The organism is Psychroflexus torquis ATCC 700755, from assembly GCF_000153485.2.
Classification (GTDB): Bacteria; Bacteroidota; Bacteroidia; order Flavobacteriales; family Flavobacteriaceae; genus Psychroflexus; species Psychroflexus torquis.
Map to the genome: position 1 here is coordinate 865074 of NC_018721.1, position 115343 is coordinate 980416.

80 protein-coding genes, 1 tRNA gene and 7 pseudogenes (1 of these 88 only partly in view) are annotated in these 115343 nt (G+C 35.0%); 59 read left to right on the forward strand and 29 right to left on the reverse strand.

What is annotated here, in order from left to right:
* Positions 1–456: 456 nt before the first annotated feature.
* Positions 457–1350 (reverse strand): GTPase Era, encoded by an 894-nt coding sequence (gene era, locus P700755_RS03815; protein WP_041758132.1) that lies wholly within the window; start codon positions 1348–1350, stop codon positions 457–459.
* Positions 1351–1660: 310 nt separating this feature from the next.
* On the opposite strand from era, the gene P700755_RS03820 reads away from it, so the two are divergent.
* From P700755_RS03820 to P700755_RS21185, 3 genes are all read left to right on the forward strand, one after another.
* Complete coding sequence (locus P700755_RS03820) at positions 1661–2188, forward strand: DUF3575 domain-containing protein (RefSeq protein WP_015023432.1); 528 nt, start codon at positions 1661–1663, stop codon at positions 2186–2188.
* Between the two features lie 209 nt (positions 2189–2397).
* Positions 2398–3858: an AsmA family protein gene (locus P700755_RS03825; protein ID WP_015023433.1), complete on the forward strand. Its 1461-nt coding sequence runs from the start codon at positions 2398–2400 to the stop codon at positions 3856–3858.
* A gap of 113 nt (positions 3859–3971) precedes the next feature.
* Positions 3972–4184 carry a tyrosine-type recombinase/integrase gene (locus tag P700755_RS21185; RefSeq protein ID WP_425357618.1) on the forward strand — a complete coding sequence of 71 codons (213 nt, stop codon included), beginning with the start codon at positions 3972–3974 and terminating at the stop codon, positions 4182–4184.
* 361 nt (positions 4185–4545) lie between these two features.
* Here the strand turns inward: P700755_RS21185 and P700755_RS20545 are convergent.
* Positions 4546–5112 (reverse strand): annotated as a pseudogene (locus P700755_RS20545) (tyrosine-type recombinase/integrase).
* 871 nt (positions 5113–5983) lie between these two features.
* On the opposite strand from P700755_RS20545, the gene P700755_RS03830 reads away from it, so the two are divergent.
* The 9 genes from P700755_RS03830 (at position 5984) to infB (ending at position 19874) form a co-directional block, all read left to right on the forward strand.
* Positions 5984–7501 (forward strand): T9SS type A sorting domain-containing protein, encoded by a 1518-nt coding sequence (locus tag P700755_RS03830; protein ID WP_015023434.1) that lies wholly within the window; start codon positions 5984–5986, stop codon positions 7499–7501.
* A 211-nt stretch (positions 7502–7712) separates the two neighbouring features.
* On the forward strand, positions 7713–8582 hold the full coding sequence (locus P700755_RS03835; RefSeq protein ID WP_015023435.1) for a hypothetical protein: 870 nt from the start codon (positions 7713–7715) through the stop codon (positions 8580–8582).
* A 6-nt stretch (positions 8583–8588) separates the two neighbouring features.
* Positions 8589–9455, forward strand: coding sequence for a hypothetical protein (locus P700755_RS03840; RefSeq protein WP_015023436.1), 867 nt, complete (start codon positions 8589–8591; stop codon positions 9453–9455).
* A gap of 6 nt (positions 9456–9461) precedes the next feature.
* Positions 9462–10079: a hypothetical protein gene (locus P700755_RS03845; protein WP_015023437.1), complete on the forward strand. Its 618-nt coding sequence runs from the start codon at positions 9462–9464 to the stop codon at positions 10077–10079.
* A gap of 520 nt (positions 10080–10599) precedes the next feature.
* The gene (locus P700755_RS03850; RefSeq protein ID WP_015023438.1) at positions 10600–12126 is read left to right on the forward strand and encodes a T9SS type A sorting domain-containing protein; all 1527 of its coding nucleotides are present in this window, start codon (positions 10600–10602) and stop codon (positions 12124–12126) included.
* 527 nt (positions 12127–12653) lie between these two features.
* The gene (locus P700755_RS03855) at positions 12654–14177 is read left to right on the forward strand and encodes a T9SS type A sorting domain-containing protein (protein WP_015023439.1); all 1524 of its coding nucleotides are present in this window, start codon (positions 12654–12656) and stop codon (positions 14175–14177) included.
* Positions 14178–15291: 1114 nt separating this feature from the next.
* A complete protein-coding gene (gene rimP, locus P700755_RS03860; protein ID WP_015023440.1) occupies positions 15292–15765 on the forward strand; it encodes a ribosome assembly cofactor RimP in 474 nt (157 codons plus the stop codon).
* A gap of 7 nt (positions 15766–15772) precedes the next feature.
* The gene (gene nusA, locus P700755_RS03865; RefSeq protein ID WP_015023441.1) at positions 15773–17008 is read left to right on the forward strand and encodes a transcription termination factor NusA; all 1236 of its coding nucleotides are present in this window, start codon (positions 15773–15775) and stop codon (positions 17006–17008) included.
* A 55-nt stretch (positions 17009–17063) separates the two neighbouring features.
* Complete coding sequence (gene infB, locus P700755_RS03870; RefSeq protein WP_015023442.1) at positions 17064–19874, forward strand: translation initiation factor IF-2; 2811 nt, start codon at positions 17064–17066, stop codon at positions 19872–19874.
* A gap of 425 nt (positions 19875–20299) precedes the next feature.
* Here infB and P700755_RS03875 read toward each other — a convergent pair whose 3' ends face one another.
* Entirely contained in the window at positions 20300–22588 is a 2289-nt protein-coding gene (locus P700755_RS03875; RefSeq protein WP_015023443.1) for a hypothetical protein, read from the reverse strand.
* Positions 22589–22898: 310 nt separating this feature from the next.
* A tRNA-Gln gene (locus P700755_RS03880) sits at positions 22899–22971 on the reverse strand.
* Positions 22972–23152: 181 nt separating this feature from the next.
* On the opposite strand from P700755_RS03880, the gene P700755_RS03885 reads away from it, so the two are divergent.
* The 4 genes from P700755_RS03885 to P700755_RS03900 all read left to right on the forward strand — a co-directional run bounded on the left by P700755_RS03885 (position 23153) and on the right by P700755_RS03900 (position 27845).
* Positions 23153–26476, forward strand: a complete 3324-nt coding sequence (locus tag P700755_RS03885) for a glycosyltransferase family 117 protein (RefSeq protein ID WP_015023444.1) — start codon at positions 23153–23155, stop codon at positions 26474–26476.
* Between the two features lie 47 nt (positions 26477–26523).
* Complete coding sequence (locus P700755_RS03890) at positions 26524–27099, forward strand: polysaccharide deacetylase family protein (RefSeq protein ID WP_281015246.1); 576 nt, start codon at positions 26524–26526, stop codon at positions 27097–27099.
* Between the two features lie 164 nt (positions 27100–27263).
* Complete coding sequence (locus P700755_RS03895) at positions 27264–27500, forward strand: hypothetical protein (RefSeq protein ID WP_015023446.1); 237 nt, start codon at positions 27264–27266, stop codon at positions 27498–27500.
* Between the two features lie 3 nt (positions 27501–27503).
* Positions 27504–27845, forward strand: a complete 342-nt coding sequence (locus tag P700755_RS03900; protein ID WP_015023447.1) for a type II toxin-antitoxin system RelE/ParE family toxin — start codon at positions 27504–27506, stop codon at positions 27843–27845.
* Positions 27846–28050: 205 nt separating this feature from the next.
* Here P700755_RS03900 and lysS read toward each other — a convergent pair whose 3' ends face one another.
* A complete protein-coding gene (lysS, locus tag P700755_RS03905) occupies positions 28051–29742 on the reverse strand; it encodes a lysine--tRNA ligase (RefSeq protein WP_015023448.1) in 1692 nt (563 codons plus the stop codon).
* Between the two features lie 512 nt (positions 29743–30254).
* Between lysS and P700755_RS19040 the strand changes: the two are divergent.
* From P700755_RS19040 to P700755_RS03945, 10 genes and pseudogenes are all read left to right on the forward strand, one after another.
* Positions 30255–31503, forward strand: a pseudogene (locus tag P700755_RS19040) (IS4 family transposase).
* A 148-nt stretch (positions 31504–31651) separates the two neighbouring features.
* Complete coding sequence (locus P700755_RS18595) at positions 31652–32032, forward strand: BspA family leucine-rich repeat surface protein (RefSeq protein WP_051007925.1); 381 nt, start codon at positions 31652–31654, stop codon at positions 32030–32032.
* Between the two features lie 10 nt (positions 32033–32042).
* Positions 32043–32180, forward strand: a pseudogene (locus tag P700755_RS20550) (BspA family leucine-rich repeat surface protein); the annotation flags it as partial.
* Positions 32157–32744, forward strand: coding sequence for a BspA family leucine-rich repeat surface protein (locus P700755_RS18600; RefSeq protein WP_281015248.1), 588 nt, complete (start codon positions 32157–32159; stop codon positions 32742–32744). The pseudogene P700755_RS20550 and the gene P700755_RS18600, both read left to right, overlap by 24 nt.
* A 119-nt stretch (positions 32745–32863) precedes the next feature.
* Positions 32864–33979, forward strand: a complete 1116-nt coding sequence (locus P700755_RS03925; protein WP_083858537.1) for an ISAs1-like element ISPto5 family transposase — start codon at positions 32864–32866, stop codon at positions 33977–33979.
* A gap of 76 nt (positions 33980–34055) precedes the next feature.
* A complete protein-coding gene (locus tag P700755_RS03930; protein WP_051007927.1) occupies positions 34056–35744 on the forward strand; it encodes a BspA family leucine-rich repeat surface protein in 1689 nt (562 codons plus the stop codon).
* Positions 35745–35765: 21 nt separating this feature from the next.
* Positions 35766–35918 carry a T9SS type A sorting domain-containing protein gene (locus tag P700755_RS19045; protein WP_169314460.1) on the forward strand — a complete coding sequence of 51 codons (153 nt, stop codon included), beginning with the start codon at positions 35766–35768 and terminating at the stop codon, positions 35916–35918.
* 231 nt (positions 35919–36149) lie between these two features.
* Complete coding sequence (locus P700755_RS03935; protein WP_041758135.1) at positions 36150–36467, forward strand: hypothetical protein; 318 nt, start codon at positions 36150–36152, stop codon at positions 36465–36467.
* A gap of 80 nt (positions 36468–36547) precedes the next feature.
* A complete protein-coding gene (locus tag P700755_RS03940; RefSeq protein ID WP_015022725.1) occupies positions 36548–37981 on the forward strand; it encodes an IS4-like element ISPto3 family transposase in 1434 nt (477 codons plus the stop codon).
* A gap of 41 nt (positions 37982–38022) precedes the next feature.
* Positions 38023–39327: pseudogene (locus tag P700755_RS03945) on the forward strand (BspA family leucine-rich repeat surface protein); the annotation flags it as partial.
* Between the two features lie 21 nt (positions 39328–39348).
* Here the strand turns inward: P700755_RS03945 and P700755_RS19050 are convergent.
* A pseudogene (locus tag P700755_RS19050) lies at positions 39349–40942 on the reverse strand (IS5 family transposase).
* 101 nt (positions 40943–41043) lie between these two features.
* On the opposite strand from P700755_RS19050, the gene P700755_RS18605 reads away from it, so the two are divergent.
* Positions 41044–44079: a BspA family leucine-rich repeat surface protein gene (locus P700755_RS18605; protein ID WP_015023449.1), complete on the forward strand. Its 3036-nt coding sequence runs from the start codon at positions 41044–41046 to the stop codon at positions 44077–44079.
* A 188-nt stretch (positions 44080–44267) separates the two neighbouring features.
* On the forward strand, positions 44268–44972 hold the full coding sequence (gene lipB, locus P700755_RS03970) for a lipoyl(octanoyl) transferase LipB (protein ID WP_015023450.1): 705 nt from the start codon (positions 44268–44270) through the stop codon (positions 44970–44972).
* Here lipB and P700755_RS03975 read toward each other — a convergent pair.
* Together P700755_RS03975 and P700755_RS03980 are read right to left on the reverse strand one after the other, a co-directional pair.
* Positions 44969–47422: a hypothetical protein gene (locus P700755_RS03975; protein ID WP_245536001.1), complete on the reverse strand. Its 2454-nt coding sequence runs from the start codon at positions 47420–47422 to the stop codon at positions 44969–44971. The two genes, lipB and P700755_RS03975, sit on opposite strands and share 4 nt — an antisense overlap.
* A gap of 76 nt (positions 47423–47498) precedes the next feature.
* Positions 47499–48092, reverse strand: a complete 594-nt coding sequence (locus P700755_RS03980) for a ribonuclease HII (protein ID WP_015023452.1) — start codon at positions 48090–48092, stop codon at positions 47499–47501.
* 101 nt (positions 48093–48193) lie between these two features.
* On the opposite strand from P700755_RS03980, the gene P700755_RS03985 reads away from it, so the two are divergent.
* The gene (locus tag P700755_RS03985) at positions 48194–50161 is read left to right on the forward strand and encodes a putative porin (RefSeq protein ID WP_015023453.1); all 1968 of its coding nucleotides are present in this window, start codon (positions 48194–48196) and stop codon (positions 50159–50161) included.
* Here the strand turns inward: P700755_RS03985 and P700755_RS03990 are convergent.
* Entirely contained in the window at positions 50156–50404 is a 249-nt protein-coding gene (locus tag P700755_RS03990; RefSeq protein ID WP_015023454.1) for a hypothetical protein, read from the reverse strand. The two genes, P700755_RS03985 and P700755_RS03990, sit on opposite strands and share 6 nt — an antisense overlap.
* A gap of 2 nt (positions 50405–50406) precedes the next feature.
* Complete coding sequence (locus P700755_RS03995; RefSeq protein WP_015023455.1) at positions 50407–50958, reverse strand: sigma-70 family RNA polymerase sigma factor; 552 nt, start codon at positions 50956–50958, stop codon at positions 50407–50409.
* A gap of 289 nt (positions 50959–51247) precedes the next feature.
* Between P700755_RS03995 and P700755_RS04000 the strand changes: the two genes are divergently transcribed.
* From P700755_RS04000 to ruvC, 3 genes are all read left to right on the forward strand, one after another.
* A complete protein-coding gene (locus P700755_RS04000; protein WP_015023456.1) occupies positions 51248–52504 on the forward strand; it encodes a glycosyltransferase in 1257 nt (418 codons plus the stop codon).
* Positions 52505–52517: 13 nt separating this feature from the next.
* Positions 52518–52988: a hypothetical protein gene (locus tag P700755_RS04005; RefSeq protein ID WP_015023457.1), complete on the forward strand. Its 471-nt coding sequence runs from the start codon at positions 52518–52520 to the stop codon at positions 52986–52988.
* A 359-nt stretch (positions 52989–53347) separates the two neighbouring features.
* On the forward strand, positions 53348–53902 hold the full coding sequence (gene ruvC / locus P700755_RS04010) for a crossover junction endodeoxyribonuclease RuvC (RefSeq protein WP_015023458.1): 555 nt from the start codon (positions 53348–53350) through the stop codon (positions 53900–53902).
* Positions 53903–53910: 8 nt separating this feature from the next.
* Here the strand turns inward: ruvC and P700755_RS04015 are convergent, their stop codons facing one another.
* From P700755_RS04015 to hemW, 3 genes and pseudogenes are all read right to left on the reverse strand, one after another.
* Positions 53911–55683: a MutS-related protein gene (locus tag P700755_RS04015; protein WP_015023459.1), complete on the reverse strand. Its 1773-nt coding sequence runs from the start codon at positions 55681–55683 to the stop codon at positions 53911–53913.
* Positions 55684–55762: 79 nt separating this feature from the next.
* Positions 55763–56128, reverse strand: a pseudogene (locus P700755_RS04020) (MmcQ/YjbR family DNA-binding protein).
* A gap of 35 nt (positions 56129–56163) precedes the next feature.
* Positions 56164–57294 carry a radical SAM family heme chaperone HemW gene (hemW, locus tag P700755_RS04025; RefSeq protein ID WP_015023460.1) on the reverse strand — a complete coding sequence of 377 codons (1131 nt, stop codon included), beginning with the start codon at positions 57292–57294 and terminating at the stop codon, positions 56164–56166.
* 77 nt (positions 57295–57371) lie between these two features.
* Between hemW and P700755_RS04030 the strand changes: the two genes are divergently transcribed.
* The 4 genes from P700755_RS04030 to P700755_RS04045 all read left to right on the forward strand — a co-directional run bounded on the left by P700755_RS04030 (position 57372) and on the right by P700755_RS04045 (position 60766).
* Complete coding sequence (locus P700755_RS04030; RefSeq protein ID WP_015023461.1) at positions 57372–57872, forward strand: DUF456 domain-containing protein; 501 nt, start codon at positions 57372–57374, stop codon at positions 57870–57872.
* A 42-nt stretch (positions 57873–57914) separates the two neighbouring features.
* Positions 57915–58616, forward strand: coding sequence for a TIGR04283 family arsenosugar biosynthesis glycosyltransferase (locus tag P700755_RS04035; protein WP_015023462.1), 702 nt, complete (start codon positions 57915–57917; stop codon positions 58614–58616).
* Between the two features lie 159 nt (positions 58617–58775).
* A complete protein-coding gene (locus tag P700755_RS04040; RefSeq protein WP_015023463.1) occupies positions 58776–59609 on the forward strand; it encodes an OmpA/MotB family protein in 834 nt (277 codons plus the stop codon).
* 635 nt (positions 59610–60244) lie between these two features.
* Positions 60245–60766, forward strand: coding sequence for a hypothetical protein (locus P700755_RS04045; protein WP_015023465.1), 522 nt, complete (start codon positions 60245–60247; stop codon positions 60764–60766).
* Positions 60767–61855: 1089 nt separating this feature from the next.
* On the opposite strand, the gene P700755_RS04050 is transcribed toward P700755_RS04045, so the two are convergent.
* The 7 genes from P700755_RS04050 to P700755_RS04085 all read right to left on the reverse strand — a co-directional run bounded on the left by P700755_RS04050 (position 61856) and on the right by P700755_RS04085 (position 69047).
* Positions 61856–62605 carry an adenylate/guanylate cyclase domain-containing protein gene (locus tag P700755_RS04050; protein WP_157609247.1) on the reverse strand — a complete coding sequence of 250 codons (750 nt, stop codon included), beginning with the start codon at positions 62603–62605 and terminating at the stop codon, positions 61856–61858.
* 1042 nt (positions 62606–63647) lie between these two features.
* Positions 63648–64595, reverse strand: a complete 948-nt coding sequence (locus P700755_RS04055; RefSeq protein ID WP_015023468.1) for a TolB-like translocation protein — start codon at positions 64593–64595, stop codon at positions 63648–63650.
* A 224-nt stretch (positions 64596–64819) separates the two neighbouring features.
* Positions 64820–65425 (reverse strand): hypothetical protein, encoded by a 606-nt coding sequence (locus P700755_RS04060; protein ID WP_015023469.1) that lies wholly within the window; start codon positions 65423–65425, stop codon positions 64820–64822.
* A gap of 260 nt (positions 65426–65685) precedes the next feature.
* Complete coding sequence (locus tag P700755_RS04070; protein ID WP_015023471.1) at positions 65686–66525, reverse strand: hypothetical protein; 840 nt, start codon at positions 66523–66525, stop codon at positions 65686–65688.
* A 2-nt stretch (positions 66526–66527) separates the two neighbouring features.
* A complete protein-coding gene (locus P700755_RS04075; RefSeq protein WP_015023472.1) occupies positions 66528–67658 on the reverse strand; it encodes a DUF3696 domain-containing protein in 1131 nt (376 codons plus the stop codon).
* Entirely contained in the window at positions 67655–68839 is a 1185-nt protein-coding gene (locus P700755_RS04080; RefSeq protein ID WP_015023473.1) for a DUF262 domain-containing protein, read from the reverse strand. The genes P700755_RS04075 and P700755_RS04080 overlap by 4 nt, the downstream gene beginning before the upstream one ends.
* Before the next feature lie 10 nt (positions 68840–68849).
* Complete coding sequence (locus tag P700755_RS04085) at positions 68850–69047, reverse strand: helix-turn-helix domain-containing protein (protein ID WP_015023474.1); 198 nt, start codon at positions 69045–69047, stop codon at positions 68850–68852.
* A 727-nt stretch (positions 69048–69774) separates the two neighbouring features.
* Here P700755_RS04085 and P700755_RS04090 point away from each other — a divergent pair.
* The 5 genes from P700755_RS04090 to P700755_RS04110 all read left to right on the forward strand — a co-directional run bounded on the left by P700755_RS04090 (position 69775) and on the right by P700755_RS04110 (position 75936).
* A complete protein-coding gene (locus P700755_RS04090; RefSeq protein ID WP_015023475.1) occupies positions 69775–71061 on the forward strand; it encodes a hypothetical protein in 1287 nt (428 codons plus the stop codon).
* A gap of 727 nt (positions 71062–71788) precedes the next feature.
* On the forward strand, positions 71789–72097 hold the full coding sequence (locus P700755_RS04095) for a helix-turn-helix domain-containing protein (protein ID WP_015023476.1): 309 nt from the start codon (positions 71789–71791) through the stop codon (positions 72095–72097).
* A gap of 373 nt (positions 72098–72470) precedes the next feature.
* On the forward strand, positions 72471–73115 hold the full coding sequence (locus tag P700755_RS04100) for a class I SAM-dependent methyltransferase (protein ID WP_015023477.1): 645 nt from the start codon (positions 72471–72473) through the stop codon (positions 73113–73115).
* Between the two features lie 277 nt (positions 73116–73392).
* Positions 73393–74073 (forward strand): hypothetical protein, encoded by a 681-nt coding sequence (locus P700755_RS04105; protein WP_015023478.1) that lies wholly within the window; start codon positions 73393–73395, stop codon positions 74071–74073.
* Between the two features lie 405 nt (positions 74074–74478).
* Positions 74479–75936: an alpha/beta hydrolase gene (locus P700755_RS04110; RefSeq protein ID WP_245536002.1), complete on the forward strand. Its 1458-nt coding sequence runs from the start codon at positions 74479–74481 to the stop codon at positions 75934–75936.
* 499 nt (positions 75937–76435) lie between these two features.
* Here the strand turns inward: P700755_RS04110 and P700755_RS04115 are convergent, their stop codons facing one another.
* The 3 genes from P700755_RS04115 to P700755_RS04130 form a co-directional block, all read right to left on the reverse strand.
* Complete coding sequence (locus tag P700755_RS04115; RefSeq protein ID WP_015023480.1) at positions 76436–77167, reverse strand: SOS response-associated peptidase; 732 nt, start codon at positions 77165–77167, stop codon at positions 76436–76438.
* A 305-nt stretch (positions 77168–77472) separates the two neighbouring features.
* On the reverse strand, positions 77473–78744 hold the full coding sequence (locus P700755_RS04125; protein WP_041758136.1) for a type II toxin-antitoxin system HipA family toxin: 1272 nt from the start codon (positions 78742–78744) through the stop codon (positions 77473–77475).
* Positions 78728–79048, reverse strand: coding sequence for a helix-turn-helix transcriptional regulator (locus P700755_RS04130; RefSeq protein ID WP_041758137.1), 321 nt, complete (start codon positions 79046–79048; stop codon positions 78728–78730). Before P700755_RS04130 ends, P700755_RS04125 begins: the two co-directional genes overlap by 17 nt.
* A 472-nt stretch (positions 79049–79520) precedes the next feature.
* Here P700755_RS04130 and P700755_RS04135 point away from each other — a divergent pair, with 472 nt between their 5' ends.
* From P700755_RS04135 to P700755_RS04175, 8 genes are all read left to right on the forward strand, one after another.
* Positions 79521–81161 carry a type I restriction-modification system subunit M gene (locus tag P700755_RS04135; RefSeq protein WP_015023484.1) on the forward strand — a complete coding sequence of 547 codons (1641 nt, stop codon included), beginning with the start codon at positions 79521–79523 and terminating at the stop codon, positions 81159–81161.
* Positions 81162–81247: 86 nt separating this feature from the next.
* Positions 81248–82303 (forward strand): helix-turn-helix domain-containing protein, encoded by a 1056-nt coding sequence (locus P700755_RS04140; RefSeq protein ID WP_015023485.1) that lies wholly within the window; start codon positions 81248–81250, stop codon positions 82301–82303.
* Positions 82300–82812 carry a PIN domain-containing protein gene (locus P700755_RS18610; protein WP_015023486.1) on the forward strand — a complete coding sequence of 171 codons (513 nt, stop codon included), beginning with the start codon at positions 82300–82302 and terminating at the stop codon, positions 82810–82812. Before P700755_RS04140 ends, P700755_RS18610 begins: the two co-directional genes overlap by 4 nt.
* A gap of 494 nt (positions 82813–83306) precedes the next feature.
* Complete coding sequence (locus tag P700755_RS04155; RefSeq protein ID WP_015023488.1) at positions 83307–85064, forward strand: cell division protein ZapA; 1758 nt, start codon at positions 83307–83309, stop codon at positions 85062–85064.
* 3 nt (positions 85065–85067) lie between these two features.
* Positions 85068–86336 (forward strand): restriction endonuclease subunit S, encoded by a 1269-nt coding sequence (locus tag P700755_RS04160; RefSeq protein ID WP_015023489.1) that lies wholly within the window; start codon positions 85068–85070, stop codon positions 86334–86336.
* A 126-nt stretch (positions 86337–86462) separates the two neighbouring features.
* Positions 86463–89465 carry a type I restriction endonuclease subunit R gene (locus P700755_RS04165; protein WP_015023490.1) on the forward strand — a complete coding sequence of 1001 codons (3003 nt, stop codon included), beginning with the start codon at positions 86463–86465 and terminating at the stop codon, positions 89463–89465.
* Between the two features lie 153 nt (positions 89466–89618).
* A complete protein-coding gene (locus tag P700755_RS18615) occupies positions 89619–91544 on the forward strand; it encodes an McrB family protein (RefSeq protein WP_015023491.1) in 1926 nt (641 codons plus the stop codon).
* Positions 91545–92786: an McrC family protein gene (locus P700755_RS04175; protein ID WP_015023492.1), complete on the forward strand. Its 1242-nt coding sequence runs from the start codon at positions 91545–91547 to the stop codon at positions 92784–92786.
* A gap of 471 nt (positions 92787–93257) precedes the next feature.
* Here P700755_RS04175 and P700755_RS21075 read toward each other — a convergent pair whose 3' ends face one another.
* The 6 genes from P700755_RS21075 to P700755_RS04205 form a co-directional block, all read right to left on the reverse strand.
* Positions 93258–93596 (reverse strand): HTH domain-containing protein, encoded by a 339-nt coding sequence (locus P700755_RS21075; protein WP_083858471.1) that lies wholly within the window; start codon positions 93594–93596, stop codon positions 93258–93260.
* Positions 93597–93856: 260 nt separating this feature from the next.
* Positions 93857–95500 (reverse strand): ATP-binding protein, encoded by a 1644-nt coding sequence (locus P700755_RS04185; protein WP_015023493.1) that lies wholly within the window; start codon positions 95498–95500, stop codon positions 93857–93859.
* Positions 95501–95514: 14 nt separating this feature from the next.
* Positions 95515–96117: a GIY-YIG nuclease family protein gene (locus P700755_RS04190; RefSeq protein WP_015023494.1), complete on the reverse strand. Its 603-nt coding sequence runs from the start codon at positions 96115–96117 to the stop codon at positions 95515–95517.
* 20 nt (positions 96118–96137) lie between these two features.
* A complete protein-coding gene (locus P700755_RS04195; RefSeq protein ID WP_041758138.1) occupies positions 96138–97670 on the reverse strand; it encodes a reverse transcriptase domain-containing protein in 1533 nt (510 codons plus the stop codon).
* Between the two features lie 1885 nt (positions 97671–99555).
* Entirely contained in the window at positions 99556–100254 is a 699-nt protein-coding gene (locus tag P700755_RS04200; RefSeq protein ID WP_015023497.1) for a Crp/Fnr family transcriptional regulator, read from the reverse strand.
* A 45-nt stretch (positions 100255–100299) separates the two neighbouring features.
* The gene (locus P700755_RS04205; protein ID WP_015022725.1) at positions 100300–101733 is read right to left on the reverse strand and encodes an IS4-like element ISPto3 family transposase; all 1434 of its coding nucleotides are present in this window, start codon (positions 101731–101733) and stop codon (positions 100300–100302) included.
* A 249-nt stretch (positions 101734–101982) separates the two neighbouring features.
* Here P700755_RS04205 and P700755_RS20245 point away from each other — a divergent pair, with 249 nt between their 5' ends.
* The 10 genes and pseudogenes from P700755_RS20245 to P700755_RS04255 form a co-directional block, all read left to right on the forward strand.
* Positions 101983–102255 (forward strand): hypothetical protein, encoded by a 273-nt coding sequence (locus P700755_RS20245; RefSeq protein ID WP_169314461.1) that lies wholly within the window; start codon positions 101983–101985, stop codon positions 102253–102255.
* Positions 102256–102396: 141 nt separating this feature from the next.
* A complete protein-coding gene (locus P700755_RS04215) occupies positions 102397–104895 on the forward strand; it encodes a YbcC family protein (RefSeq protein WP_015023499.1) in 2499 nt (832 codons plus the stop codon).
* A gap of 2 nt (positions 104896–104897) precedes the next feature.
* Entirely contained in the window at positions 104898–106763 is a 1866-nt protein-coding gene (locus tag P700755_RS04220; protein ID WP_015023500.1) for a proton-conducting transporter transmembrane domain-containing protein, read from the forward strand.
* A gap of 41 nt (positions 106764–106804) precedes the next feature.
* Positions 106805–108409 (forward strand): SulP family inorganic anion transporter, encoded by a 1605-nt coding sequence (locus P700755_RS04225; protein ID WP_015023501.1) that lies wholly within the window; start codon positions 106805–106807, stop codon positions 108407–108409.
* Positions 108410–108529: 120 nt separating this feature from the next.
* Positions 108530–109261, forward strand: coding sequence for a DUF2490 domain-containing protein (locus tag P700755_RS04230; protein WP_015023502.1), 732 nt, complete (start codon positions 108530–108532; stop codon positions 109259–109261).
* 353 nt (positions 109262–109614) lie between these two features.
* Positions 109615–109996: pseudogene (locus P700755_RS19065) on the forward strand (hypothetical protein); the annotation flags it as partial.
* A 185-nt stretch (positions 109997–110181) separates the two neighbouring features.
* Entirely contained in the window at positions 110182–110652 is a 471-nt protein-coding gene (locus tag P700755_RS04240; RefSeq protein WP_015023503.1) for an ankyrin repeat domain-containing protein, read from the forward strand.
* A 1609-nt stretch (positions 110653–112261) separates the two neighbouring features.
* Positions 112262–113752 carry a hypothetical protein gene (locus tag P700755_RS04245; protein WP_157609248.1) on the forward strand — a complete coding sequence of 497 codons (1491 nt, stop codon included), beginning with the start codon at positions 112262–112264 and terminating at the stop codon, positions 113750–113752.
* A gap of 383 nt (positions 113753–114135) precedes the next feature.
* Positions 114136–114456, forward strand: coding sequence for a hypothetical protein (locus P700755_RS04250; protein ID WP_015023505.1), 321 nt, complete (start codon positions 114136–114138; stop codon positions 114454–114456).
* Positions 114457–114893: 437 nt separating this feature from the next.
* Positions 114894–115343, forward strand: partial view of an ISAs1-like element ISPto5 family transposase gene (locus tag P700755_RS04255; RefSeq protein ID WP_083858537.1) — the 5' portion only. Its footprint extends 666 nt past the window's final position; 450 of the gene's 1116 nt are visible here — the first part of the coding sequence; it begins with the start codon at positions 114894–114896; its stop codon lies off the right edge, out of view.

A 115343-nucleotide genomic window follows, 5' to 3' on the forward strand; every position in this document is an offset into this window, starting at 1 on the left:
AGCTATTTCATTTAAGAATTAAAATGGTTTATGGATTATAATTTCTCATAAAAAACAGTTTAAAAGGTAAAGTAAAAAAGCCTTCATCTTTATATTCAGAATGAAGATCCATTTCAGATATAAAAAAGTTACAATTATAATCCTTGATTTTGAAATTGTAATTTTATCGTCTTTTAAAACAATTTTATAAGCTGAAAACACTTCAGAATATGGTATATCAGTCACAGATCTTAACACTAAGATTCTAATTAAAATCTTAGTGTTCGAGAAAGATTTTGCCAAAGTCAACTCTTGGACTTAAAGATACCTATAAGGGTTTTAAGTCGGTTGTGACTTTGAATTTGAGATGTCTAATAGAAGAAAAATCACTAAAGATAAACTCGTTTTAGAGCTGCCAATACCCAAAAAATACCAAGCCAAAATAAACTTGGAATGGAAAGTATTTAGGTAAAGTAGCTAGTCTTGGTTATATCCGAAGCGCCTAAGTTGCTTACCATCGTTTCTCCAATTCTTATTTACTTTTACATAAGTTTCCAGATGAATTTTTTTATCAAAAAACTTCTCTAAATCTTTTCTAGATTCGGTTCCAACACGCTTTATAGCAGAGCCTTTGTGACCTAGAATAATAGCCTTCTGAGATTCGCGCTCTACCATAATAACGCTACGGATGTGGATAATAGAGTCGCTTTCTTCAAAACTTTCTGTTTCCACCTCTACGCTATAGGGAATTTCTTTTTTATAATGAATCAGGATTTTTTCTCGAATTTTCTCATTGACAAAAAATCGTTCTGGTTTATCTGTTAATTGATCTTTGGGATAAAAAGCAGGGGACTCTGGTAACAGTTCTAAAATACGATTAAAAACTTCGGTGACTCCAAAGTTTTCCAGGGCCGATATAGCAAAGATCTCAGCATTTGGCAATTGCTCTTGCCAATGCTTTTGTTGAGATAACAATAGCTCCTCATTTCCTTTATCTATTTTATTAAGAAGTAACAAAACTGGCATTTCAGCATGCTGAAGTTTTGTAAAAAATGACTCGTCCTTAAGTGCTTTTTCACCGATTTCGACCAAATATAAAAGCACATCTGCATCTTGAAAGGCCGATTTTACAAAATCCATCATAGAATTTTGTAAACCATAAGCAGGCTTTATAATTCCAGGAGTATCACTTAATACCATTTGAAAATCTTCCCCATTAACAATTCCAAGAATTCTATGACGAGTGGTTTGGGCTTTGCTCGTAATAATAGAAAGCTTCTCCCCTACAAAGGCATTCATCAAGGTGGATTTCCCTACGTTTGGATTTCCAATGATATTTACAAATCCGGCTTTATGTGTTTTTGCTTCGATGATAATTAAATTTATTTTCTACAAAAATAGACAATTAGTAACAACTCATAGCTAATACCAATTTAAACCTATAATGTCGCAATAAATCGTTTTACCGATATGAATTCGGCACAGGCTTTTTTCGCCTGCTTTTTATCAAAAATAATTACCGTAACTAAGCTATGCTAGTCATTTTTAACTACAATAAATCAAAAAACCTGTGCTGGGCTACGTCGTAGTCTAACTCAATTTATTTATACAACATTATAAATTTAATTTGGTATGACAAACTAAGGTCGATATCTTATATTTACTTTAAAATAACCTCTCAATGAAAAAAATACTTCCTGCAATCGTCATTTTCTTTTCTGTAAGTGCTTCTGCGCAATCTGAATATACATTATCTTACGCTGAATCTCACGAACCGAAAATCAATATTGGCTATTTAATTCTAGGCAACTTTGATGTCACTTATGAATATCTTATTAATGAAGAGTCTGGTGTAGGGGTAAACCTTATGGTTCCAATCGATGACTACATCGATTGGAATATAAATTATAATCTTACAGGATACTACAGGTTTTATTTTGGGGAAAATTATGCAGAGGGATTTTTTGGTGAAATTTTCACAAATTTAAATAGTGTCGAAGATAGGATTGAAGTTGAAGGAGAAAGACAGAATAAAGACATCACCGATTTGGCTCTTGGATTTAGCGGGGGCTATAAACTTGTCTCTAGCAGAGGTATGATCTTAGAAGCTTTTCTTGGTGGAGGTCGTAACTTGTTTAGCGAATATAATTCTCAACGTAATTTTGACTTTGTTTTAAGAGCTGGACTTAACGTGGGCTATAGATTCTGATTTTTCTAAAATTGGATACATTCATAAATAGCTTACTCATAAAAACTACTTCTATCTTAACTTTAGATGATAAACTTCACTCATTACTTGACTTTAAGTAATGGGTGAAGTTTTATGATTAATTTTCAATTTACTTCTATAAAGATTGATGCCTAAAGTGAGGCTGAACCCTATTTTTGAGTAATTTCAAAAGCCCAATTAAATTTAAAATGAAAAAAACTCTATCCTATATTGTCATTCTATCTTCACTATTTGTCATTGGCTTTATTATTGCCGATTTCATTATCTCCAATAAAGTAAAAAAAAGACTTAGCAAAGAGCCCTCAATATCCTACACTAGCTTTAACGTGAATGTACTTACGGGAAGTCTAGAACTAGAAGGATTTAAATTCTATGATTCTATCAAAGATATTCAGGCAGACTATATTTATTTGAATGTGGATGTGTTGCACTATACTCTGGAAAAGGACATCAAAATTGAAAACCTTGAAGTAAAAGGTCTTAATCTGAAATACAATACTGCTTTAGCTAAAGTAGAAAATAATAAAAACACTCTAGACGCAGCTTCTTCAGTAGAAATTAAAGCTATAAAAATCAGCCAATCTTCTGTTGAATACACGACGGCAAAAGGCAAAAGACTTCGTATCAACGAGATAGATTTAGCAGCCAAAAATGCCCGATGGCCTTTGGACATGAACTTCGACTGGCTTATGGACGACTCTTTTACTATAAAAGCAAAAGACTTACATTATGATCTAGACGACCTACACGATCTAACTATTGACGATTTCAGCTTTAAAAATAGAAAAGTAGACTTTAAAAATTTCAAAATAAAACCAAAGTACACACAGCAATCCTACATCAAACATATCAAGGTAGAAAAGGATTTAATGGATCTGGATGCCAAATTGATAAGCCTTGAGGGAGTAGAACTAGGTCAAAACGAAGACAAACTTCAGCTCTCCTTAGATAAAATTCTTATAGATTCCACCAATTTCAATATCTACAGAGATAAGACCATAGCAGATGACACTTCCTATAAGCCTCTATATAGCGAATCACTAAGGGACTTAGAATTTGATCTCTTAGTAGATTCCATACTGGTTTCTAAGTTAGATATCAACTATCAGGAATTATTCCATACAGACCGGCCTCCAGGGGACATAAATTTTGAAACTATAGATGTTCAAATCACCAACTTACATAGCGGCATCAACAAAGAAAACTCTGAGATAGCGGTGATCGCTTCAGGGAAATTATCTAAACAGTCTCAGATTTTATTCACTATGAGTTTGAATCCAAATCAAGAAAGATTTAAGGTTTCAACACTCATAAAGGATGTGGAGGATAGCTCTTTGAATACATTTTTCGCTCCTGCCATGCGAATGAAATTAGAGGGGAAGATCAATAGAATTGAAACAGCGTTTACGGGAACAAATTCTGAAGCAAAAGGAGAATTCAGAATTGCCTATAAAAATCTTAAATTAAAGATTCTTAATAAAAGAGGAGGCGAAAATCATTTTGCGAGTTTACTGAGCAATGTATTTGTGAACAATAAGGATGTCGATGAAACTATTAAAATAGATAAGGTGAAAAGAGATACAACCAAGTCGTTTTGGAATTATCTCTGGAAAATTCACCTAAAGGGCCTAAAACAATCGCTTTTATAAAATTCTATTGAAAAATAGAACTTTTTAAACAGTTTTCCTATAAAGAAAGTCATCAAAATACCAGTAAAACCGACCCTTTAGATGATTCCTAGAAGATTTTCAGGGGAAGGCTAATTATTATTCAAGGGAAAGGAGGTAAAGATAGAATGATACCAATTCATCCAGATTTAGAGTTATATCTTAAGAACTATATCGCAATAAAAAAGAAGCCTACAGAGTATTTATTTTCCAGTATTCATTCGAATAAACCATTAACAAATAAGAATTTTCACACGATTTTCAGAAAGACAAGACGCATGTCTCAAATTAGTTTTAAGCCCCACTAGTTAATACCAAATTAGACCTATAATGACGCAATAAATCGTTTTACCGATATGAATTCGGTACAGGCTTTTTTCGCCTGCTTTTCATCAAAAATAATTACCGTAGGTAAGGCTATGCTAATTATTTTTGATTTCAATGAATCAAAAAACCTGTGCTGAGCTAAGTCGTAGTATAATTCAATTTATTCATACGGCATTATAAATATAATTTGGTATAAGTCATACATTTGGTAAATTTTAAATTGAAGCTGACCTCAACCCCTTTAATCTTGAGCGCTTGATGGGTCATTCAAGTATTGAAAAGACACAAATTTATGTATATGTAGGGGATAAAAACCTTAAAAAGAGTTTTCAAAAAACGAAACTAATATAGTGGGTGTTTACTTATTTGCTCTTGCAAATGAGTAACAGTAGCGGATAGATAAATAGTAGTTGTTTTTATATCACTATGACCGAGTAGGCGAGACACACTAAACAAATTACAACCTGCTTCAAGCATTAAAATAGCAAACGTATAACGAAGTAAGTGAGCGTGAATATCTACGCCAGACTTCTCTTTAATTTTTTAAAAAGCCGTTTAATAACCCTTTCCTCGTTTTTCCTTTGCTAATAGGTGAGACGAAAAAATGAACGCTTCTAGCATTAATTTTTGAAGGAATTAAAGCGTATTGTTCTAAATATTTTTAAGTTGGCTGTTAATAGGAATCATACGGTCTTTTCTTCCTTTCCCTGCTTCAATAAAAATTACATTTTCTTTAATATTTACATCATTAATTTTTAAGTTAAGTAACTCTTGGTGTCGAATGCCAGTAAATAAGAAAACTGCAAGAATTGCAAAGGCTCTTGGCTTTTCGTACGTATGATAATATAGATAACATTTTGCACAATCAAGAACAAGCGTAGATTGTTCTCTAGTTAAATGTTTTGGGATTTTTGTTTTTAATTTGGTACAAGAATATCAAGAGCAGGATTCTCTTTTATATGCCCTCGTTTTACACACCATTTTAAAAATAATCTCAAATTTCCTAATCGAGTTCGCATAGTTTTGGCAGACCAATTCTTTTCATATTTACCCTTAATAAGCGAGTCTTCTATGAGACTTTGTATTATTTCTTATATGTGATGTATTCCTGTTTGTTTCAGAAAATAATTAATCACTTCTTTAAACCATTTTATGGTTCGAGGTGTATTATTTTTAAAAACAGTCTGGCATTGGCAGAACTCTTAATGAAGCTGTAAAATAGATTTCATAGGACTATCGGGTAAAACCTGATGGTCACCATTTATATAAATTTTTTATTCAAATGCCACTTTAACGCCGTATTAATCGAATTGTGGTTGCGGAGTTAGGATTCGAACCTACGACCTTCTGGTTATGAGCCAGTCTCCGTCTTGAGAAAAGCTGCAAAGCACGATTTTAGTTTGATTAATGGCTTTTTCGTTATATAAAACTTTATTTTAATAAAGACCATCGGGCTAATTGTAAGCAGATGAGCTTAGTATGTCTATTTTTTAGTTTTATATGCTCATTAAATTTGACTTTTTACTATATTTATACTTTAAAAAACTTTTGTTACGGGAAAATTAAGCTGAGGTGCCGGAGTATTAGGTATTAATTCTATGGGAAGCGTCGATGCTGAAAGTGCTGAAAAACAAAATAAGGTAACCGCAAAAACTGAATCAAATCTCGCGAAATAATAACCAACGCACGCTCTCCACAAAATAAAAACAAAAATAAACTTGACAAAAATAAACTTTACTCGTAATAATTATATAGTAACATAACATAAAAACAATTACTCATGACAACAATCAACGAACAGTTCGGCAACTTAGGCGAAACTATTAAAGATGTTTCAGGAGAATTTTTGGACAAGTTAATTGCCGTCTCGGGACTCAGCAAGACCCAAGTCATGATGATTGTTTTTGGGGCGAGTAGTTTGGGCGTGATAGCCCAAACAAATCCAGCCTTTGGTTCTGGATATAATCTAGTACAATGTGATATAGATAATGCCTCTGGCTCAAACCAAGACGCAGGATTAATATCAAACCTTGTCGCGGCTAATGATATCATGAATCAGGATCAGAGAACTGATGAATTAACAGTAGTAGGGAGAATTGTAGATGATAATTTTGATGCTAATCAACCGATTGATGATACAAATAATACCCCAATTCTCAAATCAACATCAACCTCAACTGCTACAGCTTACCGAAACTATATTATTGCCCAAGGGCGATCTAATGCTAATGTTCACTGGTTACAGACTAATACTTTCTTCCCTGATGCCGGAGCTGCCTCAGCAGGAAGATTTCAAGGATTTAACGCAGCAGCCGGAGGTGCCGTTGCTTTGTCTAACTACATAAACGTTTCACATGAGCTAACGAGCGGTCATGGAGCACTCGCTGGACATAACCAAGGGGGATCATTTCCTGCCGAGCAAAGCATTGACGATAATGGTACACCCAATGACCCAACTGATGATCTATATATAGCTGCTGGCACAAAAAAAAGCCAATTAAAAGTTACTGGTGAAGGGACTCAATCGAGTGTTGCAACTGGTCCCGTGGCCACAAGCAATGCTATTGATGGTTATGTGTACTACAAATCTAGAAGTGGGGCTCAAGAACGTGTTCTTGCCACAGATGTATCTAGCGGGACTACGGACAATACCTTTGATCTCATTTATGATGATTATACCGCTACACAGCCAAACAGAGTCCATAATCAAGGAAATCCTGAAGACGTAGCTGAATCAACTGTAACGGTAGACACCGTAAATGGAACCTTTAGCCTCGATGATATTTCTGAGTACAATGAGAGTTATCCTTTACTCAAAGCAGAGGATGGAACAGTATTAGCAACCATCGATGACGTGTATCGTCTCTATATTTATGATGATACTGATACCAGTGATGGAGCCCATCTAAATCCAGTAGGAATTGATTTTAAAAGTAGACCAAACATTGAGTATACCGCCTATAGTAGTGACCCCAGTACGCTAAGCTATAGAGTTATGAATGTTTCTCAAAACGTTCTCAATAACACAATGGTAACCCTCGGCACCAAAAATAACCAAGAAATCCCAGAATTTAAGATGTACCCAAATCCAGCAACTGAGAGTATAAATATAGAAGCAAATACACCATTAGATGACATCGAAGTCTACGACATGACAGGAAAACGTGTCATAGAAGTAAATCCACAAGGAGCAACTGAGATAACTGTACCTCTAGATCGTCTCCAATCTGGAATGTATATCATGCATGTCTATGACAAAAATGGTGGTAAAAAAGCCACAAAGTTGATAAAAGAATAGTTAACGAACGTATAAAAGAATAAAATCTCGCGAGATTCTTGCGAGATTTTTTATGGATTTAAATAAAACCTTTAGGTTTTTATATTTTAAAATAATAATAAAAAATCGCGGAATTCTCTCCTGCGTCATGACAAAAACTTGCCGAACAAGTTTATTAATGCTATACTAGATTTGACTTTTAGTATATTTATACTTTTTAAAACAAGTAATTATGGGAAAATTAAGCCAGGCTGCCGGAGTATTAGGTGTTACATTAGCAACGATGAGCGTAAATGCTGACACCCTTGATAAATATACTAATAAAAATGAAGCAGATGTGAAAAAAAATCTCACCGAATTATTCGCGGATATTACAACTGATACAAAAAATGATACCTCTGACGCAACTGCAGAGGTTTTCAAACGCATTAAACCAGAATTCACTCCCAAGGAACGTGCGATGATCACCAATGTGTCAACAAAGCTCGCTACACTCCGTGACGCTGTCCTCACTGCCACAAGTGATGATGAACGTACTGTAGCCCAAACCAGTCTGGACACCTTTCGAGCAACTGACCCAGAATTTGCAAAACTTGTAACCAAAAGAGCCGAATTACTCGCAAAAGCTGTCGAAGAAAAAAGGCTAGCTCGATATATTTTGACGGTTCCTGACCAAATATCTGACAGTCCCAGCCAAGAAACGCGTAATCAACATCGCAAATTCGCTAGCGACCACATTGACAATGAAACTGATTATAGAATCCTATACCGAAAACTTTCGTTTTTGGAGGCAAAAGACGGTATATCTACTATCGAAAATAAATCACCAGTTGTTGTTGCCTGGGAAAAAGAACACCACATGGAGATTGTAAGTCAAAGCGGAAAAATACGCGTATTTCATAATCGACAAAAAGTCAGTACGTTACTCTATCCCAAAGACTACACATCTCATTCAATAAATGTATCGGGAGAAACACTTGTATTTACCTACAGTGATGCAATAAAAGAAAACAATGTAATTTTGTATTACCTAGAAAATAATAACTTAATGGAAAAAACTGAAAACTCTGGCACAAGTGCTTTATTTGAAGTTTCAAATTAATTAATTATGAAAGGATTATTCAAGACAAGCATAGCGATAGCTACACTAGCCACATTAGCTGTAAACGCTGAAAGTGTTGAGGAACACAATGCGATGAAGGCAGAAATACACAATAATTTAAGCGCTAAAGCAAACATCATTAAGAATGATGTTTTAACTGTTACCAAAGAAAATTTAAAACGCATTAAACCAGAATTCACTCCCAAGGAACGTGCGATGATCAAAAATGTATCGACAAAGCTCGCTACACTTCGTGACGCTGTCCTCACAGCCACAAGTGATGATGAACGGACTACCGCCCAAACCAGTCTGGATAACTTTCGAGCAACTGACCCAGAACTTGCAAAACTTGTCATCAAAAGAGCTGAATTACTCGCAAAAGCTGACGAGGAAAAAAGGCTAGCTCGATATATTCTAACGGTTCCTGACCAATTATCTGACAGCCCCAGCCAAGAAACGCTTGCAGACCATGATAAATTCTCTGACGACCATTCTGACAAGGCCATTGCTTACAATAATATGGCGAGAAAACTTTCGTTTTTGGAGGCAAAAAACGGTATATCTACTATCGAAAATAAATCAGCAGAGGTTGTCGCTTGGGAAAAAGAACACCACATGGAGATCACAGAAAACAAAGAATGGCGGTCTATAGTTGTGGTACATAATGGAAACACTAAACCTGTTAGTAATATTGTATCTATAAGCAGGATAAAAGGAACTCCATCAATAAATGTATCGGGAGAAACTCTTGTATTTACCTACAGTGATGCAATAAAAGAAAACAATGTAATTTTGTATTACCTAGAAAATAATAACTTAATGCAAAAAACTGAAAACTCTGGCACGCGACCATTATTTGAAGTTTCAAATTAATTAATTATGAAAGGATTATTCAAGACAAGCATAGCGATAGCTACACTAGCCACATTAGCTGTAAACGCTGAAAGTTTTGAGGAACACAATGCGATGAAGGCAGAAATACACAATAATTTAAGCGCTAAAGCAAACATCATTAAGAATGATGTTTTTACTGTTACCAAAGAAAATTTAAAACGCATTAAACCAGAATTCACTCCCAAGGAACGTGCGATGATCAAAAATGTATCAACCACACTGTCGACACTTCGTGACGCTGTACTCAAGGCCACAAGTGATGATGAACGGACTACCGCCCAAACCAGTCTGGACACCTTTCGAGCAACTGACCCAGAACTTGCAAAACTTGTCATCAAAAGAGCTGAATTACTAGCAGAAGCTGACGAGGAAAAAAGGCTAGCTCGATATATTCTAACGGTTCCTGACCAATTATCTGACAGCCCCAGCCAAGAAACGCTTAATCAATATCACAAATTCTCTAGCGACCACATTGACAATGAAACTGATTATAGAATCCTATACCGAAAACTTTCGTTTTTGGAGGCAAAAGACGGTATATCTACTATCGAAAATAAATCAGCAGCGGTTGTCGCTAGATTTGAGTTTCAACGAGTAGACTGATTAGTTACAATTTTTTATTCAAATGCCACTTTAACGCCGTATTAATCGAATTGTGGTTGCGGAGTTAGGATTCGAACCTACGACCTTCTGGTTATGAGCCAGTCTCCGTCTTGAGAAAAGCTGCAAAGCACGATTTTAGTTTGATTAATAACTTTTTCGTTATATAAAACTTTATTTTAATAAAGACCATCGGGCTAATTGTAAGCAGATGAGTTTAGTATGTCTATTTTTTAGTTTTATATGCTCATTAAATTTGACTTTTTACTATATTTATACTTTAAAAAACTTTTGTTACGGGAAAATTAAGCTGAGGTGCCGGAGTATTAGGTATTATTTCTATGGGAAGCGTCGATGCTGAAAGTGCTGAAAAACAAAATAAGGTAACCGCAAAAACTGAATTAAATCTCGCGAAATAATAACCAACTCACGCTCTCCACAAAATAAAGACAAAAATAAACTTGACAAAAATAAACTTTACTCGTAATAATTATATAGTAACATAACATAAAAACAATTACTCATGACAACAATCAACGAACAGTTCGGCAACTTAGGCGAAACTATTAAAGATGTTTCAGGAGAATTTTTGGACAAGTTAATTGCCGTCTCGGGACTCAGCAAGACCCAAGTCATGATGATTGTTTTTGGGGCGAGTAGTTTGGGCGTGATAGCCCAAACAAATCCAGCCTTTGGTTCTGGATATAATCTAGTACAATGTGATATAGATAATGCCTCTGGCTCAAACCAAGACGCAGGATTAATATCAAACCTTGTCGCGGCTAATGATATCATGAATCAGGATCAGAGAACTGATGAATTAACAGTAGTAGGGAGAATTGTAGATGATAATTTTGATGCTAATCAACCGATTGATGATACAAATAATACCCCAATTCTCAAATCAACAGCAACCTCAACTGCTACAGCTTACCGAAACTATATTATTGCCCAAGGGCGATCTAATGCTAATCTTCACTGGTTACAGACTAATACTTTCTTCCCTGATGCCGGAGCTGCCTCAGCAGGAAGATTTCAAGGATTTAACGCAGCAGTCGGAGGTGCCGTTGCTTTGTCTAACTACATAAAAGTTCCACATGAGCTAACGAGCGGTCATGCAGCACTCGCTGGACATAACCAAGGGGCATTATTTCCTGCCGAGCAAAGCATTGACGATAATGGTACACCCAATGACCCAACTGATGATCTGTATATAGCTGCTGGCACAAAAAGAACCCAATTAAAATTTACTGGTGGAGGGGCTCAATCGAGTGTTGCAACTGGTCCCGTGGCCACAAGCAATGCTATTGATGGTTATGTGTACTACAAATCTAGAACTGGGGCTCAAGAACGTGTTCTTGCCACAGATGTATCTAGCGGGACTACGGACAATACCTTTGATCTCATTTATGATGATTATACCGCTACACAGCCAAACAGAGTCCATAATCAAGGAAATCCTGAAGACGTAGCTGAATCAACTGTAACGGTAGACACCGTAAATGGAACCTTTAGCCTCGATGATATTTCTGAGTACAATGAGAGTTATCCTTTACTCAAAGCAGAGGATGGAACAGTATTAGCAACCATCGATGATGTGTATCGTCTCTATATTTATGATGATACTGATACCAGTGATGGAGCCCATCTAAATCCAGTAGGAATTGATTTTAAAAGTAGACCAAACATTGATTATACCGCTTATAGTAGTGACCCCAGTACGCTAAGCTATAGAGTTATGAATGTTTCTCAAAACGTTCTCAATAACCCAATAGCAACCCTCAGCACCGAAAATAACCAAGAAATCGAGGGATTTAAAATGTATCCAAACCCAGCAACAACAGAAGTAACCCTAAGTATAACAAAAGGGCAAACTATTAAAACTATCGAAATATTTAGCAGCAATGGACGACTTATAAGCCAAGTGTCTCCCCTGAGTCTCAATGAAAAAGAAACCATTGATATAAGCAATCTGGCTTCTGGAATGTATATCGTCATAGCTACTAACCAAGACGGACGCACATCAAGAGAGAAACTCCTCAAAAAATAAGAAGAAGCAACATATCAATCAAGAACCAAAGAGTTCAAATGTAGAGACCACACTAAGAGACCACGTTCGAACTCAAGCATAAAATCCCGCGAATTTCCCCGGGATTTGTTCTTTCGTCATGACAAAAACTTGCCGAACAAGTTTATTAATGCTATACTAAATTTGACTTTTTACTATATTTATAGTTAAAAACTTTTGTTATGGGAAAATTAAGCCAGGCTGCCGGAGTATTAATTATCATTTCTATGGGAAGTTTCGATGCCAAAGGTGCTGAAAACATAATAAGGTAACCGCAAAAACTGAATCAAAGCTCACTCAACCCTTTATTGCTTCACTCGTTCCTCGTTCGCAATGATGTTTGTGAGTTGTTCCACACCCGCAACGATCTTTGACGGGCATTTCGCTAGAAGAATAAGTCTAAAAAAAAAGTTGAAAATATTTTCTATATTTATCCATAAAAAAAAGTTGACAAAAACAAATTTTACTTGTACAAATTAAGTTGCAAAATAATATAAACATCTTCACCCATGAAAAACAATCCATCATTTACGCCGGAGCACACAGACCCAAGCAGCGAAAAATCTGGCGGACATTCCTTGGGAGAACGCACCGGAAAAACCCTGCGGAAATATGGACTCAATATCATGCTAATAATCGGTGGAACCGCGGCTATGAAAGCCCAAACTGATCCCACTCGTGCCCAAAACGAACTCCAAGTAACAGAAATAAATGCTATCGGTGGTGCAAATTTTGATGCCCAGGGAGAAAGTGTCATAGAGCCATTACTCTACCGCCACGCTCGAGAAATGCAAAACGCATACGGTGTCCATATTGACCTGGTCAACATCATCGTCCGGGTTCGCTATATCTCATCAAATCTCATCAGTACTGGTAGTAGCTTAGGTGATCTAGCACAACTCAGAGGTTGGCGACAAAACTCGACCAACCAAGCCACTCACCCGGAGATCACTGACCCGCGAGATTTGACGTCGTCTTTTTATACCGGAAATGCCTATACTGGAGCCGCTCAATCCGGACCAGGCGACGATGGATTTCGATACCAAACAATTGCCGCTCCAACTCTGACCTGGCTTTTAGCACATGAAGCAGCTCATGGGCTTGACGGACTAAATGGTAGTCATACCGAAGCAAAAACTAATATAACCTTTACTGCAACTAATATCGCCACCAACGCGCAATCTAATTTAGATAGTGGTTATACCGTTGGTAACGTAGCCTCAACCCCTGGCATACTGCTACAATACTACACGGTCAGTAATGCCAACAACACCGGAAATCCTATCCATGGTGGTGATGGGAATACCCGACACGTCGGAGAATATTTTGGTGAAGACCATGAAATCTCAACCCCTTATACTGAGCTCGATAATGGCAATAGTGATAATGTCGCCGATGGGATTGCTGCGTATTATAATGGGACTGGTCCGGGACAGTCGGTGGAGACCGAACCCGTAATCTATGATACCGCCCCTACGGCAAATGTCGCGGGAAATAGTATTGATATTACCAATGAAGACCAGCTCGAAACAGGATACGCTAACACCACAAATGCGAGTTTTGGAGACCAATTATCCACCCCAGGAGTTACTATGCAGTATCTCTATCTCGCAACCGATGCAACCGACGGTTCACCGATTGCGGGTCCCACTGGACTTGATGAAACGTTTGATAATCTTGCTCCAGGCGATTACAAAATCGCTTCATATGACGCAACATCAAACAGTCTGAGTCCTTTTAGTGATACTTTTACTATTACAACCCTCAGCATCGACAATAACCAAGAAATCGAGGGATTCAAAATGTATCCAAACCCAGCAACAACAGAAGTAACCCTAAGTATAACAAAAGGGCAAACTATTAAAACTATCGAAATATTTAGCAGCAATGGACGACTTATAAGCCAAGTGTCTCCCCTGAGTCTCAATGAAAAAGAAACCATTGATATAAGCAATCTGGCTTCTGGAATGTATATCGTCATAGCTACTAACCAAGACGGACGCACATCAACAGAGAAACTCCTCAAAAAATAAGAAGAAGCAACATATCAATCAAGAACCAACGAGTTCGAACATAGAGACCACACAAAAAGACCACGTTCGAACTCAAGCAAAAAATACCGCGAATTTCCTCAGGATTTAATCATCTGTCATGACAAAAACTTGCCGAACAAATTTATTAATGCTACACTTAGTTTGACTTTTGTTGTATTTATACTTTAAAAACCTTTTGTTATGGGAAAATTAAGCCAGGCTGCCGGAGTATTAATTATCATTTCTATGGGAGTTGTCGATGCCAAAGGTGTTGAAAGTGCTGAAAACATAATAAGGTAACCGCAAAAACTGAATCAAAGCTCGCGAAATAATAACTGACACAAGAATATGAGAAGACCTAACCACGTTCTTTGTATTATACCAAATTAGACCTATAATGACGCAATAAATCGTTTTACCGATATGAATTCGGCACAGGCTTTTTTCGCCTGCTTTTCATCAAAAATAATTACCGTAGCTAAGGCTATGCTAGTTATTTTTGATTTCAATCAATCAAAAAACCTGTGCTGAGCTAAGTCGTAATATAATTCAATTTATTCATACGGCATTATAAATATAATTTGGTATTAGACCTTATAAAAACCTCGTGTAAACTTTATGAACCCTTAGATCCCATAACGATAAATTCGCAATCGTATTTTTTGTAAATTGCCATAATACCATCGAAAGTTTAGTAAAACTATACCGTCTTGTAAACCTCAATCCCTTATAAATGATCCTTCATCTTATGAAAGGTTTCTGTAAACCTCTTGTATGCTAACTTCATAAAAACAACTATTGTGGTAAATCACCCCCCTACTTCTTCATTTATAGGATCGATAAATCCTAAGAAAGAAATCCAGCAAATGGGATAAAAAAATCTAAATATCATATTTTTTTGCGAGTTATGCAGCGACTTTCAAGACATTTTCACCTTGAAGAGAAAAGTCTGTGGGGACTAGGATTCTTTTCTTAAGTTGAGAATTTATGCTTTTAATTATTTAGTTTAAATTATAAAAAAATCCTCTCTTTTATAACTGATAAATTATTATTACATTTGCAAAGTTTTGAATATGGAGGGGACAAATTAGTCCCCTCTTTTTATAAGTAAATAATGGCTTTAGATAAAGAGCAAATTTTAACCTTGGTTAAGCAAGGATTGGAGGAAGACGAGGCTCTATTTTTAATTGATTTACAAATTTCTGATAAGAATAATATTAACGTGATCATAGATGGTGATAGAGATTTATCTATAACAGATTGTGTCAATATGAGTAGGGCTATAGAACATAACCTCGATAGAGAGATAGAGGATTTCTCATTAGAAGTCGCCTCTTGTGGAGCGACTGAACCCCTTAAATTCCCAAGACAGTTCAAGAAAAATATCGGGAGAAAACTAGCAGTCGAAAGCCAAAATGAATCTATAGAAGCAACACTTACGGCAGCATCTGACGAAGATATTGAATTAAAATGGACTGCTAAAGAGCCAAAACCGATTGGAAAAGGCAAACACAAAGTAGAAAAAGAAGCAAAAATAGCTTACGAAGACATCGACAAAGCTCAAGTTATAATAAATTTTAACAAATAAAGATATTATGGAGAATATCGATTTGATCAACTCATTTTCTGAATTTAAAGACGACAAATTAATTGATCGAGTAACCTTGATGGCCATTCTTGAAGATGTATTTAGAAATGCATTGAAGAAAAAATTTGGACAAGATGATAATTTTGATATTATTATTAACCCAGACAAGGGGGATTTAGAAATTTGGAGAAATAGAAATGTAGTAAACGATGGAGAAGTAGAGGACGAAAACAAAGAAATTTCATTGAAGGATGCTAGAAAAATAGAACCTGATTTTGAAGTAGGTGAAGATGTTTCTGAAGAAGTAAAGTTGTATCAACTAGGTCGAAGAGCGATACTGGCCTTAAGACAAAACTTAATTTCTAAAATTCATGAGCATGATAGCACTAATACCTTTAAATATTTCCAAGATTTAATTGGAGAAATTTATACAGCAGAAGTTCATCATGTAAGACACAATGTTGTGATTTTACTGGATGATGATGGAAATGAGTTAATCATTCCAAAGGAACATCAAATCCCTTCTGATTTCTACAGAAAAGGAGATAGTATAAGAGGTGTTATCGAAAAGGTTGAACTTAAAGGAAACAAACCTATAATTATCCTATCTAGAACGACTCCAAAGTTTCTTGAAAAGTTATTTGAACAAGAAATTCCTGAAGTATTTGATGGGCTTATCACTGTTAAAAATGCAGTAAGAATTCCTGGAGAAAAAGCGAAAGTTGCAGTAGACACTTACGATGACAGGATAGACCCTGTAGGAGCATGTGTAGGTATGAAAGGCTCTCGTATACATGGTATAGTTCGAGAATTGGGAAATGAAAATATTGATGTAATTAATTACACCAACAATCCACAACTCTACATTCAAAGAGCCTTAAGCCCAGCGAAGATTGTGAATATCAAGCTGAATGAAGAAAAAAAATATGCAGAAGTTACTTTGAAACCTGAAGAGGTTTCAAAAGCAATTGGACGAGGTGGACATAATATAAGACTCGCTGGACTATTAACAGGATATAACATAGAAGTCTTCAGAGATGGTATCGAAGAAGAAGATGTGGAATTAACAGAGTTTACAGACGAAATAGAAGACTGGGTTATTAAAGAATTCGGTAGAATAGGTTTAGATACTGCAAAAAGTATCTTAGAATTAGACGTAAGTGATCTCGTAAGAAGAACGGATTTGGAAGAAGAAACCGTTTTGAACGTGGTCAAAATTTTAAAACAAGAGTTTGAAGAATAGATTATTTAAACTCATCTTTGCAACATTATAAAAGAGGTAATATTAGAGGCAATTTATGGCTGAATCAAAACAAACAAGATTAAACAAAGTACTAAGAGAGTTTAATATATCACTGGATAGAGCGGTGGAATATCTGGGCGATCAAGGTTATGAAATTGAGGCAAGACCTACAACCAAAATTTCTTCGGAAGTTTATGAAGTATTATCAGACAAATTCGAAACTGATAAAAGTAAAAAGGTAGCTTCAGAAGAAGTAAGCGAGGAGCGAAAAAAGGAGAAGGAAGAGTTGCGTCTCGCAAGAGAACACGAACTTGAGAAGAAGAAAGTAGACGAAGCTAGGAAAGAGCAACAAGCTACAGACAACAAGAAAAAAGCCGCTGCCGCTAAAGCTGAGGAGGAAACAAAGGCTAAAGCTGAAGAAGACTCCAAGAAAGCAGCAAAAGAGAAAGAAGAAACTATCAGGTCTAAGTCCAAAATTACAGGCTTAAAACAAGTCGGTAAAATTGAACTTACAGATACTAGAAAAGGGAAACCTAAAAGCAAAAAAGCGTCTGATAAGCCTGAAAAGTCTACTCCACATGCTAAACCAACTTCTACTAAGCCAACTTCTGCTAAACCAGCATCTGAAAAGCCAGCAAAGGAAGCCGAACAAAAACCTCTAGTTAAGAAAGAAGATGAAAAAGAAAAAGAAGTTGAGGACCCTCTACACAAGACTCAATACACAAAGCTTTCTGGACCTAACTTTACCGGTGAAAAAATTGATTTAAATCAATTTAAGAAAACTCCAACCAAGAAAGAAAAGGAAAAAGAGAAAGAAAAAGAAGCAGCTTCCAAAAGAAGAAAGCGTAAGCGTATATCAAAAACTAACACAGCAACCCCTGGAGCTAGTAAACCCAACTTCAAAAAAGGCGCAAAACCAGCTCCTAGGAGAAATGTAAAAGCAGCTCCAAAAGAAGATCCTACTCCAGAACAAGTCCAAAAGCAAGTTAGAGAAACCTTAGAAAAACTTCAAGGTAGATCTGCTGGCAAGAAAGGAGCAAAATATAGACGAGACAAAAGAGATCAACATAAACAACGTTCTCAAGAAGATCTCGATCAACAAGAAAAAGAAAGTAAAGTCCTTAAGGTAACTGAGTTCGTTAGTGTCAACGAGATAGCAACGATGATGGATGTGCCTGTGACCAAAATTATTTCTGCTTGCATGTCTTTAGGCATGATGGTGACTATGAACCAAAGACTTGATGCTGAAACCTTAAGTGTTGTCGCTGAAGAATTTGGTTATGATGTGGAATTTGTAAGTGCAGAAGTTGAAGACCACAAAGAAGTAGTTACCGAGAACCCTGAAGATTTAAAACCTAGAGCTCCGATCGTTACCGTTATGGGTCACGTAGATCACGGTAAAACTTCTTTACTGGATTATATTCGTAAAGAAAACGTAATTGCTGGTGAGTCGGGTGGAATTACTCAGCATATTGGCGCCTATAGTGTTAAGATAGAGACTGGAGAAACTATTTCTTTCTTAGATACTCCTGGTCACGAAGCCTTTACCGCTATGAGAGCTAGAGGTGCACAAGTCACAGATATCGCAATTATTGTAATTGCTGCAGATGACAATGTGATGCCTCAAACCAAAGAAGCTATATCTCATGCACAAGCTGCAGGAGTTCCGATTGTTTTTGCAATTAATAAAGTAGATTTACCTACAGCTAACGTAGAAAAGATAAAACAATCACTAGCTAGTATGAACTTGTTAGTAGAAGATTGGGGAGGTAAAGTTCAGTCCCAAGAAATTTCAGCTAAGGATGGTACAGGTATTCCTGAGTTACTTGAAAAAGTTCTTCTTGAAGCTGAATTACTTGACTTAAAAGCAAATCCAAATCGCCTTGCAAAAGGAAGCGTCGTGGAAGCTTTTCTGGATAAAGGTAGAGGTTACGTATCTACTATCTTGGTTCAGGCAGGTACTCTTAAAATTGGAGATTATGTCTTGGCCGGAACAACAAGTGGTAAAATAAAGGCCATGCAAGATGAGCGTGGTAATAAAGTAAAAGAAGTTGGCCCTTCTACTCCTATTTCTATTCTTGGGCTAGATGGGGCTCCACAAGCTGGTGATTCCTTCCAAGTCATGGAAGATGAAAGAGAAGCAAAAGAAATAGCCTCGAAAAGAAATCAACTTCAAAGAGAGCAAAGTGTTAGAACACAGAAACACATTACTTTAGATGAAATTGGAAGACGAATTGCTCTTGGAGACTTTAAAGAATTGAACATTATCCTGAAAGCGGATGTGGATGGTTCCGTAGAAGCCTTAACAGACAGTTTACAGAAACTCTCAACAGAGGAAATTCAAGTCAATATTATACATAGAGGAGTTGGAGCCATTACTGAAAGTGATGTCTTGCTAGCCTCAGCTTCTGAAGCTGTTATCATTGGATTTAATGTAAGGCCTGCTGGAAATGCTAGGACACTTGCTGATAATGAAGAAATCGATATCAGAATGTATTCTATCATCTACGATGCTATCAACGACATTAAAGATGCGATGGAAGGTATGCTTTCTCCAGAACTTAAAGAAGAAATTACAGGTACTTCAGAGATTAGAGAAACTTTCAAAATCTCTAAAATTGGAACTATTGCAGGATGTATGGTAATTTCTGGAAAAATTTATAGAAGCTCCGGTATTCGATTGATACGTGAAGGCATTGTAATCCACACAGGAACACTGACTTCTTTAAAACGATTTAAAGATGATGCTAAGGAAGTCTCTAAAGGCTATGATTGTGGTATGCAATTGAAAAACTACAATGACATCCAAGAGGGGGATATTCTAGAAGCTTACCGAGAAGTAGAAGTTAAGAAGAAATTGAAATAATTTCTGAATAAACTTTCAACTAAGAAAAGCTCCGTAATGTATTTTACGGAGCTTTTTTAGTTTGAAAAAAATACCTAATAGTAGGTATTGTCAACACTCTTATTTAAAACTAGTTTTACGCTATTGCATTAAAAGATATTATCTATTATGCACATCCTAAAGTTTAAGGAATTAAACATCCTATAAAAGCTAATCTAACCCATCAGCTTTTTTTATGTTCAAACTTTAGGGTCTTTCTCATATAACATAAATATTATCTACCAATTACAAAAAAAAATATTAAACTGTATTATCTAGGTTACTTTTCATCGACATGACAACCCCATAACCAATGACTTATGTGTCCGTTTTCAATGAATTTCAGTTTTAGATTACGATTACTTTTTATAAAAGTTCCAAATTCAGTTCAATAGATGTTGTGGTATCTATTGACTAATTTTAAAATCTTTTAAAATTAGAATCCCACTTCTACTGAAACCTTCAAATTGGAGATGGTAATATTTAAAAATTTCACTTTTTGGAATTTTAAAGTAAACCTCGCCAAAATCATTAGTTTTTAAAACTGGCTTCCAGTCAATTTCAACAGGAATTAGATCTTGTTCTAAATTTATTTGTTTTGGGGGTGAATATGGTTTTGGCTTTTGATAAGCCTCTTTGATAACCTGTTTTTGATACAGCCTTACCAAATTCCTTTTGTAATCCTCTGTAGTAAAAACTTGATAAACCCTACTACCTCCAAGAGGTTGAACCATAATACTCTCAACATCTCTCATATTTAAATTTACATGCAGTAGATCAAAATTTGCTTTTACTTCTCCGTCAATATATAATTCAGATTCTTTCCCCGCTCTTATTAAATAATATTCTCCGTTTTTGTTTCTTCTTAACTCCACATTTTCCTTAAAGGCTAAAAAAGATAAGACATCGTCTTTATAAAAAGGATAAAACTCAAGTAATTCTAACTCAAAATATTTTCCAATGTCCCAAACAATAGAACTATATTTTTTTAGAAGCATTTCTCTCCTTTCCTTACGTTCACTTTTTGCTTTACCTAAGAGTAAGACCTCATCAAGAACAGTGGTATTATTTTGAAACGCACTATAGTCTAGATCGCCAATCTTGTCTTGCTCCCGAGTAGTAGTAGTTTTTAAACTTTTAAGGACTGGAGGACTACTTTTTTCTTCCAAAACATCTATCACCAAATTATCAGGCCTCATTAAGCTAGCTCCAAGATCTAAAAAGGCAAGTTTTAAGGTATCTGAGTTATAGACCAAAAGGCTGTCAAACTGGAATTCCCTTTTGTGCTTAAGCACAATTTTATCTATTAGAAGATCATAATTTGTTAATAATGCTAAAGTGTGGGTCTTTAGTTCGCCTTCAATTCTACCTTTTAACTTTATGCCAACCTCCCACTCATAAGAAATTGTGTCCTTAAACTTTTTAAAATCTCCTATTGAGTCTATTGAAGTTCCTTGCATAAGTAATACTAAGTCTAAATAATATTTACAATTTGGACTCTCTATGTCTTCAACACAGTTTATCAATTCTACATTTTCTTTCAACAGAGGAGTAAATAAGAGAGCTCCAGAGATACTTTTATCCGCATAAGATAAAGAGTGATTGGAAGCTAAAACTGATAAACTAACATTTGCTTTTAAAGGTTGATTTTGATTTGTGAGTTTTACCCTAAAAGCAATTGAATCTTGATCGGCAGATGCCACTTTTTGTAGATCAATTTTGGGTATAGAATTACTTTTATGAACATAAATTTTTCTTTGGCTTACGGGCTGTCCATTTTTATACAAAACCAGTTTATTAATACCATGTTTAAACTGATGTGTATAGAGTTCAGCTATAGCTTGGGTAGTATCCTGTAGTTTAAATTGGAGATGACCAATACCATTTCGCAGCTCATAATCATTGCCTTTTTTTTCCTTTAAAGTTGCAGAATTAGTCTTAAGATGCACCTTAATTAAACTGTCATTTGTATTTTCTACAATCATCAATAGCCCTGTTTTCTTAGCCTTAGGCAGTTCTATTTCTAGAATTGTCTCTTTTACTTTTACTACGGCTATATAAGTTTCATTCTGTTGATAGTAAAAGCTAGATTTTGCTAGGCCAGCATGAGAAGTATCAAAACTGGCTATTTCATCTTTTTTTGAATTTAAAATCTTAGCTTGATAGTTAATTCCTTTCCCATTGTCTTGAAGCTGAAGCGCCACTGTGGTTTGAGCATTTTCTAAGAAAAACCCTCCTTCAATTGCAATTTTAGTAAAATACCTGGAGCTAGAGGTTGATAGAATTTCTTGAGCATCTGCTACTATTTTTATTTTTTTCTCAAAAATATAGCCGTTGTCAAAGTTTCGCATAAAATTGGTATATCCTTGGATATAGTACTCGCCTGGGGGAAGAAGTTCAAATTCAATTTGACCATAACCTACTCCATTTTTTATGTGAATTCTTTGAGTTGCTATTAAGTCCTGCCTTTGGTTGAGAAGATTCACATAAAGCAAAGTAGTAGAGAAAGAGGGAGCATTATTTTGATTTGTAACATAAGCTTTAAACCAAAGGGTATCAGTAAGTGAGAACACTGGTTTGTTCAAATGTATAAACACTTTTTCTTCAATACCTTCAGACACCGGAATGCTATGATGATATTGACTAGAAGCAGTGACTGAATAAAGAAAGAAAAGTAAACCAATATACTTTATCAAATCAAAGTTTTTATTTAAATATAAATAAAAACTTTATGATAGACCGTTTAAAATAGACATCAAATACAATACAGCGACATGCATTAAAGCCTTTAACTATTTATTTTACTCTTTAGAAAACAAATTAATATTAAAGCTGATTTTACTTAAGAAAAAGGTGTCTATTGAGCTGGTTGCCTGCCTAGACCTAAAAATTCGTAATGGCAGGTAGGGCTTTCGTCTAGAACTACAGCATAAACACCTAGCATAGATACTTACTTCGCAAAAACAAAAAAACCGATTTCAATAAAGAAATCGGTTTAAAAACTTGTTGGCCTACTAGGTTTCGAACCTAGACTCTTCTGGACCAAAACCAGATGTGTTGCCAGTTACACTATAGGCCAATATTCTATTGGAGTGCAAATATAAAACTAACTTTTGTATGGGCAAAAGTATTTCAAAATTTATTCAAAAAAATATTTGCAGGTCATTTCATCAAGATGGTTGGTTTCTAAGTAATAATAATCAAATCATACGTTTATAAGATTTCATAATTGTTTATTTTCGCTCAAAATATTTATATCCATGACTAAATCTGCCTTTTCATTTTGGAATAAACTTTTAGGCTGGTTTGCCTTTCTTGTTGCTCTTGTGACTTATATCCTAACCGTAGAGCCAACAGCAAGCTTTTGGGATGCTGGTGAATATATAGCGACCTCTGCCAAGCTTCAAGTTGGTCACCCACCAGGAGCTCCATTTTATCAAATTTTTGGAGCCTTCTTTTCCATGTTTGCTTCAGATGAAAGTCAGATTGCCTACATGGTAAATCTCATGTCTGGGGTTGCGAGTGCTTTTGCCATTTTATTTATGTTTTGGTCAATCACTTTATTATTAAAAAAACTCACTAAAACGATAGACGCCAAAGGAACCTCTTCAGATCTTGCTATTTTGGCAAGTAGTCTGGTTGGAGCATTAACCTTTGCGTTTTCAGATAGTTTTTGGTTTAGCGCTGTTGAAGCAGAAGTCTACGCTATGGCAGCCTGTATTATGGCAGCTATGTTTTATACAGGCTTGTTATGGGAAAGAGATATGCATAAGCCTAGAGGAAATCGTTGGCTGATTTTAATCTGTCTCATAGTGGGACTTTCCTTTGGAGTTCATTTTATGGCCTTGTTAACCATTCCAGCAATAGGCTTTCTATACTATTTCAAAAATTTCAAAAAAATCACCATCAAGAACTTTGTAATTGCCAACTTCGTCGTCGTTGGGATCTTATTGTTTATTTTTAAACTCCTCCTGCCCTACTCCTTGACGTTTTTCGCAAAAATGGAAGTCTTTTTTGTAAACAGTATAGGCTTACCCTTCAATTCAGGAACTGTTATAGCTGGTTTACTCGTTATTGCTGCATTTTATTTCGGACTCAAATATACAAGGCTCAAAAATTATATTCACATCAATACGGTTTTACTCTGTATCCTATTTGTATTTATAGGCTTTTCAAGTTGGATTATGTTACCCATACGGGCTAACGCTGGAACTGTAATTAATGAAAATAACCCTAGTAGTGCTCAACAACTCCTCGCTTATTATAACAGAGATCAGTATGGTGAAACTCATCTGTTTTACGGCCCTCAGTTTACCGAATTATTTGCTGGTTTGGACCCTGATAACCCTTATGTAGATGATAATGCAATTTATGAGAAAGATGAAGAGAAGCAGGAGTATGTGATTGTCAATGATTATAAAAATGCTAGACAAAATTCTGATGCCTCACATAAAACCTTTCTCCCAAGGATGTGGAGTACACAACATGCAGCCAATTATATGATGTTTACTGGACCTCTAGAGTTTTCTATAAAACCAGAATACAGAGGAGAACAAGAATTAGGCTCAATTATTGAAACTTTTAGAGACGATTATAGAAAAGGAGAGGTCTCTTCTGATGGTTACATCAGCTTTTTAAAACGCTTTAACCAATACCTAGATATTGAAAAGCCTTCCACTGCCTCAAATCTCAGCTATTTGTTTGAGTTCCAGATGGGCTATATGTATTGGAGGTATTTTATGTGGAATTTTGCGGGTAGACAGAACGATGAACAAGGAAAATACACAAATTTTGATGGTAATTGGTTGAGCGGTATCGACTTTATTGACGAAAATCGACTGGGAAGTCAACAGAATTTACCTTCAGACCTTTCTGAGAATAAAGCAAGAAACACCTACTATTTCCTCCCTCTTATCTTGGGCTTAATCGGTTTATTTTTTCACGCGTCCAAAGATGTAAAGCGCTTTTGGGTGCTGACAGTCTTTTTCTTATTTACAGGAATCGCTTTAAAAATATACCTCAACGAGAGATCTTTTGAACCCAGAGAACGAGATTATGCTCTGGTAGGATCGTTTTATGTGTTTGCCATTTGGATTGGATTAGGCGTTTATGCTCTATTCCATTACTTAAAAGCTTATGTTACGCCCAAACTAGTGGCACCAGCTGTAGGCCTACTTTGCCTAATCTGTGTCCCCGCCCTTATGGCCTCAGAAAATTGGGACGACCACGATCGCTCTGGAAAATACACGACTCTCGCCATGGCCAAGAAATATCTAGAGGGCTTAGATCAAAATGCCATTTTATTCACCATAGGAGATAACGATACTTTCGCCTTGTGGTATGCCCAAGAAATCGAAGGCTACAGAACCGATGTGAGAACCATCAATACGAGCCTTTTTGCTACAGATTGGTACATAGACCAAATGAGAAGAAAAGCTTACGACAGTGAGCCTATTAAAACGACGTTAAAACACGAAGATTATAAGTATGGGACCAATGATGCCATTTGGTTTCAAAAAGATCCCAGATTAGGAGATTCCCTCAACATCAAGCAATTTATTCAGTATATAGAGAGCGATAACGAAACGACCAGAGCAGAACTCCAAAGTGGGCAAGTCATCAACACCTTTCCTACTAAAAACATAAGAGTCCCTGTGGATAAAGAAAAAGTCCTTAAAAATGGAATCGTAGAGCAAAAGAATGCTGACTTAATTGAACCTTATGTCGAAATTAATTTGGAAGATAACCTTATCTATAAACCAAATTTAATGATGCTTGACCTCCTAGCGAATAATGATTGGGATCGCCCTATCTATTTCACTGGAGGGAGTTTTAGAGACGAAGATTATTTATGGATGAAGGATTACCTTCAACTAGAAGGGGTTACCTATAAACTTGTCCCTATCAAAACTCCTGTGGATGAGAGAAATCCGTTTGATATGGGACGGATCGATGCCGATAAAATGTATGATATTGTTATGGATTGGGATTGGGGGAATAGTGGAAGTGATGATATCTACCACGACACAGAAACCAGAAAAAATGCCATAACCTATAGAAGTAATCTTGCTCGATTGGTTGAAAAATTGATTAAAGAAGATAAACTAGAAAAAGCAGAAAACGTTCTAGATTTAGGCATGGAAAACATTCCTGTAAAACATTTCCAATACTATCAACTTCTAGAACCCTTTATAAATGGGTATTATGAAGTAAATAAGCCTGAAAAAGCAAGGGAAGTCTGGGAAGCTGTCGCTAATAATTATAAGGAATGGCTGACTTACTATGCAGGTCTGGACTATGAAAACCAAATAGAGAATGCAGATAGGATCTTTGGTGAAATTGAAAAGTATAGAAGCCTTGTGGATATTTTAATAATTCAACAAGACGAAGAATTGGTTAAAGATAAAGCTGCAGAGTTCAATTCTTACCTAGAAAAGTTTAGTCATTTCTACGAAGATTCTCCTGAAGATAATGTGAACGAAAAACTGCTTCAAGAATTGGAAGAGGACGAGAGCAATCAGATTGAAAAGGATAGTGCTAGCGATGACTTAGTGTCTCCAGATCAATTACCCACTAATCCATAAAGGTATTGAGGTCTAGCACTTTTCTTCAGCGACTATTTCCTCACCGGGTGTGGAGCATTTCAACCGAAAAGAAAGAAATGTTCCTCACCTTTGATGATGGTCCCATTCCTGAAGTGACCCCATGGGTCTTGGATACCTTAAAAACCCATAAGGCTAAAGCTACTTTTTTTTGTATCGGAGATAATATAAAAAAACATCCAGAACTCTTTCAACAGATTATAGATGAAGGACATTCTGTTGGAAATCACACCTTCAATCATTTGAACGGCTGGCAAACCTCTTCAAAAAACTACTTAGAAAATGTTGAAGCCTGTAAGCAAGAAATAGAATTACACTCTGCCCCTACACACTTATTTAGGCCTCCTTACGGTAAGTGCACCTCCACACAAGCTAAAGCCTTAAAAAGAGATGCACAACAGATTATCATGTGGGATATCCTTAGTAAAGATTATAAGTCTAGCTTCAACAAAGAGGCTTGTTTTCATTGCGTTGAAAGATCAGCTAGTGCTGGCAGTATCATTGTTTTTCACGATAGCCTAAAAGCTGCAAAAAACATGAAATATGCCTTGGTCAGAACCTTAGAAACCTTTAAAGAATTTACGTTTAGCGCTTTAAAACAATAGATGTGGTCACTATACACATCTTAAACACAGGTAAATCAGAAATAAGAAAGCTCACTACCTCCCTTAGAGTCAATTAGAAGTATCTGTTCGCTAGAATTCTACAAAATAGTTTTAAACTTAACTTGAGTTATAATCTGTATATTTGATGTAAACATCTTTTCACTATGGATTTACAAACTCGAAAATTAAATTTAATAACCTATTTAGCTCAAGTTCAAGATGAAGTTTTATTGGAAAAGTTAGAAAGTTATATCTTAACAAATGAAAGAGAGTTCTATTCCGAATTGAAACCTTTTACGATTGAAGAATTAGTAAATAGAATTAAAAAATCTGAATTAGATTACAAAGAGGGAAAATTCAAAAGTCAAGAAGATTTGGAAAAAACATCTACAAATTGGTAAAAGATGATCATAATCTGGACTGATTTCGCAATTAAAAATCTTAAAGATATTTTTGACTATTACAGTACCGAAATAAATAAAAAAATAGCCCACAAGATTAGAAGAGAAATTCTTCAATCTACAAATCAACTCAAAAACAATTCCGAACTAGGCCAAATTGAATTCAACCTCGAAAAGCTTGAGCAAAATCATAGGTATCTCGTTTGTGGAAATTATAAAGTGATTTACAGAGTTTTTGAAAATCAAGTCATAATTAATGATGTTTTTGATACCAGGCAAGATCCAGAGAAAATGAATGATGAAAAACGTAAATTCCTTATAAGTCCCAGATTTATACCCATTTAGCATTAAAATGTCGTATAAAATCAGTTCTTTTTCACTTACTAATCGTCATAAAATAAAACCGTAACTATTGCTATGCTTCTGTTTTTGTCCTCAACTAAGTAAAAAACCTGTGCTGAACTACTTCGTAAAATAATTCAAATTTTTAATGCATCATTTAAAAACTAGATTGGTATTAGACTTATAAGAATGTATCACTCAAACCAATTTAAACCAAGTTTACAAATAAACCCTCATTCGTTTTGTCAACTGTAGCTTGGTCTTTCGATCTGAGTCCTTTAATGGCTTTGTCCCACTTTTTATTACTCAACTCCGATTTGGATTTTATCTCCTCCAAGGCTTGTGGAGAGGTTACTTTCAGTAAGTCTATAACTACTTTTTCTTCTTCAGTAAGCTCTACCTTTTTCTTTTCTGGCCTCATCTGAGGGAAAAACAAAACTTCTTGTATGGAGGGGTTGTTGGTCAAAAACATAATTAACCGGTCCATTCCAATTCCCAAGCCAGAGGTAGGTGGCATTCCGTATTCCAGTGCCCTTAAAAAATCATAATCGATAAATTCTGTCGCTTCGTCGTCTCCTTTTTGAGATAATTTCATCTGATCTTCAAACCGTTCTCTTTGCTCAATAGGATCGTTAAGTTCAGAATAGGCGTTGGCAATTTCTTTACCACAAACCATCAGTTCAAAACGTTCGGTAAGGTCTGGATTGTCTCTATGCTCTTTACATAGCGGACTCATTTCTTTAGGATAATCGATAATAAAAGTGGGCTCTATAAACTTACCTTCACATTTCTCACCAAAAATCTCATCGATCAACTTGCCTTTACCCATAGTCTCATTCACCTCCAAATTCATTTCCAGAGCAGCAGTTCTCAATTCCTCTTCAGACTTTCCTGTAATATCGAAACCTGTAAATTGGATAATGGCAGCGGTCATAGTCACCCGTTTGTAAGGTGCTTTAAAATCGACATGATGTTCTTTAAACATAGTTTTGGTCGTCCCGTTAACTTGCAAAGCACAATACTCCAGCAAGTTCTCTGTAAACTCCATCATCCAGTTGTAATCTTTATAAGACACATAAATTTCCATGGCGGTAAACTCAGGGTTGTGAGTTCTATCCATCCCTTCATTTCTAAAGTTTTTAGAAAACTCATACACCCCATCAAAGCCCCCTACGATTAAACGCTTTAGATAAAGCTCATTGGCAATTCTCAAGTATAAAGGAATATCTAAAGCATTGTGGTGAGTGATAAACGGGCGTGCTGCTGCACCACCTGGGATAGATTGGAGAATAGGCGTTTCTACCTCCATATAGCCTTTCTCATTAAAGAAATTTCGCATTGCTGTAAACAAAGCCGAGCGTTTTTTGAAAATATCTTTCACTCCGGGATTCACCACCAAATCGACATAACGCTGTCTGTAGCGCTGTTCTGCATCCTGAAACCCATCGTATTCATGGCCCTCTCTATCTTTTTTGGGAAGAGGAAGCGGTTTTAGAGATTTACTCAACAGTTTAAAGTCCAACACTTTTATGGTCTTCTCCCCTACCATAGTCGTAAACAACTCCCCTTCGATCCCTATAAAATCACCGATGTCTAGTAATTTTTTATAGACCTCATTATAGAGAGTCTTATCCTCTCCTGTACAAATCTCATCTCTATTAAAATAGACTTGGACACGGCCTTCCCCATCTTGCAACTCCGCAAAAGAAGCTTTTCCTTGAATCCTTCTAGACATCAAACGACCGGCGACTACAACTTTTTTCCCTTCCTCAAAGTTTTCCTTCACTTGGGTAGACGTGTGGGTATAATGAAACTGGTCTGCAGGATATGGATTGATGCCCATACCCTTTAAGGTGGTTAATTTATCTCGCCTTACGCGCTCTTGCTCTGATAATTGCATAATTAAGTCTATTTTCTAATGCCGCAAATATAAAGACAATCCGCCAATATCGTAAGCCATCCTCACAATTAAACCACAGCATCTTAAGAAATGCTATCTAGTTTTAAAGCCTTTTTATTTATTTTGATTTTGTGTGAATTTAATTTGATGCCTTTTAGACAGTGAGCTTTATGTTTTTTAGTTACTTTCAAGAGGCATCTGGGATGTAGAGATTTGGCTGAAGGTGAAAAGTTCATTTCAATTTTAAAAGCCTTCAATTTTCACCTTAAGTCATGGGTGAAAGGTAAATCCTACTTCTTCAAGCTCTTTAGACATAAGATAAAACAAACTAAAACCCCTTAAAACTAAATACCGAAAAACTGTTAAAAACATACTTATAATCGGGGATATAAACTCTTAATATGAATAAAAATATTAAATTTATTATGTTTTAACACTAGCATCCGAAAGTCGGGATTTTAAAAAGCCCTCAGAATCACGTATTTTTGAGTTCTACCAAAAACTTTTCAAATATGGGACTCTTCAGGCGAAACAAAAATAACAATAAACCAGTCATTCGACAAATTTTAGATTTAGTACCCCATTGGTTATTTAGAAGTTGCACCAATACCTACAAAACAGATAAAGGTGTTCATAAGTATAGAACTTACGACCAGTTTGTTGCTTTAACTTTCGGACAGCTTAATAAGTGCCAGAGCCTCAATGATATATCAGCAGGAATTGGAGTTAGCGAGATTTTTATAAGCGACTTAGGTTTAAGCCAAAGCCCTGCTCGTTCTACAATGAGCGATGGCAATAAAAAGCGTGACTGGCAGGTGTTTGAGAGCTTGTATTATCGTTTATTAAGTCACTATAAATCGGTGCTAAAACAGCATCATAACACTCATATTATAGAAGAGATTAAGGGCAAGGTAGTTAAACTAATAGATAGCTCAACGATTTCCTTGTGTCTGGCTATGTTTGATTGGGCAGTCCCGATCGCTATCGGGACGGACAGCTAAAGGAGGTATTAAATTACACACTAGCTGGGATTATAATTTAATGATACCTGATGTAGTAAATATAACAGAAGCAAAGGTTCATGACAGATATGGATTAAAGCAACTCATTTTCCCTAAAGACACTATTATAGTTGAAGACAGAGCTTATTTCGATTTTGAATTAATGCTCAATAGAATAAAAGCAGAAAATGTTTTTGTTACTAGAATTAAGTCCAACACTTTGTATGAAACGATAGAGGAGCTGGAGCTTGCTGATGATGTTGACCAACATATTCTTAAAGATGAAATAATACAACTTACATCAGGTAGGGCGATAGAAACGGGTATTTCAAAGCATAAACTAAGATTGGTACATGTTTATAAAGAAGATGAAAACAAAGTAATTGCCATTATTACCAACCAACTTGATTGGGAATACAATACCATTGCAGCATTATATAAGAAACGTTGGGATATTGAATTATTTTTTAAAGCTTTAAAGCAAAACCTACAAGTAAAAACCTTCTGGGGAACCAGTGAGAATGCAGTAAAATCACAAATATATGTAGCGCTGATAAACTATCTACTTTTAGAGCTTATAAAACGAACTATTTCCAAAAAAGCAGTTGCTTTTTCTAATTTGACAGAAAAAGTGAGATTTTGCTTGTATCACTATCTATCACTAGACTATGTGTGCAATGAAGTCAAAGAAGGTGTTCGTAAAGTGACAATTTCACCACAAAAAGTATTGGTATTAGAGAGGGACTTATTTTCTGGGTAAAGTGAGCTTTTTAATGTAAACATTGGGGTAGAGACATGTTTTTTACTTCTTTCTAAAAACTTTCGGATGCTAGTGATGTTTTAATTGTTATTTAACGCAAAAGTTTGATTTATGACTTGAATCCAGCTACCAATCAAAAGCCTTTATCATGAAAAAACTATTACTTATAACGTCATTTCTTTTTACACTTACATTTTACGCCCAAAACAACTCAGACTTTTATCTCGCCCCCAATGGAGTAACCTGCCTATGTCCAGAGGCTGATTTTGGAGACACAGGAACCTTAACCATTGACGGTGAAACCAAAATATTCACAAAACGGTCTCGTGACCAACTTTACGCATTGATTAATAATGATGTACAAGATCCACAAATTGCCCTCACCTGTACAAGTGGTATAACTAACATGAGTGATTTATTTAATGGGTTTAATGGAAATAGCTCATCTTTTAACCAAAATTTGGAGCATTGGGATGTAAGTAATGTTACTAATATGAGAAGTATGTTTTCTTTTTGCATCATCTTTTAATCAACCCCTTAATTCATGGGATGTCAGTAATGTCACAACTATGTTTTATACTTTCAGTCGAGCATCCAATTTTGACCAACCTCTGGATAATTGGGATGTAAGTAATGTGACGAATATGTATGCCATGTTTGGTTTCGCATCTACATTTAACCAACCCCTTAATAATTGGGATGTAAGTAATGTTACAGATATGGGAAGCATGTTTAATGGTTCAACTTCATTCAATCAACCCCTTAATAATTGGGATGTAAGTAATGTTACGGATATGGGAAGCATGTTTAATGGTTCAACTTCATTCAATCAACCCCTTAATAATTGGGATGTAAGTAATGTATTTAGTATGTATACTATGTTTGCTAATGCAACTTCTTTTGATAGAGATTTAAGTGACTGGAGTTTTTATCAAGAGGTTTATTTAGATCAGTTTTTGGATAATACTCATATGAGTAGTGATAACTACGATACTCTTTTACAAAGCTTCGATAATCAAAACCTAGTAGGCTTATTCCTAAGTGCAGAAAATGTGGCTTATTGTAATGAACAAACCCGTAATAATTTAATCAATAGCAAGAATTGGACTATTGTAGGTGATTTCCCTGGGCAGTGTGGAGCTACTCTAAATCCGTCTACAATTCCGTTTGTGACCACTTGGACTGTTCAGGACGATTTAAGCGCAGCTATTTATACCTCCAATGCAGGGCGAACGCATTAAAAAAAGTTTAAGTTAATTGGGTAAAAATGAGTGTTAATCACTTAAAATTCATCATATTATTTGTTGTTTTTTAGTTTAAAATATTGTATATTATATTGATAACCAATACTTTATACATTTTGAAAACTACCCAAAAGCTAAAGACCATATTTGGTCAAATACCCGACTTTAGACGTTCTCACAAGCAACTTTACGATTTAGAAAGCATCCTTCTCATCGGGATTATTTCAGTGATTTGTGGAGCAGATTCATGGAATGAAATGGAAAACTACGCCAACTCAAAAGAAGAATTTCTTCGTAGCTTCCTTGATTTGCCTAATGGTATCCCCTCGCACGACACATTTAATCGCGTTTTTTCTAATATTGACAGTAATCAATTTGAAAAATGCTTTATACAATGGGTTAGTGCTCTTGCACAACTACAGCCCAGAGAAATCATTGCTATAGATGGTAAAACAATTAGAGGTGCTAAAGCTGGCGGTAAAAAATCCCCAGTACACATGGTTAGTGCTTGGGCAAATGACAATAATTTGGTTTTAGGACAAGTGAAAGTTTCCCACAAGTCAAATGAGATCACTGCCATTCCAAAATTATTAAAAGTCTTATCCATAGAAAATACTATTGTAACTATTGATGCTATGGGATGTCAAACTAAAATAGCTAAGGCCATCGTTAAAAAAAATGCAGACTATATCTTGGCTGTAAAAGAGAATCAACCTCAGTTACTAGAGCATATTGAAGATGAATTTAGATTTGGAAAAACTATGGAATCAAACCTTAGCCAAGAATTAGACCATGGCAGAATAGAAACCAGGACGTGCAGTGTAATAAGCAACTTTAAGTTTATTTTAAAAAACAATAACTGGGAAAACCTAACAAGTGTTATAAAAATAGAAAGCAAACGTGAGTTTAAAAACTCACAAAAGCCTGCACAACACGCAATACGATATTATATTTCAAGTATAAAGGCTAGCTCCCAAGATTTTCAAAAAGCCATTCGTTCTCATTGGTCTATAGAAAATAAGTTACACTGGACTTTAGATGTTGCTTTTTCAGAAGATGCTTCTAGAAAAAGAACAGGTAACTCCACTCAAAATTTCTCCATACTCAATAAAATTGCACTAAATTTATTGAAAAATGAAAAATCATTAAAAACAGGGGTGAAGAGCAGAAGACTTCAAGCGGGATGGGACAATCACTATCTGATAAAAGTGCTGAATCTAATGAAAGTTTAATGCGTTTGCCCTGACCTCCAATGCCTTTGATTATGATTTTACAGTAGATTGGGGAGATGGGGAGATAGATCAAAACGTGACAGCAGATATAACTCATGATTATGCTACTCCAGGCACCTATACCGTAAATATTATCGGCGTGTTTCCTTATTTTAAATCCTGTGAAATTGCTACGGGTTTTTCAGACTGCGATAACGCACCAAAACTTAGTAGTATAGAGTCTTGGGGAGATCAAGAATGGCGTGCCATGATAGGAAGTTTCAGAAGTGCAAATAATATGATAATTAACACGCTTCAAGCGCCAAATTTAACTTTCACAACAAGTTTAAAAGAAACTTTTAGAGACGCATCAAGTTTTAACCAACCTCTTGATAATTGGGATGTAAGTAAGGTTACAGATATGGGAGGTATGTTTATTAGTGCAACTTCACTTAATCAGCCTCTAAATAATTGGGATGTAAGTGGGGTAACTACTATGTATGCTATGTTTAATCAAGCAACTTCATTTAACCAACCACTTGAGTCTTGGGATGTAAGTCAAGTTACAAACATGTTTACCATGTTTAATGGTGCAAGTTCATTTGACCAACCCATCAATGATTGGGATGTAAGTAATGTGAATAATATGGCATCTATGTTTAATGAAGCAACTTCATTTAACCAACCCCTAAATAGTTGGGATGTGAGTCAAGTGATTGATATGAATGCCATGTTTTATAGTGCAACATCTTTTGACCAACCCCTTGATTCTTGGGATGTAAGCCAAGTCACTGATATGGTATATATGTTTAGGGATGCTACTTCTTTTAACCAACCCTTGAATTCTTGGGATGTGAGTAATGTTACTAATATGGGAGGCATGTTTGAGGATGCCTCTTCATTCGACCAACCTCTGGATAATTGGAATGTAAGTAATGTATCTAATATGAGATTTATGTTTGAGAGTGCATCGTCATTTAACCAACCCCTTAATAATTGGGATGTAAGTAATGTAACTGATATGAACTTGATGTTTAATCGAGCAAGCACATTTGACCAACCTCTTGATAATTGGGATGTAAGTAAGGTTACAGATATGGGAGGTATGTTTATTAGTGCAACTTCACTTAATCAGCCTCTAAATAATTGGGATGTAAGTGGGGTAACTATTATGTATGCTATGTTTAATCAAGCAACTTCATTTAACCAACCCATCAATGATTGGGATGTAAGTAATGTGAATAATATGGCATCTATGTTTAATGAAGCAACTTCATTTAACCAACCCCTAAATAGTTGGGATGTGAGTCAAGTGATTGATATGAATGCCATGTTTTATAGTGCAACATCTTTTGACCAACCCCTTGATTCTTGGGATGTAAGTAATGTTTCTAATATGGAGTTTATGTTTTCTGAAGCTATTTCTTTTGATCAACCCCTCAATAATTGGGATGTAAGTAATGTTTCTGATATGAGAGGCATGTTTGAGAGTGCAGAGTCATTTAACCAACCCCTTGATAATTGGGATGTAAGCCGAGTTACTGATATGAGATTTATGTTTAATGACGCTTCATCTTTTAACCAGGATATTTCAATGTGGTGTATAGAGCAAATCCAAGTTGAACCTCAAGGATTTGCTGATAACTCTGCTTTGCAAAACGACTTTTTCCCAAATTGGGGGGCTGCATGTAACTTATCCACAACAAACCCAGACGCTATTGGATTTAATATTCTAATATATCCCAACCCCTCAAATTCGAAGGTGTTTATCGAAAATGATGGGTAAATCATACTTTCTAAAATTAAATTGATTGATATGCTGGGTCGAGACATTAAGACCTTCTCAGCTAGTCAAATAACTCATGGTCTTGATGTTTCAGGTGTGGATGTCGGTAATTATTTTGTTCAGTTTACAACAGTGGATGACCGACAATTTGTAAAGCGATTAATTGTGAAGTAATAATTTATTGTAAAATATTTTAATTAGTAAAGCCTCTACATAAATTGTAGAGGCTTTTTGTTGGGTAAAATAATCTCAAACCCCTTAAAACTGAATATTAAAAACTGTTAAGGGAATACTTATAATCGGGGCTATAAACTCTTAATAAGAATAAAAAAATTGAATACATAAGACTAAAAGTCACCTTATAATTATACTTTTAAATCATTATACCAATCAAAATCCTTTATTATGAAAAAACTATTACTTCTTACCTCATCTCTTTTTACACTTACATTTTACGCCCAAAACAACCCAGACTTTTATTTAGCCTCCAATGGAGTGACTTGCATGTGTCCAGGGGCCGATTTTGAAGACACAGGAACCTTAACCATTGACGGTGAAGACAAAATATTCACAAAACGGTCTCGTGACCAACTTGATATATTGATTGATAATGATGTACAAGATCCACAAATTGCCCTCACCTGTACAAGTGGGATAACTAACATGCTAAAGCTTTTTTTTATTAAAAACTCAAGTTTCGCACCCATTATTCACAGGGTTTAATTGGAAAAAAATAGCATGAAAACCAAGGGAAACCCCTGGTTTTACTGTATCTTTAAGTAACTAAACACAAAGTACAAAACATGCTACAACACGAATATATTGCAAAAGTTCAAGAAATAAAAGGGAAGTTTAATAAGGTTTGGTTTAATTCAGACTATTTACGGGCACATCTGAATATTTTAGGCTTCAATAGAATAAAAAAACAATTCAGTTGGTGCAAAAAGGCGGGTTTTTCATTTGAGGATTTGATCGCTACGCTCTTGATTTTGCCCCTTATTGGAATTAATTCTATTTATGGACTTACAACTGACAAAGATCCAGAACTTAATAAATGTGGAAAAGATTCATACTATCGAATCTTGGCAAATCAAAAAATTAATTGGAGAGCTTTTTTGGCCCAGTTTGTAAAGCAATATCTATTGAAAGATGAACTCTTCACCCCCTCAGCAGACCCTACAAGATGCTTGATCTTTGATGATACTGATCTTTCAAAAACAGGAAAGACTATTGAAGGAGTCTCAAAGATCTACAACCATGTGTCAAAGACCTACTATTTAGGTTTCAAGCTACTTGTGGCTGGGTATTGGAATGGAAGTGTTTTTATCCCCATTGATTTTAGTCTGCACCGTGAGAGCAAAACATCAAGATTAAAATATGGTCTAACCGCAAAGCAGCGTAAGGCCCAAAAGAAGACACCAAGATGTAGTAAAACAGTTGCGGCAAAGAGGTATAGGGAACTCAATAAAAAGAAAACAGACCTAGTAGTGCAAATGTTTTCCAGGGTTGTAAAGCGTAAAATTCCTGTAGACTATATTTTAATAGATACCTGGTTTACAAGTGTGGGATTACTTAAAAAGTTACGAAGTATTTGCAGTTCGACCCATATTATTGGAATGTATAAATACAATAGTAAAATTGAAGTCAGATCAAAGGTCAAAACTTTAGCACAACTTAAAAAACAGAAAGCAAAGCCCAAGCGCTGTCGTAAATTCAATTACTACTACCATCATTACATAGCTGAAATTGATGGGCTCAAGGTTGCTCTCTTTATCTCAAAACGTGGGAAGAACGGCAAATGGCACACCTTAATAACCACCGATACATCACTCAAATTTGTAAAAGCAATTGAAGTATATAGTATTCGATGGTCAATTGAAGTCTTTTTTAAAGAAGCCAAGCAGCTCTTTGGCCTTGGAAAGTGTCAGTCTACCAATTTTGATGTCCAGATTGCACAAATAACAATTGCAATGACCCAATATCTGCTTACAAGTATTAGGTACAGAATGGAGGCTTATGAAACCATAGGCGGATTATTTAAAGATTTAAAACAGGATTATATTGAAAATAAGCTGAATATCAGAATATTGGCAGTTGTCAACTTAATTTTAACCAATTTGGAAAAACTAGTAGAATCAATTGATATTGAACTTATTACATCCAAAATAATAGAGGATATTGAGAGTTATGGGTTTCTAACAAATACCCATAGCTTTAATCATCAAGGTGTTAAGTGAAATTGATTAGGTGCGAAACTTGAGTTAAAAATAATTTCAATCAAAATATATCATTTTGGGATGTCTCGAATGTAACTAATATGGAGAATATGTTTGCAGGGGTAACTTCATTTAACCAACCTTTAAATAGCTGGGATGTGAGTCAAGTTATAAATATGCTACAGATGTTTGCAGTAGCAATCAAATTTAACCAACCCCTAGATAATTGGGATGTAAGTAATGTGACAGATATGAGAAGGATGTTTCAGAATACGTCCTCTTTTAATCAATCTCTTGATAGTTGGGATGTAAGTCAAGTGACTGATATGGAAGCTATGTTTTATCAAGCAACTTCATTCAACAAACCGCTTGATAATTGGAATGTATCGAATGTTAATAATATGAGAAATATGTTTTATGAAACAACTTCTTTTAACCAACCCCTTGGGTCTTGGGATGTATCGAATGTTAATAGTATGGAAAATATGTTTCAAGGTGCAGAGTCATTTAACCAACCCCTCGATAATTGGGAAGTAAGCCAAGTAATTGTTATGAAAGGTATGTTTTTTAGCGCAACTTCATTTAACCAACCCCTTAATAATTGGGAGGTGAATGAAGTATTTAGAATGAATTTTATGTTTCATGGTGCAACATCTTTTAACCAACCACTCGATAATTGGGATGTAAGTAATGTTACAGATATGGGTTATATGTTTTATGAAACAACTTCTTTTAACCAACCCCTTGATAATTGGAATGTAAGTAATGTTACAACTATGAGAGCTATGTTTAATAGTGCATCTTCATTTAACCAACCCCTCAATTCTTGGGATGTAAGTAATGTTACGAATATGGGAAGCATGTTTAATGGTTCAACTTCATTCAATCAACCCCTTAATAATTGGAACGTAAGTAATGTTACGGATATGGGGAGAATTTTTAATGGATCAACTTCATTCAATCAATCCCTTAATAATTGGGAGGTAAGTAATGTGACTAATATGGGAAGCATGTTTAATGGTTCAATTTCTTTTGACAGGGATTTAAGTGACTGGAGTTTTAATCAAGCTGTTTCTTTAGGTAGGTTTTTAAGTGATTCAGGTATGAGTAGTGACAACTACGATACTCTTTTACAAAGCTTTGATAATCAAAACCTAGTAGGTTTATACCTAAGTGCAGTTAATATTGCTTATTGCGATGAACAAACACGTTCTAATTTAATCGATAATAAGGGATGGACCATAATTGGTGACATTCTTGGACAGTGTGGTGATGTGTTTAATCCGTCTACAACACCATTTGTAACGACTTGGACTGTTCAGGACGATTTAAGCGTAGCTATTTATACATTCAATGCCTTTAATTAGGGCTTGCTGATTTACTCAAGCTTATTTTAGTTCAAGAGGTATGTAATTTTGAATAAAAAAGGGTTTAGTGACATCAGTATTATAGAAACACCCTTTTATTTTGGGATTTAGCTTAGCGTATATCCAATTTTCAAATAAGGCACAAAAAATAGCATATTTATCTGCTATTTTTGATAAGTTTATTAAGTTCATTATGAAGAAAATGGCACTAATCCAGCTTTCTGATGTGTCTTTCCTTTTAGCTTTTATTTTGCTAAGTCCGTATGCGTTTTTTGCTTGTCCAAACTTTCCTTCTATTAGGTTTCTTTGGTTTCGCTCTTTTTTGAGTTTTCGCTTTTGATAGGCAGAAAGTTCTTGTTTTGGCGGTCTCCCTAATGGTTTTCCTACAATTCTAATCCCTTTTTCTTTGAGCCATTTTCTGTTCTCTCTGTTAAGGTATATTTGGTCTGCCAGTAGTAATTCTGGGTAGTGACCAAAGGTGATTCTGTAGGATTCTACTTGTAATACTAAATCTTTAGATTCATTAAATTGATCCCAACTTATATGTTCTACTCTACTCATTCCATCTATCTCACTAGCACTAATCTTTGCTCCAAATTCTGTCGATACTTTATCCTTTCCTCTTGGGATAGGGCGAACGTAAGGTTGATAAATATTGACTATTCTATTTTTTACACTATTAACTTTTTCGTGATACATATAGTTTTGTTGTTCATAGATGAGTTGAAGCACCCAGTAAATCTTTTGGTCCCGTTTTGGTAAAGGGAATTTACAGGGATAAGCAGTTCTAAGATCTGTAACATGCCAAGGCAAGTGTTCCTCCTTTTTTGATCTTCTATTTGGTCTAACAGTTTTTCATATAAGATAGGTTACGCCTGGTATATCCTAGTTGTTTTCGAATGAACTTGTTTATTTGTTTGGTTGTCTTTCTGCGTTTTTTAGAAAATACAAGATATTCTGTTCTTGCTACTCGACGGTAATCTCGAGGTTTATTAACTCCTTGGGTTTGCTCGTAAAGCAAATCTATAATTCGCTCACTTTCTTTGCGTGCTGTATTAAGCAGACCAGCATCGGTAGGGAACACTATTCTTTGATCAGCCACACTAGCATCAATCTTTAGTTTGCCTTTGTGTTTACTATCAGAGACACATTGATTAGGGGCCTCTTCCTCGGTGTTCTTTTGAATATTCCTTGCCCTTTTTGGCTTCAAGCTATCTGCTTTTTCAATGATTAGAGTATTCCAAGAGTCAAAATTTACTGCCCCCATTCGTTTACGAATAGCTACAAGTACAGTGGGGTGAAAAGGGGGTTTGGTTTGAAAACACTTTAATCCACAGAAATATTGCAAGTAGATGTTTTCGCTAATCATCGCAACGGTCTCTCTATCGTTTAGCCCTATCTTATGCTTTACAATAATTGCACCTATAACCACGCGGACATCAATACTCTCTCTACCATTACGTGCATTGAGTTTATTGGAATATACCTTTGCCAAAGCATCCCAAGGGATGAGTTGTGATAATTTTACCCAGCGATTATCAGATAACAATTCTTGTTCGAAGGGATGTGAAAAATCGGATAAACTTAACTGATTAGAAGGCGTATATTTTATCATAACTGCATAGGTTTATGAGTAAAAGATACGAAAAACCATGCAATTACGCAAGAAAAAAACGTGTATTTTTATGCGTAAAACACTGATGCTTAATTTAATAGATGATAATTATAAGAAAATCAGCAAGCCCTAATTATGATTTCGCGGTAGACTGGGGAGATGGGGAGATAGACCAAAACGTGACAGCAGATATAACGCATAATTATGCTAGTCCTGGCACCTATACCGTAAGTATTATTGGCGTGTTTCCTTATTTTAAAACCTGTGAAATTGCTACGAATTCATCAGTCTGTGATAACGCACCAAAACTTAGTAGTATAGAGTCTTGGGGTGATCAAGAATGGAGAATGATGAATGGAAGCTTTAGAAATGCTAATTTTAATATCAATACAGCACAAACTCCAGATCTATCCAATGTAACCAGCATGTATAGAACTTTTTATAGGGCCACTGATTTTAATCAAAACATAAATAATTGGGACGTCAGCCAGATAACCGATATGTCTGAGACGTTTCTTGACGCTTCCAATTTCAACCAACCGCTCAATTCTTGGGATGTAAGCCAAGTAATTAATATGAGACGAACTTTTTATAGGGCCACTGATTTTAATCAAAACATAAATAATTGGGACGTCAGCCAGATAACCGATATGTCTGGGACGTTTCTTGACGCTTCCAATTTCAACCAACCGCTTAATTCTTGGGATGTAAGTAAAGTGACGAATATGTATGCCATGTTTAGAGAGGCAACTTCATTTAACCAGCCTCTGGATAATTGGGACGTGAGTCAAGTCACTAATATGTATCGAATGTTTAATTATGCAACTTCATTTAACCAACCTCTTAATAATTGGGATGTAAGTAATGTTACATATATGGATTTCATGTTTTCTGTAACATTTTTATTTAACCAACCCCTAGATAATTGGGATGTAAGTAATGTGACGAATATGGGAAGTATGTTTAGAAGCTCAATTTCATTTAACCAACCCCTTAATAATTGGGATGTAAGCCAAGTCACTAATATAGGTTTTATGTTTGAGGGCGCATCTTCCTTCAATCAACCCTTGGATAATTGGAATGTAAGCCAGGTAACTAATATGTTGTCAACTTTTTCAAATGCACTAAATTTTAACCAATCTCTTAATTCTTGGGATGTGAGTCAGGTAACTGATATGGAATTTATGTTTAATCGCGCAACTTCATTTAACCAACCCCTTGGTAATTGGGATGTAGGTAATGTGACGGAAATGAGAAATATGTTTACTATTGCAACTTCATTTAACCAACCCCTTGATTCTTGGGATGTAAGTAATGTTACTAATATGGATTCTATGTTTAGAGACGCTCTGGTATTTAACCAAGATCTATCTGGATGGTGTGTAGAGCAAATCCCAATTGAACCATTTGAATTTGCTGTTAACTCTGCTTTGCAAAACGACTTTTTTCCAAATTGGGGTGCTGAGTGCGCAAACAATAACCCAGACTTTTATCTTGCCGACAATGAAGTCACCTGCCTATGTCCAGAGGCTGAATTTGGAGACACAGGAACCTTAACCATTAACGGTGTAACCAAAACTTTTACCAAGCGGACTCGGGAACAACTTGATGCATTGATTGATGATGATGATCAAGATTCTCAAATTACTCTCACCTGTACAAGTGGTATAACAAACATGCAAGCTACGTTCAGCAATGCATTTGATTTTAACCAACCCCTAAATAATTGGGATGTGAGCCAAGTCACTAATATGAGATGGATGTTTAATAGCGCAACATCTTTTGACCAACCTCTAGATAATTGGAATGTAAGTCAAGTTACAAACATGTTTAGGATGTTTTATGAAGCAACTTCATTTAACCAACCCCTTGATAATTGGGATGTAGGTAATGTAACTGATATGAAAAGTATGTTTAACGATGCATCATCTTTTAATCAACCCCTCAATTCTTGGGATGTAAGCCAAGTCACTGATATGAAAGTTATGTTTCTATTTGCAGGGTCATTTAACCAACCCCTTAATAATTGGGATGTAAGCAAAGTTACTGATATGAGATATATGTTTTATGAAGCAACTTCATTTAACCAACCTCTTGATAATTGGAATGTAAGCCAAGTAACTGATATGAAATTTATGTTTGCATATGCATCATCTTTTAATCAACCCCTCAATTCTTGGGATGTAAGCCAAGTCACGGATATGAAACTTATGTTTAATCGCGCATCATCATTTAACCAACCCCTTAATAATTGGGATGTAAGTAATGTAACTGATATGGGAAGTATGTTTTTTGATGTATTTTTATTTAACCAACCCCTCAATTCTTGGGATGTAAGCCAAGTCACTGATATGGATTCCATGTTTGAATTTGCAAGTTCATTTAATCAACCTCTTGATAATTGGGATGTAAGCCTAGTCACTGATATGGGTGAAATGTTTAGTCGCGCAACATCTTTTAACCAACCTCTGGATAATTGGGATGTAAGTAATGTAACTGATATGGGAAGTATGTTTAACGATGCATCATCTTTTAATCAACCCCTCAATTTTTGGGATGTAAGCCAAGTCACTGATATGAAATTTATGTTTTCTCAAGCAACAACTTTCAACCAACCCCTAAATAATTGGGATGTAAGCAAAGTTACTAATATGGAATATATGTTTTTTGATGCAGAGTCATTTAACCAACCTCTGAATAATTGGGATGTAGGCAAAGTAACTTATATGGAATTTATGTTTTATGATGCATCATCATTTAACCAAGATATATCTGGATGGTGTGTAAATCGAATACCAGATGAACCAATTGGATTTGCTCACCCTAATTTGCAAAACGACTTCTTCCCAAATTGGGGTGCTGAGTGTAACTTGTCCACAACAAACCCAGAAGCTATTGGATTTAATATTCTAATATATCCTAACCCCTCAAATTCTAAAGTGTTTATCGAAAATGATGGGCAAATCATACTTTCCAAAATTAAATTGATGGATATGCTGGGTCGAGACATTAAGACCTTCTCAGCAAGTCAAATAACAAATGGTCTTGATGTTTCAGGAGTCGATGCGGGTAATTATTTTGTTCAGTTTACAACAGTCGATGACCGACAATTTGTAAAGCGATTAATTGTGAAATAATAATTTATTGTAAAATATTTTAATTAGTAAAGCCTCTACATAAATTGTAGAGGCTTTTTTGTTGGGTAAAGGGATCTCAAACCCCTTAAAACTAAATGCCGAAAAACTGTTAAGGAAACAGAGGTAAAATCAAAATAAAGAAAACATTTTCTTTAGAAAGTCTACTTTTGTAATTCAATAATAAGACGATGAATAAAACGATAAAAGTTCTGGAATTAGGACGGAAAGATTATAAAGAAACTTGGGATTTACAAGAAGAATTGTTCCAAAAAGTCCTTGATACAAAAATAAAAAACAAGCGTGAAAAAAGCGAACTCCCAACAGATAACAGCTTTATTTTTGTAGAGCATCCGCATGTCTATACACTAGGGAAAAGCGGCGACTTGGCCAACTTACTTTTAGACGAAAAGCAGCTGGCAGAGAAAGGAGCGACCTTTTATAAAATAAACCGAGGTGGAGATATTACCTACCACGGTCCTGGACAAATTGTTGGCTATCCTATTTTGGACCTTGAAAATTTCTTTACCGATATCCACAAATATCTACGCCTCCTAGAGGAAATGGTTATTCTTACCCTGGCAGAATATGGCCTTAAGTCAGAACGAAGCAAAGGAGAAACCGGGGTTTGGCTAGATGTAGGAACACCCTTTGCTAGAAAAATATGTGCTTTGGGCGTTCGCGCTTCGCGTTGGGTGACCATGCACGGCTTTGCCTTCAATGTGAATGCAGACCTCGACTATTTTGACAATATTGTTCCTTGCGGAATTAAAGACAAAGCAGTGACTTCGTTAAACGTGGAAATCGGCCAAAAAGAGGTGCCTGTCGACGAGGTAAAAGCTAAACTCAAAAAACACTTTGCCGAGCTATTTGAAGCTGAATTCTTAGAAGTTTAGAAGTTTTTGGTGTACAGCAATAAAGCTTCATCATCTCCTTTTACCGTAAAATGAAGTTGGCTTGGCTTGGACATATCCAAATCGATTTGAGAACTTCCAAATACAGGAAAACCAGGTACAAGCTCCGCTTGTTCATCGAATAGGTAAACTTTTTTGGCCTGCTGATCTACGATACTAAAAAAGGTCCTAGTGGACTGCTCGTGAATTTGTGGGGGAAAATACAAACCGTAATCCAAAGTTTTATTTACTCCATTAATGTTGAGTTTATTCTCAGAAAAAGTGACTACATGCTTGGCATGTATTGCTGTAAAATGGTTTTTGGACAAACCGAGTTCTGTTTTCTGTACTATCCCGTTTTCGGCAATTTCGATAAGATCCCCATCTGTATTAGTTCCTGTAAAACTAGAGTTATACAATCCCCATGCATTTGGAGAAGAAGATAGCTTTTGATTTGGTTTTACGCGTTCTGAAGCAGTTCTACTTAAGATTTTAAGTCCTAAGTCGTTCTCTACCAAAATATAATCTTTCCTGCCAATGCGGATATGCTGCGGAGTTCGCTGTATTGGTCCTTGCGCTTTATAATCAAACCCTTTAATGAGCTTACCCTCTTTATTAAACATAAGGATATCCTCATCTTGAACCACTACAAATCTGTACTTACCGTTATTATCGTAATCGAAAATAGCAAGACCTTCGGTCACTAAATCTTTAAAGTCCAAAGGAAAGGGGTTGACATTGGTTCCGTTTTTATCTAAAACATAAAGTTTATTTTGGGTGGTAAAAGCCATTTGTAATCGTGTATTCCTAAAAATATCAAAGCTAAGAATTTCACCTACTACCCTACTGTCTAAAGAATTAGTCCATAGTGTTTTTCCATTTTTATCGATAAGATGAAGGGTATTCTCGCTATCCTGAATCGCAATATCCTTTTGGCGAGTTCTCCAATTGATAAAAAATTGTGGATCTGTAGCAATGTTATTGTCCAACTTGATACGTCTTGCCTGAATGGCTTCTGTAGAGGTTGTTTCGGCTTTGGCTTTAGCGATTATCCCATTTACAAATGCAAAACTATCCTCTTGCGTCGCCTGCATAATGACAGATTTATAAGCTTTGGTATCCAGATCTTTTAGATTGGGTAGAAAGTCTGTCGTTGCAGAGGTCTCCAATCTATCCATAATTTCATCAAGTTGACCAGCCCAGGTGATGTGTGCGGAAGAACTCATCACGCCAACGGCATTTTGAAAGGAAGACGATTCGCTGAGCACAGACCTGTTATCGATATTCACCAAGAGGTTTTCTAAGATCTCCCGATCCTTTGCAAACAGGAAGTGACTATCATACACTGTAAACGCCGCAAATTTATGATTGGACACCAAGGGGGAGAAATCTGCAAAGACATTTTCTGGTTCAAAACTATAAATAGTCTGATTCCTAAAACTGCTTTCTTCTTCGCTGATGACTTTAAGAGAATCCAGGGCTTGAGTGACATTATTACTAATCATATCGTACACCAAAGCTCCATTTTCCAGCTGAATAGCTCCTACTTCGTTTGTGTTCTCAAAAAGAGGCTTGAAGGTGGATGTAGCTGAATAATTCTGACTCGCTCTATTCTTCTGAAGGGTTTCAAAGCTAGAAAAACTGAGGCTCATAAATCCTATTGCATTGGTGGGCGTCACTTCGTGGAGTCTAAAGGAAGTGGGCGATGTCCCATTAAATAAATGTAATTTTTTGGAATTCTCTTCAGAGAGAATCACCCCAGACCATTTTAAATTCCCACTAGAAACATCCAGATCGACACTTAACCATTTCCCCAAACCCTGTAAAGACTTTGGTGAAAGTTCATCGAATTCATTTTGGTAAAGGTAATCGGCCTCCTCTAGATTTATAAACACCGATGAATTTCCTGTTGCTGCTTTATGGGCTTTATAGAAAATAGCATCGAATTTGAATTGATTATTATGAGCACGAATCACATTTTCGATAATCAGTTTTGACTCTGAAGCGATTCTTACACGGTTAAGAAGAGTTGAATAAAATGTAAACCCCTCTAGATTAAATTCTGAGATAGATTTTCCAGCATATTCGATTTTCTGTTCCTTGGACAACTGAAGCGAATCTAAGTTCAAATATTTATCCTTAATGATTAAAGACGTGGCAAGTTCTCTCTCTCCAATTGGGGTTACCGCCAAAAAGGCTTCTGCATCTTGTTCAAAATACTTAACAAACCTAAAGTTTTCTTGAAGTTCTTTAAATAAAGGCAAAGATTTATTATTCTCGAATAAGTCTGTCGATATAAAATCTTCCAAGGTTTCTGAAAGCGATTCGGACTCCAATACCAAAATGGATTTTGACGGGATAAAATCGATCAACTCACCCTGGGCCGATTCTGCATTAAAATCACAAGAGATTACACACAACGAAAGACAAAACATCAAAAGTGAGAAACGCATAGACATATAAAATTTAATAACGAAATTAAGCTGAAAATTATAATTTTAGTGACTTTCTATAGGTTGGTTTTAAAATTTAGATTCCTTCTGAGTCTGGCAGTAATTTAAAGCTCTGCCTGTGGTATTTGGTAATTCCATACTCTCGGATAGCCTTCCGATGGGCTTTTGTGGGATAGCCTTTGTTTTGAGCCCAACCATACATAGGAAATTCTTTATCGATAGTTTTCATATAGGCATCTCGAGCCGTTTTGGCAAAAATGGAAGCTGCCGCTATGCTCAGAAATTTAGAATCTCCTTTTATAATACATTGATGAGGAATATTTGGGTAGGTATGGAATCTATTTCCATCGACCAGAATCAACTCAGGATCTGGTGTAAGTTGTTGTATAGAGGCATGCATGGCTTTTATGGATGCATTTAAGATATTAATCTCATCTATCGTTTCCATCATAATGTGGGCTATTCCAAAACTTACACTACTCTCTTTCAAAATAACTTCTAAGAACTCACGTTTACTGGAGGACAACAGTTTAGAATCGGTTAGTAGTTCGTTTTTAAAATCCTTGGGGAGAATAACTGCTGCCGCGGTGACTGGACCTGCCAAACAACCTCGACCCGCTTCGTCGGTACCACATTCTAGTTTTTTGGATTGAAAATAAGGTTGGAGCATAATTACATTAAAAAGTCAAAATATGAAAATCCATATCGATTTCTAAAATACATCTAAAGTTAAGTAAAAATGATACTTTTGCTAACATTTTAAAATAGAACATGAAGTCGGTATACCTTTTAATTTTTATTCTATTCTGTTCTTCTTTTTCGTCGGCTCAAGAAAGAAAGCTCACAGGGTCCGAGGTACCGGATGATGAAGGTTTTGAAAGAGGTGACAAAACTACTTCCGTTAAAGACGATCGAGATAAACCAATAATCTCCAAATACAAAATCATCAGCATAAGTAACGACACTACTTATGTGGATACCACATTGAGTATTCGTAAGGATTATGCCTATAATTATTTGCGTAAAGACGATTTCGAATTATTGCCTTTTGCTAATGTTGGCCTCCCTTATAATGAGCTAGGGTATTCCTTCAATCATCTTAATGCCCTACCTAGGTTTGGAGCAAGAGCAAAACATTTCAATTATCTGGAAGTAGAGGATATTCCCTATTACGAGGTCCCCACCCCATTTACCGAATTATACTTTAGAACGGTCTACGAGCAAGGACAAAACATAGATGCGACATTTGCAACCAATCTAAAGCCAAACCTAAATGTTTCTATAGCCTATAAAGGTTTGCGATCTTTAGGAACCTACCAAAGATCTCTGGCTAGTACGGGAAACTTAAGATTAGGACTTAATTATAGAACTACCGATAACCGGTATTTTGTAAGATCGCATTTTGCAACTCAGGATATCTTGAATCAGCAAAGCGGCGGACTTACCGACAGAGCCAATCAACAATTTATCGATGAAATAGAAGAGGTTCAAAACAGAGCAACAGCAGAGGTTAGACTTACCAATGCAGAGACCAAGCTAGATGCTAAACGTTTTTATCTCAATCAATTTTACAATATACGACCAGGAAACGATTCCACCCAGAATGGACAAGTCCGCTTAAACCATATTTTAGATTTTACAGACAAAGAATATCAATTTACTCAAGGGACAGCCAATGCGATTTTTGGAGCAAGCTTTGAAAATTCGAACCTCAACGATGAAGTAGAGTATCAAAACGTTTCCAATACGATGATTTTATCGTACTACCAAAGGTATTTGGGCAGAATAGGCTTTATGGCAAGGCATCAAAATCTTAATTACGGGTATAGAACAATCCTAGTGAACGAAGACCAAACCATTCCTAACCGTTTGAAAACGGATATTGTAAGCCTGGGGGGAACCTACCTAAAAGAGTATAAAGCCTTCAAGCTAGAAGGCCAAGCCGCCTATAATATCACTGGTGATTATGATGGGTATGAAGTTCATGGGAAAGCGAGTATGACGCTCTCCGATTCTTTACAGTTTGCTGCAAAATTAGATATAAGCTCTTCTGCGCCTAACTTCAATTGGATTCTGAACCAAAGCGATTACAAAAATTACAATTGGTACAACCCCGATTTTGATAATGTCAATACGCAACGTTTAGAAGTGAAAGCTGAATCTAAAGTATATGGCCAAGTTAGTGCCTCACTTACTCAAATCGACAATCATGCTTACTTCGGATTTGAAAGAACTGCTGAAGGAGCTGTCACCGATAGTTTGGTAAGACCCTTACAAACTGACCAACAGATTCGCTATTTTAAGATAAAAGCTCAAAAGGATTTCAAATACGGCAATTTAAATCTAGCAAATACCATTATGTATCAAAATGTTTTGGATGGAGAGTCTGTATTTCCAGTCCCTGAAATAGTGACCAGAAACTCATTATTCTATGACAACTACCTCTTCGACAGAGCGCTTTACTTACAAACAGGTTTAACTTTCAATTACTTTTCTAGCTTTATGAGCAAGGCTTACGATCCTATACTTTCAGAATTTGCAATTCAAGATTTTCAAGAACTTGGAGGATTTTACACGGCAGACTTCTTTATAAATGCTAAAATAAGAGAGGCTAGGATTTACTTAAAATTAGAAAACTTTACGACCCTATTTCAAGGAAATAGCAATTTTTCTGCTCCTCGCTACCCTTATCGGGATTTTGCCATCAGGTTTGGACTGGTATGGAATTTCTTTTTATAAACTAAGCTTCGCCTTGATATCCTCTTTTTCTGATTTGGACAACAACTTAAATTCATGTTTCTCCATAAGTGCTGTTAACTGTTCATTTTTATCATGATAGGTATAACAGTGTTTACAATGTAAAATATGAATCCGTACTCTCAGTTTTTCCCAAAACGTAGCTTCAGTATATTGCTTTTTATCGCTAAATTCTGCAACTTTTAGACAAGAGGCAGGTATTTTTTGTTCTAACATATCTTTCATTATTATGTTTTAAACCAAGAGTTATCTAAACACGAAGCAAGCGCGGCTCTTGCTCTGTGAATAATCACCCATAAATTAGACGACGTAATCCCCATATCCTTACAGATGACATCATTATCATAATCCTGCATCGTTTTCATCTTAAAAATTTCAGCATGCTTGGGATTAATATGTTCTAGACAGCTTAAAATAGCTTCTCCTAATTCTTTATTTTCCATCTGGTTTTCTGCTGAATCTGAACTGGACACCTGCTCCTCAAGCCAAGACCCGTCTTGGTCCTGACTCGAGTAATCTATTTTGACTTCAGATTTGCCTTTATTGGAATTAATTTTACGATAATAATCCACGATTTTCCTGTTCAAAATAGAAGACAACCAAGTTTTTTCTGTAGATCTACCTTCAAAGTTAGCTTTGGATTTTAATCCTGCAAGGAAAGTTTCAGACACAATGTCTTTAGCGGTTTCCCTATCATTTACTTTAGACATCGTATAGTAGAAAAAGTAATCCCCATACTTTTCTACCCAAAGCTCGGGCTGTAAATCCAACTTGCTCATTTACTTTTTATTTAATTTCAAATGTATCGAAAAATAAGTCAGATATCTTTATCAAAATTTACCTTATGCCAAATTAAATTTATAATGTTGTATGAATAAATTGAATTTTTTTTTGATTCGTTGAAATTAAAAATAATTAGCATAGCCTTAGTTACGGTAATTGTTTTTGATAAAAAGCAAGCGAAAAAAGCCTGTGCCGAATTCGTATCGGTAAAACGATTTATTGCGGCATTATAGGTTTAAATTGGTATTGTTTTACGATTTTCGCAAAAAAACGATTTTAAAAACTATGAGTGGGTCTAAACTTTTAATTATTGGATTTGTATGGCCTGAGCCAAATTCTTCGGCCGCTGGAGGAAGAATGATGCAACTCATAGAATTGTTTTTGAAACGAAAGTTTGATATCGTTTACGCCTCTCCAGCTAATTTTTCAGAACATGCCGAAGATTTAGAAGCGCTGGGAATTCGGCAAGAAAAAATAGAGGTCAATACCTCGGTATTTGATGAGTTTCTCAATGAAGAGCAGCCTACCCATGTGCTTTTTGATCGGTTTATGATGGAAGAGCAATTTGGCTGGAGAGTGGCCGAACACTGCCCCGAAGCAGTTCGGATTTTAGACACCGAGGATCTTCATTTTTTAAGAAAAGGCAGACAACAAGCCTACAAAGAAAAGAAATCCTTCAAAAAAGAGTTTCTATATTCTGATATGGCTAAGCGAGAAATCGCTTCGATTTTAAGATCGGACATGAGTTTGATCATCTCAAAAGCAGAGATTGAGCTGTTGGTCGATCAGTTTAAGGTAAGTCGGCGTTTACTTCTTTATATGCCATTTTTACTCAAGCCTATCAAAGATGAGCACATCCGTGAGTTACCAAACTTTGAAGATCGCCAGAACTTTATCAGTATAGGTAATTTCTTACATGCCCCCAATTGGGACAAAACCCTCTTTTTAAAAGAAGAGATCTGGCCACTTATTAAAGCGGCTATCCCAGAAGCAGAGGTTCATGTGTATGGCGCCTACACGTCTCAAAAGGTGGAGCAACTTCATAACCCAAAACAAGGGTTTTTAATAAAAGGCAGAGCTCCAAATGCTATTGAATGTATTAAAAATGCTAGAGTTCTTTTGGGTCCTGTCCGATTTGGTGCTGGGCTTAAGGGTAAATTCATAGACAGTATGAAGGCCGGCACTCCTTCTATTACCACCACTATTGGCGCAGAAGGACTTTGTGGTGATTTACCTTGGTGTGGAGAAATTGCCAATTCGGCTGAGGAAATAGCAAGGCAAGCCATCAACTTATACACTATGCCCAAACGTTGGAAAATAGCGCAACGCAATGGTTTCCAGATTATCAACAACCGCTTTCAGTACAAAGTGCACTCTGCCAATTTCTTTAAACGTTTAACAAAACTCAACTCCAATTTAGAGGGACATCGACAACAAAATTTTATTGGGCAAATCTTGATGCATCACACTACTCAAAGTACAAAATACATGTCGTTGTGGATAGAATCCAAAAACAAAATCTCTTCAAAAGAAAGCATTTAATTACATTTACCTTATGAATCGGTGGTTAACCTTTATTCTTATACTTGGCCTTTTATCTTGTAAAGATTTCAATTTCAAAAAGCAATCAGCGGATGAAATCTTGGAACAAGAACTCAATTCTATCAATTGGAAAGAAGTTGATTTTTACCCAACCTTCCAAACCTGTGGAATAGTCACTTCAAAAGCAGAGAGTAAAACTTGCTTTGAAGATGAAATCAAAAACAGGATCAGTTCACGGTTAAGTCAACAGAAAATCTCAAGTTCCAACAAGGAACGGGACACGATTCTGGTAGATTTATTTATCAATGCCAAAGGAAAAATCTCTATTCAACAGGTCGTCATTCCTGATCAAGTGATATTAAAAAACCCGCAGATCAATTCTTGGCTTGAAGAAGCTATCTTTCAACTCCCTGAAACCTACCCAGCACAAAAAAGAAGTGTTCCCGTTGCTTTGCACATACAAATCCCTATCATTTTACAATAATAACTTCGAAAACCGAAGGTCTCTCCATTCAAGACTTCCAGAGAAACTCAACATCGAAAATAAAAGCTATAAAAAAGTGTAGACAAGGCTACGATCCCGCTGATCTGAATAATGGTATAGACTAGTATCTTCCGCTATTATCCAATTCAGTGGAGAGAAATATCCTCCTATTCCCAGTAAAATAATAAGCTGTGAAGAATTATAAACCAGTTGCCAATGTGAGTTTGGAACCTCTTGGATAAATTTATGAATTACGATAAAACTTAGACTTACTATCAAAAATTTGATAGCTAGCGTTTAGAATTGCTTAGTTTTGTAAGGGGTTATATCACATTCCGAAATAACGAATAAATAAGAGATTGGCGACAGAAAGAATTATTTTAGGCATAGATCCAGGCACCACTATCATGGGATTTGGTGTCATCGAGATTGTCAATAACAAGATGAAGTTTATTCAACTCAATGAACTTATGCTTAAAAAGTACGATGACCCTTACACTAAACTCAAACTGATTTTTGATCGGACCATCGATCTTATCGATACCTTCCATCCCGATGAAATTGCTATTGAAGCCCCTTTTTTTGGTAAAAATGTCCAATCCATGTTGAAACTTGGACGTGCGCAAGGAGTCGCTATGGCGGCAGGCTTATCAAGGCAAGTCCCCATTACTGAATATCTGCCCAAGAAAATTAAAATGGCCATTACAGGAAACGGAAACGCCAGTAAAGAACAGGTCGCTAAAATGCTACAGCAAATGCTAAAGATCAAAGAGCTTCCCAAAAATTTGGACTCTACCGATGGACTTGCAGCAGCCGTATGTCATTTTTATAATAGCAATAAACCTGACCTAGGAAAATCTTATACCGGTTGGGATGCCTTTATCAAACAAAACGAAAAGCGGGTCAAAAAGTAAGGCTTAGCTTACTCTACAATATTCATTTTCTTAAGTAAAAACGAAGCATTCATATTTTGACATATCCCCTTTTTGAGGGTGTAATCAAAATTGAGCTCATCGTTGACGATTTCAGCATCAAAATAATAATTCTGAACCTGTGGTAATTCATCAGCAACCTCACAAAGGCTAAGATCATGAGTTGCAATAATCCCAATAGCATTGGCTTTGACCAAGCGCTCGACAAATTTCCTGGAGCCAATGGCTTTATCTGTAGAGTTGGTGCCTTTTAAGATTTCATCTAAAACAATAAAATACTTATCGGTTTGAATTTCATCTACAATATATTTGAGTCGAGTTAATTCAGCAAAGAAATAAGAAGCTTCATCGGCGAGGGAATCTACGGTTCTCATACTGGTGATCAATTTTGTAGGAACATACTCACAGTACTTTGCACAGACGGGCAAGCCTACGTTGGACATAACGATTTGTGTAGAAACTGTTCTCAAGAAGGTACTTTTCCCAGCCATGTTGGCTCCCGTAATGATAAAAAACTGATTGTCTTTAATTTCAAAATCATTGCGCACCGCGTCTTTAGGATCTATTAAAGGATGAACAGCACCTTCAGTTTTGGTAAAGCATCCTGAATCCTTTATAATAGGGAAAACATAATCTGGGTGGTTGAACTGGAAATTGGCCAAACTGTTATAGGCATCGATCTCGGCGATCACTTTAAACCAACTGTCAACCTGAGTAGCATTTTGGGCAATCCAGTTTTCAATCTTAAGAGATTGCGTAAGATCACGAAGCATAAAACCATTTAAAACGATACCGAGTAAGATATTATTCCTTTGATCTAGACCATCGATATGTTTTGAAAGTACTTTCAAAATCTGACTCGCTTTAGCTGAATCTGAATGGATTTTTGATTGAAAGGATTGAAGTAAACTCGAATTAAATTCAGCATCTTCGATGAATTTTAATAATTTAAAATACTGCTGAAAGGTGCTCTGCGCCTGACTCACATGACTAGACAATTCATTGATGCGTTTCAAGAAGAAACCCGTAATTCCTAAACCGATCAAAAACCAAAGCAAAAGTTGAGCACCGCTGAGGACATTGAAAAAATAACCTAGTATTGCGGCCAAGGATAGCACTGAAAATACCTTTGGTAACCAAGTCATCACCTTAGGAACAAAACGCTGGTAAGCGGTAATCCATCTCACGATGCTGTTTGCCTTGGTTTCCGTATCCACCAAAATCGCATCGGCGGTAAAGTGCTGTCTCAACTCCACTTTTTCGGCTAACTCTTTAATAGAAGCTTGTTTGAGCTCGATATCATTTATAGAGTTTGAGGTCAATTTGGAGGCTAAATTTTCTTCCCCCTCTTTTAACGCTGTTCTATTGAGATATTGAAAAAAGGAATGTTTCCCGAAAATATCGATATCCTGGCTAAAGGCGTGCGTTGGATTTTTATAGACTTCTCCCGTGGGCAAGTCAGAAAACTCAAGACCTAACACCTTAAGTTCAGTTTCGTTAAGTCGAAGCAACGCTTTCAACTTTGCTTTTTTATACTGGATTTTAGAGTGCCTGGTGACTAAAATCAAAAACAGTACAATTCCAAGTATCACAGAGCCAATAACAACTCTTGTCGAGGACCAAAAAAAGTACATCGCAAAGGCTATCGCTAGAAATACGGCTAAACGCAGCATACTGGACCACAGCAATTGAGTTTTTACCGCTTTTAAATCAGTGGTATATCGAGAAATAAATTCAGAATAGATAGATCCTGGTGTAGGCATAAGTATAAAATTGAATTACAAAAATAGAGTTATTGAACTATTTGCCGCTATGAAATGATGATGTTTATCTTCCAAGCTTTTAGATCAATCCTTCTCGTTTAAATTTTGGAAGTTTACTCACCACTAACTCATAACTATGATTGATTAGGTGTTTGATGAATTTTGGAGAAAGTTGCGAGCCATCTACGACAACGGTGTTCCAATGCTTTTTGTTCATGTGATAGCCTGAAAAAACCTCATCAGGATATTTTTCTCTTTACTCTACAGCCTTTTCTGGGTCGCATTTGAGATTAAGGCTATGGTCGCCAGCTTCCCACTTCTTTAAAGAGGTGATGGCAAATAATTTCCCTTTTACTTTAAAAACTAGTGTGTCCTTGTCGAAAGGAAAGTCTTCAGTTGCCTCTGGTTTACTAAGGCAGTAATCTCGGAGTTCTTCGATATTCATAAGCCTTGATTTAAAGGTAGACCTACCTCAATTATCTATTTAAGATTGAGCATAAATAATTCTGACGCAATCCCGTCCGATAGGAATTTTCCTTCCCCCGTCACCTGAAGCAAGTCGTCTTTAAGCACTAGTAAACCATGCTGCTGAAAATCTTGCAAGTGTTCTGTTAGATAGGCTGCATAAACCAAACCAAATTCTTTTTCTACATATTTCATATCCACGCCCCATTTGGTCCGTAATCGTGTCATAACATATTCGTTATAGCGATCTGTAGTGCTCAAGACTTCCTGTTCGTAAGGCAGTTCATCTGCTTCTATAGCCTTGATGTATTTTGGATTGTTACTGATATTCCAACTTCTGGTGGTATGGACAAAACTATGTGCCGAAGGTCCAATGCCGAGATAAAACTTGCCTGTCCAATAGGCCGTATTATTTTGAGAGAAATACCCAGGTTTCCCAAAGTTGGAGAATTCATAATTCTCAAAGCCATTTGCCATCATGGTTTCCACCAAAATATCAAAATGCAATTTGGCCAGATCGTCGTCTACTGGTGGGATAATTTCTTTATCAATAAACGTCTTGAGGGGAGTGTTGGGCTCGACCGTTAACGCATAACTAGAAATATGGGATACTTCGAGTTCTATAGTCTTCGCTAGATTGGCTTTCCAACGCTCCACATCCATATCGGGAATACCATAAATCAAGTCGATAGAGATATTATCAAAAAACCGTTTAGCAAGCAAAATAGAAGATTCCGCTTCTTCAGCAGTGTGAGCTCTGTTCATCAATTTTAAATCCACTTCAAAAAAGGACTGCACTCCAATACTCAACCTATTAACTTTGGTGTTGTACAACATCTTTAGGTACTCTAGATCTAAATCGTCTGGATTAGCTTCCAGCGTAATTTCAGGCTGGTCGACAACCTCATAATGGCCATAAATAGTTTCAAAAATAAGATCTAAATCCTCTTGTGATAATAAGCTAGGCGTCCCTCCTCCAAAATAAATATTTTCTACTGCTGCTGGGAGTTCGGTTTTCCGCAAGATGAGTTCTTTGCATATCGCCTTCACCAGCTTAGACTTGTGCTTTAAGGTGGTCGAGAAGTGAAAATCACAGTAATGACAAGCTTGTTTGCAAAAGGGAATATGGATATAAAGTGAACTCATTTTAATAGTTTTTACAAAAATACGGGATTAGTGGAGCTAATTCTTTAGTTTTAAGTTCAATTTTACAGAATTTCACGATGAGTATACTTTTAATCAGTTTAGGATTTATCTGTTGTCTAGTTGGCTTAGTAGGCAGCGTCCTTCCTGTCGTTCCCGGATTAATCATAAGCTGGTTGGGGATTTTATTGTTATTCTGGGTCCCCGAAGTAGAAGTGAGTTCCAGTCTGCTTTGGATCACATTGGCAGTGACGTTGCTCATTTTAATCCTAGACTACATCATTCCTATTCTAGGAACAAAAAAACTAGGAGGTAGTAAATTTGGGATGTATGGTGCAGGGGTTGGACTTGTGGTAGGCTTCATTGCTCCTATTCCTTTAGGAATTCTCATCGGTCCCTTTGTTGGAGCTTATTTAGGTGAAGTGGTTTTTGCCAAAAAGGCGAGTCGACCCGCTTTAAAAGCGGCACTAGGATCTTTTCTAGGCTTTTTAACGTCTACGGTTTTGGAGCTAATGGCGAGTTTATCGTTTTTTGTGATTTTTATGTACAAACTCATTCAGTATAGAGCTGTTTTATTCTGAATTTGATCTAAGTTCGCTTAACGCCAAGAAGCCTGTTGCCTTATGCTTATTAGTATCATCATACCTAGCCTTAACGAAGAAACACATATAGCGAAAACCCTAAGGCATACCTTGAAATTAAAGGGGAATTTTGAAATCCTTGTGGTCGATGGGGGAAGCAATGATCGAACTTTAGAAATCGTTAAAGACTTTTCTGAGGTAAAGCGTTTATGCTCTCCAAAAGGTCGTGCCTTACAAATGAATCTAGGAGCTAGACACGCACAAGGAGAAATATTGGTATTTCTTCATGCGGATACCTTTCTCCCCAAGGAGGCCTATGCCTCTATCTATCAGCTTTGTAAAGCTAAGAATACGGTGGGTGGCAGTTTCCGACTAGTGGTGGACGACCCAAATCCTATTTTCAAAATATACACGTGGTTCAGTCAATGGAACCTTGAGTTTTTCACTTATGGTGACCATGCCCTATTTATTAAGAAACGAGTTTTTGAAACCGTCACTGGTTTTAAACCTATTCCCTTTATGGAAGATGTCGAAATTCAACATCGGCTACGGCGTGAAGGCCGATTTAAAAAATCTAAGCTAGCCGTGGTCACTTCCGGCCGACGCTTTCGAAACAATGGGCTCATTTTTCAAATTACTGTAGACTTTCTTTTGGTGATGCTTTTTAAGCTAGGAATTGCACCAAAACGCTTAAAAAAATACTATCCAGATAACATCTCGTTCAAAAATAGAAATAAAAAATAGACTATTTCTATTTCAGAAACAGGCCTAAAACCCAAGTATAGATAAGATTATGTACATATATTTTTAAATTTTATTTACTCATTTTAACAAAATACTAAGTATCATATGGCAACATGTTTTAGCATAATGCCGTTATTTACGCCAAATTAAATTAAAATTATGATAAAAAAAAGAACATTATTTTTGGCCGTAAGCCTATCTGTAATTCTTGCTAGCTGTGTATCCAAAAAGAAATATACAGAACTAGAGGGTAATTTGAATGAGACGGAATCTGAGCTCGTACAAACGCGTTTAGAAAAAGAAGATCTGGAAAGTCAAATGGAGCAGATTGAAATGCGTGTGGAGGGTTACAATAACAAAATAGCCTCTTTAAGTACGGAGAAAGAAGGTATGATGGTACAAGTGCCGAACGAAAACTTAGTCCTATCTGAAAACAACAAAGCTGCAATGCGAAAAACTTTAAAAAGTGTTCCTGCTGCTAAACTCGAAGGTGCTAAGTCTTTAAAAGATTCGTTGAACATCGCTATTGCTCATAACATTTCTAAAAATATGGGAGAGTCTGGGAGTGACCTCAATATTTCTATTGAAGAAACTATGGTGAAAATCAATATTGACGACAACCTGCTTTTTGGTGACAGTAGCTTTAGAGTGGGGAGTGATGCAGACGAAATCCTATCCAGAATTGCAAAGGTTTTAAATTCTGAACCTTCCCTAGAAGTTTTGGTAGAAGGACACACCGACAGTAGAACTATAAAAAAAGATAGTTATATTATAGATAACTGGGATCTTAGCGCTAGAAGAAGTGCTGCGATTGTAAGACGACTTGAAAATAAATTTGGAGTTGCTTCTGATCAGTTGATTGTTGCTGGGCGTTCTAGTTATGATCCTTTAGTACCTAACGATACTAAAGACAATATGGCAAAAAACAGAAGAACACAAATCGTGATTATGCCAAACCTAGATAAATTTTTTGCTATGCTAGGGGATGACTAATCTCGAGTAAGCTAAGTGTCTAGTCCGAAATAAGGGATACTGATTACTAAAGAATGAGTCCACATTGAAAAAACTTACTTATGGAAAAATAAATAAATTTACCGTCAGTTCTGCTTTGCTTCTCGATACATTTTCTTATCTCACTATCGCTCGTAAAAAAACACTCGAAGTGACAAAATTTTTATTAAAATCCTTTTTCGGTGTCGACCCAAGAATTAGATTTATAACAAAAAGCTTAACGATGCTAGCATCGTTAAGCTTTTTTGGTTTGTATTGTTTTGAGTTTGTTTTGTTTGTGTAATTCTATAGGTGTTAGCAGATGGTTCGATAAATGTGGTCTAAAATTAGTAAAGGGCCGACTCTTCTAATTCTCCCTTACTTGCAAATCTCAGACCAGTTAACAAGATATATAGGACTAGCACTATCGGCGAGACAAGATCTAGAAGTGATCACAGGTAAAAATTTTAGAGAGGTGATTGGAAGATTGATTTAAATTGATTAAATTTAAATGCATTTTATAGCTATTTAGCGATGTAAAATACAGACCAGCTCAGTCAGTACACTCTATACACATTAGACCAATATTAAAGTTGAAAATTTATTAACTTTAAAAGGTATCAAAGAATAATTCATCAATGTCTGAAAATAGTAAACCACCAAAAAAGAGGATAGAATATCGCGGTAAGATTCTCCGTGTTTCTAGAACAGGAGGGGTTTCTGCTACTAAAACACTGTCAAAGGAGGGCTATGGAGCTACTATAAATACCAATCATGGTGTTAGGCTTCATAAAAGACTATTTAAAGGGGCTAGAATGGGGTTTCAACGTGGAAATTTTCAATTTATAGGTCGATATAAAAGTGGTCCTTTCAACTTTAATATTTCAAAAGGGGGTGTGAGTACGTCCATAAAAAACAAAAGAGGCTCTTATAATTTATTTAAACCCAATTACTCGAGTTTTAAATTAGGAGGTGTACAGCTAAGAGGTAAAAATGCAGCTACGCTTCAATTACTCTTTTTAGCAGTGAGTCTTTTTATAAATATTATTAAGGTTTTATGGCATATTTCAATAGCTGTAGTATGGTTTATATTTTTAGCTATAAAATGGTTTGTAGATTTTTTAATTGGATTTTACAGAGGATCTACTTCTAATACCTAATTATATTTATAACGCCGAATGAATAAATTGAATTATACTACGACGTTGCTTAGCACATGTTTTTGGATGGATTGAAGAAAAACATATAAGCATACTTGAATTCAACCAAGCCGAATTTTAAATTTTTATGTTTATTTTTCTTTCTCTAAACGTAACAAAATTAAAATTTGGCACACTTTGTAAATAGACAAAAACCTCTGTAAAAGCCTATAATAGCTATGTTTTATATAAATTGTTAGCCCTTGTTGTTTTCGCGCTTTTTAAATTCAATATTTGACTTTAATATGCCTTACATGCCGCTTTTTATTTTGTGTTTTTCAGACTCTTTTATTAATAAATTATCTGCGTACTCAAGTTTAGTGAAATAATCATTTTTTAAAGATTGAAATAACTCTAAAATAATTTGGAGCTTTCTATCCTTTTTTTGGTTCTCAATTTCTATTGATAAAAATAGGAATTAAATTTTGTTAGCTTTTAATTGCGCTTTAAAAGAAATTAAAATCGCTCCAATTACATTAATTATTGGCGCAGTTATTCCACCAATTGTATCGCCGATTTGACCTGTCTGACTAAGATCAAAATTATCCCAATATGCAGGTTTAGTAAAATAAAATGAGTGTGATTCCTAAAATTAGTATGACTGTTTTATAATTAAAAGTGGGTTTATTTAACTCCGCCATTTTTTTCTAATAACAGCTAACATCTAAATAATACCAAATTAGACCTATAATGACGCAATAAATCGTTTTACCGATACGAATTCGGCACAGGCTTTTTTCGCCTGCTTTTCATCAAAAATAATTACCGTAGCAAAGGCTATGCTAGTTATTTTTGATTTCAATAAATCAAAAAACCTGTGCTGAGCTACGTCGTAGTATAATTCAATTTATTCATACGGCATTATAAATATAATTTGGTATAAGACCAGTGAGAGTATCTACCTTGAATATCTCTAAAGTGAGCTTTTCCTTTCCAAAATATGCAAATAGCGACTTCCCTTCATTGATCTTATTATTTGTTAGCAACAACATGTCCATTGTCGTATAATTATCCTCCTTGGTCGGCTTCTATGAAATGTATCTATGGACGCTAAATTCGGTCAACTGAAAAGAGGTCAATCATCTGGTCTCTACCTCTCAACTCGAAAGAGCCTTTGGCTTGAGCTTCATACTTCTTTCCCAGATCCAAGACGGCTTCCAACGTTTGTGAAATGAGTAGATCCACACCCTCTTCATTACATTGACCTTGTATACGAGCAGTGGTATTTAGCACATCCCCTGTAAAAAGAATTTCCTTCTTGATTACACCAACTGACCCAGCTGTTACTTGTCCGGAGTGAATTCCTGCTTTAAATCTTGGAACAACTCCAAACTTTTGTTGGTAAGACGAGGAACGTTTTTCCATTTGATCCTTGATTAAGAAAAAACATCGAACGCAATTATTGTCTTTGATTCCTTTTTTATAATACCAAGACACAACAATTTCGTCACCAACATATTGATATATTTCACCTTCAGTCGATACGATTGCACTTGTCATGTCTCGATAATAATCGTTGAGCAATTGATAGTACTGTTTATGTCCAATTTTCTCTGCGATGGTGGTTGAAGATTTCATGTCCAGAAACATAAATACACGATCCTCCACTTTAGATTTAGAATATTTGCCTGTAAAAAAATTAGTAATCGCCCTTAAGCCAATGTAATCTACCATTTCTGAATAAAAAAGACTTGTTCCTATAAGAACAAAGGTGTAGCCCAGAGTGGTTAAAAACAAATAATTGAATGTGAAATTTACAACGGGACGAATCAAATCTGAATCTGATTGGGTAAGATTCATTCTCCAAAGATTTAGAATTAAATTAGAAATAATCGCTATTGCAAAAATAATTACCACGTAAAAAATGGTCTTCAGAATCAGCTTAATCAAGAATGGTTTTCTCTGCAGCACGTTTTTGAAGATGTATTCCTCCAGAATACCAAAGATGAGCCCCAAAATAAAAGATTGAATCAACACTGTATTCAAAGAGACCCAGAAATTGTAATAGTTGCCTGTCTCAGGGTAATGGTCAATATTGCCCAAAGTGCTTCGTTCTATGATAATATAAAGCAAACCACCAAACAGGAAGAAAATAATATGTGGTATGATCTTTTTTACGAGCCTAACTCTTTTAGGTGACAGCATATTATTGGTCTATTTAATGACAGGTTTTTGTGTGAATGAAAAAATTAATTATATCAAAAGTAGTATCAAAATAGGACAACAGATTATCTATTTATACCAATTTAGTTTTTAAATGATGCATTAAAAATTTGAATTATTTTTTACTTAGTTGAGGAAAAAAATATAAGCATAGCAATAGTTACGGTTCTATTTTATGACGATTAGTAAGTGAAAAAGAAACTGATTTTATACGGCATTTGAATGCTGAATTGGTATTAGTCAAATATAAAGCTGAATAAGCTCAGGAGTTTCTCTTTTTTGCAGGAAGAAAATCGATTGTAAACTCCATTTCAGTTAACATACTCTAATAATTGTTGCTTACGGTCTCTTATATAGGTATTTGCTCGGGTTAGCACTTAACTCTGCAAGTACAAGCGGAATAGAAAATTTGCGAAGACTTTCGTAAGTATGCTAAAATAAAGCAATTAATTTTACATGTTTTTGCAACAGTTATTTTTTCTCTATTATAAATAATTCTGCTTTTTTAAATGCGATATCAAACAACTCTGTTGATGTTCCACTTCTATTCATAGCTACTGCAACGCTTATGTAGGGATTAAAACGCACTTACCTTTAGGTTTGATATACTTTGTTAATATGCATCAACTTTTGAGTTTGGAACTTAACTCTTACTATTTTTGTGCTTTGTTAGCAATTGTTATTTTTCTTTATGTTTAAAAATCTCATTTGATTTAACCCAATACACTTCACCTTTCGTCACTCCTTTCCATCCACTATTTACAGGAGAACTATATCTTTTCGAGAAGAAAAAATAATTATTGTCAGGCGACATATAGGGACAGTAATAATTCCAATCTTCATTTATATTCTCTCCAAGGTTAAAAAAAGTAGGCCTTTGCCATTTGCCATTTTTTTTGAAAGATACCGCAAACCCCTTTTCATTAGAATATGTATTGGCAGTTATTAAGAAACTTTCATCAGGTGAAACATAAGTACTTCTTTCTCCTTTTTCAGAATTTACTTCAGGACCAATATTTATTGGAGAGTCAAACTTCCCATCTCCTAAATACTGAGCACGATAAATGTCTCTTTTACCTAAGCTACCGGGCCTGTCAGATGTGAAGTACAAACTTCCGTCTGCAACTACAACAGGGTATGATTCTGCATATTCTTGTGTTGATATAGGGTGTTCAACTTTTGTCGCTAATTGCCATTTACCATTATTTTTTTGGCTTTTGTAAATGTCAGGCTTAGACTTTTTTAAATGGTCTTCTGGACTAATACCAAGAAAATACATTGTATTCCCGTCTTGGCTAATTGAAGGGTCAATCGCAACTGACTCTTTTTCTTGGTCAATAAACATTTGTATAGGTTTTGGCAAATTCCAATTACCTTCAATTAATTCAGAATGATGAATAACAAATTTTTTATTAATAATTCTTGTAAAAAACATTTCGGTAAAAGAGGAGTTAAACACCGTATTAATTTCAATGCTGTCCGTGTTAACAATTAACGGAGCAAATAATTTTGGAATTGTAATAGGCGGAGTTTGGTTTAAATACGGTTGATTAGAATTTGTTTGTTTACAGCTTAGCAACAAAAAATTTAGTCCAATTGTTAATAATAGAAAGAGTTTTTTATTCATTTGGTGTTTTTTCTAATAATTGCAAACGACCCGACTATGGTTATTACTATAATTAAAAGTAGTGAACTTTCGATTAAGCACTTAGCCAAATCTTTTTATTTTGTTTTATCTTTTTTTGTTCTAAAGCCAAATCAAAAGATTTGGCGGACTTACTTAAAAGCATTAAACTTTGGGTTAAGCACCAAAACCCGTATTAATTATAGCCATTGTTGTAAGTAGGGCTTTTATCTTTTCAATGCGATATTTTCGTGAACCCATTTTGCTTCTTCTTCAGGTTCTATTTCTCCAACTCTACTACTGCATCGGCTAAAAGTTGCTGCAGGAAAATCATAAGGTTTACTATCCTCAAAATATGGTCCAACTACTCCTAACATCCATCCATCTTTTGCAGCCCAATGCGGTTCATTTGTCATATACTTAAAAACGTGATAAAACACATCATTTCCGTCAAATTCTATTTTCACCTTTTCAAGATGTCTTATCTCATCAGGTGCTTTATCTAATTCAGTTGGGAATTCAAGCCAGTTAACTAAACTACTTTCGGCACCACTTTCAATAGTCAAGTACTCTTTTGGGAACAGTTCCATTTTATCGTGTTCAGATAGTATTTGATGAGTCATTTCACGTGTCTTATTATCTTTTGTATATTCAATAACATCTTCCTTTGTTATTTCTTCTCCGTTTTCTAATTTTTCGTGAATAGGTTGAATTCTTTCAGATCTCAATTTGTGAGTTTGAGCACTTTCTTTTTTAGATGCAAAATATCTGTAAATTATAAACACCATGATTAACAGGACAATAATTCCAATTACTACAAATACTATTTTCATATTTCGCTTTTTGCCTTACTTATAACGTTCCATGTATGGTGTCGTAGCATCCCAAAGGGTGCTACGACACCATACATATTGTTGTGTTTTCGTTCTTTATTTCCAGTTCCGTTTGTAGCGTTGGCAAAGGCATACTCTTTGACAAGTTTTGGCTCGCGCAGCTGGCTTTTCGAGCGACTTGGCAATGTGTATGGCATTATGCGTTGGCTATTACATTCTGTCTATTAATTACATTGAATCCTGTGAGCCTTTAACCAATTTTAGGAATATCTATCTTTTAATTTATTGGCTATTTCTTTAGTTTCTCTATAATTTCTGCCTGTTGTTTGTATCAAAAGAGCATATTCTCTTTGAGAATTAACTAATACAATTTCAATAACACCAGTATTATGAACTTTTCTAATAAACTGTTTACCTCCCCAATTAGTGGAACGTATAGATACAACATAAGGACTATTTCTTATTCTTTTACTCAATGTGTCTAATTCATTTTGTCCGTGATGGTCAGCTATATGAATAGCTTTGTCTTTCGGTAATATAGTAGCTTCAATAAGCTCAACCTCTCCTAAGTTTTCTATAAATTCCGATAAACTCGGATCATCAAAGGATTCTTTATTAAATAGATTGAATTTTAAAACTGTTTCTGATTCAGACCCTTTTTCTATTATTAGAGGTAATTGATTTCTTTGCCATACTTGTCCTGATGAAAAACTAATTGTAAGACTTTCATATAAATGCGCTGCTGCTAATCCAATACAAGATGATTTAGCATAATTATGCTCCTCATCTTCAAAAAAATATCCGGAATTAATATATTCACTATAAATAGTTTCATCATTTTCATTAATGTAAGGGGGGACAATAAAGTCAAATAAAAAGTTTTTTAAATCATGAGAGACTTCTTTATCTATAAACCAATCTTTTAGGGAATAATTAGAGGCCAATTCAATTTCGTAAGTATACTTATCAGAAAATATTTTCTTAAAACCGTTGTTTTTTGCTTTGGCGACCGATTGGATAAATGATTTCATTTTGTCCCTTGCTATATATTTATCAACTGAAACAGGATAAATACTTAGTTCATTTAAAAACAACTCCATACCTATATTAATTTAGCCAATTGGTTACTCCATTCGTCTAAAAGATTTTCAGGGTAGTCACTAAGAGTTCCATTTTTATCTATCAAAATGTCGGTTATAGAAGAAAATTGTTCATCCTCGTCTACAATTTTTTTGAAGTAGAATAGTGTGGTTTTATCTTTTAAAGTAGGTTCTTCTTTTACACCAACTCTAATACCATTTACAATATGGTCTGAATGTGTTTCTATAATAATTTGCACATCATTTTGAGCCACTAAAGCAATTAGTTTACCTAATTCTGCTTGCCCTCTTGGATGAATATGACTTTCGGGGTTTTCTATGATAACTAACGCGCCTTTTTGTGCTGCTAATAATGCTGTAACTACATGTAGGGCATAAGAAATACCAAAACCAACATTTTCTGGTTTAAAAGCGTTTGTTTCTCCAAAAGTTGGTTGATCAAACTCAAAAGCGAGTTCTACAATATCAGAGGTAATATGTTCTGTTTTTACATTTACTTCTGGCGATATTTCACCTAACCAAAGATTTACTTGATGAATTAATTCTTTAACTTTAAATTTTTCTCCTTTATTAGTAGTTGTTATCGTTGTTTTTGGATGAATGCAATTATCGAAAGCAATAGGGTCGTTACCATTTATTTGTAAAAAATCAACAGTGTATTCTCCTTTAGAACCAATATTTCTTTCAATGAAAGCATTAGAGTAACTTCTTTTATGTGTAGATGTAGGTGCAATTCTATCTGCATTTAGATATTGAAACTTATTATTAAATAAGCCTTCACCTTCGTTAATAATAGCTTGATATTCAACTAATTTTTCTATTGTAAAAATATCTGAGCCTTGTATATAGTCAAAAACTAAATTGTGTTCAGTTGTTGAAAATTTAAGATTAAACTCCATATTGCTTTTATTGTATTGATATAAAGCATCACTAGATGTGCCAATATTTATCAAATTACCATTTAGGCGAAGTGTACCTTTTTGTATTTTATCCGATTGTCTTAACAATAATAAAGATTGAATAAAAGAAGATTTTCCTTGACCGTTTAAACCCAATAACACATTTAAGTTTTTAAGATTAAAATGTTTTTCTTTAATGGATTTGAAGTTTTTTATTTCTATTGATTCTATCATATTCTGTCCTTTATTACATCTTGAATTAGTTCTTTAACCTTATTATGTCTGTATTGTGTCTTGGTTTTATTACCTGTAGAACTTGTTAGTGATGTAAACAAATGTTCATCTTCTGCTAAGGTGTTTTTAAGTAGGCGTTTAAACTTGCCTTTATTGCTTTTTAATACTTCTTGCTCTTTATCTGTTAATAGGGCAAGTTGCGTAGAAAGGGTGTCAAATAAGGCTTTATTTATAGGGGGTTTTCTTTGGTAGTCTTTATAGACCTTTCTAAATGCTTCGTCCTTAAAAATGGCTTTTGCTAATTTCATTGATTTAGAAAACGCTGTTTTTATATCTGAAAGTTCTTCTTCTTTTTTATCATATATAGTTGCCATTGCTTTACTCATATAGGAATCTAAATCTTGACCAAACTCTTTTGTGCCATAATTTTCAACACCCAACATATAAAAACTTAAAAACCGATTAGCAAAATCACGGTCTAACATTCTACGAGGATTTATTCTGTGTTCTGTTGCTTTTAGAAAATCTTCATTTTTCGCTAATTCACTTATAAATTCAGAAGGTCTGCCTTGAAATAAAGCGTGTCGAATTTCTTGGGATTCTAAAACTAAACCACCTGTATTAATTCTTTTGAAAATATTGAACTTTACATCAGGTGGTGTTCCTGGCATTATTTTGTAAATTACAACTTGTGCTTCTTCAATATCACGTTTTAGATTTGCAGGTAAATCGTCCCAATATTTACCGTTGAGATGTGTCAGAAATTCTAAGTTAGTTAATGGGTGGTTTTTTAAAACAGCAAAATTTCTAATACTGCTTAATCTTTGTAAGCCATCTACAATTAACCAATTATTATTGTCACTTGCATCAAAGAAAAATGCAGGTAGCGGAAAACGTATTAATATACTTTCTATTAATCTACTTTGCTGGGTTTTGTTCCATAAATCATCACCTCTTTGAAAATAGTTAGATGTATTCATTTGAATACTATTATCTTCTATTCTTCTTATTAATGAATTTAAGTTAGGTGTATTAGTTTCAATTTTAATTAAAGTAGGATCAAATGGTTTTTCCATTAATTCCAAACTATCATCTATTTGCTCTTTCTCTGTACCATCACCTGCTTCTAATGGTTCATTTAGAATTTGGTTTTCGTCTATATTTTGATTGTTTTCCTCCATATCCTATAAACTATATTTCTTTGGTAGATATTATCAAATCTTTCACGTCAACATCAAGTATTTCAGCAATATTCATTAATATTTCCAGTCTTGGTTGTTGTCTGTTTTGCACATAACCATTCACAATGTTGTAGCTTTTGTCTAATTTTTCAGCCAACCATTTTTGCTTAATACCTTTTTCTTCGAGTACTTTTTTTATTCTGTTCATTCTCCGTTAGGATTAAGCTTGCAAGATAGTAATAAAGATTTAATACACCGTTTTTTAGTGTATAAAAAGGATTTGTATCATTCGGTGAGCGGGGGAAGGTTGAGCTCTTTTGGTTTTTTCGGGGTTGGCTCTATGTGTCGGAAAAAAACCAAATGTGCTTAATGTGCGGTGGGTATTTTTTGAATGAAACACAACATCCTTATAAACCCCATTCAAATCTTTATTATAGGGTATATATCTATTAAGGACGTTGTTTTATTTTCATCTAAACTAACACTTTCATACATAATTCCAAATTATATTTATAATGCCGAATGAATAAATTGAATTATACTACGACCTTGCTTAGCACAGATTTTTTGATAAAAAAGTCGAAAATAGCCTGTGCCGAATTCATTTCGGTAAAACGATTTATGGCGACATTTTAAGTTTAATTTGGTATGATACTCCCACAACCTGAAATTTATGTTTTGATGGGCAGCCAAATAAAACCTTTCGTTTGGATGCAAAAAAGGAGAGTTCTTCAGAAATAAAAATTCCTAAGAGTGCCGCTATTTAAAAAAATACTATTTCGATAAAATAAATTTAAATACCTGATTTAAAGATTTATACACTATAAGAAACACAGATAGGATCTCTTGCTGCATAAGCATTTTAGGGTTTGGCATGCTGGTTGATTAGGTATTAGTATCAGTACAAAGAAGTGCTGATACTAATACCTATAGTTATGAAAAAGCTATTTACTCTTACACTCGTTTTTCTTTTTGGAATTGGTTTTTCAAATGCAGAAAATAACAGCCACTCCCGTACGTATACAAATAACTTTATTTTTAATCAAGATGGAATCGAGTTTGCTGTATTTCCTGATGGTCAATTTGATTTTAACTATTTGCAAGATAGAAACGGTATCGATCTTTATGTAAACACTGGAAACTTACAGGTATCATTCAACACGGGTTATAATTACAACCGCTTTGTTCAGTATGATTCTTATGGTGCTGTTATACAAATAGAAGAAACACCTGTATTCTATGACTCTTATGGTCGTGTTATCCAGATAGGTGAGGTTTTAATAAACTACCGTGGTGGTTATATTAACCATATAGGTAACATGAATGTTTTCTACAGCAGACCTGGTATCATCGATTATTATAGCGGATACATCAATGTATACAATAGAAACTATATTTACCAACCATGGCACAATTTCTATAGTGTCCCACTGGTAAATAGATGTATTGTTTACTATACGCCATACAGATTATCCTATTTCCCACTTCGCTATGCCTGGTCTTATCACAGAAACTACTGGAATACACCGTCCTATTATAATGGGTATTATGCGCGATCAAATGTGAGACGTAACTTCTACAGACCTTATGATCAAGTGAATTATAGAAGTTTTGAAAGAGGACAACGCAATGCCCGTGGGAGAGCTATAGCCGAAAACAATAGGGTATCGAGAAGCAGACAAGCTATTGTTACCGGAAGAAGTCAGGTGACAAGAACTAATAGCAGTAGAAGTTCCGTGGCCACGCAAAGAACTAGTGGACGTCATACAACCGCCACCAATACAAGATCTTCTTCAAGAAATGGAATAAATAGGGAAGCTGTAAACAATAGAAGTGATAGAACTATCTCCACTACTGCTAGAAATGCAAGAAACACCTCGAGATCTGCAACGCTAAACGTAGGTGATGCGACAACAAAGCATTCAGCTACAACTAGAACTAATAGAAACACAAATGCTAATGTTGATAACAGAGTGAACCGCACAGAAAGAGCAGTGACTCGTGATAGTAGAATCAATAACAAACCAGAGGTTACAAGATCAACTCGCCATACAACTCCAAAGAGAAGTTCGGCGACTACAAGATCAGCAAACAGAAATAACACTGCTGTAAATTCGGAAAATTCTACGTCGAGAAATACGCAAGCTAAAAGCTCTAGAACAAGTTCCAATAAAAACGCAACTCGTTCCTCTGGCTCAAAAAGAAGTCATAAAAGAGGATAGTATCCATAAAATTACTAAAAAGCTGCTCCCAAATAGGAGCAGCTTTTTTTATGTCTATAAACGACATTATTTTTAGTGCATATCCGCTAACATCCCTAAACATTAATTACCAGCCGAATATCACTTTGCCCCTGCCCCTCTTATGTTAGCATAAATAGAACAAGCTGTTTTTTAAATTAGCGCTATTTTAAACTAAAAAGGATCTCAATGGGATTATGACATCACTCTTAATCACAATTATGCATAACGTCCTTTAGATAATCACCTCATTGTGAGCTCTTCTTAAACCTGAACAGAATCGGCAGAATTGTAAATGCGGAAATTCGTCTCAAAACTGATTGTTTCCTAAATAAGAAACATTTATGTTTGTCGAACGAATAGAGTTCATTGAATCAGAAATTTAAGGTCAATTACTGGAGGAAGTGAACGAAATTTTAAACTAATACAACGAAAAGGCACTTGAGAAAATCATTTACAACATCCGAAAAGCTTAAGTTGTGAATAACAATGAACTCTTTAAAAACTGAATAACAAGGTTTAAGAATTTTAAACTCTTCACAACACAACTAAATACCGCCTTTTTGCCTTTTGGTACAAAACAGATAAATTCGAAACTGTCGTCATATCAGCTCATGGAATTGAAAAGAAAACAGCAAAGACACCTAAAAGGAAATTGAGAAAACCAAACGACTAATGAAAAACTATTTTAAGGCTAAAAAATAATGATATGGAAAAGAAAGAAATGAAAACTTACAGTTTGGACAAAGTGACCGACAAACATATCGGAAAAAAAGAAACGCCAAAAAGAGACGAATTCGAGAACGAACTTCGGCTCGACTTAATCGGAAACGCAATCAAACAAGCTCGAAAAGAACGAAACTTAACACAAACCCAGCTTGGAGAGTTGGTCGGAGTCCAGAAATCACAGATTTCGAAACTCGAAAATCATTTGACTGACGCTCGATTTGAAACAATTTTGAAAGTTTTTAAGGCATTAAATGCAAAAATTAATTTCAATGTCGAATTATTAAATTAAGAACTGAACTTAACAGCCAATATGGAAAAGCAGTAAAAACAGTACCTTGTTTATGCTTTGGCTGGGTCCGTGCCCATTTGGAAAATCCATGGATTTACCAAAGTCAGTTTTTGCTTGTAGAGGTTCGTGCTAAAATACGCCACAACATATACTCAAAGATACTGGCAAATATATGTTGCCTTAGAATCTTGAATACAGCGATGAATAAAAATCCCTTTGTAGAAAATACACAAAAGTTTTAGTTTAGTTGAAAATAAAAAACAACACCTTTAATAGAAATGTACTTTATAGTCAAGATTTAAATAAGGTTTATACGGAGGTTGAAGACAGGCTTATTTGGCTACTGTGCAACACATAAAAAGACAGACATAAAATGGAAAATTTCAATAGAAAAAAACATTGGGAAACAATCTACCAGACAAAACAATTTGAAGACGTTAGTTGGTTTCAACCGACACCTGAAACTTCATTAAGTTTCTTCAAACAGTTAAATATTCCGACCTCTGCCAAAATAATTGACATTGGCGGTGGTGACAGTTTTTTAGTTGATAATTTACTCAACTTGAATTATCAAGACCTTACAGTTTTAGACATTTCAGCAACAGCACTTGACAAAGTGAAGCAACGACTTGGAGAGCGAGCAGACAAAGTAAAATGGATAGTTGCAGACGTCGCTACTTTCAGACCGACCGAGAAATACGACTTTTGGCACGACCGAGCAGCATTTCACTTTTTGACACAAGAGTTAGAAATTGAAAACTACCTCAACACAGTTCAAAAAAGTATTCAGCCGACAGGTATTTTTGTTATTGGAACATTTTCTAAACAAGGACCAAAAAAATGCAGCGGAATAGAAATCAAACAATATTCAGAAACAACAATGACCGACCGACTGGCCAAATTTTTTGAAAAAATTAAATGTATAAAAGTTGACCATAAGACACCGTCTGATTCAATTCAGAACTTTATATTTTGCAGTTTTAAAAAATTACGAAAAAAAAGTGTCACCCATTTTTAGGACTTGAAAAAACCAGCAACTGAGTTAGGGTTTTCGCTCCTTATGGGGTGAGGCAACAAAAATTCGGTAACCTTATGTGAGGATTTTAATTCCTAAGACAGAAAACGAATACGCCATTATTTTACTACTTACTTGAGTGAGAAAGTTTTAAAAAAGAAATAAAGGATTTAATGAAATAAAAAACTATGCTATCTTAGTGCTAACTTAAAGGTTTAATCAACGTAGCAAACCATCTACTCTTTCGAATAGTATAACAGTTCTAAAAAATTAATAAAGCATGAAACATATGATTACAGCATTTATTTTTACAGGACTATTGATTTCCTGTAATAGCTCAGATAAAACAAAAACCTTACTTCAGGAGCCCTCTGAAACGGAAACTGTAACGAAAAGCGCATCGAATGGTATCGATAAACAATTAAAGGCAATTGATACTGATGAGGCTCTAATGGCAACAGCATTAATGACTGCTCCCAAAGAAAGTAGATCAGGATGTAAAGTTATTGGATATAACATGAAAGGTGAATTTGTGACGATGAAAGAAGGCGATAATGAATTTATAGTGCTTACAGATAATCCTAATCAGGATGGATTTAGTGCCTCTTGTTATCACAAAGACCTCGAACCCTTCATGGCAAGAGGGAGAGCCTTAAGAGCAGAAGGAAAGTCAGGAAAAGAAATCTATGATACCCGGGAAACAGAGATGAAATCAGGTCAACTTAAAATACCTAGTGGATCGACATTGCATGTCTACTCTGGGGCAAACACCCTATATGACTCTGAGACCTCAAAAGTTGAAGGAGCTCAGCTCCGCTATGTGGTATATCTGCCTTGGGCTACATCAGAATCTACCGGTTTGCCAAAAATCCCAACCGCTTCAAATCATCCTTGGCTTATGAATCCCGGAACACACAGAGCACATATTATGATTTCACCTTTACCAGAAGATCGGGATTAGCATTAAATAGGAATTAAAAGAAATTTTCAACTTGATAACTAAGGGTAAGACCAAGGGTTTGTAAACGGCAGAGAAACATAATAAAGGCTTGTTTTAGTTATCCTTCAAGTGCTACCAAGGGTAATAGACTTTTTTTTAAAAGCACAGCCAACGGGTTTTAAGAATAACCAGTGGTTAATACACTCGAACTTTAGCGATGAATAGAAAGCCTTGGATAAAATATAAAGATGTGCTAGTTTAGTTGAATATAAATAACTTCCTATACTAGATATATGCCCTTTACTGAAGATTTGAAAAAGGTTTACAAGGGTGTTATCATTAATTTAAACAAACATGACTAAAACACTAAGTATTCTGCTGTTCTCCTTTTTGTTTTTTACCTCTTTTGGGCAAAATAAAAAAGATATGTCCTTTAAATTTTCCATCGCACCACAAATGCAAGATTCCTTTAAAGGCACCGGTAAATTAATGGTTTATATCACATTGAAAGACAACAGACAGCCCATAAGTTTTTCAGCAAATCAAGATAGCACTTGGGTTTTCGGTCTCAATGTAAAAAATTGGAAAAAAGATGACGTATTGGAAATAGATTCAAATACCAGTTGGACCTCTACTTCAAATTGGACATTAAATAACATTCCGTTTAAGACCTATTACCTTCAAGTTCGCTGGGATGAATCTAAAATAGAAAATCGTGCAGAACATCCGCACAGCATGTCTACTAAAGTAGTAAAGTTAACCAACGAAAAATCTCAAGAAATTTCAGCTGAATTTGATAAAGATGGTGAGAAATCCACCCTTGTTGAACATGATCTAATAAAGAAATTTTCACTAGAAAGTCAAGTGCTCTCTGAATGGTGGGGTAAATCCACTAGTATTAATGCTGCTGTGCTCCTTCCGTCAGGTTATGCAGATAATCCTAAAAAGAAATATCCTGTTTGCTATAGTATTGGAGGTTATGGTTCGAGATATATGCGAGTTAATCGAATAGTCCAAGATTCAACAACGCAAAGGTGGTGGACATCGAAAGATGCTCCACAAATCATTACAGTATTCCTAGATGGATATGGACAGTTTGGCGACTCATATCAGCTTAATTCTGAAAACAATGGACCCTATGGCAGCGCATTGATTGATGAAATTATTCCTGAAATTGACAAAACATATAGAACAGAAGGCACTTCGGATGCTCGTTTTACTGCTGGTTGTTCGACAGGTGGTTGGGTTTCTTTAGCATTACAGTTATACTATCCTGATGATTTTGGTGGATGTTTCTCTTACAGTGCAGACCCTGTATCCTTTTATAAAATGCAACTCATCAACATCTATGAAAATAAAAATGCCTTTTATAACGACAATTCAATAGAACGACCGAGTAAAAGAAATACAATGGGAGAACCTGAGTTTAGCATTAAAAAAGAAGTTCAGACGGAAAATGTTGAAGGATATACCAATTCTTATATCACCTCTCGAAATCAATGGGGAGGGTGGAATGCAGTATGTAGTCAAAGAGACAAAAATGGTTTACCTATGCCCCTATTTGATGCCATTACGGGAGCTATTGATCCAATCGTTGCAGAACATTGGAAAAAATACGACTTACTAAAATATGCACAAGAAAACTGGTCGGAACTAGGTCCAAAAATTCAGGGGAAAATTCACATCTGGATGGGCGACATGGATAATTATTATTTGAATAATGCTATGCGTGACTTTGACAGTTATTTGAGGTCTACGACCAATCCTAAATCTGATGCGGAAATTTTATTTTCACCGACTTGCGGACATTGCGAAAACTATTCAATAAGAACCTATTTGGAGGCCATTCAAAAACAAATGATAACAAAACCTAAGCAGTATTAAAGCGACCGTTTAGCCAAAACGTTGACATTTATACTGAAAAATTCATCTTCGCATTAAATATCATTTTGAAATTTGAAAAATGTTGCGGTGCCGAGCTTATTATCTGTAGAAAAATAGGGATTATAAGATATATCAAGATTATTAAAAAAGCCTACACGTCTATAAAACGTGTAAATAAAATCAAAAAATCTTTACACGCTTTTATAATGTGTAAAGGAAAGTTCTGTTTCTTTACACATTAGGTTTTATCTGTTTCATAAATTTTTCACGCTTACGCCCTTGGTATCTATGAGATCTATAATTACAGCTGGCAAATCGTAAATCACTTTTTTGTGCACCATCTCTTTATAACGATTGATAATAGAGATGCAGAAGAAATAATATTATTAATATTTGACGGAAAAATGTTTTTTCAACAGTAAATCAAAAGCTTTATTTAAAATACTAGGCGATAGCAAAATCCATTGCATTAATCATACTTTAATTCATCCAACCTCATTCAAACCTCCAACTCCTCATACTCTACCCTATTCAATATCTCTTCCACATCCGAATCGATTTTGGGGCTGAAAAGATCAGTACTAACTGCATAGGTATTAAGCTGATCTTCATCAAAGTGAGCCTTTAATAGATATTCAATCCCCCCTTCTTTTAAGTCATTATCCAACCAATGATCGGCTTGCTCAGCATTTAAAATAACGGGTTGCCGATTCTTTTTGTTATGGATCCTAGCAAACAAGGGAGAAGCCTTTTGAGTCAGGATCGTAAAGGTGACTTTATTGTCTATGCGAGTGTATAAGCCTGCAAGGGATAGAGAGCCTTCTGACTTAGGCTTAAACACAAATGGATACTTTTTGCCTTTGTGATCGTGAGGCTCAAAAAAGGCAGAAACAGGAACAACACATCGCTTTCTGAAAATGGATTGTCTATATAGAAAGTGCTCAAAAGTCTTCTCAGCTCTTGCATTAAGCCCCCCTCCAAACTTCACCGCTTCTTTATAATAGGCTTTTAGCTCACTTACTTTTTTGCTTTCTGGAGCGATGCCCCAGGTCGCTGCTGCGAGGACACTGGGCTTCTCTTGTGGAATGATAAGGAGATGAGAATGTGTAAACCCGTTGATATGGTAACGGGGCTGGTCGAATAACTCACGCTGACTTTTATCGCTGAGTTTAACCTTATATTGGTTTTCGATTTGCTCTACCTTTTGGATTTGAGAGGTATGGAAACACATTGATCATTAATTTGGCTTTAAGTTATTAAATAATCCTGTAGGCAAGCCCTCGAGGCATTTAAAAGGCTTTTTTTTTGATTGATGAAAACCAACCGTTTTCAAACTTTCCTCAAAACACGAGGCAAGCCTCGGGGAGTTAAACCCAGTTGAGATTAAAGGTAAATATTCTAATTTATTTGCTGATGTGAAAATGTATTGAATTTTGACGATAATCAATTTAAAATAATGACTTATATCTTTATCTGTAACTTGACATACCAAATATGAAAACTCACTATTTGATTTAATTCCTTTACGTCTTAACTTTAGATGGCTTTAAAAGCAACTGCTTTCAATTCTTGTTCAACACGTGATATTCCATATTTTATTGCCATTTCCTTCCAACCTGAAACAGCCTTCACTATTTCCTCTTTTATTTCATCTGCCCTTTTTTCTGATAATCTAAAAAACTCAGATACTTCCATCGCAAGATTTAAGTCTAACGAATTATCCTCGTCAGAGATATTCAGTTTTAATCCCGCACCAGTCTCCACTGGGTTAATATCATATGCTGGGGATAATACCCACCCCTCATTAGTTAACAAAAACCCATGATTTCGAAGATGGTCATCTGTATTTGTAACACAAATGCTAAAGACGATTCTTCTCCAAAGTTGTTCCAAATCCTGTTCCACATTGGCCCCATTATTTTGTATAAAATTAACAAGTTCAAGATAACTGGCCCCATCTGAATGGCCCTGGCCATCACTATACCCAAGCATTGTCATAGCGGAGGCAAAATGTATTCGCTGCCCATCATTCCCTCGGTCAAATCGTTTAGTGAGAAAAGTATAATATTCAGAAGAGAACTTTTGTGCTTTAGATTCTGCCATATTAATTCCTGCTAAAATGGCTAATTCATAAGTTACAATCTCCCATCCTCCACTATCTCCTTGATCGTTCCGACTTGGGAACTTTGCGATCCACAAGCCTCCATCATTATCTACAATGCTAGCTTTAGGCCTTGCTCCACCCAAAGAAGCTCCTGAAGCTATAAGCATACTTAACCATTTCAAATATTCTGGATCATCAATAACATTATCATCCTCTAACCTTAAGCTTATCTGTTCTAGCTCTCTTAAAGAACCCCATGGTGGAGTTGCCATATTTTTATTATCATTTAAAAATGGACCATCTTCTTCCAATTTAAACCTTAATGCTCCCATTCTGTGACCATCATAAACTCCAAGTAGATAATCGGTTTCAAATAACTTCTCTTCCTCTCTTTTATCAATTCTTGCAAGAGCAGCTTCCCTCCTACGCATTAGAATTCTGCCCCAACGGTCTGGAGAGGAATCTAGAAATATTCCAAAATTATCTTGATCCTCGTTTAGATCATGAAGTCCTGAATACAACTGCAAGCTAGGATCTAACAATTGAGCTAGTCCACTTTGCAACCAATCATCACTGTATTCGAAAGAAAAAACCTCTTTCCCTTTTAATCTATCAGAATGTAATGTCCCCATAACTAAGGGTTTTTCCATTCCTGACCAATGTGCATATACACTTATAGATTTTTTATTATTTTGCTTTGCCATTTTTATCCCTTCGTTTCGGTGCTCTCCCATTTGTACTAATGCTAGCATCTTGTAATTTCCTTCCTAATTCGTCATTCTTAGCAAGTAAAAGAAAGTCTTTTTCTAACCCTAAAACTTGTAAAACCAAAAAATACGAACCTATACTCACCGTTGGTTTGCCTTTCTCAATTGCTAACAAAGTTGGCCTGCTCATGTTTGCACGTTCAGCTACTTGTTCAGCACTTAATTTTCTTCTCAAACGTGCGAGCTTAATATTCTCACCCATTTCATCAAGAAGTCTTCTTGCTTTTGGTAATATCGTCATTTTCTTTTTTGCCGTAACACAAAATATGTTTTACAAATATAGCTTAATTTGTAAATTATAATTTACATTATAAAATATTTTTACACCATACGTTTCCTACCAACATTTATAGTTAATCAGTCAAAAGTGCGTACTGATTTTGACAAAAATCCTATCGACCTTACCTAACACAGTCTCATTTTGAGACTTAATACCAATTTAAACCTATAATGTCACCGTAAATCGCTTTACCGAAACGAATTCGGCGCAGGCTTTTTTCGCCTGCTTTTTATCAAAATAACTACCATAACTAAGGCTATGCTAATTATTTTTAACTTCAATCCATCAAAAAACCTGTGCTGAGCTACGTCGTAGTATAATTCAATTTATTTGTACGACGTTATAAATTTAATTTGGTATAAGTTGCTTATCATTTAACACCTCCACACTTTTATATATATTTACGTAAACATTAATAAATCCTAAAAGATTAATGCCCAAAAATCAAACTAAAGCCGATATCAATTTTGAACAAGAACTCTGGAAAGCAGCTAACGAACTCCGTGGTGCCGTAGCAGAGAATCAATATAAAGACTATATCCTACCCCTTATTTTTTTGAAGCATATCTCTGAAAAATATGAAGTGAGAAAAGAAGAACTTTTTCAAGCTTTAAATGATAAAGGATCTGACTACTATACAAATGATACCGAAGAACAAAATTATGTTCTAGAAGATCCAGATGAGTACCTTTCCAAAAATACCTACATCATCCCTAAAGAAGCCACCTGGCAATATCTTCAAGACAATGCAGAGCAAGATAACATCAAAGTTTTAGTAGATAATGCGTTCGATTTACTCGATGATACTCTAGCAGAATTTAGACCAGAACTTAAAGGGATATTACCTCGAATCTTTGTAAAGAGCCAACTGACTCCAAAGCAAGTAGCAGGACTCATAAACCTTTTGGCTAAACCCAAACTTTCTGAAAAGGAAAATCCTGGCAGTGATATTTTGGGGCGTGTTTATGAATACTACATCGGCAAATTTGCCATTGCAGAAGGCTCTGGCGCAGGCCAATTCTTTACACCAAGCAGTATTGTGCGTTTACTAGTAGAAATGATAGAGCCCTACCAAGGTAAAATCTTTGATAATGCCTGCGGCTCTGGTGGTATGTTTATCCAGTCTCTAAAGTTTTTACAAGCCCATGGTGGCGATAAAAAGAACATTTCAATTTATGGCCAAGAGCGTTATGATGGTACGTTGAGGCTTTGTAAAATGAATTTGGCTTTACGCGATTTATCTTTCGATGTCCGTTTGGGAGATTCTTTATTACAAGATAAATTTCCGGATCTCGAAGCAGATTTTATTATCGTAAATCCGCCGTTTAACGTTAGCCAATGGCATCCTGAAGACTTACCAGAAAATGACCCCAGACTATTTGGTACCAAAGAAGAATTTACTACAGATGGCAACGCCAACTATATGTGGATGCAAACTTTTTGGAACCATCTAAGCGATACCGGCACCGCTGCGGTAGTGATGGCAAATGGTGCGATGACTTCCAACACAAAAGGTGAAAAAAATGTACGCCAGCACATGGTAGATCATGGCATGGTAGATTGTATTGTTCGCTTACCAGATAAGCTCTTCCTTACGACAGGTATTCCTGCCTGTATTTTTATATTGAGTAAAAACAGAGATGGCAAGGATGGGAAACACCGCAAGAGAGATAACGAAGTCTTGTTTATAGACCTCTCTAAACACGGTAGAATGGAGAGCAGAAAACTTCGTGTTTTTGACGAAGCCGACTTACAAAAAGCTACCGACACCTATCACGCTTGGAGAAACATTAAAGACAGTGTCACTTCGAGTGATTCCGCCAAAGCGGAATTGTATCGAGAAGCAGACACTTACATAGACCAACCCGGCTTCTCCTACTCCGCCAACCTAGAAGAGATCGCCAAACAAGATTACAAACTTACCCCAGGTATTTATGTGGGTACAGAAGCAGTGGAAGATGACGGTATCCCCTTTGAACATAAAATGGAAACCTTAAAAGCGCAATTGCAAACCCAGTTTAAAACAGGAAATGCATTGCAGAAACAGATTTTAGATAATTTTGAAAAGTTCTAAGCCTTGAATGAAAGAGTAGATTTAACACTTATTATGGTTGACAAAAACAGTATATTATTTAAATTTGTCAACATAACTAAATAACTATGAAAACTACTGTAGCAAGACGAATAAAATCTGCGAGGACTCTAGCGGGATTCTCACTAAGAAAATTGTCTGATAAAATGAATGGACTGGTTAGTTATAATGCTATTTTAAAATACGAGAAAGCTCAAATGATGCCAGATAGTAAGGTGATGCTTCAACTAGCTAAAGCACTTAACGTGAAAGTAGATTACTTTTTCATGCCTTACAATGTAGAAATCAATACTATTGAATTCAGAAAGAAAAGTAGGCTGTCCGTAAAAAGAGAAAAGGCAATAAAGGAAATGATGACCGATAGCATATCGAGGTACATCCAATTAGAAGAGTTTTTAAACCTATCCTATAAGTTTAAAAACCCAATTGGAAACCTTGTCATAGAAAGAGGTAATGACGTAGAAAATGCTGTAAACAAATTATTAAGCGCTTGGCAACTTGGTATAAACGCCTTACCCAACGTAATTGAGCTCTTAGAAGATAAAGAAATTAAAGTTATTGAAGTCGATGAGGATGAGTGTTTTGATGGTTTTTCTGGTTGGGCCAATGATCAAATACCTATAATTGTTGTAAATAAAAGCTTTAGCATAGAGCGCAAGCGTTTTACCGCCTTGCATGAACTTGGTCATTTGGTTTTGAATTTCAAAAAAAGCTTATCTGCTAAAGAGATTGAAAATCTTTGCCACCGCTTTGCTGGTGCCATGTTAATGCCAAAAGAAACTTTCTTAAAAGAGCTAGGAGAGCACAGAAACAAAATAAGTAAAGCAGAACTTATTGCGATAAAAGAAACCTATGGCATATCTATACAAGCTACTATGCACCGTGCTAAAGATTTAGAAATTGTTAATGAACAACGTTATATTGGATTTAGAAAATGGATTAATGCAGATATAAACAGAAAGAAAGAAATAAACTTGGGAAGTTATTTGGGTAAGGAACAGTCCAACAGATTTAAGCAGTTACTGAACCGTGCTGCAGCAGAAGACGTAATAAGCATGAGTAAAGCCGCTAATTTGGCCAATGTAAAATTGGCTGTTTTTAGAGATGAATTTTTTGCACTATGATACTTGTTGTTAATGATGCCAACATACTAATTGACTTGATAAAACTGGATATTTTACCCCAGTTTTTTAATTTGAAATTAAAGTTTCATACCACGTCATTTGTTCTGTGTGAGCTTCATGACAGCCAACAAAAGCAGCTGGAAATGTATATAAACACAAAGGTTTTAGAAGTAGAAGAATTTAACCAAGTTGAATTGGAAACTCTTTTTGTGCTACAGGAAGAAAAGCTGCAACTTTCTCAGCAGGATTGTACTGCGTTATTTTGTGCACAAAAACTTAAAGGAACCCTTTTAACTTCAGACAAAACCCTTAGGCAATTTGCTTTTTCCAAAAAAGTAGCTGTACATGGCCATTTGTGGCTACTGGATTTGATGGTAGAACAACAACAGCTTACAGGAAAACAGGCCAATGCTTACCTAAAACGTTTAAAAAGCGATATCAACCCAAAACTAGGTCTAAGCGACCGCTTATGTCAACCATTTACAGCAAGATGGTTAAATGAAAAATAGAACTTACAAATTGGCTAAAAAAAAACAAATGAAAAACAAATCTGAAAACAAAACATATAAAACCTAGTGTTTATAAGGGTTTCCCTTTTTTGCTTATTTTAAAAGAGATAAACAAAAAACATTTTTTACAAATAAAGAAAACTAAGAGTTGTTTTGTAGCTTTTGTTTAAAATTTAGTTGAGAATATTTATAATATGGAAACCTTAAAAGCGAAGTTTAAGGTTTCCACATTATTAAAGGAAGTGAATTGCAGAAACAGATTTTAGATGGTTCTGATAAATTCTTTATTGAACAAAAACAACATAGGTTGATGGGGATTTTGATAAGCATGGATTTAAAAAAGAAAAGCAACTCTATGAGAGTTGCTTTATTACCTAGGAACTTAAAAGTTGACTTTAAATCTAAATTAATTAAATCTAAGAGGAAAACTAATAGAGTTCCTTTATGTATGTTTACAAGTTTTGTCCTTAATTATAGTACAAATATAAAATATTATGATCAAAATAAGACCAAAAATAGAGTTAAAACCTATTGAGAAGTTTTTTTTAGAGAAATCAATGGAGCTTTTGAATAAAAGAACTATAGATACTAATAGACTTAAACTAAATAATCCTTTATCTACAATAAAAGAATTAATGAATGTTTGTAATGATCTTAATAAAGGTAAACTTAAGAATCATGACTATGCACTTTCTATGGCCAAAGAAAGTATAAAAATGTTGAATAATAAACATTATATTATATCTAGTACAATAGATATAGAATATTTTATAGACTTAATAAATAAAATAAAGAAAGATAATTACACTAAAATAGTTCACGCAGGAAATTTTTTATTGAGAGATAATAATGGTTATTTAAATAATTTATTTGAAAATGTATTTGATTTTATAAATACTAGACAATCTGTCTCTATTCTAGATTTTGAGGAAATGAGAGAATTTAGCCGTTTAATTGAATATTTGTTTGTTGAGTTAAATAATCATGGTTATTCTAAGTTTTATCTTCATAGGTTCATGACAGCCGTATTTTCGGGTTTAGATTCTATTAATTTTGAAGAAAGGTTTGCTATAATTAAATCTTTGAAGGATAGAAAAGAGGAAGTGTTTGAAGTAATCTTTGGGTTGGACACTACCAAATTTGATAAAACAAAAATAAAAATATTTTCAAATGATTTGAAAGTATTGAATAAAAGTGATAAAAAAAGAATTTCTGTTGTTAGTCAAGGTGGTGCAGATATATTTTTAGAAGAACATAAAGATCATTTTCTTTTATCTATTAAAGTTAAAACCAAAGATTATTATCAAGCTCTTAATTATAGCAGAAAAAAATTACTACATATTTTAGATGTCCTTTATTTAGGGTACAGTGATAAAAATTTATCATTAATAAGCGAATGTTTTATTCTCGGATCTCACCAACCAGAAAAATCTAGTTCTTTCCCTACTATGTATCATTTAGATGGATATTATAAAAGCAATCATAACTTATACAAGGAATTACTAGCTAAGTTATCAAGTTTAAAAAGCTCAGAAATAAATATAGAAACGATAAATAAAATAAATTCTGGAATTAGATATTTAAGAATGGGAGGGGAATCAGGAGAGCTTATAAATAAATTTATTAATTACTGGATAGGACTTGAATACCTTTTTTCTACATATGATGCAGAAGCTTATACTGTTGGTAGATTAAGGGAATATTTTAAGCGTTGCCACGCATTGATTTACATTAAAAGAAATATGAATGAATTTCATAAAGACATTTATAGGCTTAAAGAAAATGAGATAATTACTAATTATAATGATAATTTAGAATATTTGAAGTTAGAAAAAACATATGATGATATTATACTAAATTCTAAATCTCCACTTTTAAAGTTTCGCGCTCATTACTACAAAGAATTATTGAATGATTCAAATAAGGTTAGAGGTGCTTTAGAAAATCATCAAAAAAACTTAGAATGGAACTTAACAAGAATTTATAGCATAAGAAATGAAATAGTTCATAACGCAGCAATTAAAGAAGACATAGCTGTGTTAACTTCTCACCTAAGGTATTATTTAACATTTATAATAAATGGCATAATAGATTTTTTAATAAATCATCCCAAAGATATAAATAATGATGATTTAATAAATATTGATGATTATTTTTTATTACAAGACTTATCGCTTTCAAGTTTAGAAAAGAAAGGTGTGGATTTTAAGGATTTAATAAAAATCAATAACCCCTTAGAATTAATAATTTAAAATATGCCCAAAAACTGGAAAATATATAAACTTTCTGAAGTCACTACCAAAATTGGAAGTGGTGCAACACCAAGAGGTGGAAAAGAAGCATATAAAAAGTTTGGCACCTCTCTAATTCGTAGTCAGAATGTTTTAGATTTTAAATTTTCAATTAACGGACTTGCTTTTATTGATGAAAAGCAAGCTTCAAAACTAGACAATGTTACTATTGAAGAAAATGATGTTTTATTGAATATTACAGGAGATTCAGTAGCAAGAGTGTGCTCTGTACCTAAAGAGTTTTTACCTGCAAGAGTTAATCAACACGTCGCCATAGTTAGGGCAAATATTTTAAAATTGGATGCAATCTATTTGAAGTATTTTTTACTTGAAAATACAAATAAAAATATGTTGCTGACTTTAGCAAGTGCAGGAGCAACGAGAAATGCACTTACTAAAATTATGATTGAGGATTTTAGATTAGATCTCCCACCCCTCCCAGAACAAACCCAAATAGCCAACATCCTTTCCGCCATAGACGATAAAATAGAAAACAACTTAGCCATCAACAAAACCTTAGAAGACATGGCAATGGCATTATACAAACATTGGTTTGTAGATTTCGGTCCTTTTCAAGAGGGTGAGTTTATAGATAGTGAGTTGGGGTTAATTCCTAAAGGGTGGGAAGTGAAAAGATTGGAAGAAGTTGTTCAAGTAAACTCGAACAGTATTAAGAAAGACAAAGAACCAAAAATAATTAATTACATAGATATAGCCTCTGTTAAAGAAGGTTGGGTTGAGGAAATAAAAACTATAAAATATGAGGATGCCCCAAGTCGAGCAAAAAGAATTATATCAGATGGAGATATTATTTGGTCAACAGTTAGACCTAATAGAAAGTCTAGGTTTTTAGCACTCGGATTTAGTGAAAATACAATAGTATCAACGGGTTTTGTTGTTATGTCTCCAATTTTAATAAGTTATTCTTATTTGTATTTATGTTCTTGTACAAAAGATTTTGTTGATTATTTAGTTTCGAGAGCAACGGGTTCTTCATATCCAGCTGTTACAGGAAAAGTATTTGAGGAATATGAAATTTTGATTCCCGAAAAAGCAATATTGGATAGATTTAGTATAATTGTTGAACCTATGTTTTTACATTCGTCATCTAATGATATCGAAAACCAAACCCTAACAAACCTAAGAGACACCCTATTACCAAAACTAATAAGTGGTGAGGTACGATTAAAAGAGTTTAGAGAGGGAATAGATGCTGAAATAAATTCAGCATGACAAGAGATAAATTCAGCATAACAAGAAAGAAAAAGCATGACGAGAATAAAGCAATCTTATAATGGTAACGAGAACCTTAAACAGATTGTTTTGGCTGGTGCCTCACAATGACAGTAATAAAAAAGTATGACAACAGAAGCAACCATAGAACAAGCCACTATAGATTGGTTAACCGATTTAGGCTATAAACACCAGATGGGCACACACTTACCTCAAAATAATACAGAGGTGGTATTAAAAGACCAGTTGCTTCAGTTTATACAACAGCAGTACCCCCATATCCCAGAGGAGATTCAAACTCTAGCCGTGTCTGAGTTTACAAACAATGTAGGTGCAGATTTAGAACATCGCAATCGTACTTTTCATTTAAAACTCACCAAAGGTATTGAGTTTGCTTACGATGATGCTTTAGGAAAAGAAAAAGCAGTTCATATTTACCCCATAGATTTTAATACTCCAGAAAACAACAGCTTTTGGGCCGTAAATCAGTTTAGTATTGTGGGTAAAAACAAGCGTCGCCCAGATATTATTATCTACATCAACGGTTTACCCTTAATCGTTTTTGAGCTAAAAAATTGGTATGACGAAAACACCAACATAAAAGAAGCACACAACCAAATAGAACATTACCAAAAAGACATTCCGCTAGTATTTGAGTACAACGCCATCACTATTATAAGTGATGGTAACGAAGCCCAGCATGGTATGTTTAGTTCTGGGATGGAATGGTTCGCCCCTTGGAAAAGCATAAATGGAAGAGATACGGTACAGGAAGACGATTTCCAGATGCATACCTTGCTATTTGGCTTATTTCCAAAAGATAGACTACTTAATTATATAAAAAACTTTATTTTTCATGAAGATCATAATGGGTCCCTCATTAAAAAAGGCGCCAAATACCACCAGTTTTTTGGGGTTAATTTTGCCGTAGAAGCAGCGAAAAAATCGGTTCGCCCGTTTGGAGATGGCCGTATTGGTGTGATATGGCATACGCAAGGTTCTGGCAAAAGTATTTCTATGGCCATTTATACTGGCATTTTGCGGAGTCTTCCAGAATTGAAGAATCCCACCATTGTGGTGCAAGTAGACAGAAGTGATCTAGACCAACAGCTGTATGATAATTTTGTATTTGCCAAAGATTTGGTTGGCGATGTACAACATGCTAAATCTACTTCAGATTTACGCAAGCTCTTATCTGCTGGTTCAGGAGGCGTTATTTTTACAACCATAGAGAAGTTTAGACTTAAGCAAACATCAGAAAACACTTTAGGAGAATTGGAACATCCCATTTTGTCGGATCGAGAAAATATTATCGTTATGGCAGACGAGGCGCACAGGACGCAATATGGTTTGCTAGATGGCTTTGCTTCTAATTTGCGCAAAGCGTTACCCAAGGCCTCCTTTATAGGTTTTACAGGCACACCCGTAGATAGTAAAGAGGCAGATACCCAAGACGTTTTTGGAAATGTGATACATACTTATGATATAAAGCAAGCCGTGGAAGACAAAGCCACGGTAAATATTTTTTACGAACCCCGGTTGGCAAAATTGCATTTATGGAACGAAGCCATAGACGATGAAGTTGATGCCATGACCGGAAGTGAGGAAGACAATAGCAACCTAAAATGGGCAGCGATTGAAGATGCCGCAGGAAGTAAAGACCGCATTAATAAAATAGCAAAAGACGTTTTAAATCACTTTACAAACCGAACCAATACCTTAGCTGGAAAAGCAATGCTTGTGTGTATGAGCAGGCGTAATTGCGTAAAAATGTATGATGCGTTAACGGCTTTGGACGATTGTCCAGAAGTGGCGGTGGTCATGACAGGAAATATCTCCAAAGACCCTATAGAATGGAATCCTCATTTTAGAACAAAAGAGGCCACCGAATCTATAAAGAGCAGATTCAAAAAAGAAGACGATCCTTTAAAAATAGTCATCGTTAGAGACATGTGGTTAACGGGTTTTGATGCGCCTTGTGTGCATACTATGTATGTAGATAAAATAATGAAAGGCCATAATTTAATGCAAGCCATTACCAGAACCAACCGCGTATTTAAGGATAAGCAGAACGGTGTAATTGTCGATTACATTGGCATTGGAGATAATTTAAAAACAGCAACCCATAAGTACACGGGTACCGGAGGAAAAGGAGAACCAACCATAGATATTGAGCAAGCCTTAGAGCTGTTTTTCAATCAAGTTGAAATCTGTAAAGTCATGTTGCCAGAACATATAGATTATAGCAATTGGAAAGCCTTACGTGATGCCGACAAACTATTGTTGGTAAAACAAGCGGTAAATCATCTCGTAAAATATGATGAAGAGGCTAACGACTTTATGAAAGCTGAAAAAAAGCTATCCGATTTATTGTCTATTGTTAAGAGTCAACCCTCAATTCAAGACTACGCAGTAGATGTGCTTTTTGCACAGCATGTGTCCAAAGCCGTTAGGAATGCAAAATCTGTAAAATCTACTAGAGGAGAACAGCAGAAGCAAATCAAAGAATTGATTAGCCAAAGTATAGATTCTGAAGACATCGTTGATGTATTTGCTATGGCAGGTATAGAGAAGCCAGATATTTCCATCTTAGATGAAACCTTTTTGCTTGGCGCAAAAAATGAAAAGGATGGCAATGCCTTAAAGATTGAAATTATCAAGAATATATTGAAGGATGAAATCAAACTAAGGCTACACAAAAACATCAAAAAATACACTTCTCTAAGAGAAGAACTTGAGAAAGTGATTGACAAATACCATAACAATGCTATTGATAGCTATGCAACTATAGCTGAATTGGTAGAACGCGCAAAAGATTTACAGAACGATGATAAACGAACTGATGAACTTGGTTTAAGTGAAGAGGAATTAGCCTTTTATGATATCCTAGCGGCTAAAAAAGATATTGTAAAAGAAGAAGGGCTAATGCAAGATATTGTTCACGGTGTCGTGAAAGCAGTAAAGTCTAATCTACAATTGGACTGGACCAAAAAAGAAAATGCAAAAGCTTCTATTCGTCTAGCCGTCAAAAAAGAATTGCGCGGCAAAATATCCATAACTAAGCTCAACGAAATACTCACCGAAATCATGGAGCAAGCCGAAGGGCAGTTTAGTGATTGGAGTGCGTGATGATTATTTTATTCGAATGTTCTGAATAGCTAAAACAATACAAAGTTTCCTGTTTTAGAAAGTTAATCCTCAATGAAGATAGTTATGAGGTCCACTATGGTTAGCTTTATTGAAAGAAAAATACAAAATATGACCAATCAAAAAAACTAATACATGCACTTTCATCAAAAAATACACGACAATTTATTGAATTATAGAAAAAAATATAATTCTAATTTTAATTTTTTAGTCAGACAAATATCAAATCCTGGTGATAAAAAATATCCCGGAGGTAAAATTGCAAATGGTTTTGTTTTTCAAGGATTAGAAAAAAATTGTTTTGTAGGATTAGTAGATAAAGATGGGGGAAATAACTCCACAAGAAGTGTTGGCTTAGTTTTTAAACCCTCTGACCAAACCTTTAAATTTTCTCTAGTTATTGTCTTCCAAAAAGAAACTAACAAAAACCTAATTGAGTTTTATGAGACATTAGCATCAAAATTTGAAGCTATTGAATGGGATAATAAGAGAACTAAAGCTGTATTAAATATTGGTGCGTTTCCTAAAGACGATCCAAGCAAGCTATATAAATGGTTGGATGAAAATTATCCAACCATTAGGAATTTGGCATTGGAAACTAAAATTAAAAAAATAATACCAAATAATGAGCGTTTTCAAAAACTACAAAACAATTTAGAAAAGAAGTTTAAAGAAGCCTCAATACCAAGTAATTCTTCTCACAAAACAGAAAATATGCAGGATAGTTTATTCACTGAAAATAACGAATCAAAGGTTGAAGGAAGCCTGAACAAAATCCTTTACGGACCTCCAGGAACAGGCAAAACCTATGCTTTAAAACAGCAGTATTTCCCATTATATACTACAAAAGAAACCTCGATTACTGAAGAAAATAATTTTGAAATCGTCATAAAGCAGCTCTCGTGGTGGGAAGTTATAGCCGTTGCATTAATTCAATTGGGCACCTCTAAAGTAAATGATATTTATAACCACAAATGGGTTCAGAAAAAGATAGAGCTATCAAATTCAAAAACTGTAAAACCAACACTTTGGGGCCAATTACAAAGTCATACAGTTGAGTCCTGCGAATATGTTAAAGTTAAATCTAAACAGCAGCCCCTAATTTTCAATAAAACTGAAAACTCAACTTGGGAGGTTATTACTGAAGAAATTGAAAATCAAATTCCAGAGTTATACGACCTTATTGAAAAGGTTAATAATTTTAAACCTGATGCAAATAAAGTTATTGAACGTTTCAAATTTGTCACTTTTCATCAGTCGTTTAGCTATGAAGATTTTATTGAAGGTATAAAACCTATCATGCCAGAAAATGGAGAAGTAGCAGAAGATTTAGGTTATAAAATTGAAGATGGTGTTTTTAAAGAAATTTGTAAAGATGCAGCAATCGATCCACATAACCGTTATGCTATTTTTATTGATGAAATAAATAGAGGTAATGTCTCCGCCATTTTTGGAGAACTTATTACACTTATCGAAACAGATAAACGGAAAGGGGCTGCAAATGAAATGCGCATCACCTTACCTTATTCAAAAAATATATTTAGTGTACCTCTTAATTTGGATATTTATGGAACAATGAATACCGCAGACCGCTCTGTAGAAGCTTTAGATACAGCCTTAAGGCGTCGCTTTGAGTTTAAAGAAATGATGCCAGACTTAGAGGTGATAGAAAATGAAGAAGTTGATGGAATACTGCTTACGGACGTCTTGAAAACGATTAATGAGCGCATAGAGTTACTTATAGATCGTGACCATACCATTGGGCATTCATATTTTGTAGATGTCGATACAGCACAAAGATTGGCTGATGCTTTTAATAACAAGATAGTGCCTTTACTACAAGAATATTTCTATGGCGATTATGGTAAAATAGGCTTAGTTTTAGGTAAAGGTTTTGTAGAAAGGATAAAAAATGATACCATAGAATTTGCAAGTTTTGATTATGAAAATGCAAACGATTTTAAAACAACAACCTTCGTTTTAAAACAAGTTGATAGTCATTCTGTTATAGAAGCGGTAAAACTTTTATTAGGTACTGTTGAAATCAAACAAGAAGAATAGTTGATTAAAAATAATTCCATATCAGTTTTTGAGCACCAACGTTTATATGTTGGTGAACATAGTTTTAAACAAACTCATTTAGATGCTTTGTTAAAACTTAATGAATACCATGAAGGCCGTTATTTTGAGGCTATTGCCAAAGGGATTAAATTCAATCACTATGTTGGTGTTATACAAGTTGATGGGTTAACGATAGAAATACATCCAAAAGCCGATAAAGAGGATGACGACAACAAATGGAAGGGTGTTCTACTACAAATGCTCAAAGCCTGTGGCAAACTAAAAGCAGAATCGGCTGGAGCGGCTCACGTCAAACGGCAACACCTTAATCTGCTAGAGGTCTATCTTGAAATATATCTGCTAGAAATAGAAGCTTTAGTTAGAAAAGGGGTGATAAAAAAATACAGAAAACAAACCCATAACACAAAGGCTTTAAAAGGTAAACTAGAGTTTGCAGGACATATAAGACATAACGCAGTTCATAAAGAAAGGTTTTATACAACCCATCAAATTTATGACAGTAATCATCTACTACATCAGGTTTTATATAAAGCACTGTCCATCGTAGATCAATTCACTATGGGAACTCGCCTCTCTGATTTGACCAAAAGAGTGCTTGTCAACTTCCCTAAAGTCGATTATAAAACGATGACTGCAAAGCAACTAAATAGTATAACCCTAAATCGGAAATCGAGTAGTTATAGTGATGCCTTAGACATAGCAAGACTTATCATTTTAAACTATTCGCCAGACATTTCCAGTGGAAAAGAGAAAATGCTATCTCTTCTTTTTGATATGAATGAACTGTGGGAAACCTATATTTTAAAGCAAGTTCAAAAAGCGTGTAATGGAACTCATATGGCGGTTTCTGGACAAGAATCTAAATCGTTTTGGGGTAGTAACAGTTTAAGACCAGATGTAGTTTTAAGACAAGGTGATAAAACCTACATTATAGATACCAAATGGAAGCGACCACAAAAAAGTTCTGCTTCAGTAGGAGATTTAAGGCAGATGTATGCGTATTGCCGCTTTTGGGATGCAGAAAAGGCTCTTCTGTTGTATCCTGGTCAAGCCAACGAAAATAAGTTTCGATCGTATCTTACGGACGATTATTCAAAAGATACAGAGGACAATCCTAATCCAATAGACCATCAATGTAAAATGGGTTTTGTTTCCGTTTTAGATGAGAAAAATGAATTGGACTTTACTATTGGGGAAAATATTTTAAAATTATTAGAATAAATTTGATTTTAAGATCAAAAGGATGCAAGTTTCTTGGACATATATTAATGCAAAAACTACAACTCAAACTGATTGAATTCAATTTAAATATCAATTAAATTTTTAGTATTCCATATTCGAATATGGAATACTATAGCTATAAAATACTAACATCAAATAAGGAGTCCACAAGATGTAATCGTCTTATTGAGGATTATTGCAATAGACAATGACCAGTAGCAACAACTAGTACTTGCAGATGCTTAAAGCATTAGCAAGTCCAAGGTTATTAAATCTATTGTGCATTCAAAATATACAGGCTTAATAGATGAATCTTGGAAGAAGGTTTTTAGAATGGGGCTATTAGATTTTTTAAAATTTGGTATTGCTTCTGATGTGTAGCATCTAGCAATTCATTTTTAAGAAATTGAAAAAAGTTTCTATGGATGCTATCCCACTTATACTATTACAATTGTTATTACACCGACGCTTTTAAAATTCATCAATGACTTCCCAATAACCTCCTTTATCTGGACCTACTCTATTTAACCTACCTTGATTTTGCAATTTTGCCAATTGCTTTTCTATTGCCCTATCTGATATACCTATAATTTCAGACAGGTTTTTAGCACTCCTATTTTTATCATCCTTTAACAATCTCAAAATTTTCTCCGAAATTTTCTCCGAAATTTTCTCCGAACTTTTCTCCGAACCTTTCTCTGGTGTTTTTGTAGCCGTATTTTCTGTTATTTCTCCTTCTATAGGAATTATAATTTCAAATACATCGCCTTCTTTAAACGTAGGTAAAGCTCCAGGTGTATAGAGGTATATTTAAATGATTGAAAATTTGAATTCATAATTCCTTTAAAGATCTTTTATTATCACTCTATGTAGGCACAGGTATTTATTTCACGGCTTTATGTTGATAGAAACACTAAGTTTTATAGGCTTTTTTAATCATTGGTTGAATTTCTATCAACATTTCTGTGATTATCATTACTTTATTTCATGGCTTTATGTTGATATAAACATCAGGTTTTATGGACTTTATCTATTTTTGCTCAATTTTCTATCAACATTATCACTTTATTTCATCCCTTTATGTTGATAGAGTATATAGTCCATCTTTTTTCTCCATCTTTCTTAACAAGTTCACCAACAACCATATCATCAATTTTATCTTTTAGAGTACGTGGTTTTATCTCTACTCCTATGCGCTTGTTAATGTCACTGATAGAACTTTCAGGGTAATTTTTTAAATCCTCGTAAATTAATTCTTGTAATCTATGTGGCTCAATTCGCTTTAAATTGGTTTGCTCGATAAAATCAGTATAGCGTATAAAATCTGGATTTATATAATAAAAGGTTCCTTTAGTCTTACCTTTTGTCAATACTACATCTAAATCAATTAATCTACCTATCCAATATTGCAGTCCATTAGGCTTAGAAATGTTTAATATTTTAGATAATTCCAAAGTACTTATCCCTTGACTTTGTGCTACAATACCTAACGCTATGACCTCTTTTTGCTTCAATTGAAGATCTTGAGACGCTTTATCCATCAATTTAAGGACATCCTTGCTTACAATTTGCTTTTTCAAAATGACAGTGACCCTATCATCTGCCTCTATTACTGTTGGAAGTTGCTTACCACTTCCTAATAATAATTCATATACTTTATCATAGCCACTACCTTCTTTCTCCATGAGTCTTAAATCATAGAATAATTTTGCAAGCAACGAATTGCGCTGCACAGATTTTGTTAAAATATTCTCTGGCGTTACACCTAACGGTAATAAACCAGGACTATGTATTTCTAACCTATCATGGAATAGGTTGATGAAAATATCACCTCTCATAGTGTAATTGCGATGCGCAAATGCATTTGCTACAATCTCGCGTATAATCTCTGGCTCATAATTATGAACATTCTTTCTGAAAATACCATCAGATACTTCAACAAACTCGTTCCAGTCTGGGATTTCTTTTAAGATTGAATTTATGAGCTCTTTAGGATTGAGCATATGATCGTCCCAAAGTTTTTTTGATACCTTATTTTCTTGCTCATCATATTTTATAAACTGAACAGATGGCGGATAATGTAAAGTTGCCCGATCTGTTCTTTTACCTATCCATAATATACCTAGATTAGTAAGAAAACCATCTTTTGAGATAAAATAATAATCCATCATTTCTTGAGGATTCATTTGCTTTACAAAATCACTAATTCTTTCAGACTCTTTTATGTCTTTTAAGAATTCTAAATACTTAACTGCATCACAATGAGAAGAAAGAATTTTTTTGACTACTTTTTCTTCCCAAACAAAAGAGTTTCTCTCAGAGAATAACCGAGCTAAATCTTCTGGCGGAATTGGTTTACAATCATCAGATATACGCATGTAATATCTACCGTCCGTAGTACTAGCAACACTTTGTGTTGTACGGAAAACCTGAAGTTCTATAAATTGAGCTCCGTTATCTGCTGTTTTTACTAATGGCATAATACCTACATTAAGCGTTAGTGCTGGAATACTCTTGTTTATCTTTTCTATGAGATCATCGTTAATCACTTGCCCATCAGGTGGCATGTCACTGTCGTCTTCTATTCCTATTATAATGCTACCACCTTGTGCATTTGCAAAGCAGACACAATCTTTGGCCAACTCTTTTAAGCTAGACTTACTGCCGGTTACAATAGATAATGACTTTTTATCAAGAAGACTGTTTTCTTTCATAACTTATAAATATACTAATGTGTGCGAAAAGAATTCCACTTTGTCTTTAAAATTCCTGCAAGTGCCACTTCCAAAAAATAGAGGTCATAATCTTCTTGTACAGGAATTAATGCAACATATAAATTTCTAACCACTTCTTTTTTTGCAAGTAAATCATCATTAAAATCACTGTGGTCGTTTGCACGATTGATTTCTTTATTGTTATTATTATTATTATGACCTGTCATCAAATAAGCAAGTGAGCACTCATTATGACTTTTACCATAAGCATGCTGTCTCAATCTTCTATATACTGTTCTACTTACACCTACATATATGGGAAGTACTCTATCATTTTTCTTTTCCCCAAAGAAGTAAAGACCTTTAAATTCGTTTAAAGATTTTGATTTACCTGATTTTATATTGGGTACATAACCAAGATCTTCAAAAGCTTTTTTATTACGCCATATAGAAAATTCTGGTTGTGCTCCACAAGTTTTGTGCATTTCAAAAAACAACTCCTCTAACCTAGGGCAATTTTTATGGTTTAAATGCACTAAAGCAATAGTTGCCATATCAAATGCTCTTTTAAAAACAACTTTAGGATCTACCGGAAATGGCTCGTTATTATAATTCATTTTTCCTACATCTTGACATATTAATTTTTTTTACTGTCTTCTATTTGAGCTTCTGCACTTTTCATTAACTTATTAAAACGATTCCAGCTTTTTCTAGATTGTTTTTTGATGACATCACTATTATTAAACTCTTTGAAAGACGCGTTTGCCTTCTCTACATAACTGAGGTAATTGCCCCAATCATACCTATAGGTTTTTGTTTTACCGTTGAGCACCATTCTTCTTTTGGACCCTTTATATGTAAAGCGTTTGAATAATGAACTTTTATGAAGCTTATCATCTGTAGTTTTAGCATGAATTGCCAGTGAAGTTGCTCTTTTAAAAGATCGTTTCATAGAACGATTAAACTTAGAATATCCAGCAGTTTTAATCAATACACGCTGTCCATCATAATCGAAACCTAAATATTCTAAAGTTTTATTTTTTCTCTCACCTGTATGTTCATCAACTTCAAAACCTATAAATTTCTCATCTTCATTTTGAAAATGATAGACCTTAGTTTTATCTGGATGGATTTCTAGATTTACTTTGTCATCCACCAATGAACGTAAGTGCCTTATCGCCTCCTCTTGTTGATCTCTTGGTACAACTATAATTAAATCATCACTATATCTTTGATAAAACCCTTTTACAGAGTCGCTATCTATGAAGTCTTGAACTTCTTGATCAAAATCTAACATATAAATATTAGCCAACGTAGCGCTGAGTGCTGTTCCTTGAGGTATCCCTTTTGTTGCTTTCGATTTTGTAATAAGATCTAAACTATTCTTTAAAAACTCTGTTTTTTCACAGTAGGCTATAGCATTATTGTCTTTTAAAAAACGTTTCTGCTTTATGGGTTTTTGTAACCTATCAAAAGATTTTGGATCATTCTCCTCACGTGTTTTAACCCATATTTGGTCTTTATAATTTCTAAACAATAAACTCTCATTTACATACCTCATATTTATTAGAGACTTGTAAACCCTAAAGTGGTCTTTTGGAAGCGTGGTCGAACCGTCCCAAACTTGTGACCATTTTTGTTTTAGGATTTTATGATCTAGACTATCAAAGAATTTTGTGACATCGGCTACAATGACGGTAAGCTCTTTATCTTGATTATCCTTTATGAATTGGAAAGTTTCATGAGCAAAATCTACATTACATTTATGCTTACCCTTTTTTCCTTCCATCTCAATTTTTCGGTAGGCTACAACAGCCTTATCAAAGGTCTTGGTTTCAAGAAGTGCATTGTATTTTTTAGAAAGTAAATAGCTATAATAAGAATAGATTTGAGCATCAAAATGACTGGCAAAGTATATCTCACGGGCTTTGGGCTTTAATTTTCCCCTTCTACGTTTCTTACTCTTCTTATTCCTAAGATTGTCTTTTCTAGGTCTAAATTTTCTTTGGAAAATACTGCGATGTAAAAAAGGAAGAAAACTATGTTTAGCGATTTTATCTTCATCCATAATATAGCTCTCCAATTTAGAGATGTCTTTATTCTCTGAAGGAAAACCTATATGCGGATATTTTTTAAGTTTTATCCAAGGATGTTCTTCTTTTTTCTTCATTATAAAAAATAAGGGTCGAGATTCACTAGTAGCAGGCTTATGATTGAACATGCTCTGACGACACTTTCCCCATTGCTGGCTGTAATATCGCTACTCTTTTCAGGTATGATAATTGATTATATTGGGATAACAGTTAAGTGTCTAACCGCTATGAATACAAACAACATCAAATTGAACCATGTAAAGATATTTCTATCCTTATTGTCTCTAGGTTTGCAAATAAATGCTGCATCTATTGACTTTGGTATCAATTCTTCACTTAACGTATCTCTCAAGTGATAGAAATCGTGCTAAACGTTCTTCTCGGCCATCTCGACCCTATATTGTAAATTTAATATTTGCTTATTTATTTTTTGCTCATTTATTTTTTCTATTAAATATAAAAAAATATGGGCAAGCGCATGCGATACGCAGCTACTTATTCTTTACTTATATCTCCTCTTTCATCTTTTCCAAATTTGATATTCCTTGATCGATATTCGATATTCAAAAAATCTGAATAGGCCCATGCGATGCGCAGCTGCTTATTATTTACTTATATCTCCTCTTTCACCTTTTCCAAATTCGATATTCCTTGATCGATATTCGATATTCAAAAAATCTGAATAGACGCATGCGATGCGCAGCTACTTATTCTTTACTTATATCTCCTCTTTCACCTTTTCCAAATTTGATATTCCTTGATCAATATTCGATATTCGATATTCAAAAAATCTGAATGGGCGCATGCGATGCGCAGCTGCTTATTATTTACTTATATCTTCTCCATCAACTTTTCCAAATTTGATATTCCTTGATCAATATTCGATATTCAAAAAATCTGAATGGGCGCATGCGATGCGCAACTACTTATTCTTTACTTATATCTTCTCCATCAACTTTTCCAAATTCGATATTCCTTGATCGATATTCGATATTCAAAAAATCTGAATGGGCGCATGCGATGCGCAACTACTTATTCTTTACTTATATCTTCTCCATCAACTTTTCCAAATTTGATATTCCTTGATCGATATTCGATATTCAAAATATATCTGGGTTAGCGCATGCGATGCGCAGCTACTTATTCTTTACTTATATCTCCTCCATCAACTTTTCCAAATTCGATATTCCTTGATCGATATTCGATATTCAAAAAATCTGAATGGGTGCATGCGATCTACAGCCGCTTGTTCTTTACTTATATCTCCTCTTTCACCTTTTCCAAATTTGATATTCCTTGATCGATATTCAAAATATATCTGGTCAAGCGCAAGCGATGCGCAACTACTTATTCTTTACTTATATCTTCTCCATCAACTTTTCCAAATTCGATATTCCTTGATCGATATTCAAAAAATCTGAATGGGCGCATGCGATGCGTAGCTACTTGTTCTTTACTTATATCTCCTCTTTCACCTTTTCCAAATTCGATATTCCTTGATCGATATTCGATATTCAAAATATATCTGGGTTAGCGTATGCGATCTACAGCCGCTTATTCTTTACTTACATCTCGTCTATCTCCTTTTACAAATTTGATATTCCTTGATCAATATTCAAATTTTTTGCCTTGACTCTTAATTCCTTTTTTTTAAATCCAACTTCTACAACTCCCCCTTAAAAGCCTGCTTCAACAAACAATTAAACAAATTTTCACTTTCCTGTAGCTCTTGTTTTACCAGTGCTTTTTGCTGCCTAATTAAAGCTATTTTCTCAGCGAATTGGTTTTGAAGGACGATGGGAGGCTGAAAGATTTCAAAAATTCTAATTGTTTTAAGTTAAGAGTTTTTTGAGCCACTCCAATTGAAAATCTATCAGCCTGACGCTTGATTAATCGGCATGTCATCATAGCGTGCAAGAAAAAACTTAACCTGCTTAATTATGCTTGTAGGCAGGGAAGATATCAGTCTACCGACTCTAAGTGGAGTAATTTGTAAAACGCAGATTTATTTATAATAAATATACAGCGTTTCTTAATGGAAATCAGACCATCATCTTTAAACTGTTTTAGGCTTCTCCCTAGACTTTCTCGAGATGTTCCAATACAATTAGCCAGATCTTCTCGACTCAGGTCAATACCTTTATAATTGGGAATCATCGCTTTAAAGCGATGTTCAAATACCAATAAAAAAATAGCCAACCGCGTATTTTGATCCTTTTGAGCCAAAACAGCAATTGTATTGGCTAATACACCAAACTCGTGACTCATATTTTTAATAAAAGCATCTTTTAAAGAGGGAAGATCCTGAAGTAATTTTAGGAAATTATCTTTTGAAATAAATTTCAACTCCACATCATCCAGGGCCTCACAGGAGTCCTGATAACGCTCCTCACCCAACAGGGCGTGATACCCTAAAAAATCACCCGGTGTATAGATATAAAATATCTGTAGGTGATTGCTAAATCCTTTTTTAAATTTCTTTGCTCTTCCACTCACGATGTGAAAAATACCAGTAGGAATACCGTCTTCATAAAAAAGAGCATTCCCTTTCTTTATCGTCATATCTTCCATAAAGCTACGAACCAATTCTTTCTCTACTAGAGTAAGGCTCTCAAATAAGAGATGGCTTTGGAAATCAAATTTTAAAAAGAAACTGTCCATATTAAAATATAATAAATATAACTCAAGTTTCGCACCTAATCAATTTCACTTAACACCTTGATGATTAAAGCTATGGGTATTTGTTAGAAACCCATAACTCTCAATATCCTCTATTATTTTGGATGTAATAAGTTCAATATCAATTGATTCTACTAGTTTTTCCAAATTGGTTAAAATTAAGTTGACAACTGCCAATATTCTGATATTCAGCTTATTTTCAATATAATCCTGTTTTAAATCTTTAAATAATCCGCCTATGGTTTCATAAGCCTCCATTCTGTACCTAATACTTGTAAGCAGATATTGGGTCATTGCAATTGTTATTTGTGCAATCTGGACATCAAAATTGGTAGACTGACACTTTCCAAGGCCAAAGAGCTGCTTGGCTTCTTTAAAAAAGACTTCAATTGACCATCGAATACTATATACTTCAATTGCTTTTACAAATTTGAGTGATGTATCGGTGGTTATTAAGGTGTGCCATTTGCCGTTCTTCCCACGTTTTGAGATAAAGAGAGCAACCTTGAGCCCATCAATTTCAGCTATGTAATGATGGTAGTAGTAATTGAATTTACGACAGCGCTTGGGCTTTGCTTTCTGTTTTTTAAGTTGTGCTAAAGTTTTGACCTTTGATCTGACTTCAATTTTACTATTGTATTTATACATCCCAATAATATGGGTCGAACTGCAAATACTTCGTAACTTTTTAAGTAATCCCACACTTGTAAACCAGGTATCTATTAAAATATAGTCTACAGGAATTTTACGCTTTACAACCCTGGAAAACATTTGCACTACTAGGTCTGTTTTCTTTTTATTGAGTTCCCTATACCTCTTTGCCGCAACTGTTTTACTACATCTTGGTGTCTTCTTTTGGGCCTTACGCTGCTTTGCGGTTAGACCATATTTTAATCTTGATGTTTTGCTCTCACGGTGCAGACTAAAATCAATGGGGATAAAAACACTTCCATTCCAATACCCAGCCACAAGTAGCTTGAAACCTAAATAGTAGGTCTTTGACACATGGTTGTAGATCTTTGAGACTCCTTCAATAGTCTTTCCTGTTTTTGAAAGATCAGTATCATCAAAGATCAAGCATCTTGTAGGGTCTGCTGAGGGCGTGAAGAGTTCATCTTTCAATAGATATTGCTTTACAAACTGGGCCAAAAAAGCTCTCCAATTAATTTTTTGATTTGCCAAGATTCGATAGTATGAATCTTTTCCACATTTATTAAGTTCTGGATCTTTGTCAGTTGTAAGTCCATAAATAGAATTAATTCCAATAAGGGGCAAAATCAAGAGCGTAGCGATCAAATCCTCAAATGAAAAACCCGCCTTTTTGCACCAACTGAATTGTTTTTTTATTCTATTGAAGCCTAAAATATTTAGATGTGCCCGTAAATAGTCTGAATTAAACCAAACCTTATTAAACTTCCCTTTTATTTCTTGAACTTTTGCAATATATTCGTGTTGTAGCATGTTTTGTACTTTGTGTTTAGTTACTTAAAGATACAGTAAAACCAGGGGTTCCCCTTGGTTTTCATGCTATTTTTTTCCAATTAAACCCTGTAAATAATGGGTGCGAAACCTGAGTAAATATAACTTAAGTTATGTTCAAATATAACGAATGTTACTTATGTTTGCATCATGAATGTTGCTATAAAATTTATTTTTTCCATATCATTATTGCTTTGTATGCTGGTGCCAGAGTCATCAGTTAGTGCAATTATGGAGAGCACACCTTCAGAAACTACTGGTAGTACCAACAAGATTCAGTGCCTTGAAGAAGAAACTGAAACCGAAGTTAGTACAAGTCTAACCGAAAAAGTTTTTCAAAAAATAGGTGGATCAGCTGGCGGTTCTGCCGTAGAACAAAAGCTATACACGTCTCTAAATCCCACTACTTTTACCAGTAGTACCTTACCAAATACATGCGGCTGGGTTTTTATCTCAAAATACCCACGCTATATTCAGTTTTGCTGTCTCAAGTTAGACTGCTAGTTTATCCTCTCCTAAATATCGCTGCTCGATACCCTTTGTTTTCAGCATTATCTAAGCAGCACCAAATCAAAGTTATACGTGTGATGTTTTAGTTCTTCAACTAAAATTCTTAATTCACTTTATTTAAACAGCATTCTACTAATGCATACGGATCAAAAAATATTTGATGAAGCAGTGGTGCTCCATCATCTTAGACATTATTTACCTGCACAAGCCCCTTTAAAAGACTTTGTCCATCACAACACCTTGCACGCCTTTGATAATTTTTCATTTTTTGAAGCCTTACAAAAAGCAAATTCCACTTTTGGCTACAAAACAGCACTGTCCTTAAAAGAATATCGAAAGCTATTCCAAGAAGGAGTTGTTAAAGAAGACGTGCTTAACACGACCATCCTTAATTTTAAAGATGATAACAGCCTTACATATTGGGAATCCTTAGTTTTAAATCAAGATCTATCAAATGATTCAATTCCTCAAATAGGACTATTAAAAGCCTTTTGGAAAAGTCATTTTAAGATCGATTTAGACATGTTGGTACATCCCAAATTATTCAAATTAATTGGGGCCTATCTGGATCAAGGAGTTTCTGAAAAACGATTTCCTTATCCTGACGTCACCTTTTTGGAGGCTGTTCGTGCGTTACAAAAAAACAGCTTGGTTTCGGTTTTTCAATCTAAAAAGGCTGTTGAATTACTTCATGGTTCTAAAACTACCATAACAAGCCTATTAAGGTGTATCGTAGGGGATCCAGCTTACTTTGAACACTATTTATTTGACCAGCAATTTGCTCATCCTGGTTGGTCTGGTATGGTCGCTACGGTAGAAGAACAACCAGCCACCTTACTTGATCAGAGAAAAATAAGCCTCCAAGATTTTATTTTTCTGGAATTACTTTTAGAAATCGAGGCTTTAGACCAGAGTATTGGACTGGATAAATTGCCCTTGAGTGCCGCCGTAAATTTAGGAGCGCCTTTTGTATTATTTCCGTTTAAAGAAGTTGATCGGTATTGGAAAGTTATAGCCATCTGGCAAGAAGCCTTAGAGTGGAGTTATCACAGTCAAGTTCTACAGGGATTGGTTCAATCTACAGCAAAAGAAAAAACAGCAACCCCTAGTTTTCAAGCCTTCTTCTGTATTGATGATAGAGAAGAATCGATACGAAGACACTTAGAGCAAGCATCTCCAGACTGTGAAACCTTTGGTACACCTGGACATTTCGGAATGGTGGCGATGTACCAACCAGAGTCGGGAAAATTTTACACACAAGTCTGTCCTGGTTCTTTAACTCCTAAACACCTTATCAAAGAGAAAGGAAGGGCGGTTAAAAACGGAAAAGACATTCATTTCCATAAAGCATCACATCGGTTATTTACAGGGTGGTTGTTGTCACAAACGATTGGCTTTTGGTCTGCGGTACGCTTGTTTTTTAATTTATTTAAACCCCAAGTATCTCCGGCACATTCCTCTGCTTTTGAACATATGGAGAAGGCAGCGACGATTCTAGTTGAACATAAAGATAATGCTGAAGAAAATGGTTATCAAGTAGGATATACCGTTGAAGAGATGGTTGAAATTGTGTATGGATTATTAAAGAGCACGGGGTTGACGACCAACTTTGCTCCATTGGTTTACTTGATAGGTCACGGGGGTAGTAGCACCAACAACCCGTATTATGCTGGTTACAATTGTGGTGCGTGTTCTGGTAGAGCAGGCTCGGTAAACAGTCGTGCGGTTGCTGAAATGGCCAACAGAGAAGATGTTAGAAAAGCACTAGAAGCAAAACATATCTGTATTCCTAGCACCACCTATTTTTTGGGTGGCTTACACGATACGACTCGTGATGAGGTGACGTTTTATGATGAAGTTACGCTTTCGCGAAAGCTTACAGAAGCACATGACACACACAAAGCACAGTTTGACAAAGCTTTATCTCACAATGCTAAAGAGCGATCAAGACAATTTTTATTGACCAATAGCAAGCGAGACGCGATTAAAGTGCATAACGAAGTAAAGAACCGATCTACTGCCTTGTTCGAACCTCGACCAGAATTGAACCATTCTAATAACACACTTTGCATTGTAGGGCGTAGATCTTTGACTAAAAGTGTCTTTTTAGATCAGCGTGCTTTTTTAAATTCCTATGATTATAAGCAAGATCTAAACAGTATACAATTAAAAAGCATTTTACAAGCAGCCACTCCTGTTTGTGGAGGGATTAACCTCGAGTATTACTTCTCTAGTGTAGATAATGAAAAATTAGGCGCTGGGTCTAAACTGCCACATAATGTGATTGGCCTTTTTGGAGTAGCCAACGGGATTAAAGGGGACTTACGTCCTGGATTGCCTTCTCAAATGATAGATGTGCACGCCCCTTTACGGTTAATGATGATCATAGAGCATTATCCAGAAGTTGTCATGCAACTTATTCAAAACGATACTGAACTCTGGAACTGGTATAAAAATGAATGGGTAAAACTAGCGATCATACATCCTGAAACCAAAGCCATCTCTTATCTATCTCAAGGGAAATTAAAATCCTATGAACCTCCTACAAATAAGATGGAGACCCTTTCCGATTTAGAAACTGTTTTTGAAAATCATTCTACCAATTTACCGGTGTACCAGCTCAACGTATCATAACCATGGAAAACCTAATACCCCTATTTTTATTCATCCCATTTTTGGGATTAATAATCAGCCTTTTCTTCCCAGAAACTCAAGAAAAAGCAATCAGTACCACGATTCATATCGCTATGGGAACCTATGTGCTTTTTACAATTGCTTTTGTTATCGCTTGGTTATGGAAAGGTGCTGACAACCTAAATATCAAAGAAATATCAGTCTACCGTTCTGGCAATTATAATTTTTTTATCGATTTTTATTTTGATAAAATATCTGCTATATATCTTTTATTCTCTGGCTTTCTATCCTATTTAATTGCCATTTACAGCAGTGTGTACCTCCATAAAGAACCTGGATATAAACGCTTTTTCACCACCTTTTTATTATTCTTTATTTCCGTTCAGATTATTGTCCTAGCCGGCAATTTTGAAACCCTATTTATAGGTTGGGAAATCTTAGGTGTGTCTTCTTTTTTGCTGATCGCTTATTACCGCCATCGCTATTTACCAGTGCGCAACGGATTGAAGGTTTTTTCCATCTACAGAATTGCAGATGTTGGCATTTTAATAACCATGTGGTTAAGTCATCATCTGTGGCACGAAAACATCACTTTTGAGCAGTTAAACAACTCTCAGTTGGTGTCAGAACATCTGGTTTCTCACCCTTGGATAAGTATCATTATATCTCTAGCCATTCTTCTATCAGCAAGTGTGAAATCTGCACAATTTCCATTTTCCTCTTGGTTGCCTAGAGCTATGGAAGGCCCTACCCCTTCTAGTGCTATTTTTTATGGTTCGATTGCCGCTCATATTGGTGTGTTCCTACTATTGCGTACCGCAGCTTTTTGGCAACAGCTAGTTGTCATTAAGCTTATAGTCATCGCATTGGGAATTATAACAGCAATCGTAGCTACCATTTCTTCCAGAGTGCAGTATTCTGCTAAGGCTCAAATAGCCTATTCGTCAGTAGCTCAAATAGGAATTATTTTTGTAGAAGTAGCTCTAGGACTTGAGAATATTGCATTGATTCATTTGGTGAGCAATGCCTTTTTAAGGAGTTACCAATTGTTAATTAGCCCATCTATGGTGGCCTATTACATCAGAGAGCAATTTTATCAATTTATACCTTATAAAGAAAAACCTAAAAGTGGATGGCTGAAAAAGTACGAAGCTACTCTTTATCTTATAGGATTAAATGAATGGAAACTGGATCAATTACTTTATAAGGTGTTTTGGAATCCTGTAAAACGCATCGGAAATCCATTAACCCGTTTTGAACCAAAACCTGCCGTCCATGTGGTACTTGCCATGCTTCCTATCCCCCTCTTTTTTCTGAGCTTCTTTATCCATTTGTCAGAAACATTACATCGGCTGATACCTGTTGTTATTGCAGGGGTTGCTCTTTTTCTAGTGATTCGCACCTTTTCAGAACGCAAAAATCCTCTGCTGGCTTGGGTCATGTTATCCTTCAGTCACTTATGGGTATTACTTGCCATAACCTTTAACGATAGGTTCTACATTTGGGATGCTACCCTCTATTTATCTGGGGTTATCGTTTCTGGAATTGCAGGTTATATCATACTCTACACCCTTTCTAAAAAGGAAACATTTGATCTAAATAATTTTTATGGATTAGCCTTAAGGCAAAAAAACACGGCCTTCTGGTATCTCATATGCTCTTTAGGCTTGATGGGATTTCCGGTTACGACTACCTTTTTAGGAGAAGACTTGTTATTCACACATATTGAAGAAAACCAATTCCTTTTGGCAGCCTTGATTTCTTTCACTTTTATACTCACAGGCATCAGTTTAATGCGCATATATGCTCGTGTTTTTTTGGGACCTACAAAAGGTACAGAAACTCCAATGGCAAGAAGATCCTCCTAGATTCTTACTAAAAACATCTTAACCCTTTAATTCAAAAATAAATGAAAACAAAAATTAAAAAATACCTCCCTGCTGATGGTTTTGCAGGATTAAAAGAAAATTTTAAGGCAGATGCCATTTCAGGATTTATTGTCTTCCTGCTGGCCTTACCATTGAGCTTAGGAATTGCTAAAGCCTCAGACTTCCCTCCTATTATGGGACTTATATCAGCAATTATTGGTGGATTATTTGTGAGTTTCTTTATGGGATCTCGTTTATCTATAAAAGGTCCAGCCGCTGGCCTTATTGTTATTGTTGCAGGAGCGGTTGCCGATTTTGGTAATGGAGATCCCATATTGGGTTGGAAACTGGCCCTTGGGGCTATGGTTGTTGCAGGATTGGTTCAAATAGTATTAGGTCTTTTAAAGCTGGGGAAACTCGCCGATTTCTTTCCACTTTCTGCCATACACGGTATGCTTGCTGCGATTGGAATTATCATTATCGTAAAGCAATTGCCTGTCCTGTTAAATGACAACCCCATACTTTCTAAAGGAATGGGACCTCTTGAACTTCTATGGAATATTCCAAACTTCATAAAAAACCTGGATCCAAAAGCATCAATTATAGGAGTGATAAGCTTACTAATTATGCTGTTGTGGCCTCTGATTAAACATAAAACACTAAAGATGATCCCTGCGGCATTATTAGTACTCGTTTTTGCGATCCCTGCAGAACTCTATATGGACTTTGCAAATACCGAACCTTCCTATGCTTTATTGGAGGTGGGAAGTCTTATTGACAACTTGAATATCAATGCCAGTTTTGACGGGATATCCCAAACAGGAACCTTTATAAAGTATGTTGTCATGTTTGCACTAGTGGGAACTTTAGAATCCTTACTCACTGTAAAAGCGGTAGATATGCTGGACCCTTATAAGCGTAAGTCCAATATGAACAAAGACCTCATCGCTACTGGTATAGGAAACACTATTGCCGCTTTTCTTGGTGGTTTCCCAATGATTTCTGAAGTAGCACGTAGCTCAGCAAACGTTGCAAATGGGGCTAAAACAAGATGGGCGAACTTCTTTCACGGTTTTTTTATTTTAGTATTCCTTTTACTAGCAGCTCCAATTTTAGAAATGATTCCTAATTCTGCATTAGCAGCAATGTTGGTTGCCGTAGGAATTAAATTAACCCACCCTAGAGAGTTCAAGCATATTTTTAAAATAGGAAAAGAGCAATTGGCCATTTTCGTAGTCACTATAGTCGTGACCCTAGGCGAAGATTTATTGATAGGAATTTTAGCAGGAATGCTGCTAAAAATAATTATCCATATGTTTAATGGAACTCCTATTTCCTCTTTCTTTAAGGCGCCTACACTAGTCTCTAGATTAGGAGATAAATACGTAGTTGAAATAGATAAAGCAGCTGTTTTCACAAACTATCTAGGGATCAAAAGGGACTTAGAAGATATTCCACAAGGGCTAGAAATCACCATTGATTTACATAAAACCAACCTTGTAGACCATTCTGTGATGGAAAACCTAGAACATTTTAAAAACGAATATGAGTCCAATGGCGGCACTGTCCTGCTTAAAGGATTAGAACATCACAGAGCAATGTCTGACCATCCCTTTGCTGCTAGAAAAAAACAAAATACTATTTAGTGTCTGGTCAGAAATACAGCAAAATTTAAAATGTTTCTTTTTCCAACTAGTCACTGTATAAATAATTTTAAAAGCTGTGGTGTCTCATAAACTCAACACAGCTTTTTTTTAAAATTTTATATGAAAAATTATATCAAACTAATATTGCTTTTATGTGCCGTATATATGTCAAATGCACAAGAGCAAAACCGGAGTCATTCCAGTTCTTGGAATAGCTTTATACCCACAGTAAGAATTGACAACTCCTTTTATGTCACATCAGAATTTCATTTTAGACGGACTCATTTTTTACAGGAGTGGGAACAATTTATCGCGAGACCTGCTATCCACTTTAAGAAGAATGAAACCTATGATTTTGCCTTAGGGTATAGCTATATTAGAAACTATGCGTTTTCAGATTTTACGATTCCTATAGACGCGAATGAGCACAACTTGTGGCAGCAGGTTCAGTTAGAGCACTCACGAGAGAAAATTAAATTTAAGCACCGGTTTAGGTTAGAAGAGCGTTTTATCGATAAACTAGTCACCACTTCAAACGGGACTTATGACAGTGATGGAAACACGTATAACACTAGATTTAGATATCGATTTACCTTAACCAGACCCCTTCTAAAGATTGATGATAACAAAAGTATTTCTATAGAACTATTTGATGAATTATTTATCAATCTAGAGGAGGGCATTAGACCAAAATCATTCAACCAGAACTGGTTTTACGCTGGCTTGAAATATCCCATCACTACAAGAATAGGGGTAGGTATAGGATATCATAACATAGGTTTGAATGGTGGTAAACATACTTTTATTACCAATCATATTTTACAGACAACTCTTACCTATGTGATGAATTAACTACCCCGAGGCAGAGCCGTCGGGGTATCAAAACAAACGTAACTGATTTTTGTGCAATTCCGTGTATTTTGATCTTCCTTTATTTTGAAGATATTTCTTTATGACTTATTCATTTGCGTACTGGCCCACTGTATTGACATAATAACCACTTGTCCAAAACCTGCCTCCCCAAACCCTCTGCCATTATTATAATTGTATTTTCATAATCAGCACTAGTGAGGTTCTCTTTGTTATTATTTAAAAAAGACCAGAAATCTAAACGAATAGCGAAGGAAAGTAAAGTTGCTTTAAACGAAGAAAAACTTTAGAACGTAAGTAAGAATGAGAACGACGAGGTGCAAAAGGCCGTCAGACAAAACAAAAAAGTAAGTTTACGTTCTGGTGGTGAGCGTAACCGTTTGCATCTGGCAACGACCTTAAAAGAAAAGGGCAACGTATTACTTTTTGATGAGCCAACAAATGATTTGGATGTAAACAGACTAAGAGCTTTAGAAGAAGGTTTAGAAAACTTTGCAGGGTATGCGGTCGTTGTTAGCTATAACAGATGGTTTTTTAGACCGTATTTGTACATTTATTTTAGCTTTTAAAGGCAATAGGGAGGTCTATTTCTTTGAAGATGGCTTTAGTAAACACGTATTAGCTTTAGACCTACAGAATAAAAATTTAAAAATTATTTTAAAACAAATTGTGTGCGTTCAAATTATAAGTGCGACTCAAATTACTTACTGTTCCTAATAATTCGGGGTTGACATAATTTGGGATGGGTTTGTGTTTTAATTCCGATAACATTCTTTGTAGAAGTTCTTTTTTTAATTAGCTTGTAATTTTGGTATTTCGGTTTAATTCAGTTAAAATTGAAGTCAAAACTTGTAAAATTCTAATAAAGAGCAGCTTTTATTAGCCTCGAATAAACAAAAACTATGAACGCAACAGAATTATTTTTTAGCACCATTCAATCGGGTAACATCGAAAACATAAAATTACAACTGGCCAATAATCCAGAGGTCGTAAATGCTAAAGATGTGAGAGGCTTTACGCCTTTAATCTTTGCTGCGTATTTTGATAAAGAACTCATCGCAAAAGTTTTAATTGAACACAAAGCGCCAATAGACGCAAAAGATGCATCTGGTAATACAGCATTGATGGGTGTTTGTTTTAAAGAGTATATGAAATTGGCGTCTTATTTGATAAAACACGGAGCAAATGTTAATGTGTCTAATACCAATGGAACAACACCACTCATCTTTTCGGTGATGTATAATAAGCTTAAAAGTGTTGAATTGCTATTGAAGCATGATGCAGATTCTTCTGTAAAGGATAATGACCAAAAAACCGCCTTAGATTATGCGGTCGAGAAAAAGTTTGAAGCTATTGAAGCACTTTTAAAATAGGTTGAGACCCAGTTAAAAACTGATGTCAAGTATTAATATCAATTTATCAGTCAAATGTCGTATAAAATCAGTTTATTTTTCACTTATTAATCTTCATAAAATAGAACCTTAACTATCGCTATGCTTATATTTTTTTCCTCAACTAAATAAAAAACCTGTGCTGAGCTACGTCGTAGTATGGTTCAAATTTTTAATATAACATTTAAAAACTAAATTGGTATAACCTAATTTTTTAAAAAACACTGTAGATATGAAATAGCTTTGTAGAAGAAATTAAAATAGGTATTAACTTTCAATAACAGTTCATGTCGTTAGCTCAAAACTTACAAGACGCACTATTTACTATTTCGATACAAATAAACAGAACTATATGAGAAATATTATTGTAGATGGGGATGGACACATTTAGGAGATGAGACAGGAAGTAAGGCAGGAGTTAAGGGTTTTAGGTCTACAAAATTAGGATTAAGGACTTTAGAATATTTAGGTATTAGCGTTAGCCAAATGAAGGAAACATAAAATTTACCTGAAATTGATTTTAATCTAACTAAATATAATACCGCCAAACTTCGTCAAAGGTTTCGAGCACTTCACACCTCATCATATCAAGCTGTCTTGTGTCTGAACTCCACACAGACTTACTGATGAAAAGCTAATACAAGTATTAAACACGAAAACTCTGTAAAACGAAAAACACTCCATTTGTTTTACAAATGTTTTACATAAAAATAAAAAGATTTCACATTTCTGTGAAGCCTTGCCTTTACAAGTAGCAGGCAGTCTAGATTCCCTTCGATTCCATTGTACTTCACTCAGGGTAGACTTCTCGCCCATTCAGTCTTAAAATAAAAAAAACCTCACATTTCTGTGAAGCTTTTTTTAGTAGCGGGGACTGGACTCCCTTCGACTCCGTTGTACTTCACTCAGGGTAGACTTCTCGCCCATTCACTCTTAAAATAAAAAAAACCTCACATTTCTGTGAAGCTTTTTTTAGTAGCGGGGACTGGACTCCCTTCGACTCCGTTGCACTTCGCTCAGGATAAACTTCTCGCCCATTCACTCTTAAAATAAAAAAAAGCCTCACATTTCTGTGAAGCTTTTTTTAGTAGAGGAGCTTAAAAAAATATCAAACAGTCTGCTATTTGAATTAGAGAAATTTGAAAATTTTACTCTTCCTAAAAAATGATTTGAAAGTTAATAGATTTTGCAAAATTTAGACTTTATTTTTTATTTAAAAAGTATAAATAACCTCGGATATTAAGGTTGAAACTTATTAAAAGTTTACCTCACAAATCAAATATTCTGCTTAGATTATAAATTTAAGATTTCCATTCTTTTGAGTAAAAAAAATTGTAAATAATTTAGTCAAGATAAGTTCTTAGTAAAACAGAAAGAAACTTGAAACTTGTTGTCTGGTTAATCAGGAAATAGGTAGAGTCGTCTTCAAACTTTGACTTAGGTTTTCCCGAAAGATATCAAGAACTTTTGAGACTCCTTTAAAGTATAAGAAATTGAATAGTTAAAAATAAAATTGGCTACAGCTGTATACAATAAGATGACAATCAAAACTCATATGACAAACTTTGAAAGAGAACGTTTAGCGAAACTTATGGATGATAAAACATACTTTTATCTCATAGAAAAATTTAAAAGGGTATTCTTTTATTATAGAAGTAGTAATGATAGAACACTTGGAGATTATCTCAGTATGATGAATGAAAATTTATATTTGAGGGCTCTTGTTAGGTCATACGGAAGCAATGCACAAAAAAAAATAGAACAATTTGAATTTAATGAGGAAAATCTTTTGAGAGTTAGGGAGCGTACTACTTCTGCTTTTAAAGGAGTAGAAGCGTTTCATCATTTCATAGACTTCTACCTTGATAATCTTAAACGAATTAACTTTGATGTCAACCAATTAATCCTTGGACCTGTTGGGTCTAATAAAAGAAATATTGCTAAAAAGAAAGCCGTAGAAATAATAAATGACAGTATACCTAGCAATGAAAAAAAAGCGAGCAACGAAAAAAAAATATTTGACGAATACAATAATCTTTTAAATGAAAAAATCTTTTTTTCATCGTTTAATAATACAAGTTATTCCGATTTCATAGAAGATGTTAATGAAGACGGAAAAATTGTTGATGGTATTTTTAAGAAAATTTGTAGAGTTGCTAATAACAATATAGATATAAATGCGGGGGATTTTTTATCAAAATTAAAAGATAAACTCAAAGATTATTTCAATCAATACGAAGAAGAATATTATTCACCAAAAGAAACTAAGGAAAAAAATCCTATTAGATTTAAAATAATTGATAATTCAGTATGTTATTCATACGGCTCAGTATATTATTCATACGGCGCTGATTATACCGAATTGACTGAAGAAAAAATTTATGGAAATATTGAATATTGTCTTGAACCAAGAGATTCTAAATTTTCATATGTGGAAACACTTAAATGTCTATTTGATGGCCTTGAATTAAATTATAATTTGAAGAATCCCCTAGACAAATATGTACTAATTATCGATGACTTTAATGAAGGGGATTTACATAAAATCTTTGGTGACGTTTACCCTTTATTGGATATAAAACATAGAAATGGAGAGATTGATGCTCAAAAAATTGTTTTAGGAAAATCCAAAGAAACATTTTTTGTGCCAGATAACGTTTTCATCTTAGCTATTGCTGACTCAAGTCCTAATTATAAAGTAAAATTAGACATCAAAACTAGAAGCCTTTTTAAAATAAATTATGTGAGCCCAAATCCAAATGATATAACTGTTAAATATATTGAAGAAATAAATTTACCCCTATTACTCAAAAATTTAAACAATAAAATAGACTTAATATTAGGAAGAGATTACACTTTTGGGCAAAATTTCTTTTACAGAATTGATAGTTTTGAAAAATTGAAAAACGTATTCTACACTCAATTCATACCTGCCTTAGAAAGTTATACAAATCAAGATAAAGAAAAACTATTTGAAATTTTAGGAATCGCCTTTTTCATCAAAACTAAAATTGGTGATACTACATACAATAAGCTAAAATCTATCGATGAATGGGATGAAACAATGTTCAAAAACTTATAAAATAATAATTTGCTTTAAGACATTTGGATCGAGTGTGTTGGTTACAAGACTGTTTTAGAGATCAGGTAATTTCTCAATCTCACAAAGTAGCTCACAAGCTAAAACGAACATTAGGCTTATCGTAAATTTTAAATTCAAAATCTATTTTGGTGGTACCAATACGGTTTACTCCAATGGTCATGGAAATACTATAGCTACATGTAAAATCTCAATAAATTATTTTGGTGATGATAATACTACCTATTATGATTTCAATAGGTGAACAATGATGACATCTTCATTAAATGAGGATTTTTTGAGACTTGGTTTTTTCAAATTTGATACCTTGGACACTTAAATTTTAAGTCATTAAAAATCGGTGTAACATAAAAAAAGTTTAAACAATGGGTGAAACTATAAAAGCAAAGTGCGAAAACTGTGATTTTACCAAAAAATTTGATTTTGGTGGTGGCATGATGGACTTCACATTTAACAGTCCTGTTCCTGCTATCGAAATTAAAACAGGACGGTTTAAAAATCCAAATTATAAAAAGGTAGAAGACCACTCAAAATATTACTTCTATTCAGATGATAAACTTAAGGGAGATAATCAAAATGATCATGGATTTCAAAATTGTGATTTAGAGCTAAACTCCAAAGGAAATTATTGTCCTAGTTGCAAAACCTTTCAATTAGAGTTTATTTCTATTGGACTTTTTGATTGATTAGAATGGGTGGAGTTAAAAAACATTAAACCACCTCTGGGAAATTTGCTTCAACAAAGACATATGAAGCGATAAAAGGAGAGACCATTTATTACAAGATGAAGGTCTGAAAAAAATTATTTATGCTTTGGAAATTAACTGCTCCTTTTATATAAAAGGGGTTACTTCGCTAAAATAGAAGATAAAGCATTCATTAAATCTCGAGATTGTAAGTCAGATTCAAGACGACTAAAATATTTTCCTTGCCTCGAATTTTTTATACAACAAGTTTGCTATTAATAGTTAATTGATCAAAAGTGTTCAGGGCGAACGCATTAAAAAAAGTTTAAGTTAATTGGGTAAAAATGAGTGTTAATCACTTAAAATTCATCATATTATTTGTTGTTTTTTAGTTTAAAATATTGTATATTATATTGATAACCAATACTTTATACATTTTGAAAACTACCCAAAAGCTAAAGACCATATTTGGTCAAATACCCGACTTTAGACGTTCTCACAAGCAACTTTACGATTTAGAAAGCATCCTTCTCATCGGGATTATTTCAGTGATTTGTGGAGCAGATTCATGGAATGAAATGGAAAACTACGCCAACTCAAAAGAAGAATTTCTTCGTAGCTTCCTTGATTTGCCTAATGGTATCCCCTCGCACGACACATTTAATCGCGTTTTTTCTAATATTGACAGTAATCAATTTGAAAAATGCTTTATACAATGGGTTAGTGCTCTTGCACAACTACAGCCCAGAGAAATCATTGCTATAGATGGTAAAACAATTAGAGGTGCTAAAGCTGGCGGTAAAAAATCCCCAGTACACATGGTTAGTGCTTGGGCAAATGACAATAATTTGGTTTTAGGACAAGTGAAAGTTTCCCACAAGTCAAAT

Excerpts from the sequence above, each read along its gene's own strand:
- P700755_RS04080 (WP_015023473.1), bottom strand. The coding sequence starts at position 68,839 with ATGGAGGAAAACAATCAAAATATAGACGAAAACCAAATTCTAAATGAA.
- P700755_RS03990 (WP_015023454.1), bottom strand. The coding sequence starts at position 50,404 with ATGAAAGATATGTTAGAACAAAAAATACCTGCCTCTTGTCTAAAAGTT.
- P700755_RS04200 (WP_015023497.1), bottom strand. The coding sequence starts at position 100,254 with ATGGACAGTTTCTTTTTAAAATTTGATTTCCAAAGCCATCTCTTATTT.
- P700755_RS04190 (WP_015023494.1), bottom strand. The coding sequence starts at position 96,117 with ATGAATTATAATAACGAGCCATTTCCGGTAGATCCTAAAGTTGTTTTT.
- P700755_RS03995 (WP_015023455.1), bottom strand. The coding sequence starts at position 50,958 with ATGAGCAAGTTGGATTTACAGCCCGAGCTTTGGGTAGAAAAGTATGGG.
- P700755_RS04205 (WP_015022725.1), bottom strand. The coding sequence starts at position 101,733 with ATGCTACAACACGAATATATTGCAAAAGTTCAAGAAATAAAAGGGAAG.
- hemW (WP_015023460.1), bottom strand. The coding sequence starts at position 57,294 with ATGAGTTCACTTTATATCCATATTCCCTTTTGCAAACAAGCTTGTCAT.
- P700755_RS18615 (WP_015023491.1), top strand. The coding sequence starts at position 89,619 with ATGCACTTTCATCAAAAAATACACGACAATTTATTGAATTATAGAAAA.
- P700755_RS03850 (WP_015023438.1), top strand. The coding sequence starts at position 10,600 with ATGACAACAATCAACGAACAGTTCGGCAACTTAGGCGAAACTATTAAA.
- P700755_RS03840 (WP_015023436.1), top strand. The coding sequence starts at position 8,589 with ATGAAAGGATTATTCAAGACAAGCATAGCGATAGCTACACTAGCCACA.
- P700755_RS03895 (WP_015023446.1), top strand. The coding sequence starts at position 27,264 with ATGGATTTACAAACTCGAAAATTAAATTTAATAACCTATTTAGCTCAA.
- P700755_RS04185 (WP_015023493.1), bottom strand. The coding sequence starts at position 95,500 with ATGAAAGAAAACAGTCTTCTTGATAAAAAGTCATTATCTATTGTAACC.
- P700755_RS03835 (WP_015023435.1), top strand. The coding sequence starts at position 7,713 with ATGGGAAAATTAAGCCAGGCTGCCGGAGTATTAGGTGTTACATTAGCA.
- P700755_RS04030 (WP_015023461.1), top strand. The coding sequence starts at position 57,372 with ATGAGTATACTTTTAATCAGTTTAGGATTTATCTGTTGTCTAGTTGGC.
- P700755_RS04070 (WP_015023471.1), bottom strand. The coding sequence starts at position 66,525 with ATGGAGTTGTTTTTAAATGAACTAAGTATTTATCCTGTTTCAGTTGAT.
- P700755_RS04240 (WP_015023503.1), top strand. The coding sequence starts at position 110,182 with ATGAACGCAACAGAATTATTTTTTAGCACCATTCAATCGGGTAACATC.
- P700755_RS04195 (WP_041758138.1), bottom strand. The coding sequence starts at position 97,670 with ATGAAGAAAAAAGAAGAACATCCTTGGATAAAACTTAAAAAATATCCG.
- P700755_RS03940 (WP_015022725.1), top strand. The coding sequence starts at position 36,548 with ATGCTACAACACGAATATATTGCAAAAGTTCAAGAAATAAAAGGGAAG.
- rimP (WP_015023440.1), top strand. The coding sequence starts at position 15,292 with ATGGCTTTAGATAAAGAGCAAATTTTAACCTTGGTTAAGCAAGGATTG.
- P700755_RS04085 (WP_015023474.1), bottom strand. The coding sequence starts at position 69,047 with ATGAACAGAATAAAAAAAGTACTCGAAGAAAAAGGTATTAAGCAAAAA.
- P700755_RS04005 (WP_015023457.1), top strand. The coding sequence starts at position 52,518 with ATGAATCGGTGGTTAACCTTTATTCTTATACTTGGCCTTTTATCTTGT.
- lipB (WP_015023450.1), top strand. The coding sequence starts at position 44,268 with ATGAATAAAACGATAAAAGTTCTGGAATTAGGACGGAAAGATTATAAA.
- P700755_RS03900 (WP_015023447.1), top strand. The coding sequence starts at position 27,504 with ATGATCATAATCTGGACTGATTTCGCAATTAAAAATCTTAAAGATATT.
- P700755_RS04055 (WP_015023468.1), bottom strand. The coding sequence starts at position 64,595 with ATGAATAAAAAACTCTTTCTATTATTAACAATTGGACTAAATTTTTTG.
- P700755_RS04015 (WP_015023459.1), bottom strand. The coding sequence starts at position 55,683 with ATGCCTACACCAGGATCTATCTATTCTGAATTTATTTCTCGATATACC.
- P700755_RS04140 (WP_015023485.1), top strand. The coding sequence starts at position 81,248 with ATGAAAACTACTGTAGCAAGACGAATAAAATCTGCGAGGACTCTAGCG.
- P700755_RS04250 (WP_015023505.1), top strand. The coding sequence starts at position 114,136 with ATGGGTGAAACTATAAAAGCAAAGTGCGAAAACTGTGATTTTACCAAA.
- P700755_RS04075 (WP_015023472.1), bottom strand. The coding sequence starts at position 67,658 with ATGATAGAATCAATAGAAATAAAAAACTTCAAATCCATTAAAGAAAAA.
- P700755_RS04165 (WP_015023490.1), top strand. The coding sequence starts at position 86,463 with ATGACAACAGAAGCAACCATAGAACAAGCCACTATAGATTGGTTAACC.
- P700755_RS04050 (WP_157609247.1), bottom strand. The coding sequence starts at position 62,605 with ATGAATCTTACCCAATCAGATTCAGATTTGATTCGTCCCGTTGTAAAT.
- P700755_RS04125 (WP_041758136.1), bottom strand. The coding sequence starts at position 78,744 with ATGGCAAAGCAAAATAATAAAAAATCTATAAGTGTATATGCACATTGG.
- P700755_RS04045 (WP_015023465.1), top strand. The coding sequence starts at position 60,245 with ATGTCTGAAAATAGTAAACCACCAAAAAAGAGGATAGAATATCGCGGT.
- P700755_RS04100 (WP_015023477.1), top strand. The coding sequence starts at position 72,471 with ATGGAAAATTTCAATAGAAAAAAACATTGGGAAACAATCTACCAGACA.
- P700755_RS03825 (WP_015023433.1), top strand. The coding sequence starts at position 2,398 with ATGAAAAAAACTCTATCCTATATTGTCATTCTATCTTCACTATTTGTC.
- P700755_RS04160 (WP_015023489.1), top strand. The coding sequence starts at position 85,068 with ATGCCCAAAAACTGGAAAATATATAAACTTTCTGAAGTCACTACCAAA.
- P700755_RS03975 (WP_245536001.1), bottom strand. The coding sequence starts at position 47,422 with ATGCGTTTCTCACTTTTGATGTTTTGTCTTTCGTTGTGTGTAATCTCT.
- P700755_RS18605 (WP_015023449.1), top strand. The coding sequence starts at position 41,044 with ATGATAATTATAAGAAAATCAGCAAGCCCTAATTATGATTTCGCGGTA.
- P700755_RS03830 (WP_015023434.1), top strand. The coding sequence starts at position 5,984 with ATGACAACAATCAACGAACAGTTCGGCAACTTAGGCGAAACTATTAAA.
- P700755_RS03985 (WP_015023453.1), top strand. The coding sequence starts at position 48,194 with ATGAAGTCGGTATACCTTTTAATTTTTATTCTATTCTGTTCTTCTTTT.
- P700755_RS03935 (WP_041758135.1), top strand. The coding sequence starts at position 36,150 with ATGAAAAAACTATTACTTCTTACCTCATCTCTTTTTACACTTACATTT.
- P700755_RS03845 (WP_015023437.1), top strand. The coding sequence starts at position 9,462 with ATGAAAGGATTATTCAAGACAAGCATAGCGATAGCTACACTAGCCACA.
- P700755_RS04105 (WP_015023478.1), top strand. The coding sequence starts at position 73,393 with ATGAAACATATGATTACAGCATTTATTTTTACAGGACTATTGATTTCC.
- P700755_RS04035 (WP_015023462.1), top strand. The coding sequence starts at position 57,915 with ATGCTTATTAGTATCATCATACCTAGCCTTAACGAAGAAACACATATA.
- P700755_RS04060 (WP_015023469.1), bottom strand. The coding sequence starts at position 65,425 with ATGAAAATAGTATTTGTAGTAATTGGAATTATTGTCCTGTTAATCATG.
- P700755_RS18595 (WP_051007925.1), top strand. The coding sequence starts at position 31,652 with ATGAAAAAACTATTACTTATAACGTCATTTCTTTTTACACTTACATTT.
- P700755_RS04130 (WP_041758137.1), bottom strand. The coding sequence starts at position 79,048 with ATGACGATATTACCAAAAGCAAGAAGACTTCTTGATGAAATGGGTGAG.
- P700755_RS04215 (WP_015023499.1), top strand. The coding sequence starts at position 102,397 with ATGCATACGGATCAAAAAATATTTGATGAAGCAGTGGTGCTCCATCAT.
- P700755_RS03820 (WP_015023432.1), top strand. The coding sequence starts at position 1,661 with ATGAAAAAAATACTTCCTGCAATCGTCATTTTCTTTTCTGTAAGTGCT.
- P700755_RS04090 (WP_015023475.1), top strand. The coding sequence starts at position 69,775 with ATGAAAAAGCTATTTACTCTTACACTCGTTTTTCTTTTTGGAATTGGT.
- P700755_RS04110 (WP_245536002.1), top strand. The coding sequence starts at position 74,479 with ATGTCCTTTAAATTTTCCATCGCACCACAAATGCAAGATTCCTTTAAA.
- P700755_RS03885 (WP_015023444.1), top strand. The coding sequence starts at position 23,153 with ATGACTAAATCTGCCTTTTCATTTTGGAATAAACTTTTAGGCTGGTTT.
- infB (WP_015023442.1), top strand. The coding sequence starts at position 17,064 with ATGGCTGAATCAAAACAAACAAGATTAAACAAAGTACTAAGAGAGTTT.
- P700755_RS04135 (WP_015023484.1), top strand. The coding sequence starts at position 79,521 with ATGCCCAAAAATCAAACTAAAGCCGATATCAATTTTGAACAAGAACTC.
- P700755_RS04230 (WP_015023502.1), top strand. The coding sequence starts at position 108,530 with ATGAAAAATTATATCAAACTAATATTGCTTTTATGTGCCGTATATATG.
- P700755_RS04225 (WP_015023501.1), top strand. The coding sequence starts at position 106,805 with ATGAAAACAAAAATTAAAAAATACCTCCCTGCTGATGGTTTTGCAGGA.
- P700755_RS18600 (WP_281015248.1), top strand. The coding sequence starts at position 32,157 with ATGTTTGGTTTCGCATCTACATTTAACCAACCCCTTAATAATTGGGAT.
- P700755_RS20245 (WP_169314461.1), top strand. The coding sequence starts at position 101,983 with ATGGAGAGCACACCTTCAGAAACTACTGGTAGTACCAACAAGATTCAG.
- lysS (WP_015023448.1), bottom strand. The coding sequence starts at position 29,742 with ATGCAATTATCAGAGCAAGAGCGCGTAAGGCGAGATAAATTAACCACC.
- nusA (WP_015023441.1), top strand. The coding sequence starts at position 15,773 with ATGGAGAATATCGATTTGATCAACTCATTTTCTGAATTTAAAGACGAC.
- P700755_RS04220 (WP_015023500.1), top strand. The coding sequence starts at position 104,898 with ATGGAAAACCTAATACCCCTATTTTTATTCATCCCATTTTTGGGATTA.
- P700755_RS04000 (WP_015023456.1), top strand. The coding sequence starts at position 51,248 with ATGAGTGGGTCTAAACTTTTAATTATTGGATTTGTATGGCCTGAGCCA.
- P700755_RS04095 (WP_015023476.1), top strand. The coding sequence starts at position 71,789 with ATGGAAAAGAAAGAAATGAAAACTTACAGTTTGGACAAAGTGACCGAC.
- P700755_RS04245 (WP_157609248.1), top strand. The coding sequence starts at position 112,262 with ATGGATGATAAAACATACTTTTATCTCATAGAAAAATTTAAAAGGGTA.
- P700755_RS03855 (WP_015023439.1), top strand. The coding sequence starts at position 12,654 with ATGAAAAACAATCCATCATTTACGCCGGAGCACACAGACCCAAGCAGC.
- P700755_RS04040 (WP_015023463.1), top strand. The coding sequence starts at position 58,776 with ATGATAAAAAAAAGAACATTATTTTTGGCCGTAAGCCTATCTGTAATT.
- P700755_RS18610 (WP_015023486.1), top strand. The coding sequence starts at position 82,300 with ATGATACTTGTTGTTAATGATGCCAACATACTAATTGACTTGATAAAA.
- P700755_RS04155 (WP_015023488.1), top strand. The coding sequence starts at position 83,307 with ATGATCAAAATAAGACCAAAAATAGAGTTAAAACCTATTGAGAAGTTT.
- P700755_RS03980 (WP_015023452.1), bottom strand. The coding sequence starts at position 48,092 with ATGCTCCAACCTTATTTTCAATCCAAAAAACTAGAATGTGGTACCGAC.
- P700755_RS04115 (WP_015023480.1), bottom strand. The coding sequence starts at position 77,167 with ATGTGTTTCCATACCTCTCAAATCCAAAAGGTAGAGCAAATCGAAAAC.